This is a genomic window from Paraburkholderia aspalathi (genome assembly GCF_905220735.1).
Classification (GTDB): Bacteria; Pseudomonadota; Gammaproteobacteria; order Burkholderiales; family Burkholderiaceae; genus Paraburkholderia; species Paraburkholderia aspalathi.
In genome coordinates, this window is record NZ_CAJNBA010000001.1 from 2,012,638 (window position 1) to 2,127,980 (window position 115,343).

General features: G+C 61.5%; 93 protein-coding genes and 4 pseudogenes (2 of these 97 only partly in view). 66 read left to right on the forward strand and 31 right to left on the reverse strand.

The window, feature by feature from the left end:
- The 4 genes from KHO30_RS08955 to KHO30_RS08970 form a co-directional block, all read right to left on the reverse strand.
- Nucleotides 1-140 carry the 5' portion of a sensor domain-containing diguanylate cyclase gene (locus tag KHO30_RS08955; RefSeq protein WP_342345953.1) on the reverse strand. Its footprint begins 1,429 nt before the window's first position, so 140 of the gene's 1,569 nt are visible here — the first part of the coding sequence; it begins with the start codon at nucleotides 138-140; its stop codon lies beyond the left edge, outside the window.
- A gap of 147 nt (nucleotides 141-287) precedes the next feature.
- Nucleotides 288-2,504: a TonB-dependent siderophore receptor gene (locus tag KHO30_RS08960; RefSeq protein ID WP_211700603.1), complete on the reverse strand. Its 2,217-nt coding sequence runs from the start codon at nucleotides 2,502-2,504 to the stop codon at nucleotides 288-290.
- Nucleotides 2,505-2,701: 197 nt separating this feature from the next.
- The gene (locus KHO30_RS08965; protein ID WP_211700604.1) at nucleotides 2,702-5,017 is read right to left on the reverse strand and encodes a sensor histidine kinase; all 2,316 of its coding nucleotides are present in this window, start codon (nucleotides 5,015-5,017) and stop codon (nucleotides 2,702-2,704) included.
- Between the two features lie 7 nt (nucleotides 5,018-5,024).
- Complete coding sequence (locus KHO30_RS08970; protein WP_211700605.1) at nucleotides 5,025-5,834, reverse strand: response regulator transcription factor; 810 nt, start codon at nucleotides 5,832-5,834, stop codon at nucleotides 5,025-5,027.
- Nucleotides 5,835-6,277: 443 nt separating this feature from the next.
- Between KHO30_RS08970 and KHO30_RS08975 the strand changes: the two genes are divergently transcribed.
- The 3 genes from KHO30_RS08975 (at nucleotide 6,278) to KHO30_RS08985 (ending at nucleotide 16,714) form a co-directional block, all read left to right on the forward strand.
- Nucleotides 6,278-8,245, forward strand: coding sequence for a YadA family autotransporter adhesin (locus KHO30_RS08975; RefSeq protein ID WP_211700606.1), 1,968 nt, complete (start codon nucleotides 6,278-6,280; stop codon nucleotides 8,243-8,245).
- Between the two features lie 1,239 nt (nucleotides 8,246-9,484).
- The gene (locus KHO30_RS08980; protein WP_211700607.1) at nucleotides 9,485-15,910 is read left to right on the forward strand and encodes an ESPR-type extended signal peptide-containing protein; all 6,426 of its coding nucleotides are present in this window, start codon (nucleotides 9,485-9,487) and stop codon (nucleotides 15,908-15,910) included.
- An 81-nt stretch (nucleotides 15,911-15,991) separates the two neighbouring features.
- Entirely contained in the window at nucleotides 15,992-16,714 is a 723-nt protein-coding gene (locus KHO30_RS08985) for an OmpA family protein (protein WP_200651956.1), read from the forward strand.
- Between the two features lie 178 nt (nucleotides 16,715-16,892).
- Here KHO30_RS08985 and KHO30_RS08990 read toward each other — a convergent pair whose 3' ends face one another.
- The 6 genes and pseudogenes from KHO30_RS08990 to KHO30_RS09015 form a co-directional block, all read right to left on the reverse strand.
- Nucleotides 16,893-17,474, reverse strand: coding sequence for a hypothetical protein (locus KHO30_RS08990; protein WP_211700608.1), 582 nt, complete (start codon nucleotides 17,472-17,474; stop codon nucleotides 16,893-16,895).
- A gap of 406 nt (nucleotides 17,475-17,880) precedes the next feature.
- Nucleotides 17,881-18,150, reverse strand: coding sequence for a hypothetical protein (locus KHO30_RS08995; protein WP_093636185.1), 270 nt, complete (start codon nucleotides 18,148-18,150; stop codon nucleotides 17,881-17,883).
- A gap of 395 nt (nucleotides 18,151-18,545) precedes the next feature.
- Complete coding sequence (locus tag KHO30_RS09000) at nucleotides 18,546-18,833, reverse strand: hypothetical protein (RefSeq protein ID WP_211700609.1); 288 nt, start codon at nucleotides 18,831-18,833, stop codon at nucleotides 18,546-18,548.
- A 419-nt stretch (nucleotides 18,834-19,252) separates the two neighbouring features.
- On the reverse strand, nucleotides 19,253-20,962 hold the full coding sequence (locus KHO30_RS09005) for a hybrid sensor histidine kinase/response regulator (RefSeq protein WP_211700610.1): 1,710 nt from the start codon (nucleotides 20,960-20,962) through the stop codon (nucleotides 19,253-19,255).
- 419 nt (nucleotides 20,963-21,381) lie between these two features.
- Nucleotides 21,382-22,245, reverse strand: coding sequence for a metallophosphoesterase (locus KHO30_RS09010; protein ID WP_211700611.1), 864 nt, complete (start codon nucleotides 22,243-22,245; stop codon nucleotides 21,382-21,384).
- 531 nt (nucleotides 22,246-22,776) lie between these two features.
- Nucleotides 22,777-22,887: pseudogene (locus tag KHO30_RS09015) on the reverse strand (DUF3175 domain-containing protein); the annotation flags it as partial.
- Nucleotides 22,888-23,041: 154 nt separating this feature from the next.
- Here KHO30_RS09015 and KHO30_RS09020 point away from each other — a divergent pair.
- On the forward strand, nucleotides 23,042-23,428 hold the full coding sequence (locus tag KHO30_RS09020) for a response regulator (RefSeq protein ID WP_093636129.1): 387 nt from the start codon (nucleotides 23,042-23,044) through the stop codon (nucleotides 23,426-23,428).
- Between the two features lie 118 nt (nucleotides 23,429-23,546).
- Here the strand turns inward: KHO30_RS09020 and KHO30_RS09025 are convergent, their stop codons facing one another.
- Nucleotides 23,547-24,200, reverse strand: a complete 654-nt coding sequence (locus tag KHO30_RS09025; protein WP_093636119.1) for a BON domain-containing protein — start codon at nucleotides 24,198-24,200, stop codon at nucleotides 23,547-23,549.
- Nucleotides 24,201-24,642: 442 nt separating this feature from the next.
- Here KHO30_RS09025 and KHO30_RS09030 point away from each other — a divergent pair, with 442 nt between their 5' ends.
- Nucleotides 24,643-25,173 carry a DUF1269 domain-containing protein gene (locus KHO30_RS09030; protein WP_093636117.1) on the forward strand — a complete coding sequence of 177 codons (531 nt, stop codon included), beginning with the start codon at nucleotides 24,643-24,645 and terminating at the stop codon, nucleotides 25,171-25,173.
- 16 nt (nucleotides 25,174-25,189) lie between these two features.
- Here the strand turns inward: KHO30_RS09030 and KHO30_RS09035 are convergent, their stop codons facing one another.
- A complete protein-coding gene (locus KHO30_RS09035) occupies nucleotides 25,190-25,720 on the reverse strand; it encodes a phosphate-starvation-inducible PsiE family protein (RefSeq protein ID WP_093636115.1) in 531 nt (176 codons plus the stop codon).
- 246 nt (nucleotides 25,721-25,966) lie between these two features.
- Here KHO30_RS09035 and KHO30_RS09040 point away from each other — a divergent pair, with 246 nt between their 5' ends.
- The 3 genes from KHO30_RS09040 to KHO30_RS09050 all read left to right on the forward strand — a co-directional run bounded on the left by KHO30_RS09040 (nucleotide 25,967) and on the right by KHO30_RS09050 (nucleotide 27,956).
- Complete coding sequence (locus KHO30_RS09040; RefSeq protein WP_200651962.1) at nucleotides 25,967-26,209, forward strand: hypothetical protein; 243 nt, start codon at nucleotides 25,967-25,969, stop codon at nucleotides 26,207-26,209.
- 180 nt (nucleotides 26,210-26,389) lie between these two features.
- Nucleotides 26,390-27,625: an NAD(P)/FAD-dependent oxidoreductase gene (locus KHO30_RS09045; RefSeq protein ID WP_093636183.1), complete on the forward strand. Its 1,236-nt coding sequence runs from the start codon at nucleotides 26,390-26,392 to the stop codon at nucleotides 27,623-27,625.
- Nucleotides 27,626-27,683: 58 nt separating this feature from the next.
- A complete protein-coding gene (locus KHO30_RS09050) occupies nucleotides 27,684-27,956 on the forward strand; it encodes a UBP-type zinc finger domain-containing protein (RefSeq protein ID WP_211700612.1) in 273 nt (90 codons plus the stop codon).
- Nucleotides 27,957-28,009: 53 nt separating this feature from the next.
- On the opposite strand, the gene KHO30_RS09055 is transcribed toward KHO30_RS09050, so the two are convergent.
- Together KHO30_RS09055 and KHO30_RS09060 are read right to left on the reverse strand one after the other, a co-directional pair.
- Nucleotides 28,010-30,847: an ATP-dependent Clp protease ATP-binding subunit gene (locus KHO30_RS09055; protein ID WP_211700613.1), complete on the reverse strand. Its 2,838-nt coding sequence runs from the start codon at nucleotides 30,845-30,847 to the stop codon at nucleotides 28,010-28,012.
- A 440-nt stretch (nucleotides 30,848-31,287) separates the two neighbouring features.
- Entirely contained in the window at nucleotides 31,288-31,863 is a 576-nt protein-coding gene (locus tag KHO30_RS09060) for an HdeD family acid-resistance protein (protein WP_200651963.1), read from the reverse strand.
- 295 nt (nucleotides 31,864-32,158) lie between these two features.
- Here KHO30_RS09060 and KHO30_RS09065 point away from each other — a divergent pair, with 295 nt between their 5' ends.
- Nucleotides 32,159-32,593: a PRC-barrel domain-containing protein gene (locus KHO30_RS09065; protein ID WP_093636103.1), complete on the forward strand. Its 435-nt coding sequence runs from the start codon at nucleotides 32,159-32,161 to the stop codon at nucleotides 32,591-32,593.
- Between the two features lie 90 nt (nucleotides 32,594-32,683).
- Here KHO30_RS09065 and KHO30_RS09070 read toward each other — a convergent pair whose 3' ends face one another.
- Both KHO30_RS09070 and KHO30_RS09075 read right to left on the reverse strand, forming a co-directional pair.
- Complete coding sequence (locus KHO30_RS09070) at nucleotides 32,684-33,178, reverse strand: MgtC/SapB family protein (RefSeq protein ID WP_093636101.1); 495 nt, start codon at nucleotides 33,176-33,178, stop codon at nucleotides 32,684-32,686.
- A 224-nt stretch (nucleotides 33,179-33,402) separates the two neighbouring features.
- Nucleotides 33,403-33,600, reverse strand: coding sequence for a hypothetical protein (locus KHO30_RS09075; RefSeq protein WP_093636099.1), 198 nt, complete (start codon nucleotides 33,598-33,600; stop codon nucleotides 33,403-33,405).
- 76 nt (nucleotides 33,601-33,676) lie between these two features.
- Here KHO30_RS09075 and KHO30_RS09080 point away from each other — a divergent pair, with 76 nt between their 5' ends.
- Nucleotides 33,677-34,504 carry an AraC family transcriptional regulator gene (locus tag KHO30_RS09080; RefSeq protein WP_093636097.1) on the forward strand — a complete coding sequence of 276 codons (828 nt, stop codon included), beginning with the start codon at nucleotides 33,677-33,679 and terminating at the stop codon, nucleotides 34,502-34,504.
- A gap of 76 nt (nucleotides 34,505-34,580) precedes the next feature.
- Here the strand turns inward: KHO30_RS09080 and KHO30_RS09085 are convergent, their stop codons facing one another.
- The 4 genes and pseudogenes from KHO30_RS09085 to KHO30_RS09100 all read right to left on the reverse strand — a co-directional run bounded on the left by KHO30_RS09085 (nucleotide 34,581) and on the right by KHO30_RS09100 (nucleotide 39,998).
- Complete coding sequence (locus KHO30_RS09085; RefSeq protein ID WP_211700614.1) at nucleotides 34,581-37,265, reverse strand: excinuclease ABC subunit UvrA; 2,685 nt, start codon at nucleotides 37,263-37,265, stop codon at nucleotides 34,581-34,583.
- Nucleotides 37,266-37,431: 166 nt separating this feature from the next.
- A pseudogene (locus KHO30_RS39645) lies at nucleotides 37,432-37,566 on the reverse strand (EAL domain-containing protein); the annotation flags it as partial.
- Between the two features lie 42 nt (nucleotides 37,567-37,608).
- Entirely contained in the window at nucleotides 37,609-39,051 is a 1,443-nt protein-coding gene (locus tag KHO30_RS09095) for an aldehyde dehydrogenase family protein (protein ID WP_211700615.1), read from the reverse strand.
- A complete protein-coding gene (locus tag KHO30_RS09100; RefSeq protein WP_211700616.1) occupies nucleotides 39,051-39,998 on the reverse strand; it encodes a LysR family transcriptional regulator in 948 nt (315 codons plus the stop codon). The genes KHO30_RS09095 and KHO30_RS09100 overlap by 1 nt, the downstream gene beginning before the upstream one ends.
- A 342-nt stretch (nucleotides 39,999-40,340) precedes the next feature.
- Here KHO30_RS09100 and KHO30_RS09105 point away from each other — a divergent pair, with 342 nt between their 5' ends.
- From KHO30_RS09105 to KHO30_RS09150, 10 genes are all read left to right on the forward strand, one after another.
- On the forward strand, nucleotides 40,341-41,825 hold the full coding sequence (locus tag KHO30_RS09105; protein WP_093636089.1) for a UbiD family decarboxylase: 1,485 nt from the start codon (nucleotides 40,341-40,343) through the stop codon (nucleotides 41,823-41,825).
- The gene (locus KHO30_RS09110; RefSeq protein WP_093636087.1) at nucleotides 41,818-42,438 is read left to right on the forward strand and encodes a UbiX family flavin prenyltransferase; all 621 of its coding nucleotides are present in this window, start codon (nucleotides 41,818-41,820) and stop codon (nucleotides 42,436-42,438) included. Before KHO30_RS09105 ends, KHO30_RS09110 begins: the two co-directional genes overlap by 8 nt.
- Nucleotides 42,435-45,482: a xanthine dehydrogenase family protein molybdopterin-binding subunit gene (locus KHO30_RS09115; RefSeq protein ID WP_211700617.1), complete on the forward strand. Its 3,048-nt coding sequence runs from the start codon at nucleotides 42,435-42,437 to the stop codon at nucleotides 45,480-45,482. The genes KHO30_RS09110 and KHO30_RS09115 overlap by 4 nt, the downstream gene beginning before the upstream one ends.
- Entirely contained in the window at nucleotides 45,479-46,300 is an 822-nt protein-coding gene (locus tag KHO30_RS09120; RefSeq protein WP_211700618.1) for an FAD binding domain-containing protein, read from the forward strand. The genes KHO30_RS09115 and KHO30_RS09120 overlap by 4 nt, the downstream gene beginning before the upstream one ends.
- A 28-nt stretch (nucleotides 46,301-46,328) precedes the next feature.
- Nucleotides 46,329-46,850, forward strand: a complete 522-nt coding sequence (locus tag KHO30_RS09125; RefSeq protein WP_093636181.1) for a (2Fe-2S)-binding protein — start codon at nucleotides 46,329-46,331, stop codon at nucleotides 46,848-46,850.
- Nucleotides 46,843-48,462 carry an AMP-binding protein gene (locus tag KHO30_RS09130; RefSeq protein ID WP_211700619.1) on the forward strand — a complete coding sequence of 540 codons (1,620 nt, stop codon included), beginning with the start codon at nucleotides 46,843-46,845 and terminating at the stop codon, nucleotides 48,460-48,462. The genes KHO30_RS09125 and KHO30_RS09130 overlap by 8 nt, the downstream gene beginning before the upstream one ends.
- Before the next feature lie 4 nt (nucleotides 48,463-48,466).
- Nucleotides 48,467-49,273 (forward strand): enoyl-CoA hydratase/isomerase family protein, encoded by an 807-nt coding sequence (locus KHO30_RS09135; RefSeq protein ID WP_093636080.1) that lies wholly within the window; start codon nucleotides 48,467-48,469, stop codon nucleotides 49,271-49,273.
- Nucleotides 49,274-49,337: 64 nt separating this feature from the next.
- On the forward strand, nucleotides 49,338-51,071 hold the full coding sequence (locus tag KHO30_RS09140; RefSeq protein WP_211700620.1) for a GMC family oxidoreductase: 1,734 nt from the start codon (nucleotides 49,338-49,340) through the stop codon (nucleotides 51,069-51,071).
- 93 nt (nucleotides 51,072-51,164) lie between these two features.
- Nucleotides 51,165-52,541: an MFS transporter gene (locus KHO30_RS09145; RefSeq protein WP_211700621.1), complete on the forward strand. Its 1,377-nt coding sequence runs from the start codon at nucleotides 51,165-51,167 to the stop codon at nucleotides 52,539-52,541.
- A gap of 55 nt (nucleotides 52,542-52,596) precedes the next feature.
- The gene (locus tag KHO30_RS09150) at nucleotides 52,597-53,298 is read left to right on the forward strand and encodes a sterol desaturase family protein (RefSeq protein WP_200621501.1); all 702 of its coding nucleotides are present in this window, start codon (nucleotides 52,597-52,599) and stop codon (nucleotides 53,296-53,298) included.
- Nucleotides 53,299-53,480: 182 nt separating this feature from the next.
- Here KHO30_RS09150 and KHO30_RS39720 read toward each other — a convergent pair.
- Both KHO30_RS39720 and KHO30_RS09155 read right to left on the reverse strand, forming a co-directional pair.
- Nucleotides 53,481-53,591 (reverse strand): annotated as a pseudogene (locus KHO30_RS39720) (Arm DNA-binding domain-containing protein); the annotation flags it as partial.
- Between the two features lie 19 nt (nucleotides 53,592-53,610).
- Nucleotides 53,611-53,955, reverse strand: a pseudogene (locus KHO30_RS09155) (fatty acid desaturase); the annotation flags it as partial.
- A 277-nt stretch (nucleotides 53,956-54,232) separates the two neighbouring features.
- On the opposite strand from KHO30_RS09155, the gene KHO30_RS09160 reads away from it, so the two are divergent.
- The 5 genes from KHO30_RS09160 to KHO30_RS09180 all read left to right on the forward strand — a co-directional run bounded on the left by KHO30_RS09160 (nucleotide 54,233) and on the right by KHO30_RS09180 (nucleotide 58,855).
- Complete coding sequence (locus KHO30_RS09160) at nucleotides 54,233-55,132, forward strand: LysR family transcriptional regulator (protein WP_211700622.1); 900 nt, start codon at nucleotides 54,233-54,235, stop codon at nucleotides 55,130-55,132.
- A 180-nt stretch (nucleotides 55,133-55,312) separates the two neighbouring features.
- Nucleotides 55,313-56,101 carry an SDR family NAD(P)-dependent oxidoreductase gene (locus tag KHO30_RS09165; protein WP_244863971.1) on the forward strand — a complete coding sequence of 263 codons (789 nt, stop codon included), beginning with the start codon at nucleotides 55,313-55,315 and terminating at the stop codon, nucleotides 56,099-56,101.
- Nucleotides 56,102-56,687: 586 nt separating this feature from the next.
- Nucleotides 56,688-56,993 carry a hypothetical protein gene (locus KHO30_RS09170; protein ID WP_211700624.1) on the forward strand — a complete coding sequence of 102 codons (306 nt, stop codon included), beginning with the start codon at nucleotides 56,688-56,690 and terminating at the stop codon, nucleotides 56,991-56,993.
- A 422-nt stretch (nucleotides 56,994-57,415) separates the two neighbouring features.
- On the forward strand, nucleotides 57,416-58,417 hold the full coding sequence (locus KHO30_RS09175; RefSeq protein ID WP_211700625.1) for an NAD(P)H-dependent flavin oxidoreductase: 1,002 nt from the start codon (nucleotides 57,416-57,418) through the stop codon (nucleotides 58,415-58,417).
- A gap of 45 nt (nucleotides 58,418-58,462) precedes the next feature.
- Entirely contained in the window at nucleotides 58,463-58,855 is a 393-nt protein-coding gene (locus KHO30_RS09180; protein ID WP_244863972.1) for a carboxymuconolactone decarboxylase family protein, read from the forward strand.
- 82 nt (nucleotides 58,856-58,937) lie between these two features.
- Here KHO30_RS09180 and bktB read toward each other — a convergent pair whose 3' ends face one another.
- Complete coding sequence (gene bktB, locus KHO30_RS09185; RefSeq protein WP_211700626.1) at nucleotides 58,938-60,119, reverse strand: beta-ketothiolase BktB; 1,182 nt, start codon at nucleotides 60,117-60,119, stop codon at nucleotides 58,938-58,940.
- Nucleotides 60,120-60,476: 357 nt separating this feature from the next.
- On the opposite strand from bktB, the gene KHO30_RS09190 reads away from it, so the two are divergent.
- The 3 genes from KHO30_RS09190 (at nucleotide 60,477) to KHO30_RS09200 (ending at nucleotide 64,874) form a co-directional block, all read left to right on the forward strand.
- Nucleotides 60,477-62,405, forward strand: a complete 1,929-nt coding sequence (locus KHO30_RS09190) for an AMP-binding protein (RefSeq protein ID WP_211700627.1) — start codon at nucleotides 60,477-60,479, stop codon at nucleotides 62,403-62,405.
- A gap of 11 nt (nucleotides 62,406-62,416) precedes the next feature.
- Nucleotides 62,417-63,628: an acyl-CoA dehydrogenase family protein gene (locus KHO30_RS09195; protein WP_211700628.1), complete on the forward strand. Its 1,212-nt coding sequence runs from the start codon at nucleotides 62,417-62,419 to the stop codon at nucleotides 63,626-63,628.
- 85 nt (nucleotides 63,629-63,713) lie between these two features.
- Nucleotides 63,714-64,874: an acyl-CoA dehydrogenase family protein gene (locus tag KHO30_RS09200; protein ID WP_211700629.1), complete on the forward strand. Its 1,161-nt coding sequence runs from the start codon at nucleotides 63,714-63,716 to the stop codon at nucleotides 64,872-64,874.
- Nucleotides 64,875-64,891: 17 nt separating this feature from the next.
- On the opposite strand, the gene KHO30_RS09205 is transcribed toward KHO30_RS09200, so the two are convergent.
- Genes KHO30_RS09205 through KHO30_RS09225 form a run of 5 tightly spaced genes read right to left on the reverse strand, consistent with a single transcriptional unit; the run spans nucleotide 64,892 to nucleotide 69,473 of the window.
- On the reverse strand, nucleotides 64,892-65,668 hold the full coding sequence (locus KHO30_RS09205; protein WP_211700630.1) for an enoyl-CoA hydratase-related protein: 777 nt from the start codon (nucleotides 65,666-65,668) through the stop codon (nucleotides 64,892-64,894).
- 48 nt (nucleotides 65,669-65,716) lie between these two features.
- Nucleotides 65,717-66,481, reverse strand: a complete 765-nt coding sequence (locus tag KHO30_RS09210) for an SDR family oxidoreductase (RefSeq protein WP_211700631.1) — start codon at nucleotides 66,479-66,481, stop codon at nucleotides 65,717-65,719.
- A gap of 43 nt (nucleotides 66,482-66,524) precedes the next feature.
- Nucleotides 66,525-67,778 (reverse strand): CaiB/BaiF CoA transferase family protein, encoded by a 1,254-nt coding sequence (locus KHO30_RS09215; RefSeq protein WP_211700632.1) that lies wholly within the window; start codon nucleotides 67,776-67,778, stop codon nucleotides 66,525-66,527.
- 2 nt (nucleotides 67,779-67,780) lie between these two features.
- Nucleotides 67,781-68,257 (reverse strand): MaoC family dehydratase, encoded by a 477-nt coding sequence (locus tag KHO30_RS09220; RefSeq protein ID WP_211700633.1) that lies wholly within the window; start codon nucleotides 68,255-68,257, stop codon nucleotides 67,781-67,783.
- Between the two features lie 52 nt (nucleotides 68,258-68,309).
- The gene (locus KHO30_RS09225) at nucleotides 68,310-69,473 is read right to left on the reverse strand and encodes an acyl-CoA dehydrogenase family protein (RefSeq protein ID WP_211700634.1); all 1,164 of its coding nucleotides are present in this window, start codon (nucleotides 69,471-69,473) and stop codon (nucleotides 68,310-68,312) included.
- A gap of 393 nt (nucleotides 69,474-69,866) precedes the next feature.
- Between KHO30_RS09225 and KHO30_RS09230 the strand changes: the two genes are divergently transcribed.
- The 19 genes from KHO30_RS09230 to KHO30_RS09320 all read left to right on the forward strand — a co-directional run bounded on the left by KHO30_RS09230 (nucleotide 69,867) and on the right by KHO30_RS09320 (nucleotide 92,313).
- Nucleotides 69,867-70,232, forward strand: a complete 366-nt coding sequence (locus KHO30_RS09230) for a Zn-ribbon domain-containing OB-fold protein (RefSeq protein WP_211700635.1) — start codon at nucleotides 69,867-69,869, stop codon at nucleotides 70,230-70,232.
- A 59-nt stretch (nucleotides 70,233-70,291) separates the two neighbouring features.
- A complete protein-coding gene (locus tag KHO30_RS09235; protein ID WP_211700636.1) occupies nucleotides 70,292-71,443 on the forward strand; it encodes a thiolase in 1,152 nt (383 codons plus the stop codon).
- Nucleotides 71,444-71,489: 46 nt separating this feature from the next.
- Nucleotides 71,490-72,290 carry an enoyl-CoA hydratase/isomerase family protein gene (locus tag KHO30_RS09240; protein ID WP_211700637.1) on the forward strand — a complete coding sequence of 267 codons (801 nt, stop codon included), beginning with the start codon at nucleotides 71,490-71,492 and terminating at the stop codon, nucleotides 72,288-72,290.
- Nucleotides 72,291-72,302: 12 nt separating this feature from the next.
- Nucleotides 72,303-73,109: an enoyl-CoA hydratase/isomerase family protein gene (locus tag KHO30_RS09245; protein WP_211700638.1), complete on the forward strand. Its 807-nt coding sequence runs from the start codon at nucleotides 72,303-72,305 to the stop codon at nucleotides 73,107-73,109.
- A gap of 17 nt (nucleotides 73,110-73,126) precedes the next feature.
- Nucleotides 73,127-73,969: an enoyl-CoA hydratase/isomerase family protein gene (locus tag KHO30_RS09250; protein ID WP_244863973.1), complete on the forward strand. Its 843-nt coding sequence runs from the start codon at nucleotides 73,127-73,129 to the stop codon at nucleotides 73,967-73,969.
- A 76-nt stretch (nucleotides 73,970-74,045) separates the two neighbouring features.
- Nucleotides 74,046-74,900, forward strand: coding sequence for an SDR family oxidoreductase (locus tag KHO30_RS09255; RefSeq protein WP_211700640.1), 855 nt, complete (start codon nucleotides 74,046-74,048; stop codon nucleotides 74,898-74,900).
- Nucleotides 74,901-74,902: 2 nt separating this feature from the next.
- Nucleotides 74,903-76,045 (forward strand): CaiB/BaiF CoA transferase family protein, encoded by a 1,143-nt coding sequence (locus tag KHO30_RS09260; RefSeq protein ID WP_211700641.1) that lies wholly within the window; start codon nucleotides 74,903-74,905, stop codon nucleotides 76,043-76,045.
- 71 nt (nucleotides 76,046-76,116) lie between these two features.
- Nucleotides 76,117-77,316, forward strand: a complete 1,200-nt coding sequence (locus KHO30_RS09265; RefSeq protein WP_211700642.1) for an acyl-CoA dehydrogenase family protein — start codon at nucleotides 76,117-76,119, stop codon at nucleotides 77,314-77,316.
- Between the two features lie 30 nt (nucleotides 77,317-77,346).
- A complete protein-coding gene (locus KHO30_RS09270; protein ID WP_211700643.1) occupies nucleotides 77,347-78,501 on the forward strand; it encodes an acyl-CoA dehydrogenase family protein in 1,155 nt (384 codons plus the stop codon).
- 34 nt (nucleotides 78,502-78,535) lie between these two features.
- Complete coding sequence (locus KHO30_RS09275; protein WP_211700644.1) at nucleotides 78,536-79,702, forward strand: acyl-CoA dehydrogenase family protein; 1,167 nt, start codon at nucleotides 78,536-78,538, stop codon at nucleotides 79,700-79,702.
- Nucleotides 79,703-79,727: 25 nt separating this feature from the next.
- On the forward strand, nucleotides 79,728-80,534 hold the full coding sequence (locus tag KHO30_RS09280) for an enoyl-CoA hydratase (RefSeq protein WP_211700645.1): 807 nt from the start codon (nucleotides 79,728-79,730) through the stop codon (nucleotides 80,532-80,534).
- A 30-nt stretch (nucleotides 80,535-80,564) separates the two neighbouring features.
- The gene (locus tag KHO30_RS09285; protein WP_211700646.1) at nucleotides 80,565-81,434 is read left to right on the forward strand and encodes a MaoC/PaaZ C-terminal domain-containing protein; all 870 of its coding nucleotides are present in this window, start codon (nucleotides 80,565-80,567) and stop codon (nucleotides 81,432-81,434) included.
- Nucleotides 81,435-81,487: 53 nt separating this feature from the next.
- Complete coding sequence (locus KHO30_RS09290; protein WP_211700647.1) at nucleotides 81,488-82,705, forward strand: acyl-CoA dehydrogenase family protein; 1,218 nt, start codon at nucleotides 81,488-81,490, stop codon at nucleotides 82,703-82,705.
- 9 nt (nucleotides 82,706-82,714) lie between these two features.
- The gene (locus KHO30_RS09295; RefSeq protein ID WP_211700648.1) at nucleotides 82,715-83,848 is read left to right on the forward strand and encodes an acyl-CoA dehydrogenase family protein; all 1,134 of its coding nucleotides are present in this window, start codon (nucleotides 82,715-82,717) and stop codon (nucleotides 83,846-83,848) included.
- Nucleotides 83,849-83,997: 149 nt separating this feature from the next.
- Nucleotides 83,998-85,224, forward strand: a complete 1,227-nt coding sequence (locus KHO30_RS09300; protein ID WP_211700649.1) for a cytochrome P450 — start codon at nucleotides 83,998-84,000, stop codon at nucleotides 85,222-85,224.
- Nucleotides 85,225-85,603: 379 nt separating this feature from the next.
- On the forward strand, nucleotides 85,604-87,247 hold the full coding sequence (locus KHO30_RS09305; RefSeq protein ID WP_211700650.1) for a DUF1302 domain-containing protein: 1,644 nt from the start codon (nucleotides 85,604-85,606) through the stop codon (nucleotides 87,245-87,247).
- Between the two features lie 39 nt (nucleotides 87,248-87,286).
- Nucleotides 87,287-88,648, forward strand: a complete 1,362-nt coding sequence (locus KHO30_RS09310; protein WP_211700651.1) for a DUF1329 domain-containing protein — start codon at nucleotides 87,287-87,289, stop codon at nucleotides 88,646-88,648.
- A 95-nt stretch (nucleotides 88,649-88,743) separates the two neighbouring features.
- Nucleotides 88,744-89,823 (forward strand): WD40/YVTN/BNR-like repeat-containing protein, encoded by a 1,080-nt coding sequence (locus KHO30_RS09315; protein WP_211700652.1) that lies wholly within the window; start codon nucleotides 88,744-88,746, stop codon nucleotides 89,821-89,823.
- A 21-nt stretch (nucleotides 89,824-89,844) separates the two neighbouring features.
- Nucleotides 89,845-92,313 (forward strand): efflux RND transporter permease subunit, encoded by a 2,469-nt coding sequence (locus KHO30_RS09320; RefSeq protein ID WP_211701011.1) that lies wholly within the window; start codon nucleotides 89,845-89,847, stop codon nucleotides 92,311-92,313.
- Between the two features lie 40 nt (nucleotides 92,314-92,353).
- Here the strand turns inward: KHO30_RS09320 and KHO30_RS09325 are convergent, their stop codons facing one another.
- Nucleotides 92,354-93,139: a glucose 1-dehydrogenase gene (locus tag KHO30_RS09325; protein ID WP_211700653.1), complete on the reverse strand. Its 786-nt coding sequence runs from the start codon at nucleotides 93,137-93,139 to the stop codon at nucleotides 92,354-92,356.
- 232 nt (nucleotides 93,140-93,371) lie between these two features.
- Here KHO30_RS09325 and KHO30_RS09330 point away from each other — a divergent pair, with 232 nt between their 5' ends.
- From KHO30_RS09330 to KHO30_RS09400, 15 genes are all read left to right on the forward strand, one after another.
- On the forward strand, nucleotides 93,372-94,121 hold the full coding sequence (locus tag KHO30_RS09330) for an electron transfer flavoprotein subunit beta/FixA family protein (RefSeq protein ID WP_211700654.1): 750 nt from the start codon (nucleotides 93,372-93,374) through the stop codon (nucleotides 94,119-94,121).
- A 2-nt stretch (nucleotides 94,122-94,123) separates the two neighbouring features.
- Complete coding sequence (locus KHO30_RS09335) at nucleotides 94,124-95,053, forward strand: electron transfer flavoprotein subunit alpha/FixB family protein (protein ID WP_211700655.1); 930 nt, start codon at nucleotides 94,124-94,126, stop codon at nucleotides 95,051-95,053.
- A gap of 158 nt (nucleotides 95,054-95,211) precedes the next feature.
- Nucleotides 95,212-96,570 (forward strand): aromatic ring-hydroxylating oxygenase subunit alpha, encoded by a 1,359-nt coding sequence (locus tag KHO30_RS09340; protein WP_211700656.1) that lies wholly within the window; start codon nucleotides 95,212-95,214, stop codon nucleotides 96,568-96,570.
- A 2-nt stretch (nucleotides 96,571-96,572) separates the two neighbouring features.
- Nucleotides 96,573-98,279 carry an FAD-binding protein gene (locus KHO30_RS09345; protein ID WP_211700657.1) on the forward strand — a complete coding sequence of 569 codons (1,707 nt, stop codon included), beginning with the start codon at nucleotides 96,573-96,575 and terminating at the stop codon, nucleotides 98,277-98,279.
- A gap of 17 nt (nucleotides 98,280-98,296) precedes the next feature.
- Nucleotides 98,297-99,283, forward strand: coding sequence for a thiamine pyrophosphate-dependent dehydrogenase E1 component subunit alpha (locus KHO30_RS09350; protein ID WP_211700658.1), 987 nt, complete (start codon nucleotides 98,297-98,299; stop codon nucleotides 99,281-99,283).
- A complete protein-coding gene (locus tag KHO30_RS09355) occupies nucleotides 99,280-100,302 on the forward strand; it encodes an alpha-ketoacid dehydrogenase subunit beta (RefSeq protein ID WP_211700659.1) in 1,023 nt (340 codons plus the stop codon). Before KHO30_RS09350 ends, KHO30_RS09355 begins: the two co-directional genes overlap by 4 nt.
- A 20-nt stretch (nucleotides 100,303-100,322) precedes the next feature.
- Nucleotides 100,323-100,553 (forward strand): biotin/lipoyl-containing protein, encoded by a 231-nt coding sequence (locus KHO30_RS09360; RefSeq protein ID WP_154558364.1) that lies wholly within the window; start codon nucleotides 100,323-100,325, stop codon nucleotides 100,551-100,553.
- A 72-nt stretch (nucleotides 100,554-100,625) separates the two neighbouring features.
- Complete coding sequence (locus KHO30_RS09365) at nucleotides 100,626-101,441, forward strand: 2-oxo acid dehydrogenase subunit E2 (protein WP_211700660.1); 816 nt, start codon at nucleotides 100,626-100,628, stop codon at nucleotides 101,439-101,441.
- Nucleotides 101,442-101,476: 35 nt separating this feature from the next.
- Entirely contained in the window at nucleotides 101,477-103,009 is a 1,533-nt protein-coding gene (locus tag KHO30_RS09370; RefSeq protein ID WP_211700661.1) for a class I adenylate-forming enzyme family protein, read from the forward strand.
- Between the two features lie 42 nt (nucleotides 103,010-103,051).
- Entirely contained in the window at nucleotides 103,052-103,945 is an 894-nt protein-coding gene (locus KHO30_RS09375) for a crotonase/enoyl-CoA hydratase family protein (protein ID WP_211700662.1), read from the forward strand.
- Between the two features lie 64 nt (nucleotides 103,946-104,009).
- Complete coding sequence (locus tag KHO30_RS09380) at nucleotides 104,010-104,789, forward strand: enoyl-CoA hydratase/isomerase family protein (RefSeq protein WP_211700663.1); 780 nt, start codon at nucleotides 104,010-104,012, stop codon at nucleotides 104,787-104,789.
- Between the two features lie 94 nt (nucleotides 104,790-104,883).
- Complete coding sequence (locus tag KHO30_RS09385) at nucleotides 104,884-106,095, forward strand: acyl-CoA dehydrogenase family protein (protein WP_211700664.1); 1,212 nt, start codon at nucleotides 104,884-104,886, stop codon at nucleotides 106,093-106,095.
- A gap of 2 nt (nucleotides 106,096-106,097) precedes the next feature.
- Nucleotides 106,098-107,222, forward strand: a complete 1,125-nt coding sequence (locus KHO30_RS09390; RefSeq protein ID WP_211700665.1) for an acyl-CoA dehydrogenase family protein — start codon at nucleotides 106,098-106,100, stop codon at nucleotides 107,220-107,222.
- Between the two features lie 36 nt (nucleotides 107,223-107,258).
- Nucleotides 107,259-108,095, forward strand: coding sequence for an SDR family oxidoreductase (locus KHO30_RS09395; protein ID WP_171926213.1), 837 nt, complete (start codon nucleotides 107,259-107,261; stop codon nucleotides 108,093-108,095).
- Nucleotides 108,092-108,670, forward strand: a complete 579-nt coding sequence (locus KHO30_RS09400) for a nuclear transport factor 2 family protein (protein ID WP_211700666.1) — start codon at nucleotides 108,092-108,094, stop codon at nucleotides 108,668-108,670. The genes KHO30_RS09395 and KHO30_RS09400 overlap by 4 nt, the downstream gene beginning before the upstream one ends.
- An 85-nt stretch (nucleotides 108,671-108,755) precedes the next feature.
- Here the strand turns inward: KHO30_RS09400 and KHO30_RS09405 are convergent, their stop codons facing one another.
- The gene (locus KHO30_RS09405) at nucleotides 108,756-109,073 is read right to left on the reverse strand and encodes a 2Fe-2S iron-sulfur cluster-binding protein (protein ID WP_211700667.1); all 318 of its coding nucleotides are present in this window, start codon (nucleotides 109,071-109,073) and stop codon (nucleotides 108,756-108,758) included.
- Between the two features lie 22 nt (nucleotides 109,074-109,095).
- A complete protein-coding gene (locus KHO30_RS09410; protein ID WP_211700668.1) occupies nucleotides 109,096-110,361 on the reverse strand; it encodes an NAD(P)/FAD-dependent oxidoreductase in 1,266 nt (421 codons plus the stop codon).
- 279 nt (nucleotides 110,362-110,640) lie between these two features.
- Between KHO30_RS09410 and KHO30_RS09415 the strand changes: the two genes are divergently transcribed.
- The 4 genes from KHO30_RS09415 to KHO30_RS09430 form a co-directional block, all read left to right on the forward strand.
- Nucleotides 110,641-111,885, forward strand: a complete 1,245-nt coding sequence (locus KHO30_RS09415) for a cytochrome P450 (protein WP_211700669.1) — start codon at nucleotides 110,641-110,643, stop codon at nucleotides 111,883-111,885.
- A gap of 38 nt (nucleotides 111,886-111,923) precedes the next feature.
- Nucleotides 111,924-113,525, forward strand: a complete 1,602-nt coding sequence (locus tag KHO30_RS09420; RefSeq protein ID WP_211700670.1) for a GMC family oxidoreductase — start codon at nucleotides 111,924-111,926, stop codon at nucleotides 113,523-113,525.
- 70 nt (nucleotides 113,526-113,595) lie between these two features.
- A complete protein-coding gene (locus KHO30_RS09425) occupies nucleotides 113,596-114,759 on the forward strand; it encodes a serine hydrolase domain-containing protein (RefSeq protein WP_211700671.1) in 1,164 nt (387 codons plus the stop codon).
- A gap of 6 nt (nucleotides 114,760-114,765) precedes the next feature.
- On the forward strand, nucleotides 114,766-115,343 hold the 5' portion of the coding sequence (locus tag KHO30_RS09430) for an HTD2 family dehydratase (protein ID WP_211700672.1). 280 nt of this gene lie beyond the right edge of the window; the window shows 578 of its 858 coding nt (coding positions 1-578); its start codon is at nucleotides 114,766-114,768; its stop codon lies beyond the right edge, outside the window.

Consider the following 115,343-nt stretch of genomic DNA (forward strand, 5'->3'; position numbering starts at 1 on the left):
GACGTGGCGACATCCATTTCAGCGAGCTGGACTGACCGGGCGCTCCAACTCCGCCAGCCATCGAGCACGACAAGAGACAGGCAGACGATCGCGACGAAAGCGATCGCCCGCCAGATAATGGACGGTCGATTCAGAATCAAACTAGTCTCCGAGGGCAGCTTGCACGCAGCTTGCGGCGGGGCATTTTCTGTAGGAAATACCACGATCATTGCGGGAGCATGCAGAGTATATCGGCACGCAGGCGCATTCCTTTATCTGGAGCCGCCCCCAAAATCGGGAATGCTCTATCACCAGGTGTATTTCGCGTTGGCTAGCACGGTTCGCTCGTTGCCGAATGCGCAGACCGAGTACGATTGGCAGCCGCTGATGTAGTGACGGTCGAACAGGTTTGCCGCATTCAGTGTGAAACGCCAGTTGCGCATCTGATAGTGGAGTGCCGCGTCGTACAGCGTATAGCTTGCGACCGTCAGCGAGTTGTCCGGCGCACCCGCGGACGCGCTCTGGTAGCGGATCCCTCCACCGATCCCGAAGCCGGCGAGCGCTCCTGTATGCCATGACCAGTCGGTCCACAGCGACGCCATCTGGCGGGGGCGAGGAATGTCGACCGGCCAGTTGTTCAGCGACGCGTCGTTTGCCTTTACGTTCTTCACGTCCTGATAGATGTATGACGCGATAATGGAGAGTTCGCGCGTCACGTTTCCGACCGCGCTCAGCTCGATACCGCGCGAACGCACCTCTCCGGTCTGCACGGAAGACGTTCCTGTGGGATCGAGGTTCGTCGGTGCCGGTGTCACGACGTTCGTCTGGTTGATCTGATAGACGGCTGCGCTCAACATCAGGTTCTTGCGGGCCGGCTGCCAGCGCAGGCCTGCCTCGATCTGCCTGCCGCGCGTCGGCTCGGGCAATCCGCCGCCGAACATGTCCACACCGATGACCGGATTGAACGATGTCGAATAACTAATGTATGGCGACAGCCCGTAGTCGCCTTCGTACGTGAGGCCGACACGACCGGAGAACGCGCTGACATCCTGTTTCGTCTGCAAGCGGGCCTCGTGGTCATCCAGGCGCGTGTTGACCCAATCCTCGCGGCCGCCGAGCGTCAAGGTCCAGCGGTTCCATTTGACCTGGTCCTGCGCGTACACGCCGAACGTGTTCATCGTCGTGTACTGGTCCTGGCGGCCGAGCGACGTCGGGCCCGAGAAGATCGCGGTCGTGACCGGCGTGTAGACCGGGTTGTAAAGGTTTAGCTCTGGCGCCAGCGCGAGCCACACGCTGTCGGTCGTCGTCTGCCGGTTGTACTGAAAGCCGAGCAGCACAGTATGCTCGAGCTGGCCAGTACCAAAACGTGCCTGCGCGTTGTTGTCGATGTCGAAGCGGCTGTAGTTGGGCTGAAACAGCCCTGCGTAACGCGTGATATCGGTCGTGCTGCCCTCGGCAAGGCCGCCGCCAAACACCGACGCGTCGCTGAGCGACAGGTGCATCCAGCGCAGGTTCTGGCTTAACGTCCAGATGGAATTGAGGTTGTGCGAGAACTGGTAGCCGAGCGACCACTGCTTCTTGTGGTAGTCATTGAATGTCGGTTCTCCCGTGTAGACGTCATGCGACAACTGCCCATTCGGGTTTGGCAGTACGGTGCCCTGCGCGGGCAGGAAGTTATGCGAAATATCATTCCAGTCCTGCAGGTAGGTCGCCGTGAGCGTCAGCGAAGTGCCAGAGTCCGGTCGCCAGCGAAACGACGGTGCAAGCGCGACGCGCTGGTCCGCATTCGGTCCGGTCACCGCGTTGCCGTCGCGCGCGTCGCCAACGAAGCGATACGCGTACTTACCGTCGGCGTCGAGCGTGTCGCCGATGTCGAACATTATCTGCTTGCGCGCGTAGTTGCCGACCTGCACATCCACCTCGCGCACGCGCTCGCCGTCGGCCCGCTTGCTTTGCACGTCGACGATCGCGCCCGGATCTCCTGCCCCATACAGAACCGACGTCGGCCCGCGTAGGACAGTGATGCTGTCGATCATGTACGGGTCGACGCGCCAACTCGCGATGGGTGTTGTATTCGGCGCTTGCAATCCGTCGATGAACAAGGTGGGAGTAAAGCCGCGCAGCACCGCATACAGGTCTGTGCGGCTGTCGGATCCAAACGATGCGAAGCCTGGTACGTAGCGCAGCGCCTGGTTGAGGTCGGTCGCGCCGGTCATTTCGATCTGCTGCGCAGTGACGACGTTGATCGTTTGAGGAACCTCGGTGATCGGTGTGTCGGTCTTCGTGCCGGTCACGGTGCGTTTGCCGACGAGTCCGACTGACGCCGCATTTGCCACGTCTTTCACTTTGATCTCCGACAGCGTGACGCCGGGCTTCACATCGGCCTGTACTGCGACGCTTTTCGCCTGAGTATCGTTCGCTGGTTGTGTCACCTGCGCATGTGCATGACCGGCTGCCGCTGCGCAAAACATCCCCTTCACTGTGACAGAGATCGCACGCTGCCTCGCGCCCGTTGTCCACACCATCTTCTGCTGCTCCGTTTTCTTGGCAGCCTGCTCGGCCGGCCCGTTTGTCAAAGAGCGACAGCCGTCCCGCCGCCGCCTCGTTTGTCTCCGGTGAGCGTCGCACGCTTCAGTGGCGTGTCTCTCTTCGTTGCATTGCGCACGAGTGTTTCGAGGATATCGGCCGAAAGTTGCACTAGCTTGAGAACAGCCAGGCTAAGTTAGCAGGCGCGTGAGGCGTCGTATGTTTCGTGCGGTGCGAGAGCAAGAACCTCGATGCTTGGGAAATCCAACGCTTCGAGGCAATGCCGCATGTCAGTCAGAAATGCGATGCAGGTGGGGTGAGCGGCGATCATGTTTTCTATCCATCGCTCTATGTCAGTCAGGCGTCCGTCCTTTGCAAGAACGGCCAGTTCCCGGCGATCGCTCTCTGGAGGAACGGCAACGGCGAACCCGTGTTTGCGTTGTGAACGAATAGGAGCAGAGCCGCCGGAAGAATGCTCTACGATGTTCGACGGCAACGCATCCTTATCTGCCGCAGATGGAACGATGAGTTCGAAGGTAAACGAGGTGCCGCGATGCGGCGCACTTGACACGCGCAAGTCGCCGCCCATGGTGTTGACAATGCGCTGCGCAATAATAAGGCCAAGCCCGGTGCTACCGTTCACAGCCTGTATCTGGCGAAAAGCCGTAAAGAGTTTCGACTGCGCTTCGACGTCGATGCCGATGCCGGTATCAGTGACCTCAAAACCCATGTGCCATTGATCGTCCTGCAGGCGCGCGCTCACCGTCATCGTGACGAAGCCGTCGCGGGTGAACTTGGACGCGTTCGAGAGCAGATTGAGCAGTACCTGTTGCAAGCGGCGGCCGTCGATCGTCAGTCGACGGGGCAACGACGTCAGTGCCTGATAGTTAAACTGATTGTTCAACTGCGAGCAGAGTGCGAGCGCGTATTCGGCAATGTCATCGAGAAGTGCAGGCAGGTCGGTTGCGACCGGCGCGATATCCAACGGCTGCAACTCAGTTTTCGCGTACCCGACCAATTCGTCGATCAGGCCGAGTTGATAGTTCACGCTGCGTTCGATTGCCTGGATAGGTTTCACCTGCTTCGAATCCGCCAGATCCCGCAACCGTCTGGCATAGCCCGTAATTGTAGCAAGCGGCGCACGGAGGTCATGACTCACGTAACCCAAGGTTTCGATCAGTTGCTGGTTTTTCTCCTCGGCGTAAAGCAATGCTTCGTTCAACTCCAATGTGCGCTGCGCAACCTGTTCGCGGAGTCGGTCGTGTTCGGTTCTTTGCAAGTCTGCGAGTTCGGTTCTTGCCGCGATTCGCTGCTTTCCGACGTGGTTTATCCACGCTGCGAGCACAATAAGGTTGGTGGCTAACCCAATAATTGCAACGATGGGGTTCGGGTGAATGTCGGACTTCAGCCAGGCGAGAGCTGTCGGCAAGGACCCGAGCGTTTCGAGCATGCGCAACGCAAAGCTGAACAGCGAGAAGATCATGACGAGCAGCATGATCCGCGCGGTGGGGGTCGACTGACGCGCGAGGTGTGCAGCGATAATCACCGTGAAGACACCGAACAGCGCATTGACATACACGCCGACTTGCGCGAACACGAACAGATTGCCGAATGCGGCGCCTATTGCCGCAACGCACTCCAGCAACGCAAACCCGAACAGTACGTAGCGTGCTGGCAGGTTTGTTTTTTCGCTGTGAGAGATGCGCAGGATAAATACAATGAACAGCAGCACGGCAGTACATCCGAGCACCGTCACACTTCTCGCACTCCACTCGATTGCGAACGGCCACAGATATAGCTTCGTATAGCCGCGATCCGCAGCTTCGAACAGCGCTGTCACGGCACACAGTGCTGTTAGGACGAGAAACGAGACACTGCGGGAAAAATAGGCGATGAGCAGCGCGCACCACGCCAGTGCAAGTGTGCCGCCAATCAATCCACCGTCCCAGAGCGCCGCGCGTTTCTCCAGCGCGTCGTATGCCGCTGCGGAATACAGCCTCGGTTCAAGCGTGAGTGCCGTATCGCTGGCTGCCCGGATGAGGAAAATGCGCTTTTCACCGGGAGCGAGCGTGAAATGCACCAACGAATAGCGGGATGAAAATGACTCGGATGCGGGTCGGACAGGATCGATGCCCTCACGTGTCCAGTGGCCACTGGACACCGTGTAAAAGTCCACTTTCTGAAGGCGCGCGTCCTGGAACACGAGCACGAGCGGGGCGGCTGCTGAACTATGGTTGCCCACCGCCACGCGGAGCCACCATGCCGAGCGGGTGAAACCTGGCTTCAGTCGATTTCCCTGCACCGGAACGAAGCTTGGCGCGGCTCCCGCGGACAGTGTAAGTATGTCGTCCAACCTCATCTTGTCCGAGATGTCTTCGAATACGTCCACCTGGTCCAGGGTGGGAACCCGTTGTGCCTGTTTCCCGGTGGTGTCGAGACCGACGGCAAAAGAGTGAGTGGCCCACCAGCTCAGACATATGAACAGTAAGCAGAACCACCGAGCTGTAGTCATGATGTCGTCACTCTGCCTCGAGGGTGGGTTCCGTGGTATCAACCAGGTCCCGGCTGCGATATTCCTCTCGATACGTTGAGGGGGGCATGCCAAATCGCTCACGAAACGCCGTGGCGAAATTTGCAGCACTGGAAAAGCCAATTTCTTCGGCGATGCTGGCGATACTCAATGACGTGCTACTCAACAGCTTTTGTGCGATCCGCAGGCGCTCGTCCCGGAGATACTCGAATACTGTCCGGCCCAGGTTGTCCCTGAACGCACGCGACAGTCGTTTTTCATTGGTCCCCACAAGGCGCGCGAGTTGTTCAACCGTTGGCGCATCGTTCAGCCTTTGCGACAAATGTCGAATGGCTGCGCGAACGATGACGCTGTTGCCGGTGAAGTCCGAAGCGGATACCTCATCTTCCGTATCCCGATTGCCGCGTGTCCGGGCAAGGTGAACGCGAATCCGTGCAAGTACCTCGTCCGCCTCGAATGGCTTGAGCACGTAGTCCACGCCACCGATTTCCAGACCGTTGATCCGATCGTGAAGGTCACCAGCCACGGTGAGAAATATGACGGGAATCGCAGAGGTGCGAGGGTCCGCGGCAAGAAGCCGGCAGGCGGCGAATCCATCCATCCGCGGCATCCGTACGTCCATCAGGATCAGGTCGGGTGAAATCGCCAGTGCTCGTTGATACGCCTGTGACCCGTCGAATCCGACGCTGATCCGGCATCCAGCCTTGCGCAGCACATCAATTAGCAATCGAAGCTGGTCTGGCTGGTCGTCTACCACAAGAAGATGGGCATCCGTGAGAGCACTGTTTCGGGGCGACATCGTGTAGGCGAAAGAAGCTGACGGGTAACCGTCTGGTTAACGGCGGCTGATTGCGCAGCTTGAGGCTCGCGCGGATCGGTCGCCAGCATAAAGCTGCGAAGCGTACCAGATTGTTAATTCAATTTAAATCGAGCGGTTTCCGCACGGATATCAAAAGAATTTTCCCTCCGGCAAAGCATTTCGTCCCTCCGGCAAAACGATCGTGGCAGTAACGCTGCCCATAATTCCTCGCGTCCTTACGAAAAATTTCTAATTCAAAAATTTGTAGCCGTGGGTATCAGTGGCTTGACTGTGGCGGTCTACGCGTTGTAGCGACCGCCGCTATGGAACGGCGTGCCGAGAAAAACCAGATGGCATGGGCAAGCTAAAGACTCAGATAGAGCGTGACGGAGACCAGACATGAATCCTTTTATTGGCCATCAGACGAGTGAGAGCGGAACGTAATGAACAAGAGCAGATATAAATTGGTTTGGAATCGCCGATTTGGCGCGCTGGTCGCGGCAGCGGAGACGCAACGCGGCGTGCAGGGCGAAGCGGGACAAGCGGAAATAGGGCAGGTCGGTCGACCGCTGAAGTCGAAAGTAGCACTGGCTGCACTTACGGCGCTCACGCTCTCGGCTGGATATGCACATGCAGATAATCTGGCAGTTGGCGGCGAGGTCGGAGGGACGACTGCAACGATTGGGGGTGCTACGGCTCCGTCCGCGAGTACAGGCGGGACCTTTCCCGCTGTAGCCGGTGACGCGAGCAACACGAGTCAGAACACAGCGGTCGGGATTAACGTTACTGCTAATGGCGGGGCCGCAACTGCTCTGGGTGATACGGTAACTGCAAGCGGCCAGAATGCCACGGCAGTCGGCGCTAATTCGGTCGCAAGCGGAAATAACGCCGTGGCTTTCGGTGGTGCGTCGAGTGCGGCAAATCTTAACTCGACTGCGATTGGTGCTCAGGCACACACTACTGCGGAGTTTTCAACGGCGGTCGGCACTAACAGTTCGGCCGCCGGCGGTACGGCCCTGGGCTTTCAGGCGAGCGCGAACGCGGGTGACGCTACAGCAGTTGGTGTCGATTCCGTTGCATCTGGTATCGGTAGCGTTGCAGTTTCCCGCGCACAGGCAACTGCCCAGAACGCAATCGCTATTGGTGAGAATGCCTCGGCAGGTGATGTGAATTCCGTAGCGTTAGGGGCCGGTTCGAACGCAACCACCAACAGCGCCACGGCAATTGGTCCCTTAGCGACGGCAAGCGGCGGCAGCTCGACAGCGCTCGGCAACTCAAGCTTGGCGAGCGGGGGATCGGCTATTGCAATTGGTCAGTCTTCAACCGCATCAGCAATTACTTCTGTCGCGATTGGATTTAATGCGAACGCCGCATCGGCCAACGCGATTGCGCTGGGCACGCTCACACAAGCGACAGGCGCAAATTCAATCGCGATTGGTAACGCAGCCGCGGCTTCGACCGCAGAATCGACAGCGCTCGGTTCCGGCGCGGTCACACGTGCGGCAACGAACGTGAGTAGCGTCACGCTGAACGGCGTCACCTTCGGTGGCTTCGCAGGCGCGACGCCGACCGGCGTCGTGAGTATCGGCGCGGTCGGTCAGGAACATCAGTTGCAAAATGTCGCCGCGGGTCAGATCAGCGCCACCAGCACGGATGCGGTGAACGGCTCGCAGCTTTTCTCGATTGCTTCGCAGGTTTCGGCACTCTCGAGCAATCTGACGTCAATCACCACCACGGTCGACAGGATTTCGACATCCGGCTCGAATGGCACGGTTGCAGACCCGACAGGTACGGCAGTTGGTAACAATTCGGTCGTATCCGTTCCCAATGGAACGGCTGTTGGTAACGGCTCGAATGTCTCGGGTCAAGATGGTACGGCCATCGGCACGAACTCGACTGTCACGGCTGCGCGCGCAACCGCCATCGGCACGAATTCCAAAGTCACCGGCACGGATTCGACTGCAATCGGCACCAACAGCCAGGCCACCGCGAATAATTCGGTTGCCTTGGGTGCAAATTCAGTTGCAGACCGGGACAACACAGTTTCGGTTGGTGCGCCGGGTGCTGAGCGTCAGATTACCAACGTCGCAGACGGTACGGCTCCGACTGATGCGGTCAACGTGCGACAGCTGAATGGTGCAATCAACAGCGTTCGCGACGACATGCAGAAATATCGCCGTGACGCGAGCGCGGGTACAGCATCCGCAATCGCCATGGCGAACTTGCCGCAAGCTGTGTTGCCGGGTGAGAAGGTTGTAGCACTCGCGGCCGGCAACTACGGCGGGCAGTCCGCGATGGCTGTGGGTCTTTCGGTCGCGACGCAAAAGTGGATGGTCAAAGGCTCAGTCACAACGGGTGTCTCTGGTCACGGCTCCGTGGGTGCAGGCGCGGGCGTTGGCTATCGCTGGTAAGTAATTTGCCGGTATCCCGCTGCCGTCGCCCTTGTGTTGCGGCAGCGGGCGAAGCGCCTGAAGTTAGCAGAGGAAGACCATGTTCATAAAAGTGCGAAGCGGCACGAAAAGAAAATGCTTCGATAAACCGCTCCTACTTCTACAAAAAACGAATCAGTCGGAGCGGGCAGACACTGAAGGAATAGAAACGTCTGGGAACACAGCACCACGAATGAATTTCCATTTAATTTTCACTCCCTGGCTTTCATAAGGGCGTGAGAGCAATGGCGAGGCTGGAAGAGTCTTCGTTATCTGCCTTGCATGAATTTTATTAATAAGAATTGTTTCACAAAACTGACTTAAAAAAGTACCGGGAAGAGCGCCGGGAATTCATAATCTCTTAAGGAAATTCTGACCGATATTTAGCTTGTTCTGGTGACGAATGAATTTTGAAATCAAGTACGTTGCACGCATCAATGACCACCGCAGCACGGCTCGGCAGCTCTTGATAGCGCTTTATGGCCACGACGCGAACGCCATGCTGTGTCGAGTGCGACACAGTCAAAAGGCGAATTCGCATTAGGCCCATGGTCGCAAAGGCTTTTTGTAGACAAATTAAAAGAGCTATGAGAAAGTTCCCGCGGGCGCTTATCTTTCTTTCCATTACACGATTGAATAAAGAGAGATGTCGCATTCAGTGCGAATGGCTTGGCGGCCTTTGTCTCACATAGTGCTCAAGATGCTGCGAGAAAGAAAACGGTGCGTGTAGCCTGGCGCAAAACTATTTGTCATGCCACGAGCCGAGAGAACGTTGCAACAGGCTACTGAGGGGGCAGTAACGATGAATATCCCAGTCGGAATAGAGCCGGGCACTGGCTCAGCGAAGAAAGCGCATCAGTCTGGCCGCCGATTGGCGCTCCGCCACGCGACCGCCCTTCCTCTGCGTCCCCCCTTCGGACCTTCATAACCCAGACATTCGTCGATCGTCTCAGCGGCCAGCTCGCCGAAAACTGGCCATCTGACCGACCCTCATCGTCTACTTAGTCATGCGAATTCCTACGCCAGCGTGGGTATTCGCTCGCGCTCAGGATTCGTCATTCACCGAGGGCGGAAGCAACTTGCCTCAGTTCCAACACTGAAGCAACGCGCGCCGTAGTGAGACGTTTTAAACACTATAAATAGGCATCCTGAATAATCAGGACGCATGCACACGCTCGCACTTATGAACTTCTCATTTCAATTATCTGGTGAGGCAACGACATGAACAAAGCATATCGGACCATCTGGAACAAGGCGCTTGGCGCCTTCGTGGCCGCGTCGGAGTTGGACTCGTCGCGTGGCAAGGGAAAGTCGGGAGCGGCTGCTTCTATATGCGACGCACGCAGTGGCGAGCAGGGTGCCGCGGTGTCGCACGGTTCGAGTCCGCGGGTCCTGACCATTCTGTTGCTGATTGGCGTGGGGGGATGGGGCGCGCAGGCACAGGCGCAGCTGAGCTGCGCGTCGGCGCCCTATAACTTCTATAGTGGCAGCACGACGTGTGTGGGCCAACAGTCTACCGCCTCTGGCGGCGGAGCAACTGCGGTAGGTTATGGCGCCAGCAGCACGGGCATTAATGCCTTGTCCTTCGGCTTTCAGGCCATTGCCAATGGTATCAACGCCATTTACGTGGGCGCGCGTACAGCTGCGGGCACCGGCGCGACGGCGCAGTCGGCGATTGGCATCGGTACGGATGTCGCCGCTAGCGGCTCGGGGGCCATCGGGATTGGCGTTGACGCTGTCTCGAGCGGCAACCAGTCGACTGCCGTCGGCGCCTTGGCGAAGGCAACTGGAGATAACGGCGTTGCACTGGGTGCGAGCGCCAACGCTGCCGCGTCAGGCGCCGTCGCATTGGGCGGCGGCGCCACCGGTTCGCAAACCAACGGTATAGCCGTTGGTGCGGGAGCCAGTGCCACCGGTGCAAACTCCCTTTATCTGGGAGCGCGCACTGCGGCGGGCACCGGTTCGACGGGAACGGGGTCCATTGCGATTGGCACTGACGTTACCTCAACCGCCGATTATGCCGCTGCGATTGGCTTCCAGTCGGTGGTAAGCGGGCCGGCAGCCGTCGGGATCGGTTATATCGCCACAGCGTCCGGGACGCATGCTGTCGCTGTCGGCTTTCAGTCCATCGCCAGCGGACTCAACGCCGTTTATCTTGGGCCGCGTGCCGTCGCCGGCACGGGCGCAACGGCGGCGGGTGCGATTGGCGTCGGCACGGACGTGACTGCGTCCGGTCCCTCTTCACTCGCCGCCGGCACAGTGTCCAAAGCGACGGCACAGAATGCCGTGGCTTTGGGAGCGGGCGCCGCCGCCTCAGGGCTCAACTCGCTCGGCATGATGAACGGCTCACAAGCCACCGGTGCTAATTCAATAGCGTTGGGGTCATCCGATACCGTTGCGGAAGGCGGCGCGTCTACCCCGGCGACGGTGGCAGGCGCCGCGGCGTCCGGCATTCGCGCAATTGCGATCGGCTCCGGCGCGAGCTCGGCTGGCTCGTCGTCCATCGCGATAGGTGATTCGGCTCTGACGGGCGCCAACACAGATGCCCTCGCCATGGGTACCTCCGCAACGGCTAACGCGGCCAATGCCTCCGCCATCGGCAATGCTGCAAGAGCGCTCGCCGCCTCCACGGTTGCCATCGGCGACGGCAGCAACGTCGCCGCAGCAGCCGGCGCGGGTTCGTTCGCCGGCGGCCATAACTCCCAGGTACTCGGTGGGACGGGCGCAGTCGCGCTCGGTCAGGCGCAAACCGCGAGCGGCAACGGCGCGGTCGCGATTGGCGATCCCAATACCGCGACCGGTAATGGTGCTGTCGCCGTGGGCGCGAACAATACCGCCACGGGCGATGGCGCGGTAGCGCAGGGCAACGGCAATACCGCCAATGGTCAAGGCGCGGTCGCGCTGGGCAACGCGAGCAACGCGAACGGCGCGAGCGCGTTGGCGTTAGGCGATTCGGCGGTGGCCAACCAGGCCAAAGCGATCGCGCTGGGTGCCGGCGCGTCAGCCAGCAACGCGAACGACGTCGCGCTGGGGGCGGGCAGTACAACCGCAGCGCCACATACGGGCACCACTGCGCTTTACGGCGGCACGGCGGCGGGCATCGCGAGCGCGGCCAATGGCGTGGTGTCGGTTGGCTCCGCTGGTAAAGAGCGGCAACTGCAGAACGTGGCAGCGGGTGTGATTTCATCTGCGAGCACCGACGCAATCAACGGCTCGCAGCTGAATACGGTTGTCACCGGCGTCAACAATCTCGGCGCGTCGACAGCGGGCACTTTGGGCGGCGGCGCCAGCTATAGTGCGGCGACCGGCGATCTGACTGGCTTTAGCCAGCCGGTCAACACCGTCAGCACGACCGGGGCCGTAAGCGGACCCACGGCGCAGACGACGGTCGCCGGTGCATTGACCGCGCTGAATACGAATATCGACAACACGGCCAATGTCGCGGTCAAGTACGACGCGGCGGGTGGTACGAAGATCACGCTCGGTGCGACCGGCGGCGCGGGAGCCGGGTCTCCGGTGACCATCACCAACATGGCGCCGGCTGCATTGAACGCGACGAGCACGGATGCGGTGAACGGCTCCCAGCTGTTCGCCACCAACCAGCAGGTCACGGCCAATACGACAGCGATTTCCAACATCAACAATGGCAGCGGGATCAAATATTTCCACACCAATTCGGTGCTGGCGGACAGTGTTCCCACCGGCACTGACGCGATCGCAGTGGGACCGGCCGCCAATGCGTTCGGCAACGATTCGATCGCCCAGGGTCTGAATGCGGTGGCCGGCGTGAACGGCGCGCCGACGACGGCCAACGATATTGCCTTGGGCAATGGGGCTCAAGCCACGGGTGGCGATTCGATCGCCCAGGGTACCGGGGCAACCGCGAACACGGCCGGCGCCATAGCGATCGGTCAGACGGCAACCGCTACAGGCGGCAAGGCCGTGTCGATCGGCGTGGGCAATACGGCCAGCGGTAACGGCGCGGTTGCCATCGGCGATCCGAACTCGGCGATCGGGACCGGTGCGATAACCATGGGCGCGAACAATACGTCCAACGGCCAGGGCGCGGTGGCGCTCGGCAATGCCAATACAGCGACCGGCCAGGGCGCCGTCGCGCTGGGCAATGCATCGCAAGCGAACAATGCCGGTTCGGTTGCGTTCGGCGACGCTGCAACGGTGTCGGCCGCGGCGACGCAAGGCGTTGCGATTGGCTCCGGCGCCACCGTCACCAATGCCGGCGCGGTGGCCCTGGGTGCGGGAAGCACGACGGCCGCCGCTGTGGGGACGTCAGGCGCGACGATCAATGGGACCGCGTACACGTTTGCCGGCACCACGCCGGCGAGCACGGTGAGCGTCGGCAAAGTGGGTGCCGAACGCACGGTGACGAATGTTGCCGCGGGCCAGTTGAGCGCGACCAGTACCGATGCAGTGAACGGCTCGCAGTTGTATGCGACCGATCAGGCGGTCGACGCGCTGTCCACGACGGTAACCGCCAACAAGACGCACTACTACAGCGTCAACGACGGCGGCACTCAGGGGGCCAATTACGCCGACGACGGCGCGACTGGTGTTAACGCCCTCGCTGCGGGTGTTGGCGCCCTGGCTTCCGGGGTAAGCAGCACGGCACTGGGCAACGGTGCCCAGGCGTTGGCGAACAACGCAACCGCATTCGGCCTGCAGGCGACGGCTTCGGTCGTCGGCGGCGTGGCGATCGGATCGGGATCGGTTTCCGATCGCACGGTTCTGCCCGGAGTCGGATCTATTGCCAACGGCTCCCACGCGATTCCGTTCAATACCTCCGACGAGACCTTGCTGGGTGCGGTGTCCGTCGGCAGTAGCACGGCTTACCGCCAGTTGACCAATGTCGCCGACGGCACGCAGGCGCAAGACGCAGTCACCGTCAGGCAACTCGCGGGCGCATTGTCATCGTTCTCGGTGACGGGCACGAACTATTTTCACGCGAATTCGACGGCGGCCGATTCGCTGGCGGTGGGCGCGCAGTCGATCGCTGTCGGACCGACGACCGTCGTCAACGGAGACAACGGTGTCGGTGTCGGCAACGGGGCGGTGGTCGACACGACGGCGCCCGGTGGGCTCGCGATCGGCCAGCAAACGCATTCGGCCGCGGCCGACGCAATGGCGCTCGGCAGCGGCGCGGTGGCGAGCGGCGCGCAGTCGATCGCGCAAGGCGCCAACGCGAATGCCGCTAACCAGGGCGGCGTTGCTGTGGGCTCCGGCGCGCAGAGCAGCGCCACGGACGCCGTAGCGCTTGGCGCTGGGGCCAACTCGACGTTCGCCAATAGCGTGGCGCTGGGCAGCGCATCGACGACAGCCGCGGCGGTGGCGACGCCGGGTGTCACCATCAACGGCACGGCCTACACGTACGCCGGGACTTCCCCGACGAGCACGGTGAGCGTGGGCAGCGTGGGTAACGAGCGCACGGTGACCAACGTGGCGGCAGGCCGGGTGAGCGCGACCAGTACCGACGCGGTGAACGGCTCGCAGCTGTATGCGACCGATCAGGCAGTCAGCAGTCTGTCCACGACGATCACCGCCAACAAGACGCACTACTACAGCGTCAACGACGGCGGCACTCAGAGTGCCAACTACGCCGACGACGGCGCCACCGGCACCAACGCGCTTGCGGCAGGCGTGGCCGCCACCGCGGCCGGCGCCAACAGCACGGCACTGGGTCAGGGCGCGGTGGCCAATAACGCCAATGCCGTAGCGCTGGGCAGTGGTTCGACCACGGCTGCGGCAGTGGCAACGACCGGCGACACGATCAACGGCACGGCCTACACCTACGCGGGGACCGCGCCGACGAGCACGGTGAGCGTGGGCAGTGCAGGTAACGAGCGCACGGTGACGAACGTGGCGGCGGGCCGGGTGAACGCGACTAGTACCGATGCAGTGAACGGTTCGCAGCTCTATGCGACGGATCAGGCGGTCGGCAGCCTCGCCAGCGTAGTGACGGCCAGCAAGACGCACTACTACAGCGTCAACGATGGCGGCACGCAGGGTGGCAACTACAACAACGATGGCGCCACCGGCACCAATGCGTTGGCGGCGGGCGTGGGGGCGACGGCAAGCGGCGTGAGCAGCTTCGCCGGCGGCAACGGTGCCTCCGCACAGGCGGACAACGCGCTTGCGCTGGGCGCTCTGTCGAGCGCCTCGGTGGCCGGCGGGGTCGCGATCGGCTCGGGATCGGTGTCCAATCGCGCGGTCCTGTCCGGTATCGGTTCAATTGCGAACGGCACCCATGCGATTCCCTTCAACACGTCGGATCAAACGCTGCTCGGCGCCGTGTCTTTCGGCAGCGCGGCCGGCAACACGTATCGCCAGTTGACCAACGTCGCGGACGGCACGCAGGCACAGGATGCGGTCACCATCAGGCAGCTTGCGGGTGCGCTGTCCTCGTTCGCCGTGAGCGGACAGATGTACTTTCACGCGAATTCGACGGCGGCTGATTCGCTCGCGGTCGGCGCGCAGTCGATTGCGGTCGGACCGACGACGGTGGTCAACGGTGACAACGGCGTGGGCATCGGCAACGGCGCCATCGTCGACGCGACGGCGCCAGGCGGCGTCGCGATCGGAGAAAGCTCGAACGCGGCACAGGCCGACGCGATTGCGCTCGGCAGCGGTTCCATCGCAAGCGGCGCACAGTCGATCGCACAAGGGGCGAACGCGAAGGCCGCGAATGCAGGCGGCATTGCTATCGGCTCGGGGGCCCAAAGCAGCGCCATCGATGCGGTCGCGATGGGTTCAGGCGCGAGCGCGTCGATGGCAAACAGCGTTGCGCTGGGCGCGGGATCGGTGACGACGGTTGGCGCGTTGAGCAACTACATTGCGTACGGACTGGGCAGTCCGCAGTCGTCGGCGGGCGAGGTCAATATCGGCAATCGGCAGATCACCGGTGTGGCAGCCGGCAAGGCTGGAACCGATGCGGTCAACGTAAGCCAGCTCGCCGCAGTCACCACGCAGTTGACCACGCTGATCAACAATCAAAGCGGCGGCGGCGGCGGCGGTGCCCCCTTCTCGTCCACTCCGGGTTCTTCGCCCGCGTCCACGGGGGCGAATTCTTCGGCGGGCGGGCAGGGTTCGGTAGCTTCCGGCTCGAATAGCACGGCGGTCGGCAACAGTTCGCAAGCCAGCGCGAATGGCGCCACTGCGGTTGGCGTCGGCGCGGCCGCGAGCGGGAATAACTCGGTGGCGCTGGGTTCCAACAGCACGGACGGAGGCCGAAGCAACGTGGTATCCGTCGGCTCGCTTAACGATACGCGGCAGGTGGCAAATGTGGCTGCGGGAACGCAGGGGACGGACGCAGTCAACGTGGACCAGCTCAATGCCGGGCTCGCACAGGCCAACGCCTATACCGATCAACGGGTGGACCAACTGCAGTCGGGAATCAACTCCGTCGCGCGCAATGCCTATTCCGGCATCGCCGCAGCGACGGCATTGACGATGATTCCAGAAGTCGACAAGGACAAGACGTTGTCATTTGGCGTCGGCACGGCGGGCTTCCGAGGCTATCAGGCCGTCGCGCTCGGCGGAACCGCTCGTATCACCGAGAACATCAAGATGAAAGCAGGCGTCGGTATGAGCCCCGGCGGCACAACCTTCGGGATGGGTGCGGCCATGCAATGGTAGAGCGCAGACGCCTTCGCTCAAGTGCGGACAACGTGATCGTGCGTCGAACCGGACGTACGAAAAAATAGTATGGAGAACACAATGAAGCAGCTTTCTGGATGGAGTTTGTCGCTGAGCCTGGTTTTTCTTGCGGGATGTTCGAGTGCTTCCGGGCCGACGTTTAACGCATATACGGTTACGGCCGCGGACGGTTCGCGGCTTCATCAGGTCGAATGTCACGGGATCTTCGAAGGACCTGCTACCTGTATGAAGGTGGCCCAACGGATATGTCAGGGAGAGCCGGTTCGCCCGGTGCAGAAAGTCGGACGCCTACTGCCGGATAATGACGAATCCGATGTCACGCGGCGGCTGACCTTCGCGTGTGGTGGCGCGCCGGATACCCCAGCAGCGGCGGCCACGCAGCCGGCCGCACCTGTGGCGCAAACGGTTGATCAGTTCGTGTTGCAAACCGATACCCTGTTTGCTTTCGGCCAGTCCAGTCTGGCTTCGATTTCGCCGGGCGGCGCGGCCAACCTCGAGCAGGTCATCGCGCGTATCAAGCAGCGAAGGGGTGTTCAGTCCATTTCGGTCGTAGGCCATACCGACCGCCTCGGGCCGGATGCGGTCAACCAGTCGTTGTCACTGGCCCGTGCGGAGACGATAAGGGAATACATGATCAATCATGGGCTTGACGGTGAGGTGATTCATGCGACGGGAGTGGGGTCCCGTGATTCAACAACCCAATGTCCGGACGGCGGGAGCAGGGCAGTCATCGCTTGCCTGCAACCGGACCGGCGGGTCTCCATCGAAGTTCGGGCCCAGTAAGATGGCTCGGCGCCGAACTGGTTCGCGATGAACGCGCGAACGTTCGGCGCTACGGGTGCTCATCTACGACGTGGGGCGGTGGGGCAAGGAGTCGACAGTTGTACGGAGGAGGTTTGCCGAAAAGAGTGAGGTGTTCAACAGGTACCGGCAAAACGCGGTACGTGAACTCTCCCGATGACTACTTGCTCGTTCCGGGTGTGACGGATATCGCAACCGCTTCAGTGTGCACAATCTTAACCTGATCACCCTTGCGAATGTTCTTCAACTGCTCCGGGTCCACCAACACATCCACCGTGCCCTGCGGCCCCTTTATTGTGACGTGGTCCCCCTTTGCATCGACGGCAACGACATCGCCCACTACCGTCACCTCACGACTGATTGTGCCGCCCGGTTTGGTCCCGGACGCGGCCGGCTGTGAGATCTGCCGCTCGCTGGCAGACCGTGGGCCGTTCGTTTTCGTGAGACTCAGAGACCTCGCCTCCCGGTACTCGGTGGTGACCACATCGCCAACCTTGAGCTGATCAAAGTTGTGCACTTCCGCGCCGGCCTCAAGTTCTTCGACGCGGCCGTTCCTGTCTTTGAGCGTGACGGTCCGGGTAGCAGGATCAATGGCGACGACCGTGGCAATTACCGTTGCAGTTCCTGTTACGGTGCTCCTGTCTGCGCCTTCTCTGATCTCCACAGACGTTTGTGGCTGCGCAAATACCGGGCAGGTCATCATGGCGACGGCGGCCGCCACAAGGAAATACTGGATCTTCATTGCCGTGCTCCCTGGATCGGCTCTGGAAAGATTCAATTGGACTAAATCGCGGACGACGCCGGGCACGACGATGAGTGCCGGACAATGTCGTGAGACTGGAGTGTGGTTCATTGCTGGCAGTAACAATTACAAGGATTCGTAGAATCAGAACTTCACCGGACCAGCGCACGCTTCGCATTTGTCCGCGCCCGTGGTGTCTGGCCTTCAACGATCGTGCGCTTGCCGTTCACTCGGTTTGTTCCTTTGTGCAACAACTATGCCTGTCATACGTCGAGTGAAACGGGTATTGGATCGAGACCGAAACGTGGGCCGTGGCGACGACGGCCGCGTTGCTGACGATTGTCATGCTGCCCGCGGTGGCGCTTCAAGGCGCGTGCCCGAACAGTTCACGTAACTTGCGCCTGCCTCACGGGCTGATAAATTTGAAGGCGAGAACTGCCGCGGCGGCGTTAGGTCTGCCTCGACGCAGCAGATCCTCAGCAAGCAGTTTCTGAAAGAGTGTTCCTTCCTGTTCGCCGTACAGTTCGCGAAATTCACCGAGAACCTCAGCGATAGCGCTGTCCCGCGTTTCCGGACTCAAAGTGCTGCTGATGTATGAACAGCCTCGTGCCAGTTCAAGCACGTAAGCTGCGCGAGCATCCACCAGAGTGGCACCACCTGTATTTCCTTGTGGCATGAGGTCCCCCAATCTTTTTATGTACGCGTACATGCACTGCCGGGCGTACAGCTGGACTGAGTCGCAGTGAGCGGCGAACGTTAGTGTGGAATTAATTTACGCCGGGGGGCTGAAGGGAAGCTTAAGAAGTGCTACCCCGTGACCTGAGACAGTGGCCGATGCGTGGGCAATGCTAAAAAAATGCCGCAGGCAATGCTGCGGCGAACAAACACACACGCCGAACGTTGGGAACGCTGACGTGCTTTCTTAGGGTATCGAGGCTCGCATCGGATGCAAATCGGGTGTCTTGTGTGATGATTTCTGTCTCCCCGCCAAGGCTTGCTGGACGTGCCTGGTGCCATCTCTGGGTGGCGAAGCGGTCGCAAAAAAACGACAGGGGCCGCGCATCCAGCATCTCATGCTGATCGAGATTCGGCTGGAATGCGGCTCCGGAACGTGGGCGTCCCAGCCTGCGTACTTTCGACGTTGCCTTCGCGCTCGCAGATCCATGCAAACGCCCATTGTTGGGCAACCTCGACCGCCTCGTCCTCGGTGTCGAAGTAGGAAAGATCACGCTCGATGTGCATCTCGCCATCAACGTCGTCGTCACTCGAAACACGGACCAGTCGCGCGTGTGCGAAGAATTTCCCAAGGGAGAAATCCGGAGCCGCGTCGATGATCCATCCACGGTACCCGCATTTCATGATTACCTCCGATACTCAGGCTATTCAGGATTCGAAAAGACAAAGCATGGATTCGTCCGGTCGTACTCGCTAAACCTCCTTGCCCGGTCAAAAGTTCGCGGGCTTTCGTGCCCTCGGTAGCTGAATAGACGATCATCTTGAACTACCGATACTGTTATAGGCCATCGGCAGCCCAATGGTGGTTCCTGCTGTGGACGGATGCAAAAAAAATGCCAATTCCAACCGGCCGTGGAATTGAACAAAGCCCTTGCTGTGTATGTCGAGGATGGGAACGGAAACTGCCGGAAGAAATTGTCGAACGGATGGTGTCGCTACAGCAGCGTAAGCTGCGCGGCCGTGCTTAAAGGCATGCTGGGGTTCATCCCGCGCGATCTTCGCGAATGACTGTACTACCAGTGGCGAGGAAGGGCGCACCAAACTTAGACAATGCCCCGCAGCCTACCGTCGGCGCGATTTGCCAGGATGTACTGCAGCTTATCAAGCGAAAGTGGCTTGGTCAGATGGAAATCGAAACCGGCCGCCAGCGCCCTCGACTTGTCGGATTCGGATGCATAGCCAGTGAGCGCCACGAGCACGATATCGTCGAATGCTCGTTCAAGTCGAACTGCCCGTGCGACTTCGAAGCCGTCCATGTCCGGCATGCCCACATCGATGAGTGCGACCTCAGGGTGCGTTTCCGACATCAGCTGTATGGCGTCGCGTCCGTTGTCCGACGTTGTTACTTCGTGACCTTCAAGCTGGAGCAAAATGCTCAGCGCCTTGAGCGCATCCTGATTGTCGTCAACGAGCAGGAGACGCGCTGACTCGGGAGCCGCAGCGGTCGGGCCGGGTGCGACTGCGTCCGTATCCGCTACGGTCCGGGCTACCGGCAAACGGAGAGTCACAACCGTGCCTTTGCCCGAGCCTTCACTCCTGATTGAGATGGTTCCATGGTGTAGTTCGACCATCCGCTTCGCCACCGCGAGCCCAATTCCCAAGCCGCCTTCGGAACGTGCCTGGCCGCGGGCAGATTGCGCGAATAACTCAAAGACGTGTGGCTGGATCGCGCTATCGATGCCCATGCCGTTGTCTGCGACATCAATAATAATCAGCCCGGGTGCTTCTTCGCGCGAATTGTCCGGCTCGACTCGAACGCTGAGTTCGATGGCGCCGCCGACAGGTGTGTATTTCGCTGCGTTCGAAAGGAGGTTACCCAGCACCTGGCTCAGGCGGACGTGGTCAGCACACACGAGGATGGGCTCGTCGAGCCCAGTTACTGTGAGTGTGTGCCTGCGGGATGCGATATGGTGTCTGACGGCTGTCACGGCATCGAACACAATGTCGCTGAGTGACGTATCGCTGTGCTTGATAGCGAGTTTGCCATGTTTCAGACGGGCGGCGTCGAGCAGGTCATCGACCAGCGTGCGCAGATGCCTCATCTGGCGTTGCGCGATAGTCAGGACTTCGACGGCTCTTTCGTCTTCGGCGCAAAGTCGTTTTGCTGCACTTATCGCGCCATCGATTGGCGTCATTGGATTTCGCAACTCGTGGCTGAGCATCGCGATGAATTCATTGTGCCGCCGGTCGCTCTCTTCACCACTGTCGCGCGCATTGACGATGGTCAACGCCGAGCCCGCGAAAACGGCGAGGTTGGAGAGCAGTCTGACGTCTTCGAGGTCAAATCTGCAATCCTCGGTGTGTGACATCACCCATATCGCCCCTAGCTCCGCATTCTCAGTCTTGATTGGGACGACTATTCCTTCCGGCAGGTCGACTCCTGGAAACGCGAGGCAAGGGAACTGAGCCTGCGGGTCGACGAATAGTTGCGGTGTCCCCGCCTCCAGGGTCACGGCGCACGGGCACTCGTCCCATGCGGTCGTATGGCCGCGCAGGCCAGCACAGAGCCCGGCAACTGCAAGCCACCGGAAGACCCGATTGCCGTCTGGTCCTTCGACGAGACTGATGCCAGCGCTACCAGCATGGCAAAGTGTCAGAGCCGTGTCCGCGATGGCTTGAAGAAATTCGGAGCGCGGACCGGCCTGAGTTCGAGCGAGTGCCACGAGCGCCCGGTTCTCGGCCGCATAATCTGCGGCGCGAACCGGCCTGCGGGCGAGCTCATCCGTTTGACTTGGCGCGCGATTGCTTTCCATGGCTAACAAAGCGACTGGAGAGATGGAGAAGGCTCGAAGTCGTGGTGCCGGTATGCAGCCAGCTCGACAGACGGGCGCCAGGGCGACGTTCTTCACAGTGGCGAATTTCACATTACGGGAGCGACGGCGCAAAGTCAACGAGGGTTCTTACCTGCTTTCCTGCTGGCAAAGGCGGCCTCGTGTCACCACGGGCAGCACCTCAAAATTGCTTGTGGCCCATCGTTTGCGAGTTGCAAGCGGCGCACAGTTCTGGGAGGCATGTAACGCACAAAACCATTTGCTAACCTGTGGGTGTAAAGAGCGTGAGGAATCAGATCGGGCGAATGACGCACACCGATGGATTGAGCGTCGCGGTGTGACAGGCGCTCGTCAGTTGTGCTGAGACATGAACCAAACTGCCTTGTAGTTTATTGAAGTTGCTAATATCTACGGGCCGGCACGTATTGTGTTATCCGGTTAAAAGCAGGGGCCATGCGGGTGTGTTGGCTCAGCAGCGCGGGGATTTCATCGAGGCGCAACAGCGTAAGTTTGCCGCCATACACAACACCCGTGTCGACGTTGATGACATTGTGGTTCACGATTGGCTCAGCGGAGGGCGTATGCCCTACGATGACGGCCGCCACCCCTTCGACCCAGTTGCACGTGTCACGCTGTCCAGACTTAAGCCGGTTGAACAGTTGCGCTGCGGCGCCGCGAATCGACCCAAAGCCTTTCGATCCTCGCAGCTTCCATCGAGATCGATCCCAAATGACCTTGTGCCGTATTTTCCCGTTAATACCTTCTTTCTCTAGCACTTCAACCGTTCTGGGCCAGGATTGCAGAGGGACGTTAGCATGGACGATCCCGACCAGACCGAAGTCCGTCTCGATTTCGATCGCATACGGAAGCGCTGCCATGTAAGCAACGATCGCGTCTATGGACTTTTCTTCCCCTCTCATATCGAGCAGCCACCGACCACCATTGGCCCGAATGAAGCTGTCATTGGCGCCACACAGACGCCAGCGTACGATCGAATCTTCATGATTGCCGCGTACCGACTGGATGTCATACCGACGCACTATGTCGAGGACAGCAGGCGATTCGAACCCTCTGTCTACCAGGTCGCCGACGGCAAAGACCCTGTCTCGTGACGGGTCGAACCGGCTAGCTTCGAGTTGTTTTCGAAGCTGGGTGAAACATCCGTGCAGGTCGCCAACAACAAAGTCACGACCTGACGTATTTTTCTTAAAACGCCGAACCGGCCGGAAGGTCTGCTCCATTTTTACCGCCGAAAGGATGTCCACGTTGTACGCTAGTGGAGATGACGAAGCGGGTCGCAATGTTCTACGCGAGTTTTCAGCGCGGCAGCCCGCGCCTTTACGCCGCTGTTCTTCCTTCATTCTGGTGACTGGCTACGCATGCAAGGCGCGCTGCGTGCACACCTCGCAGGAGCCTTACCTCGCAGACCCGGCAGAACGTAGCGTCAATCGGACTCTGACGTTACTTTTGCCCGCGCGGCGCGTCAGGTCTGCCGTAGAAGTAGTGTCGAGCGCCAACCGCCTGCCAGTAGTATCCGTTTGTAACAAGATGTCTGAATAAGAAAATGGCGCTATTTGCCTGGCGGATCGGTCGACGTTGCCTCCGCTGGTGCGGGCGGTTCGCACGCAGTCTGATCACCCGCTGCTTTGTACTGCCCGGTTTCCGCATTTACGGTCAGTTACAAGCGCCGTCCAATTCAACGATCAGGGCAACGCTTTGTCCCGCTCAACAGGTTTGCTGACGGACGGCGTACAGGTCTTTACCGATTCGCGCGGGGTGCTGCCCGCGGTGGCACTTCAAGGCGCGCGCCCGAACAGTTCACGTAACTTGCGCTTGGCCTGTTGCGAAGTATCGCGGCGCTCCTTCGGCAGATTTCTGCCCGCACGATTGATGTAGAAGTTGAGCATCTCTTACTGCGGTACAACCCCCTCCGCTTTCTCCAAGGATACGCATCTTCTGAAATAGGCGAACTCAACGAAATGCGGTTTGGATGAAAGACCGCGTGAAACTTTAGCTGCCATCCAGTTGCCAAAGAACATACGGTGACTCTGGCATTTGGGTATGGCAAGCGTGCTGCTGGTGGATGACGACGCGGAAACCCTTGCAGCGTGGGAGGCGAACTGCATCGCAGGCGGATTTGAAGTTAAAAGTGCGAGCGACGGTCAATCGGCGTTGGTCATGTTCGTCGAAACCCCAGTCGATATAGTGGTCGCCGACTGGCGCATGCCGGTAATGTCAGGGAGTGAACTGTGCCATCGATTGCGTACGCTTCCCGGCTTGGCCGACGTTGCTTTCATATTGATTTCCGGAGAGCCTAGCCCGCCTGCCTTCGTTAGTTACGACGGGTTTCTGCGCAAGCCTGTAGATGGAGAGATGTTACTGGCCACAATGCGACGGCTGCTGGCGGACAACGTCCAGCATCGACAAATACTCCGTGGACCAACGTAGCCAAAAGGCTGCCTTTTGGCCTGGAAAAGACGCTTCGCCCAGCATTTCTTTGCTGTGTCCTTTCCCGCCCCTCGGCCACGTCGGTACGCAAGCGAGCCGCCCCTTCTCCAGCAGCCCCTCAGCGCCCGATGTTGATCCGGTTGTCGACGTGCATCACACCGGGGGCAAGCCATGCGACCCGCTCGGCCTCCTCGCGCTCGGCCCATGAGCGGACCTTGCCGCTCAGGACGACCTTATTGCCTTCGGCCTCGACCGTGATGTGCTGTGCGTCGACTTCCGCGTTGCGCTTGAACGCGTCCTCGATCTTGCGCTTGAGGTCCTCGGGCTTGACCTTCGGCTTGATCTCGATCTCGTTCGTCAGGCCGGTTACGCCGCTCACCCGCACCGCCGTCTCGGCCGCGCGGCGGCGCTGGTAGTCCCATTCGACTTCGCCCTTCAGCGTCACGTCTCCGTCCCTGACGACCGCCTTGATGGTGTCCGCCGCGTAAGGCAGCTCAGCCTTCAGTTGGGCAATGATCTCGCGCACGATCTCCGGATCGGGCCGCTTGTTGATCAGAGGCAACCGTACCTCTATATCGTTTGCGACCCCCTTCACGCCGCGCACACGCGTCGCGTCCTCCTCGGCCTTTCGCCTTTGCCGGAAGCTGCGTGCGAAACCGGATAGTGTGACCGCGCCGTCATTGACCGCAACCCCGATATCTGATGGATCGATGTCCGGATCCCACTTCAGTTCGTACTCCACATCTCGTTTGATGTCTTCGTCGGTTCTCATCGCTGCTCCTAGTCGGCTTGTTAATGGAAAAACGCGCGCGCGGGCTACGCCCTGCACCGCACGCATCCGTCCACGGCAGGGCCACGGTAGGGCGCGCGGGGCAGATTTTCTTCCCTACGCCTGCGCAGTTTTTGCGGAATGCTGTCGTACGTTCACATCTGAAAGCCAGCGCAGCTGGGGCGCAGAGATCCGACACGTCTTTGCAGGAATGGGGAAGAAGTGCAACCGGCAAGAGCCTAGTCTTGATGTCATCGTCATCGGGTCAATGGCCACGTCGACGTCCGAAGGCACGCGCCGGGCGGGACATGCAAGGCTGGCCGGCACCACCGCTGCTTCGCGGCGCGGGCGTGGTCGACTGGCTTGCGCGCTGCGCTGAGCATGAATTCAACCGTCTTGCCGCGAAAGGGTTCCGGTTTATTTCCCAGAGAAATGGAGCAATTCGATGAGCGATCTAGTCGTTGTAAGCTTCAAAGGCGAAGAGACGGCCGACCAGGTATTGACCAAACTCCAGCAGATGCAAAAGGAGCACCTGATCGACCTTGAGGATGCCTGCGTCGTGGTCCGTAGCGCGAAGGGCAAGGTGCACCTCAAGCAAGCCGTCGATCTCGTCAAGATCGGCGCGCTCAGCGGCGCGGCTTGGGGCGGTATGTTTGGCGCGCTGGTTGGGCTGATGTTGCTCAATCCGCTCGTCGGGCTGGCAACGGGCATGGCCATCGGTGCTAGCACCGGCGCGTTGTCGGGCGCGCTCTCGGACTATGGAATCGATGACGATTTCATGCGTTCGACGGGTCAGAACATTGAGCCGGGTTCGTCGGCGCTCTTCATCCTCGTGCGTCGCGTGAATTTCGACAAGGTCCTGCCAGAGCTGAAGCCTTTCGGCGGAAAGCTATTAAAGACGTCTCTCACGAACGACCAGGAGGAACGCCTGAAGAAGGCGCTAGAGAGCCTGAACAGCAGCGGCACAACAGCATGAGCACCCCTGCGCTGCATTAGGGTTGTGATCTTGAATGCGCCACGCGATCGCGCTCTGCTTGCGCGGCGGCCGTGGCGTCGGCCGGGTCATCACGCTGCCGCATCAGCCAGTAGACGCTCCCCAGCGCCATCAGCGCAAACGCAAGCGCCGCGATCTGGGCGGGCGCACTGGCCGGATCGAGAATGATGAATTTGCGGGCGATAGCCAGCAGCGCAACCAGAAGCACCGTTTTGACCTGCACGATGTGATCGCGCCGCGCCATCACGCGCGTAATCGAATGCTTGAACTCCATAGCGATCAGCAGCGTCATGACCATGCCGAAGATGGTCTGATATACCGCGTGATCCAGCGGGTTCAGCGCGTCCGAAACCAGCAATGAAATCACCGCGCGAATCAACTGCCAGAGCGACACGAGGATGATGATAGAAATCACGACGCTCAGCACATGCGCGACAAGCTGCTCGAATCGTTCATAAAAGGTGAGCATGTCCCACTGCAGGCGCAACGCATCGAGATCCTTGCGCAGCCAGCTTTTCTTTGTTTCCATGATTTGGCTCCCGGGCGGCCGTCGCTGCGCCGCCAACGCACCGCACGTGCATGGACCTGCTGCTTCAAGTCTAGTACCTCTTCGAGTACATGGCAGGCCCTTGATGCAGTCCGCACAAGTGAGCGATTATCCGAACATTCCCGGATTAGCGACTAGACTTAAAGCGTGGTCGGCGCATGCTCACGCAAGAGGAACGCATGCGCCATTCAGTCACGATCCGGACGTGCGACCGAGGGAGGCAGACCGATGCCGAAGACCGTTCGAAGCGCTGAGCAAATTCGCGACGAACTGCAGAACCGCATGGCGAAAATCGCCGCTGACGTGCCGGGAGCTTTGCGCGTGCGCATACCGCTACCAGAGCGGCACCCGCCCGACGCATCCGGCCGCAACTGGAACATAGTGCCGCTCAATGACCCCGGCGCAGATTGCGTACATCACGTCCAGAAGGTGATCGAAGACATGCGCACCGAGTTCGTGCTTCCAGATTGACGCCTTGATGCGAAACCGGAGCGGATCATGCAAACGCACGTGTTTGAACATCGAGGCTACGAGATCGTGGTACGGCCGGGGCATACGGCCAACCGCCGTTATAGAGGCGTGGCCGCCTGCTTGTGAAGCGCGAGAAATGAAAGAAAGTTATGAAGGTCCTCAATGGCGGATAGCATATTCATGGTCAGGATCTATGGACGCATGCGCAGCGCAAGTGGCTACGCGATACGCGACTTCCTGCATCGCTGCGACATACCGTTCGAATGGATCGAGCTGGGCAGCGATAAAGAAGCGGAGGAACTGGCGCACGTGCAGCACCTTTCCGATTCGCGCTTGCCGGTGTGCGTCTTCCACGACGGAACGCGGCTCGAATGTCCCACCGTCCGGCAAATCACAGAGAAGCTCGGCTGGTTTGCGAGTCCATCCCGTGAGGCCTACGATCTGGCGATCTACGGCGCAGGACCGGCGGGATTGAGCGCGGCGGTGTACGGTGCATCGGAGGGGCTGCACACCGTACTGGTGGAGCGTTTGGCACTGGGCGGCCAGGCAGGCAGCAGTTCGAAAATCGAGAACTATCTGGGCTTTCCACAGGGCGTGAGCGGCGCGGAGCTCGCTGAACGGGCTCGCGCCCAAGCCATCAAGTTCGGCGCCGAAATCCTGCTGGCTCGCGCCGGTGTGCGCGCGGAATTTCTGCCCGGCCAGGGCATCGTGTATCTGGAAGACGGCACACGTATCACGGCGCGCACGTCTATCTGCGCGACCGGCGTGGCATATCGTAAGCTAGGCCTGGCGGATGAAGAGCGCTTTCTCGGCACGGGCCTTTATTACGGCGCCGGCGCAAGCGAGGCCGCGCTGATCCATGGCGAAGACGTATATGTGGTGGGCGGCGGGAATTCGGCGGGACAGGCCGCCATGCATTTTTCGCAGTCCGCCAACCGCGTCTATATGCTCGTGCGTGACGCATCGCTTAAGAACACGTTGTCCCAATACCTGGTGGATCGCATCACGTCGGCGCCGAACATTGAAGTGGGCACGTGCACGGAAGTCACCGCGCTCGCAGGCAGTGACGTGTTGCAGGAGATCACGCTGACCGATGTGCACACCGGCCAGCACCGCACGGTAAGAACGAATTGGCTATTCGTCTGCATTGGCGGCGTGCCGCAGACCGAATGGGCGCAGGAGGTTGGCATTGTCCGCGATGAAGGCGGCTATCTCGTGACCGGTCCCGACCTGCAGGAATATCGGGCGAACCTGAAATGGCCGCTCGAACGCGCGCCGCTACATCTGGAAACCTGTCTGCCTGGCGTATTCGCAGCGGGCGACGTGCGTCACGCATCGATCAAGCGCGTGGCGTCGGCAGTCGGCGAGGGGGCAATGGCTGTGGCATTGGTGCATCGCTATCTGAATAGCGCTTGAGCGCAAGCGCAACCCTGATTCGCGCACGTCTGCGCGCACCTATCCGAGGAGTACGATCATGACCCCTGGTTGCACGCACCTGGGCGAGGCCCGCATTTTCCACACGCCCATAGACTATTGCGAGGACTGCGTGAAGCTTGGCCAGCCGTGGGTACATTTGAGGCTTTGTCTTTCGTGCGGACACGTCGGCTGTTGCGATTCGTCTCCCAACCGGCATGCAAGCAAGCATTTTCACGCGACCGGCCATGCGCTGGTGCGTTCAATCGAGCCCGGCGAAACGTGGATCTGGTGCTATCGCGACGAGATCATCGTAGGTGAACTTGAATCGTGAGGGCGACGCCGCCCGCACGTGCGGGTGCCGTCGCGTTCTTCAGCATGCCAGTGTCACGCATGCGCCGGTGCCGGCTTCGACGCCTCGCTGGGCGCTTCTGTTGTGGGCGCTACTCCTTTCTGCACGCGCACAGAGCGCGTACCGGAGTCGTAGGTCATTGTGACCTTGTCGCCGTCTCGCACGTCGCCTCGCAACAGCGCATCGGCGAGTTGCGATTCCACTTCAAGGCGGATCTTGCGTTTGAGCATCCGCGCGCCGAACTCGGGGTCATAGCCGATCTGCGCCAAGTGAGCGCGCAACCCGTCGTCGAACGACAGATCGATGCCTTGGGCCAGCGCCGTACGCCGTACGCGCGCAAGTTGTAGATCGACGATGGTGCGAATCTGCTCCTTGCCGAGCGCACGAAACACGACCACCTCGTCGACGCGATTGAGAAACTCCGGCCTGAAATGATGCCGCAGGATTTCCATCAACCGGTCGCGCAGCTCAGGATAGTCGAGCTGCTTCGAGTCGGCCTTCATGTTGTCCTGGATCAACTGTGAGCCGATGTTGCTGGTCGCGATGATGATCGTGTTGGTGAAATCGACCAGACGTCCCTTGCCGTCGGTGAGTCGCCCTTCGTCGAACAGCTGCAGCAGGAGGTTGTGCACTTCCGAATTCGCCTTTTCGATCTCGTCGAGCAGCACCACGCAATATGGCCTGCGCCGCACGCGCTCGGTGAGTTGCCCGCCTTCCTCGTAGCCGACATATCCAGGCGGCGCGCCAACCAGCCGTGCCACCGTATGACGCTCGGAATACTCGCTCATGTCAATGCGTATCAGCGCGTTCTCGTCGCCGAACACCGAAGCGGCAAGCGCCTTCGCGAGTTCGGTTTTCCCCACACCCGTAGGTCCAAGAAAGAGGAAACTCGCGGTCGGCTTGCCGGCCTCCGTCAAACCGGCGCGCGAAAGCCGCACCGCTTTGGCGACCGCGGAGACGGCCTCATCCTGGCCGACCACGCGCTCCTTCAGGCGGTCTTCCAGCCTCAACAGTTTTTCGCGGTCCTCCGCAGTCAGTTCAGATACCGGTACGCCCGTGAGCGACGAAACGATCTGCGCAATGTCTTCCGCCGTCACTTCCTGCGAGCTGGTGCCGCGCTCCTTCTTCCACGTTTCAGTGGTTTCATGCAGGCTTTTTTGTTCCGCGACGAGCCGTTCTTCCAGTTTCTTGGCTTTGTCGAATTGCTTTGCAGCGCTGGCCGCATCCTGTTCCTGCTTGATGCGGCGGATGCTCGCCTCGATATCGTGCAAGGGCTGCGGACGCGAATTCGATGAAATGCGCACACGGGCGGCGGCCTGATCGAGCAAATCAATTGCCTTGTCGGGCAAAAAGCGCGCGGCGATGTAGCGGTCCGAGAGCTTTGCCGCAGCAGCGATCGCCTCTTCGGTGATTTTCACCTTGTGATGCGCTTCGAGCCGGTCACGCAGGCCACGCAGAATCTCGATCGTTTCCTCGACGCCAGGCTCAGGCACCATTACGGGCTGAAAGCGCCGCTCCAATGCCGAGTCCTTTTCAATGTACTTCTGGTATTCGTTCAACGTGGTCGCACCCACGAGGTGCAGCTCGCCGCGAGCGAGCGCGGGCTTGAAGACATTGCCGATATCGAGGCCGCCTTCGCCGCCGCCCTGGCCGGCGCCGACAATCGTATGCAGTTCGTCGATAAACACAACCAGACGGTCCTGGTTCTCGGTGATCTCATCCAGCACCTGCTTGACGCGTTCCTCGAATTCGCCACGATACTTCGCACCAGCCACGACGCTATTGATATTCAGTTCGACCACGCGCTTGCCGCGCAGCACTTCCGGCACCTGGTCCTGAACAATACGTTGCGCGAGGCCTTCGACGATAGCGGTCTTACCCACACCGGGTTCGCCAATTAGCACCGGATTGTTCTTGCGCCGCCGTGCGAGCACTTCAATGGTGGTTTCGATTTCCTTGTCACGGCCGATCACCGGATCGAGCTTGCCTTGACGCGCAAGCGCGCTGAGATCGCGCGCGTACTTGTCGAGCGTCGGCGTGGTGGAGCGGTCTTCCATCTTGCCGTCTTCGGCACCCTTGCCGACCACCTTGACTGCTTTTTGCCGCAGCGATTGCGGCGACAGCCCGAGCTTGCGCAGCAATTCACCTGCAAAGCCGTCTTCTTCCTCGACGAGCCCAATCAGAATGTGTTCCGGTCCGACATAGCTGTGACCCAGTTCCAGCGACGACTTCAACGCATTTTCCAGCGTACTCTTGGCGCGTGGCGATACGCCGATCTGCTCGTTGTCGCCCGGCTCCTTGCGGGTGCCGCGTGGCGCGGTCTGGTCGATGGTTCTCCTGATCTCTTCGGGATCAAGCTTGAATTCGCGCAGGATTTCCTGCACCACATTGTTATCGGCGAGCGCCAGCAACAGGTGTTCTGTATCGACTTCGTTCTTGCCATATTCGACCGCTGCTTGCGCCGCAGCTTGCAGGCGGTCCAGACCGCTCTGGCTCAGGTACGTCTGCAGGTCCACCGCTTCACGCGCCCGACGATGTCGGCGTGTGCGGCCACCTGGGTGTCCGCCCGCTGAATCGCCCATTTGCCCGCTACCGGCGCCTGTACCCTGATCCGCGCCGGCGGACTGTCCAGGCGCGCGTCCGATGCGTGACCGGCTACCGCGGCCGCTTTCCATCTGTGGCCATACGTCGTCGAACAGACTGTCGAACAGTCCGCCGTGAAAGAGGGACTCGAGCGGCGACAGGCGGCGCTGATTGCGCGCCATGAACTCCATGTAGTGCTCATCGCACAGCATCAGCTGACGGCGTTGGCCGTTTTCGGTGATCGTGATCTGCGAGGTTGCGGGCTTTCCACAAACACTGCACTCGGCCATGATGAACTCCTTTTCGTCCGCTAGGGCATCGCTCCCCGGGCGGGTAATGGGTGGGTGGAAATATCTGTTCCGCTGCTCATTCCGATGTCGCCTGGTTTGCGCGCTGGGCTCACGCTGCACAGGATGTCCCTCTCGACACCCGCCCGCAAACTGACCAGTTCCGTTGAAGACGAGTACAGGTGCCGCTTCGGATGGTGCGCGGCCAGTTCACCAATCTGTTGCGCGACGCTGGCGTGGGCCGAATCACTGAGACTCCGGAAGCGGACGAGTTGTCTCACGATAGGCCCGACCGTTCTTCGCTGGTCGATTCGAAGCGCTTGTCGCCGCTGATGATCAGCATGTCTTCAATCACTTCGAGTTCGACGTCGTCAGAACCAGTCAGGTGTGGGGTCGGCCGCGGGCTTGACCTTCTGACCGGCCAGTGCTCCTGAACGGTGCGTCTATGGATGCAATGGCGCGTGCGGCTCGCCGGTCAGGCCGTCACGGAGCCAGGCGCGAGCAGTGATGCCGAGTACGAACAGCAGCGCACCCGTGAACAACGCATACACGCCGATCAGCCAGACGAGCGCTAGTGCGCCGGCGCCCGGAAAGAGCAGCACGAAGATGCCAAACAGCACGGACAGCACTCCGGTTAGCACCAGCATCCACGCATTGCGCAGGCGCCTTAGCAGCCGCGTCGCTGCGATCAGATCGAATACGCCGGTGATAATCGCGTTTGCGCCGATGACGGCGACCAGTACGAGCGTGGTAATGCCCGGCACTAACGCGGCGATCACACCGGCGCCGATGCTGCAGATGCCGAACAGCAATGGCACCCACCAGCCGCCGTGCGTCGCGCGGTAGCGGATGGCCGCGAGAATCGCAACGATGCCGCCGGCGATTGCGTAGGCGCTAAAGAGGGTGATAAGCAGTAGCAGAGTGAGACCGGGCAAGAATAGCGCCAGAATGCCGAACAGCAGCGCTACCGTGCCACGCAGAATGAGCATCCACCAAGCGCGTCCAAGCAGTTCATCCATATGGGACTCCAGGCTGTACCGTCAGGTGACGAAGTTCAGTCTAGGCTCCGCGCATCTGCGATTCTTTCGCGTTTCTGCCATGCGTTTCGCAATTCTGCGTTCATTCATGACGCGTGCTGAATGACATCCAGATTGGCATCCCAGACGCACCAAAATAACCTGATCTATCACCGCATTTTTACAGCAGCTCGCCGTGAGGCGTCCTAACATGAACTTACGCCGCGCACGGTCCGGCAATAGCGTGAGCATTGCTGGCCCCGTGTCGCACCATCGACACCACAATGAAAGGAATCTCATGAAAACGAATCTGCTTGCATGGCTGCTTGTGTCGTCGCTCGGACTCCCACTGGCCGCGCAAGCCCAGGTGGCCGGCGCCCAGCCGCTTGGTATCAGCGTGGAAGAGTCGGCCGCGATCGTCGCAGGCTGGAGCGTGAGAAAGTCGGTCATGGACAAGCCGGTCTTCAACGAAAAGGGTGAGCGTGTCGGCGTCATTCATGACATTATCGTGGCACCCGACCGGTCGGTATCGTTTGCAATCGTCGCCGCAAACCAGTTTCTGGGGGTGTCGCATCACGATGTGGCCATTCCGATCGAGCAGCTCGATTTCGTCGGTGGCAAACTGGTGCTCGCTGGTGCGACGAAAGATGCGATCAAGGCGCTGCCCGAGTTTCAATACGCAAAGGTACGCGCGACACCTAAACCGAGGTCCGACTACAGCGAGCATCACTGACATATGTCTCGCACCGATCCCGATCGATGCATTTGAAGCGCGGCACACTCGATCCATGGGCAGCGCGCCGGTCAGTGCGCCGCCGCGTGACTATTCGTCGTGCCGGATGATCGCCGCCTGCTCTTCAGGGGACTTTCTTAACCAGCGCCGATGCAAACCACGTTCAATGCTGCCGCCCACCGAGAGCAGCAGCAGGAGCAGGACGGTGGCAATGCCCGCAATCTGCCATGCGCCGATGCCGCACACAATGCCGAGCGCGGCCGTGACCCAGATCGAGGCCGCCGTCGTCAAGCCGCTGATCCTTCCGGTGGCGCGGTCTTGAAGGATCACCCCGGCGCCGAGAAAGCCGATGCCCGTAATGACGCCTTGAATCGCACGGCCGGCGTCGCTGCCATCGGTGGAACGGTTTAGTTCGAAGGACATGCCGGCCATCGTGACGAGACAGGAGCCGAGTGCAACGAGGCCTAACGTCTTGACGCCGGTTGGCTTGCCATGCAGGTTTCGATCCAGCCCGACAATACAACCCACCAGCACTGCCGCGACCATGCGCAAGATCGCCTCAAGCAATTGCACGTATGAAATCATCGGCACCCCCGCTAAGGTTTCCTGGTAACGTCGCGCTCGGCGAGCACCTGGCTGCTCACTACAGTCTAGCGTCGAGGCGAGCAAACTGCTTGAGCGTCATACGCGGCTCAGGCGACCCGTCCGCCTGAAAACCGCAGTTATCCTCTCGCGATCGCAGCGATCGGTCGCCGTTGCAGCGGCGCAGATACGGTGATGCGCGCGCAGATGTAGCGCAGCAACTTGCGTCAGCGCCGGAGCTTCGGGAACCTGACCGCGTTCGAACGCCATGCAATACCCGGCGTAAGCGACAGCTTGCAGAATGCCTTCAGGAGTGGTGGATTACTTTGAATCCCAGCTAACAGCGTGTCGAGCGTCGTTCCGAGGTGCTCAGCAATATAGGTCGGCAGCATCTCCATCGACGAAGTCGGGTTGCTTCGGCCCATATTACGAATCTGCCTTAAGCAGCCTTGAATTCGATGTAACCTTAGATGTGCAACGAGTCGAGGACTTCTGCTTATCATGAAGCAAGAAATAGGGTCGACCCAGAATCACGCGTTGCGCTGCCAACCGATGAATGTCGCTTTCATCGATGGCGGGCTGAATTCGGTGCAGGGACTTCGCCTGGTTATACCGACAGGCAGCACCGTTGCGCAGACTGCGGGCGGCGACGGTCCCGGAATGGGTCATTCCATCCTGATCAGTGCACCATTTGTCGCAGTTATTCCGGTGGGGGCGCAGTTGGCCAGGGTCGCTGACAACGGTCCCGGTGGATGGGTTATCGCGCTCAAACCGGGCGTACTTGGGCAAGTCTCGCAAGTAGCGTTTGACGCGGTCCCGAAATGGTTCAGGTTTTGGGATCCGTTCCTGCGCGAGGCCGCGGACACATTGGCAGCTTTGCATCATGCGGATCTCATCGACGCTGCCTGCGCCGACGCTTTTGCAGATGTCATGTCGGTGCACATCGCTCTCCGCTACGGGCACTGTGCTGGTGCAGCCGAGCCGGACATGCCTCTTACGCGTCAAATGCTGACTCGCATTGAAGCCTTCGTTCATGAGCACATAGCCGAAACCATTCTGGTCGAGCAACTCGCAGTGCTGGCGCACATGAGTGCATCAAGCTTTGCTCGCGGTTTCAAAACGGCGACAGGTAACCCGCCCCATCTGTACGTGACACTCGAGCGGGTGAAATTTGCCAGGACGATGTTGTGCGAGGAGACCTTTCCTCTGGTTGACGTTGGCGCGCGCGCGGGGTTTCAGACTCAGCAGCATTTCACCGAAGTGTTTCATCGATACACCGGTGTGACGCCGCGCGCATTCCGACTTACCCACCGGAACGCCGGTAGCTGATTCATTTAAACTGCGCGCGCTGATCGACTTCCTGAAAGAGAAGCGCGGCGCTCGCTAGCGTACATGCTTCCTTCTTTCATACTACGAGGTGCTGCCGCAGATACTCGGCGGTGCGGCTTTCCTTCGCGCGCATGACCTGGGCCGGTGTGCCGCTCGCGACGATCTTGCCGCCGGCGTCGCCGGCGCCCGGGCCGACATCGACAACCCAGTCGCTTTGTGCGGCCACCCGCATGTCGTGCTCCACCACGACGACGGTGTTGCCGGCATCCACGAGTCCCTGGAGTTGCACCATCAACCGGTCGACGTCGGCGGGATGCAGGCCGGTGGTCGGTTCGTCGAGGATATACAGCGTGTCGCCGCGTTGCGCGCGTTGCAGTTCCGTGGCGAGCTTGATGCGCTGAGCTTCGCCACCGGACAATTCGGTGGCGGGCTGACCAAGCCGCAGATAACCGAGGCCGATGTCACGCAGCACTTTCAGTGCGCGCATCACGCTGGCTTCGTCAGCGAAGAAATCGCAGGCGGCGTCGACGGTCAAACCGAGCACCTCGGCGATGTTCTTATCGCGCCACGTGACTTCAAGCGTCTGCGTGTTGTAGCGCGTGCCGTGACAGGTCGAGCAGGGCGCATAGACGCTTGGCAGGAACAGTAGTTCGACGCTGACGAAGCCTTCGCCTTCACACGTCGGGCAACGGCCTTGCGCTACGTTGAACGAGAAGCGGCCCGCGCCGTAGCGACGCTTGCGAGCCAGTGGCGTGTCGGCGAACAGCTTGCGCACGTGGTCGAAGAGGCCGGTGTAGGTGGCGAGATTGGAACGCGGCGTGCGGCCGATCGGTTTCTGATCGACGCGCACGAGGCGGCGCAGCGCGTCCATGCCTTCGGCAATGCGGCCGCCGGTCGGCGCGCTCGCGCCCGCGAGCAACGGGTCCTGCTCGTCGTCGTCCGGGTTTTCAAAGACACGTCCAAGGTGGCTGGCGACCAGTTCCGGCAACGCCTGGCTCACGAGGCTCGATTTGCCCGAGCCCGACACGCCCGTGACGGCAGTCAGGCAGCCGAGCGGAAACGCGGCGTCCAGTCCATGCAGATTGTTGCGCGTGATGCCGGCGAGCCGCAGCCAGCCGGCCGGTTCGCGCGTCGCGCGTGCGATGGGCGCGGGCGGCGCAAACAGATACCGGCGCGTATGCGACGCTTCGACATTCGCGAGGCCGGCGGGCGGCCCACTATAGACCACATGGCCGCCGGCTTCGCCAGCCGCGGGACCGACATCGACGAGCCAGTCGGCACGCTGCATCATCTGCAGATCGTGTTCGACGACAAACAGCGAATTGCCCGCGGCCTTCAGGCTCTGCAGCGCGCTGAAGAGCGCTTCGCCATCCGCGGGATGCAGGCCGGCTGATGGCTCGTCGAGTACATACACGACGCCGAACAACTGCGACGACAACTGCGTGGCGAGTCGCAAGCGCTGCAGTTCGCCGGATGACAGCGTCGGCGTACTTCGCTCCAGCGCGAGATAGCCCAGACCTAGATCGACCAGAGTCGTCAGGCGTTCGAGCAACTCGGCTGCAATGCGTTGCGCGGCGACGCGTTTTTCCTCGGACAGGTTGGGTGTGCGCCGCACGTCGGGCGAGGCTTTATGCGCGGAACCGCCTGCGGCGATCCGCTTATCGACGGCATCGCGCATGGCGCTCCTGCTGAGCACGCTGCCTTTGCCGGCGTCTTTCCCCGAATGCGCGGCATCCGGCTCGGGCCATTCGCCGCGCGCGATCGGTTCGAGCAGCTCGGCAAGTCTGGCTAACGGCAACTGAGCGAACGCGCCGATATCGAGCCCGGCGAATTTCACCGACAGCGCTTCCTTCTTGAGCCGCTTGCCATGACAGGTCGGACAGACGCTGCCAATCATGAATTGCGACACGCGCTTTTTCATCAGCGCGCTTTGCGTGTTCGCGAACGTGTGCAGCACATAGCGGCGTGCACCGGTGAATGTCCCTTGATAGCTTGGTTCGTCCTTCCGCTTGAGCGCGGCACGCGTTTCTTTCGGCGTGAGTCCGGCGTAGACGGGCGCGGTCGGCTGTTCGTCGGTGAAGAGAATCCAGTCACGGTCTTTCTTCGGTAAATCGCGCCACGGTTTATCGACGTCGTAGCCAAGGGTCACCAGAATGTCGCGCAGGTTTTGTCCGTGCCACGCGGGCGGCCATGCAGCGATTGCGCGCTCGCGAATAGTCAGCGAGTCGTCGGGCACCATCGATTTTTCCGTGACCTCGTACACGCGGCCAAGTCCATGGCAAGTCGGACAGGCGCCTTGCACCGTGTTCGGCGAGAAATCCTCGGCGAACAGCATGGGCTGCTTCGGCGGGTAGTCGCCCGTGCGCGAATAGAGCATGCGCACGAGACTCGACAGCGTGGTCACGCTGCCAACCGACGAGCGCGCGCTCGGCGTGCCGCGCTGCTGTTGCAACGCGACCGCGGGCGGCAGGCCTTCGATGGCGTCCACTTCGGGCACGCCGACCTGCTCGATCAGGCGCCGGGCATACGGCGCGACCGATTCGAAATAGCGCCGCTGCGCTTCGGCGTACAACGTGCCGAATGCAAGCGACGATTTTCCCGATCCGGACACGCCGGTGAAGACGACCAGCGCATCACGCGGAATCTGCACATCGATGTTTTTCAGATTGTGCTCGCGAGCGCCGCGCACCCGCACGAAGCCGGTGAACGCGGGTTCCTCGGACGGCGGCGTCGAGCGGGCTTTGTTGTGGATGGCGTCCATATCGATGAGTGGCGAATAAGCATGGCCCTGCGGGCCAACGCTAGCGAAGCTGCACGGAGCATGCCCGACGGTTATTTGGCGATGATGCCAGTGAAGGCAGGGCGCACCCACCCCCGTCAATCCAGAAATGACAGCCTATCACTGAAGCGCCGATCCGAGCGCAGAGTGCGGTGGCTAACTCGACCAGCGCTCGAACAAACGATTTATCGATCTTAAGTGTGTCGATGGGCAGTCGGACAAGATAGCTGGGACTGGAGTATCCAGAGCCGAAGTCATCCAGCGATGTGAATATGCCGGCTTGCACCGACGCACCTTTCCGGCGCCACGGTTCGCGCGGCATTGCCTACTGCCCCACGGTTTCCAATTGCTCCGGCACGCCCGCATTCAAGCAGATGTGTTTCAGTTCGGTGAGGTCCGCCAGTGCATCGTACCCGTGCAAACGGCCGAGGCCACTCTGCCGATACCCGCCTGTTTCCGCCTCGGCGAATAACCGGTTGTGGTCGTTGATCCACACCGTGCCGTTGCGCAGTGCCCGGGCGATCCGATAGGCACGCGCGACGTCGTGAGTCCACACGCTCGCGGAGAGACCGAACACCGTATCGTTGGCCTTGCTGAGCGCCTCGGCCTCGTCCTCGAAGGTCTCCAGCGTGACGAACGGCCCGAAGATCTCCTCCTGACAGAAAAACGCTTTCGGATCGCCATGCTCGACCAACGTTGGCGCCAGGAACGCGTTGCCGCGGCTCGCACCGCGTAGCAGCACACGGTCCGCGCTGTCGCACGCCCGCTCGATCGTCGCATTGACCGCATCGCGTGTGCGATGGTCGATCAGTGCGCCGATATCGGTCGCCGCGTCGCTTCCCGGACCGACCTTCAGCGCGGCGAGCGCGGCGGCCAATTGCTCGCGCATCTGCTGCGCTTTCGAGGCATGCACGAGCACGCGGCGCGCGGCCGTGCATTGCTGACCGGAGATGATCGTCGCCGCGCGCGCGAGACGCGGCGCGATCGCGGCGACATCGGCATCATTGAACACCACGCAGCATGATTTGCCGCCCAGTTCGAGCGAGAGCTTTTTCATGCTGTCGGCGGCCGCGGCCATGATCCGCTTGCCGGTGGCCGTCGACCCCGTGAAGCTCACTACGTCGACATCATGCGATTCGACGAGCCGCTCGGCAGCCGCATGCCCGGTCTCGTTCACTACATTGACCGCCCCCTTCGGCAGCGCGGTGTCGTCGAGGCAACGCATCATCGCCGCGTTCAGCAGGCTCGTCTGCGCCGCCGGCTTGACGAGGCTCGTGCAGCCGGCCGCCAGGGCCGGCGCGAGCGAGCGCACCAGCAGCACCGCGGGCGCGTTCCACGGCACGATGATCGCGGCGACGCCGGCAGCTTCGCGCAGCAGCGTGGAGATCGTGCCCGGTTCCGGCTCCAGCACGTGGCCGGGCAAATGGCGCGCAAGCCCGGCGTAATAGCGAACCTCCGAGATCGCCGCGGCGATTTCGCCGCGCGCCTGCGCGATCGCTTTGCCGTTCTCGCGCGCCATCAGCGTCGCCAGTTCGTCCCGCTTTGCATCCAGCGCCGTGGCCCAGTCAAGCAGCACGTTCTGCCGCAGCCGCGCGTCCTGTGCCCACGTGGTGCGATCGAACACAGCGCGCGCGGCGGCAATCGCCGCATCCGCCTCTGCCGCGCCTCCGTCGGCATACAGTCCGATCGGCTCGCCGGTGGCCGGGTCGATCGCCGGCCGCGTCGGCGTGCCGGTCCACATGCCGGCGATCCAGTGTTGTGCATTCATCAAATTTTCCTGGTCGGGGTAGGGGTGTCCTTCGTCGCATCCAACGGCGCGGTGTTCAGCACCTGGCGCAGTTCGTCGGCGATGATCGAGATCAGCGCGTCCGCCGCAGCGCTCAGCGGCCGGCGCGGATGCGTGATGCAGACGATGTGTCGCACGATGCGTGGCGCCAGAATCGGATACGCGCGCAACGTGCCCGCTCGGACTGCGCGCTCGACCACGATACGCGGCAGGATGGTCGCGAAGCGAGTATTGCCGACCAATTGCACGATGCTGCTGAGCACATCGATTTCGAAGCGCGGCGTCAGGAGCACGTCCTCGTGCTGCGCGGCGGTATCGAGCACGCCGCGCAGGCCGTGCCGCTTGGTCGGCAGCACCAGTTCGAGTTCGGGCAGCTTGGCCAGCTCGATCGCGTGCGGCAGGTCGGGGCCGTGTGCCGCACTGGTGGCGAGCACCATTTCTTCGTCGAGGATCGCGTGCGCATCGAGCGAGAGCTTGCCGCGCGGTTTGTTGATGAGCGCCGCATCGAGCTGGCCGCCGGCGACCCAGTCGATGAAGGTCGCGCTGTAGCCGTCGGAGACGGTGACTTCGACGTGCGGATATTTCTCGTGATAGCGCGACAGTGAATCGGCCAGCACGCTTTCGCTAATCGACGCAATCAACCCGATCGACACGCGCCCGGTGATGATCTCGTCGCGCTGGATGAGCTGCTGCCGCGCGTGCGCAAGGTCGCGCATGATCGGCAGGAAGAGCCGGTACATGAGCCGCCCGGCGGCGGTCGGCGTCATCCCGTGCGAGCCGCGCTCGAACAGTTGCTGATGCAGCTCTTCCTCGAGCTTCGCGATCTGCATGCTGAGCGCCGGTTGCACGATATTCAGACGCTTGGCAGCGCGGGTAACCGACCCGTCTTCGAACAGCGCGATGAAATATTGAATCTGCTTCAGGTCCATGGGTGTGTTTGCTCAGGCTTCCACGTTTTCAATATTTTTGATGTTGACGGTCGCTGTTATCAACTCCCGTGGAGTGGCGGTACTGCTACTTCGCATGGGGCAGGTTTGTCGATCTGTCACTAAAAGCCCGTCGTAGTAAGCGTATTGGCGGTCGTTGCTATTAGTACTCAGGAGGCTGCCCGACGTCATCAGGGGTAACACTGATATCAGAGTAAGTGATGCAATAAATCAAAAAACACTATTAGAACTTATACGTCATTCTCGCTACGCTCCATCCAAATCCACTGTGCGCTTGTTACACAAAACAACGGGCGCACATTGACACGACACATGGAGACCCAGATGAGCTCTCGCGGTACCGCTTTCCTCGAAACGACGGTTTCTCCGAGTGAGGGAGAGCGTCCCACCCGCTCGCTGCGAAGCTGGCTCGAGCACCTGTCGGCGAGCGGGCGGCTGGCCACCATCGAAAACCCCGTCGCGCTCGAGCACGAACTCGCTGCGATTGCGAAAAAGCTCGACGGCTCGCGCGCCGCAGTGTTCGTGCAGCCTGGCGGCCACGCGATTCCGGTGGTCAGCGGTTTCATGTCGAGGCGCGCATGGATCGCCGAAGCGATGGGCGTGAGTGAGGACCAGCTGCTGCATCGCTTTCGCGAAGCCGCCGAGCATCCGCTCGCGTGGCAGGAGGTCCCGGCGAATACCGCGCTGTGCCAGCAGGTCATCCATACGAAAGGGATCGATCTACACAAGCTGCTGCCCATTCCGACACATAGCGAACACGATAGTGGCCCGTACATCACCGCCGGTCTCGTGATCGCGCGCAATCCGCGCACCGGCATCCAGAATGTATCGATCAACCGGATCCAGGTGCATGGACCGGACCGCATGGCGATCCTCCTGCTGCCGCGCCATCTGTACGCCTTTCAGCGAACCGCGGAAGCCGCCGGAGAGCCACTCGAGCTCGCCGTGGTGATTGGCGTGGATCCACTGACGATGCTCGCCTCGCAGGCGATCACGCCTATCGATCACGACGAATTGGAGATCGCAGGCGCACTGCACGGGGCGCCGCTGCCGGTCGTGAAGTGCGTGAGCAACGGCGTGAAGGTACCGGCCTTCGCGGAGATCGTGATCGAAGGGCGCATCCTGCCGAACGTGCGCGAGCAGGAAGGCCCGTTCGGCGAGTTTCCAAAGTATTACAGCTCGCGAGAGGCGCGTGAGGTGATCGAGGTCACGGCGCTCACGCATCGCGTAAAGCCGATTTATCACACGATTGTGCCGGCCGAAATGGAACATCTGCTGCTTGGCGCGATTCCACGTGAGGCGACGCTGCTTGCGCATCTGCAGCGCAGCCATCCGAACGTGAAAGACGTGCACCTGTCAGTTGGCGGCGTGTGTCGTTATCACCTGTGGATCCAGTTCGATAAGAAGCGCGAAGGCGAAGCGAAAAATGTGATCCTGTGTGCGTTCGGCGCCCACTACGACATCAAACAGGTGGTGGTGGTGGATACCGACGTGGATGTGCACGACCCCGCTGAAATCGAATGGGCCATCGCCACGCGCTTCCAGGCCGATCGTGATCTGATCGTGATCGAAGGTGCGCAGGGCTCGCCGCTCGATCCGTCGACCACCGTGGGCCAGCCGGATGACGCCCCGGCGCATCTGCAGGGCATCAGCGCGAAGATGGGGCTCGACGCCACGCGGCCGGTGGTTTATGCGGCGCACGTGTTCACGCGCGTGCGCATTCCCGGGCAGGACTCGGTGGACCTGGACGCGCTCGTCGCCGGCGACAACGCCGCGTTCGATACCTATCTCGGTGACGTTCATGCCTGACAACAAGCGTGAGCGGATTGTCGTGGGCATTTCGGGCGCGAGCGGCGCGGTGATCGGCGTGCGCCTGCTTGCCGCGCTACGCCGCCTCGGCACGCATGAGACGCATCTGATCGTGTCGGCCTCGGGCGCAGTGACGGCGGCTCAGGAACTGGGCATGGCGCGTGGCGATCTGGAGAGCCTCGCCGACGTGGTCTACAACGTGCGCGATATCGGCGCGGCAGTCGCGAGCGGTTCGTTCATCACCGCGGGCATGGTTATCGCGCCGTGCTCGATGAAAACGCTTGCGGGCGTGGCCAATGGCTTCGCCGACAACCTGCTCACGCGGGCCGCCGATGTCATGCTCAAGGAGCGTCGCCGACTGGTGCTGGTCGCACGGGAAACACCGCTCAATCTCGCGCACTTGCGCAACATGACGCTCGCCACCGAGATGGGCGCGATCGTGATGCCGCCGGTGCCCGCGTTCTACGCTCATCCGAAGACCATCGAGGACGTGGTCGATCACACGGTCGGCCGGATTCTGGATCTGTTCGGCATCGAGCACCGCGAAATCGCCCAGCGCTGGAGCGGACTCGCCGATGAGTTCGCGGGCCGCCGTGAGGGAGCCGACGAATGAACCAGCGCGACATGATCAATTCAGGCAATGCTGCGACGGTGGAGGTTGAACCAACCCACGACGAAGGCGTAAAGCGTCCACAGACCTATCTTGGCCGCCCGATGGAGCGTCTCGAAGACCCGGCGATCCTGACTGGCCGTGGCCGCTATGGCGACGATCTCGGGACCAAACCCGGCACCCTGCATGCGGCGATTCTGCGCTCACCGCATGCACATGCAGAACTCGTTGCTATCAATACCGACGCCGCGTCGAAACTGCCCGGTGTGCGCGCGATCCTGACGCGCGAGGACCTGCGTGCCTGGTCGCGGCCCTTCGTGGTCGGGGTGAAATCGCCGATGGAGCAGTGGGCGCTCGCCATGGACCGCGTGCGCTATGTCGGCGAACCTGTCGCGGTGGTGCTGGCGGAATCGCGGGCCATCGCCGAAGACGGGCTCGATCTTCTCAAGGTCGAATATTCCACGCTCGATCCGGTCACGACGATCGAACAGGCGGCGAGCGAGGAATCAACGGTTTTGCATGAAAAGGTCGGTACCAATGTGATCAGCGACCGCCGTTTCCGCTATGGCGATCCCGAAGCTGCGTTCGAGAAAGCGCCACATCGCGTGAAACTGGTCGCGCATTATCCGCGCAATACCTGTGCGCCGATCGAATGCGGCGTGGTGATCGCCGAATATCTGGCGGGCGACGAAGGCTATGACGTTACGTCGAATTTTATGGGCCCGTTCTCGCTGCACGCGGTGATGGCGATGGCGCTGAACGTGCCGGCCAATCGTCTGCGTCACAAGGCGCCGCGCGATTCGGGCGGTAGTTTCGGCGTGAAGCAGGCGGTGTTTCCCTATGTCGTGCTGATGTGCCTCGCCTCTCGCAAGGCTGGCGCGCCGGTGAAGTGGGTCGAGGACCGGCTCGAACATCTGAGCGCGGCGACCTCCGCAACGGCACGCCTGTCGACGCTCGAGGCGGCTGTCGAAAGCGACGGCCGTATTACGGCGCTCTCATACGATCAACTTGAAGATTGCGGGGGCTATCTGCGCGCACCGGAACCGGCGACGTTCTACCGGATGCATGGCTGCCTGACCGGCGCGTATGCCATCGACAATCTGCTGGTGCGCAATCGCGTCGTGCTGACCAACAAGACGCCCACGGGTCTCGTGCGCGGCTTCGGCGGCCCGCAGGTTTACTTCGCGCTCGAACGGCTGATACAACACATCGCGCTTGAGTTAAAGCTGGATGTGCTCGACGTGTATCGCCGCAATTTCGTCGCCGCCGATGCCTTCCCGTATCGCGCCGCAGCGGGCGCCTTGCTCGACTCGGGCAACTATCAGGAGGCGCTGCGCCGCGCGCTGGCCGAAGGCGGCTATGACGAACTGCGTGCGCGCCGCGAGGCGGCGCGCAAGGAAGGGCGGCTGTACGGCATCGGCTTCGCGGCGATCGTCGAGCCGTCGGTGTCGAACATGGGCTATATCACGACGGTGATGCCCGCCGACGCGCGCAGAAAGGCCGGGCCGAAGAGCGGCGCGATCGCGAGCGCCACGGTCAGCGTCGATCTGCTAGGCGGCGTGGTGGTGACGATCGCGTCGACGCCCGCGGGCCAAGGGCATATGACGGTGTGCGCGCAGGTGGTCGCGGATGTACTCGGCGTCTCGCCTCAAGACATCGTCGTCAATGTCGAGTTCGATACGCATAAGGACGCGTGGTCGGTGGCGGCGGGCAATTACTCGAGCCGCTTTGCCGGCGCGGTGGCGGGCACGGTACATCTGGCGGCTGTGCGCGTACGCGACAAGGTCGCGCGCATCGTGTCGAAGCAGTTGGGTTGCGCGCCGGAAGATGTGCGTTTTGAAGGCGGCCGCATTTACGCGGCGGGTGCAGAGGATCGCGCGCAGCCGTTCGGCCGCGTCGCCGCCAATGCGCCGCATTGGGCGCCCGCGCTCTTGCCTGAAGGCGAGGAGCCCGGTCTGCGTGAGACCGTGTTCTGGAATCCGCCGAACATGGCGGCACCGGATGAGAACGATCGCATTAATACGTCGGCGGCTTACGGGTTTGCCTTTGACATGTGCGGAGTGGAAGTGGACCGCGCGACGGGCCGCGTGCGGATCGATCGATATGTCACCGCGCACGATGCCGGCACACTGCTGAACCCCGCGCTCGCCGATGGCCAGATTCGCGGCGCGTTCGCGCAAGGTCTCGGCGCGGCGTTGATGGAGGAATTCCGTTACGGCGCGGATGGCAGCTTCCAGTCGGGCACGCTCGCCGATTATCTGATGCCGACCACCTGCGAAGTACCCGATCCGGTGATCGTGCATCTGGAAACGCCGAGTCCGTTCACGCCGTTGGGCGCGAAAGGACTTGGCGAGGGCAATAACATGAGCACGCCACCGTGCATTGCAAATGCGGTGGCGGACGCGCTCGGCGTCGACGATATCCGTTTGCCGTTGACGCCTTCGAAAGTCATGGCGCTCATCGGTATCGACGACCCCGCGCCGTCGCGTCCCGAATTGCGCGACATGCCACCGGCGAAACCGGCGATGCCCGGCGGCGGCAAGGCGCTGACCGCGCAAGGCAGCGTCGATTTGCCGGCCTCGCCAGAAGCCATTTTCGCCGTGCTGCTCGATCCGGCCGCGCTCGCCAGAGTGATACCGGGTTGCCACGCGCTCGAAGCCGAAGGCACGAACCAGTATCGCGCCGACGTGACGGTCGGCGTGGGCATGATCAAGGCGCGCTTCGAAGCGAAGATCGGGTTGTCGGAAATCGACGCGCCACATCGGCTGCGTTTGGCAGGCGCGGGCATGTCGTCGCTCGGCAGCGCGCGCGGCAGCGGCCTCGTCGAGTTGACGCCGATCGAAAGCGGCACGCGTCTTTCCTATGACTACGAAGCCCAGGTGTCGGGCAAGGTCGCGGCCGTCGGCGGACGGATGCTCGAAGGGGCGGCCAAGGTCGTGTTGCGGCAACTGTTCGAATCGCTTGGACGCCAGGCCGCAGGCAAACCGGTGAAAACAGTAGGCGGGTGGCTATCGCGGTTGCTCGCAAGTTTCAGGAGGCAGGCATGAAACCCGCGCCGTTCGATTATCTGCGCGCGATGACCACGCAGGACGCGCTCGACGCACTCGCGCAAAACGGCGAAGACGCCCGCGTGCTGGCCGGGGGCCAGTCGCTGATGGCGGTGCTGAACATGCGGCTCGCGCAGCCGCGCATGCTGGTCGATATCTCGCGCACGGACGAACTGAACGCGGTGCGCACCGATAACGAAGCAGGTCAGCTGATTGTGGGCGCGGCCGCCACGCAGGGCAGCGTCGAATGGCGCGCGTCACTGCGGGATGAAGTGCCCCTGCTGGCGATGGCATTCCCGCACATTTCGCACTTTCAGATTCGCAATCGCGGCACCGTGTGTGGATCGATTGCACACGCCGATCCGAGCGCGGAATTGCCACTTGTGCTGGCGGCGCTCGGTGGCGACGTGACGCTGCGCTCGAAAAAGAAGAAGCGTGTCCTGAAGGCCGAGGAATTTTTCCAGGGGATGTTGATGACGGCGCGCGAACCGGACGAATTGGTCGAAGCGGTGCGCTTCCCGCTGAAGAAGCCCGGCGAACGCTACGGCTTCACCGAATTCTCTGCGCGTCATGGCGATTTCGCGATGGCCGCGTGCGCGGCGGTGGTGACGAGCGACTCGATCTGCCTCGCGGTGGGCGGCGTCGCGGATCGGCCGGTGGTCGAGAAATGGCCGCGTTTGCACGGCGAAGACCTACGCAGTGCATTGAACGATTTGAGCTGGAAGCTGGGCGCGCAGGACGACGCGCATATTAGCGCGACCTATCGCCGGCATCTGGTGCGGCAACTCGGATGGCGCGTGATCGAGGAGGCAAAGTAAAGTGAGCAACACGTCTGAAGACAACATCATGCGGCAGGGCGACCGGCCGTGCATCACGCTGACGCTCAATGGCAGCGAGCGCAGCGGCTATTGCGAGCCACGCGACCTGCTGTCGGATTTCATCCGTCACGAACTGGGCGCGACCGGCACGCATGTCGGCTGCGAACATGGTGTCTGCGGCGCGTGCACGGTACACATCGACGGCGTGGCAGGGCGTTCTTGCCTGATGCTGGCGGTGCAGGCGCAAGGACGTCGCATCGATACAGTCGAGGGCCTCGCGCCCGATATGGTGCTTGGCGATCTGCAGCAGGCGTTTCAACGCCACCACGCCTTGCAGTGCGGCTTCTGTACGGCCGGCATTCTGATGTCGTGCGCGGACTATCTGAAGCGCGTGCCCGATCCCACCGAAGCGCAAGTGCGCGACATGCTCTCGGGCCATCTGTGCCGCTGTACGGGCTATACGCCGATCGTCGCAGCGGTGCTGGACGTGGCGGCGAGACGTAACGCAGGCAAGCAGGCCGGTGAGACCGTGGAGACCGCTCATGCTTGATCTCGGCCGAACCTATCTGCAAAGCGTGGAGCGCAGCCCGAACGCGCTCGCTCTGGTCGACGGCGCCCTGACGCTGACCTATGCGCAGTGGCATCGCATCATTGTGAACGTCGCCGAAGGCCTGCGTGAACTGGGTCTCGCGCACGGGGACCGGCTGCTCGTCGTACTGCAAAACCGCTGGGAAATGGCAACCTTGCACTGGGCCTGCCAGTTCGCGGGTATTGTGATCGTGCCGTTGAACTGGCGCGCCAAGCCTGACGAACTCGATTACTGCGTGACCGATGCCGGCGTGAAGGTGATTGTCTATGAACCGGTCAGTGCCGAAGCGGTCACGCAGAGCGCGGCTGCGCAAAATCTGCCGCGCATCGGGCTCGACGACGCGCAAGGCCGCACCGCCAGATTCGCAACACTCCTTGCCGAGCGCTCGCATGATGCCAGTATCCAGACCACTCGCGCGAATGCGGACGACTACTCGCTGATTCTTTACACGTCGGGCACCACGGGTAAAGCCAAAGGCGTGCCGCGCCGTCACCGTCATGAGCGGGCTGCCGCGCTCGCCCATGTCGCACAGAACCTGTACCGGTACGGCGAGCGCACGCTCGGGGTGATGCCGTTGTATCACACCATGGGCGTGCGCTCGCTGCTCTCGATGGCCATGGTTGACGGCGTGTTCGTTTGCGCACGCCGCTGGAACGCCCGTTTCGCGCTCGATTCCATCGCGCAGTATCAGATCAGCTGTCTTTATCTGGTGCCGACGCTTTATCACGATCTTCTGGGCGATCCCGCTTTCGACGCTATCGACACGACATCCGTCAAAAAGCTCGGTTTTGCCGGCGCACCAATGAACGACGGTTTGCTCAAGCGGCTATCGGCTGCTTTCAAACCCGAACTGTTCGTCAATCACTACGGCTCGTCGGAGGTCTACACCTTCAGCATCGATCAGGACGCAACGCAGAAACCGGGCAGCGCGGGGCGTGCCGGTATCAATACGCGGCTACGTGTCGTGAAGCTCGATGCGCAAACGCCAGAGGATCTGGCGCAGGCTGGCGAAGAAGGTCAGATCATCGCCGATCTGCTCGGCGACGAAGCTTTCGAAGGCTACTGGAACCGCCCTGACGCCAACGCCAAATCATTGCGCGACGGCTGGTATTTCACCGGCGACACCGGTTTCTTCGACGTCGAAGGCGACCTGTACGTGTCCGGACGCGTCGACGACATGATCATTAGCGGCGGCGAGAACATTTCGCCGGTCGATATCGAATCGGTGCTGTCTCTGCATCCCGCCGTCGACGAAGTGGCGGTGGCAGGCGTGAAAGACGAGCGCTGGGGCCAGCGGGTCGTCGCCTTCGTCAAACGCCGCGAATACGTCGATGCCGAAACGCTCGATGCGTATTGCCGAACGTCCAATCTCGTCAACTTCAAGCGGCCGCGCGAGTACGTCTTCGTGGACGACATTCCGAAATCGCCGGTTGGCAAGATCTTGCGCCGCAAGTTGTCCGCGGGCGAGTACGAACGCGACGAACGTGGTCAGCCTAATGACGGTAACGACGGCAACCACAGCCGCGCCAGCGGCGCATTCATTGCCACACACACGGAAACTACCAAGGAGTAACCCCATGACCGACTTGACTCACCGCGGCCAGAGCCTGCTGCAAGAACTCGACGGCTTTTCGATCGAGATCGACGCCGAACGCGAGCGGGCCGACATTATTCTGCATCGGCCGCCGTTCAACGTGATTTCGATGCATGCACGCGACCAGTTGCGCGCGGCCTTCGAAGCACTTGACGAAGACGAGCGCGTGCGCGTGATCGTCGTGCGCGCCACGGGTGAACACTTCTCGAGCGGCGGCGACATCAAGGGTTTTCTCGAGGCGTCGCCGGAACACGTGTCCAAACTCGCCTGGAATATCGCGGCACCCGCGCGCTGCTCGAAGCCGGTGATCGCCGCCAATCGCGGTTTCTGCTTCGGCGTGGGTTTCGAACTGTCGCTCGCGTGCGATTTCCGCATCGCCACCGACACCACCTTCTACGCGCTGCCGGAACAGAAGCTCGGCCAGATCCCGGGCTCGGGCGGCTCGGCGCGTTTGCAGCAGATGGTCGGCGTCGGTCGAACCAAGGACATCGTCATGCGCTCGCGCCGCATTCCGGGCAAGCAGGCCTACGACTGGGGCATCGCGGTGGAGTGCGTGGCCGATGCGCAACTCGAAGCCACGACCGACGCGTTGGTGGATGAACTGCGGGCCTTCTCGCCGCTTGCGCAACGCACGGCCAAGAAGCTGCTGAACGATAGCGAAGATGCGCCGCTTTCGATCGCGATCGAACTCGAAGGGCACTGCTATAGCCGTCTGCGCACGTCCGACGATTTCCGTGAGGGGGTGGAGGCGTTTCATGGCAAACGCAAGCCGGTGTTTCGCGGCAGTTGAACCGAACGCAGCACAACATAGCGGCAACACCCCGTAGCGAAAAAAACTGCAGGAGACAAAGCATATGGAGCGTTTCGATTACGTGATTGTGGGCGGTGGATCCGCCGGATGCGTGCTTGCGCACCGGTTGTCGGCGGTACCGTCGTTGCGCGTCGCGTTGATCGAGGCGGGCCAGGATACGCCGCCGGGCGCTGTGCCCGCGGCGATTCTCGACAGCTATCCCATGCCGGTTTTCTGCGGCGACACGTACATCTGGCCGGAGCTCAAAGCGAGCGCGACCCGAACGGCCGCGCCGCGTGTCTATGAGCAAGGGCGCGTGATGGGTGGCGGATCGAGTATCAACGTGCAATCGGCCAATCGCGGCCTGCCGCGCGACTACGACGACTGGGCCGCCAATGGCGCAACTGGCTGGGCGTGGCAGGACGTGCTGCCGTATTTCCGCAAGCTCGAGCGCGACGTGAATTTTCCGGAAGGCGAGTTGCACGGCGGCGCTGGGCCGGTGCCTATTCGCCGTGTTCTTCAGGCCGACTGGCCGCCGTTCTGCCATGCGTTTGCCGACGGGATGCGTAAAAACGGTTTCGCCAGCCTGCTGGACCAGAACGGCGAGTTCGGTGACGGCTACTTTCCTGGCGCGTTCTCGAATCTCGACGACAGGCGAATCTCGACCGCCGTCGCTTATCTGGATGCACAGACGCGCAGGCGCCGCAATCTGCACATCTATCCGGAGCTGCGCGTCGAGCGCATTGTGATGGAGGGCATGGTCGCGCGCGGCGTGGTGGCTGTCGCGCGCAACGGTGCCCACGTGCGCTTCGAGGCGAATGAAGTTGTGCTGTGTGCAGGCGCGCTGCAATCGCCGGCGCTGCTGATGCGAGCAGGCGTCGGCGCGAGGGAGGATCTGGGCGCGCTCGGCATCGATTGCATGATTGATCTGCCGGGCGTGGGACGTAATCTTCAGGATCATCCGTCGCTGACTTTCTGCCATTTTCTCGAGCGACGTTATCGCATGCCTTTGTCGCGGCGCCGCGCGAGTATGACAGCCGCGCGTTTCACCTCGGGCGTTGCAGGGTGCGATGCGTCCGATCTGTATCTGTCGAGTGCGACTCGCGCCGCATGGCATGCGCTCGGCAACCGGCTCGGGCTGTTCTTTCTCTGGTGCAATCGCCCGTATTCACGCGGCCGTGTGCAACTCGTTTCACCCGACGCCGCGGTGCCGCCGCGCGTCGATCTGAATCTGCTCGACGATCCACGCGATGTCGCGCGCCTCGCTTTCGGCGTACGAATGCTGGCGAAAATCGTCGAGGCCTCGGGGCTCGGTCACGATCCACGCGACTTTTTCCCCGCGGCGTTTTCACCACGGGTCAAGGCGCTTAGCCGCGTCGGAACCCGTAACGCCGCGCTGACCTCGATGCTTGGGATGCTGCTCGACACACCTGCGCCGATCCGGCGGGCATTAATCGAACGGTTTTTCACGGGAGGCCAGCAAATGTCCGCCCTGCTTGCCGATGAGAACGCACTTGAGTCGTTCATTCGCGCCAATGTGTTCGGCGTATGGCACGCGAGCGGCACCTGCAAGATGGGCGATGTGAACGACGTCATGGCTGTGACGGACAACGCGGGTCGCGTGCGTGGCGCGCAGGGCTTGCGGGTCGTCGATGCGTCACTGATGCCGAGACTGCCTTCGGCGAATACGAATATCCCGACCATCATGATGGCCGAAAAGATCGCCGACACGATGCTCGCGCGAAGGTACACGAGCGCGGCGTCGAACACGACGTCGTCCACGGTGGTCGGTCGATAAAAGTTTATTAACACAACCAAGAGCACGCAATCCAGAACGTGCCTTAAAACGGGGCGATCGAAAGACGGCCCGCTTATAATCAAGGAGATGACGATGTCCGTAGCAGCGCAGAATGGCGCCGCCTTGCCCGCGGTAGACCAGCGGCAAGTGATGGGTGCAGTAATGGCCTCGTGCCTCGGTTGGGCACTGGATTTGTTCGATCTGTTCGTCTTGCTGTTCGTCGCACCGGTAGTGGGACGGCTGTTCTTTCCGTCCGAACACGCCATGCTCTCGCTTGCCGCGGTCTATGCATCGTTTGCCGTGACCCTGCTGATGCGCCCCCTCGGCTCGGCATGGTTCGGCTCCTACGCGGACCGCAACGGTCGCAAGGGCGCGATGATCACTGCGGTGGTCGGCGTGGGCCTCTCGACGGCAACCTTCGGCTTGCTGCCAACGGTTGCGCAAGTCGGCCTCGTCGCGCCGATCCTGTTCCTGATGCTGCGTTTGATACAAGGCGTATTCGTCGGCGGCGTGGTGGCGTCGACCCACACCATCGGCACAGAATCTGTCGCGCCTAAATATCGCGGCGCCGTGTCGGGGCTGATCGGAGGTGGCGGGGCGGGCCTCGGCGCATTGCTCGCATCGCTAACCTATCTGGCGATGTCGGCGATCTTCCCGGGCGCCCTGTTCGACGTGTGGGGTTGGCGCTGCATGTTCTTCACCGGCATTGTGAGTTCGATTCTCGGCTTGTTCGTCTTCAGTAGCCTGGAAGAGTCGCCGCTGTGGAAGAAGCTGGCCGCCGAGAAGGCCGCCAAGGCCGCAATGCAGAACACGGCCGCACCCGTCGAGGTCGTACGCTCGCCGATCCGCACGCTGTTTTCACGCGACTATCGCTCGATTCTGTTCGTCAATCTGCTGCTGACGATCGGCGGCGGTAGCGGCTATTACCTCACGTCCGGCTACCTGCCGACCTTCCTCAAGGTGGTGAGCCACGCACCGAACGGCGCCGCGGCCGCGATTCTGATGATCTGCAGCGTCGCGGTGGTGATCGCGTCGATCGCGGCGGGACATCTGAGCACTTTCATTGGACGCAAAAGCACGTTCGTCTGGATCGGCCTGATTCGCCTGATCGCGCTGCCTGCGCTATTCCTGCTGCTGCCCACAGCGCAAAGCATCACGATGGTCGCCGTCTACGCGGTGATTCTGAGCGCGCTCGGCAGCGCCGGTTACGCGCCGATTCTGATCTTCCTGAACGAACGCTTTCCAACCGCGATTCGCGCCACTGGCACGGGGCTGTCATGGAACATCGGTTTCGCGATCGGCGGGATGATGCCGACCGCCGTCTCGCTGGTGGCAAAAGACGCCAGCCAGTTGCCGATGACGCTTGCAATCTTCGCCGGGGCGATCAGCGTAATTTTCCTGGTGGGGGCGTTCATCGTGCCGGAGACCCGCGGCAAGCTCGATAACGGCACCGCCCGCGAGGCCGCCTAGTGCATTCCAGCGGGCGCAAAAGCGCGCCCGCGTCGCTCACATACAGGAGACATCAATGAAATACGACGAGGACGTTCGCGCGCGCTCATACCAGTTTCGCGACGATTATGTTGCGGCCACGCCACCCTGGTATCGCGGTGAACTGCACCTTGGCTTCACGCTGCTCTTCACGGGTGGAGTGATCGGGTACTGCTTCACGCAGCTTCATGCGCCCACGCTTGCCGAATGGATGGCGGTCATTCCGCTCTTTCTGTTCGGCAACTGGGCAGAGTGGGCCGCGCATCGCTACGTGCTGCATCGCCCGACGAAGCACTTCAGCATGATCTACAAGCGGCACTGCGCGGTCCATCACAGATTCTTCACGCACGTCACGCTCGAATACAAGGGTCAGCGGCACTGGCGCGCGTTGTTGTTTCCGCCGTTTGCGCCGGTCGCGTTTGTGCTGGCGGCAGTGCCGTTCGCGCTCTTCATTGGTTATGTGTTTTCGCGCAATGCGGGATATATCGCGCTGCTCACGATGGCGGCGTACTACCTGATGTACGAGGGGCTGCACACACTGTCGCACGTCACCGACAGCCCGTTGCTCGACCGCGTTCCGTTCGTCAATACCGTGCGGCGCTTGCACGTCACGCACCATGATCCCGAACTGATGGCGACACAAAACTTCAACCTGACGTTTCCCATCTGCGACACGCTGTTCGGTACGCGCAGGGATGCGCCGCGCACTGCACGCGAACCGCTGGCGCGTCGTCCATAAAGAGCTTCTGCGACTTTTTCGCAATAAGGGACCCGACAATCCCCCAAGCCGCCGGTCGATAGAGGACGGCGAGCGTCCGCATGTGATCGGCTGTAGCTGCAGCTGCAGCTACAGCTCCTAGGCTTTGGGTGGATGCCGGACGCCACGAGCTTGGCCGCATCGTTGCGACGTTGGCGGGCGTCGTTTATCGACAGGACAGGGAATCGCCCGAGGGTATGGCTGCAATCCTTGCCATCCAGCCGGTAATCAAATTTCCACACCTTCGAACGCGAGGTTGACACCTGCAGATACATGGAGTCGCGGTCACGAATCTTATAGGGCTTGTCTGGTGGTTCGGCGTTCAGCAGTAGCGGGTAGGTTAGCTTCACGGAGTTCTCCTCGATGGACAACTACCATGATTTTTCCCGGCAATTTACCCGCAAACCTGTCGGAAGCGCGCGGATTCCTCTGGATCATGCCGGATAGATCCCCATAAACCGGAGGCGCAACCGAGGCGAATGCATAAAGCTTCAGCCATTCGCTGTAACCGTGTACGAGAAACCCTCCCGAGCGTTCTACGTACTGCTGCCGGGACGTTTCATAAACCTTCCGAAGTGCAAACCAGGGCACATGAGGCAAGTCGTGATGAACCAGATGGTAGTTGTTGTTCAGGAGCAACTTAGGATCGCACAACGCCTTTCTGGTTGGGACTTGATGGGTCATTGCTGGGTGAAAATATTAATTCTTACCCGCAATTTACCCGCAGGTCGCTACGGATGCCTGTCGCGACGCTTTGAAGCGTCAGACCCGCTCAGATCAAGTATTTTCGAGCGTTCCGAGTCAGTTGTAGGGCCGTTGGGGGGAGGCGTACCCATTGATGGCGAATATGCAACTCGCCGGGGAAGCGCAAAAACGATATTCTTCCGCCATCCTCATATCGACTCGATATCACGCCATGGAATTGCGTCACCTCCGGCATTTCGTCGCGGTTGCGGAGACCCGGCATTTTGGCCGCGCGGCAGCACGGCTTGGCATGGCTCAGCCGCCGCTGAGTCAGTCCATCATGCGTCTGGAGGAATCGCTGGGCATTAAATTGCTCGAGCGCACACCGCGTGGCGTGTCACTCACCGCTGCCGGCGAGGCGCTCATGGCGGAGGCGAAGCCGCTGCTCGCCCAGGCGGATCTGGCGGAGCGCCGTGTGCGTCAGGCGGCGGACGAACTGGCCAGCCTCAGTATTGCGTTCGTGCCGATGTGCGCGATGCACATCATGCCCCTTGCCCTGCATGCCCTCCGCAAACAATGGCCCGGTGTCGACGTGCGCCTGATTGAGCGTGGCAGTGCGCTTACGGTGGCCAGTGTGAAGAACGGCAGCATTGATCTGGGCGTAGTTGTCACGAGTGTTGCCGATGTGCATGAACTGGAGAGCATCGTCATCGAACGTATGAGCATGGTGGCCGCGGTTCCGGCAAATTGGCCGCTCGCTCAGCGAACCCGCATCAGCATGGCAGATCTCACGACGTATCCGCTCATCATGTTTCCGCAGCAGATTTCGCAACCCGTGTTCGCGGCGTTCGAGGCTGCCCGGCGCGATGCCGGCGTGTCTTCGAAGGTCACCCAGCAAGCCCGTCACCCTTATACGATGCTCAATCTCGTCGCGAACGAACTCGGCGTCGGATTGATGCTTGATTCGGCAAGACATCTCCCGGTTGAAGGCGTGGTGTTTATCGATATCGAAGATTTATCACCATCGCTCGATACGGAAGTCTCCCTGATCTGGACCGATCGTCCGCATAAACCGTATCACCGCGCGATGCTCGATATCATTCGCGATCTGTCGCTCACCGTGCAAAAGTGAGCGGGTCCGTCAGGTCGGTGTGAACTCTCGCTGAGATTCTGCTCTGACAACAGAGCTTGGCATCGTGTACTGCGCACGCCCCCGGGACTTCCTCTGTCTTGACAACACCCCCAGCACTGTTTACTTTCGTGAATGACGTTCACAAAACAAGTGCTCGCATGGCGGGTGATCGGAGGAGCAGTGAGTTCATTGAAAGTGGAGAGCCTATTTAACCTCGGCGGCCGGGTTGCTCTCGTGACCGGTGCAGGTTCCGGTATCGGGCGGGAAACGGCGCTATTGCTGGCATCGGCCGGGGCGATCGTTGTTGCGGCAGATCTGAACGAGGAGGGGGCTCAGCAAACGGTCGCACAGATTGAGACGGCGGCGGGCAAATCGATCGCGGTGAAAGTCGATATTGGCGACGAAGCCTCGATCATTGCGATGTTCGAGGCCGTGCACGCCAGACTTGGCCGGCTTGATGTGCTGGTGAATAACGCGGGAATCTATCCGAAGACGAGCTTCGTCGATACGTCGGCGGAGAAATGGGACCGCGTGTTGCGCGTCAATCTGCGTGGAACGTTCCTGTGTATGCGTGAGGCAGTCAAGCGGATGCAGGCCGCCGGAACGGGTGGGTCGATCATCAATATCTCGTCCGTGGCATCCCTGCAACCGGTGATTTTCGACAATGGCGATTACGGCGCGTCAAAGGCCGGCGTGAACAATCTGACGAAAGTCGCCGCCCTCGAATTCGCCACGGACCGTATTCGCGTCAACGCCGTGCTTCCAGGTGGCGTCGCTACCGAAGGCGCCGCTGCATCGACGAAAGTTCATCAGGCACATGGGCCGATCACGCAGCCGGGGCGCATGCCTTTGGGGCGCATGGGCGTTGCCGCTGATATCGCAAGTGCTGTGCTGTTCTTCGCGTCGCCCGCCGCCGATTATGTGACTGGGCAGTTGCTTGCCGTTGACGGAGGCTTCCAGATTTCCTGAGGATGCCGATGTAGCGGGTGACTCGCGCTCGCCCCAGATCGGGTGGCGTTAAGCGTGTTGTAAGCAGCGAGTGAAGCCTGTACATGATGTCTGTTTGTCCCCGGTGCCGACAGTACGGCATCGGGGATTTTTTATGTGCGGTCGCGGAATAAACGACGCTCTGTCGATCTGACCGTGATGCAGCCAATGAGCCGTCGTCCGCACGGCGACGTCATGAAAACTAGTGAAAACACCGATCCAAATAATTGAACGGATAGTTGCATAACGGAACGCGCTCGCCTACGATGAACGTCAAGAGATGCCTCACGAGCATCCACCTGGCATCGCCTGATTGGAGACAAACAATGTATCTCCTGTATTCCGATTTGTGCGGCGTTCTCGCCGACTACTCGCTCAGTTCTGGAGCCCCGCCCGTCGACGCCGGGTTGTCGTGCGAAGACGGTGGCGAACCGGATTCCACCGCTCCGCCCAGCGCGCCGTCGCGCTTGACCTCGTTGCTTCGCAAAGTCAACTTGCTTCGCTCAGAAAGCACGCCGCGCAATGGCGCCGCGATGACCCCAACTGATATGTTTGAGGGAAACCGCTCATGACCCGTCTGACTCAAAAACTCTCCCGCGACGAGCGGCGCGTGATGTTTCCGCTTCTGCTGCTGTCGATCGTTGTCGCAGCCGTCTATCTGGTGCTGCGTGACTGGCGGATGGAGGAACTCGGTCGTTCCGCGATCTTCGACATCGTCATGATTTTTGTTGTGCTCGGCGGTGCATCGTTCTTCGGCGTGGTGAGTTGCCTTGCGCGCCGTGGGCAGCGTGCCGAAGACGGGCAAAGCGAGGGCTATTGCTTTCTGGGTGCACTGCTCGGCGCAATCGTATTTTTCGTCGCGCTTCTCAATTAAGCAGTGTTGAACGATGCCGGCCGGTTGGGTCGGCATCTGCATTCGGGTGTTGAGTATTGGCGTGCTCGCGCCAGCTTCGAGATCCCCACCACCTCTTGCCTCTGCCTGCGATGACCGAACGACGGCCGCCTTGTCGCCGATGTTGTCTCGCGGATTCACTACGTCTCCCTGGATTCGTGTTTCACCATGCGTTGCCGGACTCGAATCGCGCTCCAAAGAGCAAATGCCCAGTGGCGGCGACATGCCGCCGCCGCTCCCATCTCATGAGGTGTTGGTGGGATTTCGAAAAGTGTATATAATTGTACATCGTTCTAAAATAAGAACTGTGAGAGGGGCGTTGATGGTGCGCATCTTCAAGGCGGTTGCGTCTGCACGATGGCAGTTGCAGCGCCAGAACTCCATTGCTTCACGGAAACCAGGGCATGAAAACACGCATTACGGAGCTATTGGGCATTCGCTATCCGATTGTGCAGGGCGGCATGATGTGGGTGGGACGCGCCGAGCTGGCATCGGCGGTATCAAACGCAGGTGCCCTCGGCACCATCACCGCATTGACGCAGTCGACACCCGAAGCGCTAAGCGTCGAGATCGATCGTGTGAGGTCGATGACCGCAATGCCGTTCGCCGTGAACCTGACTATTCTGCCAACGATCAAGCCCGTTCCGTATGACGAGTACGTGCAGGTCATTGTGGAGAGCGGAGTCAAGATCGTCGAGACGGCCGGACGTAATCCCGAACCATATCTACCTGCCTTCAAAGTCGCCGGTATCAAGGTGATTCACAAGTGCACGTCGGTGCGCCACGCATTGAAAGCGGAGGCGATCGGCTGCGACGCGGTCAGCGTCGATGGTTTCGAATGTGCGGGTCATCCTGGCGAAGACGACGTGCCGAACCTCGTCTTATTGCCGGCAGCAGCAGCGCGGCTACGCATTCCCATGCTCGCATCGGGCGGCATAGCGGATGCGCGCGGAATGGTAGCGGCACTCGCCCTTGGTGCGGATGGCATCAATATGGGCACGCGCTTCATGGCAACGCGCGAGGCGCCGATTCACGATAACGTCAAACGTCAACTACTGCAGCATGATGAGCGGATGACCGCGTTGATTTTCCGGTCTCTCAACAACACCTCGCGTATTTTCCGTAATGCAGTGGCGGAGCAGGTGCTCGAGCTGGAGCGGCAGGACGGCACCACATTTGCCGACCTCAAGCCGCTCGTAAGCGGCGAGCGCGGAAAACGCATTTACGAAACAGGCGACACCGACGACGGAACGTTTCCGGCAGGACTCGCCATTGGCCTGATTCACGATATCCCGACTTGCGAAGAACTGGTGACTCGCATGATTGTGGAGGCACGCGAACTGATTCACCGACGTCTTGCCACCATGATGGGCAAGACTGATAGCGAAGCGGCGTGCGCAGCCTGAAGGCAGATTGAGCTACAACAGTCGATGACGAACAAGGAGCGGACCGTGTCAGAAAGTCGTGAAAAAGGACGTCAGGTAGTGCGGGAAATGTTGGGTGAGGAGTTTCTGAGCGCGATGGATGCCGCCGCGGCATCCGGCGGGTTCTGTGCCGATGCGGCGTCGCTTGCCCTCGAAAATGCGTTCGGTGATGCGTGGTCGCGTCCGGGCCTCGATCGCCGCTCCAGAAGCCTTGTCACGCTGGGTATGCTGATCGCGCTACGTACGCCCTGGGAGTTCAGCAATCATGTCCGTATCGGGCTTGCGAACGGGTTGACAGAGAAGGAATTGGAGGAAGTCGTCCTGCATGCGATTCCGTATGTAGGCTTTCCCGCGGTGAGTGTCGCGCTCAAGGCTTGCAAGGAAGTACTAGGCGACCGGGTCGCAACCATTCAGGAGTAGTGGGCCAGTGTAGGCGCCGCCTGTTCGGCGGCGTATCACATCACGTCCTTCGATGGTTTCTCTGCCGGCGCCCCTATTGCATTTAAATGCGTTCGAAGATGGCCGCGATACCCTGGCCACCGCCGATACACATTGTCACGAGCGCATAGCGGCCGCCAATTCGCTTCAGTTCATGGAGGGCTTTTACTGTGATCATCGCACCTGTCGCGCCGATTGGGTGTCCCAACGAAATGCCGGAGCCGTTTGGGTTGACCTTTGCCGGGTCGAGTTGCAGTTCTTTTGCCACGGCACAGGCTTGTGCCGCGAACGCTTCGTTGGCTTCGATAACGTCCAGGTCCGCTACGGTCAGTCCGGCGCGTTGAAGGACTTTTTGAGTCGCGGGCACAGGACCAATGCCCATGTATCGAGGATCGACACCTGCATGAGCGTAGGCCACCAATCTGGCGAGTGGGCGGATTCCGCGTGCCTCAGCCGTGCTTCTCTCCATCAGCAGCACGGCCGCAGCGCCGTCGTTCAGACCAGACGCGTTGCCCGCCGTCACGGTGCCGTCTTTCTGAAATGCCGGGCGCAGTTTCGCCAGCTCATCCACCGTAGTGGTGGGGCGAACATGCTCGTCGAGTTCGAACATCGTCGCGCCTTTTTTTGTGTGTACCGCGACGGGAACAATCTGCTCCGCGAAATACCCGGCTTCGACGGCACGTCCGGCTCGACGGTGCGATTCCACGGCCAGTGCGTCCTGATCGTCACGACTGATGCCGTATTTCGCCGCAATGTTCTCCGCGGTTATGCCCATATGACACGCGCCAAACGGGTCGGTAAGTGCGCCGACCATCATGTCGATGAGACGGATGTCGCCCATGCGCGCACCCCATCGCGCGCCGGTCGCGAGATAGGCCGCGCGCGTCATGCTTTCCGCTCCGCCGCCGATTGCGATATCGGTGTCGCCGAGCCAGATCGCTTGCGCGGCCGAAACGATGGCCTGCAGGCCCGAGCCGCACAGGCGGTTTACCGTCAACGCCGGCGTTTCGACGCCGATTCCACCTTCGAGTGCCGCTACGCGCGCGAGGTACATATCTTTCGGCTCGGTATGAATCACATTGCCGAACACGACGTGCCCGACCGCGTCGCCTTCGACGCACGCGCGAGCGAGCACTTCGCGGACGACTGTAGCGCCCAGTTGAGTTGGCGCCACGGAGGCGAGCGCGCCTCCGAAATCGCCGATCGCAGTACGAACACTGCTTGCAATTACGACTTCCCTTTCCATTTTGCTCTCCAGCACATCAGGATGAAGACATCCCCGAATCGTTTATAAATGTGAACGACGTTCATAAAATAGCTCAAATTTGACGAGATGTCCAGGGACGGTTTGTGTCTGAGCTTAAGAAGCTTGCGAGACTGGGCTGAGCAGACTCATCAATCGGGCGGGTACGCTAAGCCGTGTTCCGGCAGCGCCCTATATCGGGCGAGTCTGGATGGACGCACACGCAATTTAGCGATATTCTTGTTCTTCAATTTGACCAATGTTCATATATAGGTTCGCTCAGCAGGCTGTGACGGAATTGGAGAAGGCCTCAAAGGAGTGGTCACGCGAGCATGGCGAACTAACGACAGGACGATGGAGATGAATGCAGGTCCGCTTTCACATGACCCTTTAATGGATGTGCCGTATCGCCCCATTCGCCTGGGCGGTACGAAGGCGACTGTCGAATACCGTTCTGACGGGAGCGTGGTTTATGAACTGGAGGAGGCGCTGGAGCCCTATCCGGCGCGCTTGACTGAGCGGCTGGTGCATTGGGCCAGTGTCGCGCCCGAGCGGCCACTGCTTGCACGGCGCTCAGCCGATGGCGCCGGCTGGGAGCATCTGACCTACCGCAAAGCGCTCGACGGCGCGCGTTCGCTCGGCGAGGCCCTGCTCGCACGTGGCCTGTCGCCAAGCAAGCCGCTGATGATCCTTTCGGACCGCAGTTTCGAACATGCGCTGCTTGCACTCGCGGCGCTCCATGTCGGTGTGCCCTATGTGCCGGTTACGTCAGCGTATTCGCTGCTGTCCGAGGACTTCTCCAAGCTCAAGCATCTCGCCGCGGTGTGCACACCAGGCCTGGTGTTTGCAGACGACGGGGCGCTCTACGGCCGGCCCCTGCGCGATGTGTTCGGCGAGGTCGAATGCCTCGTGAACCGCACGCTTCCAGAAGGACGCGCGGCTTCGTTCTTTTCTGACTGGCTTGCGACACCCGTTACCGCTGCCGTCGATCAGGCGTTTGAAAGCGTCGGTCCCGATACGGTAGGCAAGATCATGTTCACGTCCGGTACGACCGGCGCGCCGAAGGGCGTGATTTATTCGCAACGAATGTTGTGCAGCAACCGGCAGCAGGTCGCCCAGACCTTCGCCTTTCTTCAGAGCGCACCTCCTGTGCTGGTGGATTGGCTCCCCTGGCATCACACTTTCGGCGGCACGCATAACTTCGGCATGGTGCTCTACGGCGGCGGGACGTACTACATGGATCCCGGTAAGCCTACGCCGGAGCAGATCGGTCCGACCGTCGAGGCATTGCGGGAAATCGCGCCGGTCATCTACCTCAATACGCCGCAAGGCCTGGCAGCGCTGATCCCGCATCTGCGTGCCGATGATGCACTGCGGCGCAACTTCTTCAGCAAGCTGGCGTTGATCTACTATGGCGGCGCCAGCTTGCCCGAATACATCTGGGCCGCATTCGACGAGCTCGCGGTCAGGACGATCGGTCAGCGCGTGCTGATCATGTCCGGCCTTGGCGGCACCGAAGCCGGCCCCACGCCGATGTCGGCGGCGTGGGATCCGCGCCGTGAAGCGATTGCCGGGCTTCCCGTGCCCGGTGTCAAGGTCAAGGTGGTTCCGGTTGGGGCGAAGCTGGAGATACGCTATGCGGGCGATTGCGTAACGCCTGGTTACTGGAAGGATCCCGAACGGACCGCCGCGTCATTTGATGAAGAGGGTTATTTCTGTTCGGGAGACGCCGGCACGTTCATCGATCCGCAGCATCCGGAGAAGGGTTTGCGCTTCGATGGCCGGCTCGCGGAGAACTTCAAACTTTCCACCGGCACCTGGGTGAACGTGGCCGAACTGCGTCTGCTTGCGTTGAACCTTTTTTCCCCTTATGCACGGGACGTTGTGATTGCCGGCCATGATCGCGACTTTCTCACTGCGCTCGTGTTTCCGGACCTGGAGGCGTGCAGGGCGTTGTGCGACGACCTGCACGAGCCTGCGCCGGACGCGCACCGGATCGTCCGCAGCACGGGGGTGCGTGCGCACTTTCAGCGCGGGCTCGACGCGTTGGCGACACAGCCCGGCGGTAGTTCGAGCCGAATTTTGCGGGTCGCGCTCGAGAGCGAGCCGCCCACGCTCGATAACGGCGAATTGAGCGCAAAAGGCGCGATCAGTCAGGCCAACGTCCTCGCGCGACGCGGTGACGTGGTGGCCGAACTGTATGAGCCGGTGCCGACGCCCCGCACGCTGGTGGGTCGAAACGCCGGCTCCGCGAGCGCGGCAGGCGAGATCCGTCGAACCGAACCCTAGGAACCCACACGATGGATTTTCATGTCGAGCCCGCGGACAAAACCTTCCGCACCGAGGTGCAGGATTTTCTGCAGACGCATTTACCTCGCGATCTCGCCTGGCGCGGCCAACAGGGATTTCTCGCGGGCGACGACGATGCGTTGCGCTGGACTCGCATCCTGCACGAAACGCGAGGCTGGTCGGTGCCGCATTGGCCGGTGGAGGTGGGCGGCACGGGGTGGAGCGCGGCGCAGCGCTATATCTTCGAGGAAGAGTGTTATCTGGCCGGCGCGCCCGCGCAGAATCAGGCCGGCGTGTCGTTGGTCGGGCCGGTGATCTGCGAATTCGGGAATGCAGAGCAGAAGCGCCGTTTCCTGCCGCCGATCCAGCGTGGCGAGGTCTTCTGGACCCAGGGCTTTTCCGAGCCCGGATCGGGTTCGGACCTTGCATCGTTGCGCACGACGGCCGTTCGTGATGGCGATCACTACGTCGTCAACGGCCAGAAAATCTGGACCAGTTTCGGCAGCTATGGTCAGTGGAACTTCGTTCTGGTCCGCACCGATTCGCAAGCCAAACCGCAGAAGGGCATTTCCTTTCTGCTGCTCGACATGAGTTCACCTGGCGTGACGGTTCGGCCCATTGCAACGTTGGACGGTTGCAATCACCTCGCCGAAGTGTTTTACGACAACGTGCGCGTCCCGGTGGAAAATCTGATCGGCGAAGAAAACAAGGGCTGGGGTTATACGAAATTCCTGCTGTTCAACGAGCGCGCTTTCCTCGGCGCCGAAGCGCCGGCGCTGAAGCGCTATCTGCGCAAGATTCGTCACTATGCGATGCGTGAGCGTACGGGCGGCATTCCCTTGATCGAAGATCCGACGTTCGCAGTCAGGCTCGCGCAATACGAACTCGAAGTGCTTGCCATCGACATGGCGGTGCAGAAGATCCTGCATCAAGGGCTCGACGAGCGCAGCGGTGGCATGGCCATCGGTTCGATGCTCAAGGTGCGTGGTTCCGAGTTGCATCAGAAGCTGACTGAGATGCTGCTCGAGGTGATCGGCGATTACGGCGCGGTGTTCTATGCCGATCCGAACGAAGAGCACGCGCTGCGGGAGCAAAACTTCGTAGGACCTGACTACGCGCCGGGTCTTGCTGCCGAGGTGTTTTACCGGCGCGCCTGCACGATCTACGGCGGTACGGCCGAAATCCAGCGGAACATTATTGCCAAGGCGTTGTTTGGCCTGTGACGGTTGAGTGGACGCCATAACGCAAGGCACTTCACTTCATACGACATCACTGCTCCGGCCTCTGGCGAGCAGGAAAGGACGCAGCATGAACTTTGATCTGAGCGACGAACAGCAGATGTTGCAGGACAGCGCCCAGCGCTTCGTGCAGAAAGACTACACCTTCGAACACCGCCGCAAGCTGGCGGCTCATGGCGGCGGCTTTTCGCGCGACATGTGGCGCGCGTTCGGCGAGATGGGCTGGCTCGGTGTCGCCGTACCCGAAGCATTCGGCGGCCTGGGCTTTACGCCGGTGGAGAGCGCGCTCATCGCGGAGCAGTTTGGGCGAGGGCTGGTACTGGAACCTTACGTGATGTGTGGTGTGTTCCCAGCGGCGCTCGTTACCCGTTGCGCGAGCGGCAAACAGCGCGACGAGCTGCTGGCGGAGATCATCTCGGGCGAAACGCTGATTGCCGTTGCACACAGTGAGCGGGAAGCGCGAGGCGTCGTGTCGCACGTGTCGATGACAGCAAAGCAGGCTCAGGACGGCACATGGAGACTGGAGGGCCACAAGACGCTGGTGGTCGGCGCAACGATGGCTGATCGTCTGATCGTCGTTGCGCGGGTGGCCGGTGGACTGCGCGATGCGGCCGGGCTAGGGCTGTTCGTCGTCGATCCTCATGCGGCCGGTGTGACACTTGAGCCGTACCGCCTGCTTGACGGCACACCTGCCGCTGACCTGGTCCTCGCCAGCGTGACCGTCGAGGCGAAAGCGGTGATCGGCACACCCGGCGAGGCGCTGCAGGGCTTACAGGCCGCGGTGGACGAGGCGATTGTCGCGAGTTGCGCGGAGCTGGTCGGCGACATCGACGACACGGTCGAACTTACATCCGAATATCTGAAGACACGTAAGCAGTTTGGCGTGCCGATCGGCAGCTTTCAGGCGCTGCAGCACCGGATTGCCGACATGGCGATCGATGCCATGCAGGCGAGGGCAACGCTGCATCGGGCACTCAAAGCGCTGAGCGACGATAGCGGCACGCGCAGCGTGGAAGTGTCGGGTTGCAAGGCGCAAACCATCAGGAGCGGGAAATTCGTCACGCAGCAAGGTATTCAACTGCACGGCGGATACGGCATTACCGACGAGTACAAGGTCGGCCATCACTACCGGCGCACGCTGATCGTCGACGCATTGTTTGGCAACATGGAGTATCACCTGAATCGCTACGCGCGCCAGATTCAGGCAGATGCCCGCGCTCTGGCTGCGTAACGTACGTCGCGCAATCGTCACTTCACATACTTGCGAAACTCCGGTTTGCGTTTCTCACGGAACGCGTTGCCGCCTTCCTTCGATTCGTCGGTGTCGTAGTAGAGCGCCAGCGCCTGCATCGCGAACGCGCCGATGCCGCGGATATTTTCGCTATCGATGTTGAACGAACGCTTGGCAAGTGCGATGGCGGTCGGGCTCATCTGCAGAATCTCGTCACACCATTTTTTCGTTTCGGCATCTAGCTGGTCCGGCGGCACCGCGGCGTTGATCAAACCCCATTCGAGCGCTTCTTTCGCGCTGTACTTGCGGCACAGATACCAGATCTCGCGGGCCCGCTTTTCGCCGATGATCCGCGCCAGGTATGCTGTACCGAAACCGGGATCGACGGATCCCACCTTGGGGCCGACCTGACCGAAAATCGCGGTTTCCGATGCGATGGCGAGGTCGCAGATCGTGACGAGCACGTTGCCGCCACCGATCGCATAGCCGTTCACGCGTGCGATGACCGGCTTGGGAATGTCGCGAATGATGCTTTGCAGTTCTTCGATGGGCAGCCCAACCGTGCCGCGCCCACCATAACCGTCGCCGGACTGGTCGCCGCCGGTGCAGAATGCCTTTTCGCCGGCGCCGGTCAGGACCACGACGCCAATCTCCTTGTTCCATCCAGCCTTGCCGAATGCCTTGATCAGTTCTTCGCAGGTATTGGCGTTAAACGCGTTGTAGACCTTCGGGCGATTGATGGTGATCGTCGCGACGCCCTCGGCTTCGTGATAGAGAATGTCCTGAAATTCCATGTTCGTGTTCCTGGTCCGGTTGCGGGTTGAATAAGCGGAGCGTGGCGTTCAGCCAGCCATCGTCAGTCCACCGGAGATGCTGATCACCTGGCCGGTGATGAACGCGGCATCGTCGCTGGCGAGGAAGGCGACTGTCCCGGCGATATCGCCGGGCTCGCCCATGCGGCCGAATGGCACCGCCTTGACCAGCGCCGCCTTGATGCGGTCGCCTTTCTCGCCCTGCGCGAGGTTGTCGAGCAGCGCGGTGGCGGTGGGGCCGGGACACACGACGTTGATGGGAATCTGCTGCCGCGCCATTTCGCGCGCCATGGTCTTCGAAAAGGCGATGATGCCGCCCTTGCAGAACGAATAGACCGCTTCCATCGATGACCCGACGCGTCCGGCATCGGATGAAATATTCACGACCTTGCCGCGGCCGCGCTCGGCCATCAGCTTGAGCACGGCGTGGTGCATATTCAGCGGGCCGTACAGGTTGATGGCGACCACCTTGTCCCAGAACGGCTTCTCGGTCTGGAGGAAAAAGGCGCCCATGTCCCAGCCCGCGTTATTCACGAGCATTTCGATCGGACCGAGTTCTTCCTCGACTTGGGCGACCGCCGCATTCACGCCAGCGTGATCGGTGATGTCGACGCGGTACGCGCGAGCCTTGCCGCCGGCGGCTTCGATTTCAGCCACGACACGATCCGCGTTTTCGATATTCAGGTCGAACAGCGCGACGATGGCGCTTTCTTCACCGAAGCGTTTGCAGATGGCAGTGCCGATACCGCCCGCGCCACCCGTGACGACCACGACCTTGTTCTTGAGACCTTTCATTTTCGGATTCCTCGCATGATGTAGCGGAGCGCTTCGGCGCCCGTCAAGCCTTGGTGATAGTTTCAGGCGCGTCCGTCGTATCGACCCGCGTGCGGCCGCTCAGGCTGGCCGCCTCGCTTGCGGTGTAGCCGGCCTCGAGGAGGACTTCAATGCTGTGCTCGCCCAGGTTCGGCGGCAGGTAGCGGACATTGCCCGGCGACTCGGAGAAGTGCACGGGGATCGAGGTCATGACCATGTCGCCTTCGGTTGGGTGCTCGAAGTGCTGGAAGAACCCCGTCTCCTTGATGTAGTCGTCCTGCATCAGGTCGTTCAGCTCGCGTACCGGGCCGTGCGGCACATCGGCGGCTGCGAAGATGGCGTTCCACTCGGCTGTGGTGCGAGTCAGGATCGCGTCGCTGACTGCGCGGTACAGCTCGTTGATGTTGCGCATGCGATCCGCCATATCGCAAAAGCGCGGGTCATTGAGCAGGTGCGCTGCGTCAATCGCGCACAGTACGCGCCGCCATTGCTCGTTGTTGACCGCCAGCAGGCAGATGTGACCGTCCTTCGTCGCATAGGGGCGGCGGTGGGGCGAGAACATCCGCGTATAGCCGAGGCCCTTGCCGTCGGCCGAGCCGAGCGCGCCCTCCCACAAATGTTCGAACAGATTGAACTGCAGCATCGTTTCGAACATCGGCACCTGCACGCACTGGCCGAGGCCGGTGCGTTCGCGGTGATACAGCGCCATGCTCACCGACGAGGCCAGCACGTAGCCGCAGAACTTGTCGACGATCACGGTGGGAAAATAGCGCGGCGAGCCGTACGCATCGCGATTCATCGCGGCAATGCCGGTTTCGCCCTGGATGACGTCATCGAATGCGGGGCGGTCCTTGTAGGGGCCATCGGGGCGGTAGCCTGGGCCCGATGCGTAAATGATGCGCGGATTGCGTGCCTTGATGCTTTCGTAATCGATGCCCAGACGCTTCGCCGCGCTGGGCCGCATGCTGTGAACGAAGACATCCGCGGTCTCGGCGAGGCGCAGCACCGCTTCGCGACATTCGGCCAGCTTCAGGTTAAGCGATACGCTCCGCTTGTTGCGGTTCATGATCGTGTAGAACACCGCCATGTCCGGGTTGCGGCCAGGACCGTTCTTGCGGTTCTGGTCGCCTTCCGGCGGTTCGATCTTGATGACGTCCGCGCCCATGTCGCCGAGGAGCTGGGTGGCGACGGGCCCAAGCACATTGATGGTCAGGTCGATCACGCGCACACCGGTCAACGGGCCGGTCGGAAGATCCAGGGGTTGCTGTGGGGTGTGCATGGTCAGGCCTTGTAGGTTTTACCCTTTACCAGCCGCAGCGGCGTATAGACCATGACTTCCGAGCCGTCCTGCTTGAATACCCGGTTGCGGGTGCGTACGAGTCCGAGCCCAGGTCGCCCATTGCTGGCTCGGCATTCGATCACTTCGCACTCGGCATGAATCGTGTCCCCAACGAAGGTCGGGCCCTTGATGTCGAGTTCCATGTTCAGGAATGCAAAGCCGACACCTTGCATCGTCGCCTGGGTCAGCAGTCCTTCGATGAACGTAAACACCAGTGCACCCGGTGCGACCCGGCCCTTGATCGCGGACGTCTCTTTCAGAAATTCGGTGTTGGTGAACAGCACTTCAAGCATGCCTGTTACCGAAACAAAGTTGACGACATCCGCTTCGGTCACCGTACGGCCGACGGTTTGGAATCTGCGGCCAACAGGCAGATCTTCCCAATGAATCCCCAGCCCAACTGTTTCGATTTCTGCCATTTGTCTGTCCTTCCTCTCGTTGTCGCGCGCCGTTAGGGGCAGGGCGTGTTGCTCAGTTTTTCGTGACCCGTCCGAGGACGCTGTCCGCGACGATGTTTCGCTGGATCTGGTTGGTCCCCTCAATGATCTGAACCACCTTGGCATCGCGGAAATAGCGGTTGATCGGGTATTCGTTCGAGATGCCGGCGGCGCCGAACAGTTGCACGGCGTCGGTGGCGACCTTCATGGCGACGTCGGAGGCGAACATCTTCGCCATCGCCGCCAGCGGCGCCAGCTCGCGCCCGGTCACGCCCGCATCCACCATTGATGCGGTGCGGTAGACGAGGTGGCGCGCGGCTTCGGTCTGCGTGACCATGTCGGCCACCATCCAGCGCACGCCCTGGAAGTTACTGATGGTTTGCCCGAAAGCGACGCGATCCTGAATAAAGCGAATGGTGTGATCGATCGCACCCTGTGCAATGCCCACGGCGCGTGCCGCCACGATCGGCCGGCTGGTGTTGAGCGCTTCCATCGCCACCTTGAAACCTTGCCCGCCTTCAGGGCCGAGCCGGTTGTCGGCGCTGATAAACGCGTCGTCGAAGAACAGCGGGCAGGAGGGCACACCGCGCGCGCCCATCTTGTCTTCCTCGCGCCCGATCGTGACACCAGGTGTCTTGCGATCGACGATGAACAGGTTGATGCCGAGCGGCTTGCCTTCTTCATCCAGCGTTTTCGCCGCCACCAGCATGAAGTCGGCGATGTGCGAATTGGTGCACCAGATCTTCGAGCCGTTCAGCACATAGCCGTCTTTCTGGCGGCGTGCGGTGGTGCGGATGCCGGAGACGTCAGAACCGCTCTGCGATTCCGTGATGGAAAGCGCGCCCCGCAGTTCGCCCGACGCAAGCCCAGGCAGCAGGCGTGCCTTCTGCTCTTCGGTGCCGCCCTCCAGAATCGCGCCGAACGGGGCCCATTGCACGACGAGCAGATACCCCGTGTTGTAGCAAACCCGCCCGAATTCCTCGACGGCGATGCAGGCCGACATCAGGCTGCCCGCCCCGCCGTAGGCCTCGGGAAAGGGCAGCGTGAAAAGACCTAGTTCCTTGAGCAACGCGTACATGTCGTCCGGATACTCCGCGGTGCGGTCGATTTCGTCCGCCCGCGGCGCCACCCGTTCCGTTGCGACGCGCCGTATCAGGTCACGAATCTGGATCTGGTCGTCTGTTAGTTGATAGGTCACGTTGTAAGTCTCTTGCGAATGGTGCGAGCCCCGATACGTAAACGGCGTTCTGAAACACGTATGAATGGAACGCACGATCGAGGTAAATCCGGTATCTCGTGTTCTTCGAAATACTGAACAATGTTCGATAACGTAAACGATGGCATGATGCTCGTCAAGCGTGATGTCGAGCGGACAGGGGTTTGCCCGTAGTGCGGAACGGGCGTTGTTCCGATGTAGTGAGAGCCTTGTCGGGCGGCGCGCCGAGGCCGTTCGGCGAGATTGACATGGCAGTCGCTGCGTGTTTAGAATATGGAACGTTGTTCAGTTATTTGATTGATTCCGATCGAAAACAGAAGTTACGGCTCGGTTTGGCATCAAGGCCCGTGGCGGAATGCATTGGAGGAGCGGGAAATGGAGTCTGTTTGTCCTGAAGTCGACTACCAGAAGTTTCTGGCCGAAGGCCGCTTGATGATCCAGCGCAGCCGCAGCAGTGGCCGGCACGTGTTTTATCCACGAGTAGCCGAGCCGGTCACCGGCGCACGCGATCTCGAATGGGTCGAAGCCTGTGGGCGGGGCACGGTTTACTCCACGACGGTAGTGAGGCAGAAGGCACCTACGCCGAGTTACAACGTCGCATTGATCGATCTCGACGAAGGGGTCCGGATGCTCAGCTGTGTCGAAGGGGTCGAACCGGACGCGGTGCGTATCGGCATGTCCGTTCAGGCGCGGATCGTATTCAGGAACGACGCGGCACTGCTCGTGTTCGAGCCTGCCTGAGGCAAGCCAACCGGCAGCGCGAGGAAATGCGCGTGCTGCACCGACGAGAGACAGATCGCATGGAATTCAACTTACGTGGCCGCACCGCACTGGTGGCCGGCGCGACATACGGAATCGGCGAAGCGCCTGGAATGTCCTCGCTGGATCTCGCAGCGCGGGCATCGGTCGATGCGCTGGCGCAGATCGGCTTGTCGCCGGGCGATGTCGACGGCCTGTTCGTTTGCATGCCTGACGACATGTTGTCGGGCCTGACATTCGCCGAATACCTCGGCATCCACCCGAAGTTCACCGATAACAACCGCAGCGGCGGCTCGGCATTCGAGATCTATGCGCATACGGCGGCCATGGCGCTGGTGACGGGCCAGATCGATGTCGCACTGATCGCTTATGGCAGCAATCAGCGCAGCGGGGCGGGCAAGCTGGTGCAGTCGTCGCGTCCGTCGCCGTGGGAGAGTCCCTATAAGCCGATGAACCCGGTGTCGTCGTATGCGCTGGCTGCGGCCCGCCATATGCACCAGTTCGGCACGACCCGCAGGGATCTCGCCGAAGTGGCGGTGGCGGCGCGTCGTTGGGCCCAGCTCAACCCTGAAGCCTTCGTGCGTACACCTTTGTCGATCGACGACGTGCTGGGCGCGCGCCTCGTATCCGATCCGCTTTCCGTGCGCGATTGTTGTCTCGTGACCGACGGCGCCGCCGCGATCGTGATGGTGCGTGCCGAACGGGCGCGCGACCTGACCGCCAAGCCGGTCTATCTGCTTGGCGCGGCGTCGGCCACGTCGCATCGCGAAATCGCGAGCATGCCCGACCTGACCGTGACGGCGGCGAGGGAATCCGGGCGACGCGCGTATGAGATGGCCGGCGTCGGCGCCGGCGATATCGACGTCGCGATGCTGTACGACGCGTTCACCATCAACACCATTCTGTTTCTCGAAGATCTTGGCTTTTGTCCGAAGGGCGAGGGCGGCCGATTCGTTGCCGACGGTGCGATCGCGCCTGGTGGGCGGCTGGCGGTCAATACGAATGGCGGCGGCTTGTCGTGCGTGCATCCCGGCATGTACGGTTTGTTTCTCATGGAAGAAGCGATGCGCCAGTTGACGGGGCGTGCCGGCGAGCGCCAGGTGCCGGGCGCGCGGCTTGCCGTCGCGCACGGCAATGGCGGCGTATTGTCGAGTCAGGCTACCGTGATTCTCGGTACTGAAGAGACGCTTTGACAGGCGCCATCCGGGCGGCGATGCCGGGTCGAAAGGAGACAGACAGATGAGCGAACAGACCACCGAAGACGCGACACAGATCGTGCAGGTCCGGCATGACGGGGCGATAGCAATCGTCACCCTGAACTACCCAGAACGGCGCAACGCGTTTTCGCTGAAGATGCGCGAGACGCTGTATGAGCGCCTGCATCACCTGATGCACCACGAGGACGGTTGCCGGGCGATCGTGCTGACGGGCGCCGGCAACACGTTCTGCGCGGGCGGTGACATCTCGGAGATGAAGCCGCGCAAAGTGCTCGAATACCGCGAGCGCAACCAGTTGCCGCTCGCAATCTTCGAGCTGATGGTGTCGGGGCCGAAGGCCATCGTCGCTGCCGTCGAGGGTTTTGCGCTTGGCGCAGGCCTTTCGCTCGCCGCTGCGTGCGACATGGTGGTCAGCTCATCGGCGGCGCGTTATGCGAGCGCGTTCGTCAAGGTCGGCTTGATGCCGGATACGGGGCTTTACTGGTCCCTCGCGCAACGTGTCGGCGGTGGACGGGCGCGTGAGCTGATGCTGAGCGCCCGCGAATTCGACGGTACGGAAGCCCTGCAGATCGGTTTTGCCAATCGGCTCGTCGAGCCGGGACAGGCGCTTGCCGCCGCGCTGGAAATCGCCAATCAGTACGCGGCGCTTCCGGCGGTGGCCACGGCGCATCTCAAAGCGGCGCTGGCAACCGGTATCCGCACACTCGACCAGGCGATCGAAACCGAAGTCGATCTGCAGCCCATCCTGCGCCGCAGCCGTGAGCACCGGGAGGCGGTCAGCGCCTTCATGGAAAAGCGCAAACCGGTATTCGTGGCCGACTAGGGGGAGCACACCATGAGCGAAAAGCATACGGACAAGAGCAACGCGCCCGCATCGATCGAGGTGACCCGGGACGGCCTCGTGGCCATCGTCACGTTGAACAATCCCGGCCGCCGCAATGCGATGGGGCGGCAGATGCGTCAGTTATTGCGCGACACGATGCATCGCCTGCTGACGGCCGATCCCGAATCGCGCGCCATTGTGCTCACCGGTGCGGGCGAGCACTTCTGCGCCGGCGCCGATATCTCCGAAATGACGCAGCGGACCATTCTGCAAAGCCGCGAAATTCTGGCTGAATCGTGTGTCGTCGTGCGCGACATGCTGGCGGGCGCGAAGCCGGTTGTGGCCGCTGTCGAAGGTGTGGCGTTCGGCGCGGGGTTGTCGCTGGCGGTGGCAACCGATTACGTGGTGGCGGCGTCGAATGCACGCTTCTGCGCGGCGTTTCTGCGGGTCGGGCTGATCCCCGACACCGGCATTCTGTGGACGCTTCCGGAAAAAATCGGCATGGCGCACGCGCGAGAAATGCTGTCGCTCGCGACGGAGATCGATGGCGTGAGGGCAGGTGAGATCGGTCTCGCGAACGAGGTCGTCGAACCGGGCGCCGCACGCGCCGCGGCGATCGAAGTGGCCCGCGGGCTCGCCGCTCATCCGCCGCTTGGCGTGGCGCTGCTCAAGGCAGCCCTGACCGACGGCGCCACCACCATGGACGCGGCGTTGCGTGCCGAGATCGACTATCAGCCGCTACTGCGGCAGTCCAAAGATCATCAGGCTGCATGTCAGGCGTTTTTCGACAAGAGCACGCCGGTGTTTACCGGCCAATGAACATTGGAGCGTCTCCGATGAATGTCGAGCGAAATGAAGCGCCGATCGGCGTGGATGGCGTAACGGCCACGGACGAACTGAACGATCTCGTGCAGGTGCGCCACGAGGGCGACGTGGCGGTTGTCACGATGAACTATCCGCAACGCCGCAATGCTTTTTCGATGGCGATGCGTGTCGCGCTGATCGATGTGTTCCAGCGCCTCTTTCACGAGGATGCGGCCACGCGCGCGATCGTGCTGACCGGCTCAGAGGGTCATTTCTGCGCGGGCGGCGACCTGTCCGAAATGCAGGCTGCCACGCCGACGCTGCTTGAACTACGCGAGCGCATTGCCGTCGGCGTGCGTCTGTTCCGCTTGATCTACACCGGTACCAAACCGGTTGTCGCGGCGGTCGAGGGCACGTGCTTCGGCGCCGGTCTATCACTGGCTGCCGCGTGCGATCTCGCGGTAAGCAGCAGTGCGGCGAAATACTGCTGTGCGTTCACCAAGGTGGGCTTGCTGCCCGACACCGGCCTCTTGTGGACGCTGCCGCAGAAGGTCGGCGGCGGCAAGGCGCGCGAATTGATGCTGAAAGCGGACGTGTTCGACGCGGCCACGGCGCAGCGCATCGGCCTTGTCAATCAGACCACGGAACCGGGCGGCGCGCTCGATGCAGCGATCCGGCAGGCTGCGCGCTTTGCGAGCTATCCGCCCGTTACGCTGGCGCTGCTCAAGGCGAGCCTGGTCAACGCAGGCAATTCGATTGAAGACGCGTGGCGGCTGGAAGTCGATCTGAATCCATTGACACGGCAAACCAGCGACCACACTGAAGCCGTGGCGGCATTCATGGAGAAACGCAAACCCGTGTTTACCGGCACCTGAGCGTCACGGCGCTTGTGCCGCTTCGTCTTGTCGCGCGTTGTTTTCTGACCCTGGATTTTACGGACGTACACCGACCATGTTCACACCCGATCTACTCAGGAACAAAAAGATTCTGATCACCGGCGGCGGCACGGGCCTCGGCAAAAGCATTGGCCGGCGCTATCTGGAACTCGGCGCCGAGCTGGTGATTTGCGGGCGCCGCAAGGAAGTGCTCGACGCCACGGCCGACGAATTTCGCGCCGCGATTAGCGGTGCGCGCGTCACCTCGATCACCGCCGACGTGCGGAGCGCCGAGTCGGTCGAGGCGATGATGGACACGATCTGGAGCGCCGGCCCGCTCGACCTGCTGCTCAACAACGCCGCGGCCAATTTCATCGCGCGGACCGAAACGCTGTCGGCGCGCGCGGTCGATGCGGTGCTCGGCATCGTGCTGCACGGCAGCTTCTACTGCACGATCGCCGCGGGGAAACGCTGGATCGCGGCTGGACGCAAAGGCAACGTGATCAGCACGGTCTCGACACCCACCATGACCGGTTCGGCTTTCACCGTGCCGTCGGCGGCGGCCAAGGCCGGCGTGCTCGCCATGACGCGCAGTCTCGCGGTCGAATGGGGGCCAAAGGGGATTCGTCTGAACGCCGTGGCGCCGGGTCTCTTTCCAACCGAAGGCGCGTGGGAACAACTCTATCCGCCTGGCTCACAGGTCGAATCGCAGGATCGCAGCGTGCCATTGCGGCGCTTCGGCGAGCATGCCGAGCTTGCCGATCTGTACGCGTACCTGGCCTCCGATGGTTCCGGCTATATCACGGGCGACATGATCGTGATCGACGGCGGCCGCTGGATGCAGGGCGTAGGCGGTCCCAGTTTCCGCGCGATGCAGGACTGGAGCGACGAACAGTGGGACGCCATGCGTGCCCACGCGAGGAAAAGCTGAGCATGGGGCCGCTCGCTGGCGTCAAGATCGTCGAGCTGGCCGGCATCGGGCCGGGCCCGATGTGCGCAATGCTGCTTGCGGACCTCGGTGCGACGGTGTTGCGCATCGACCGGCGGCAACCGGTCAAGCTCGGCATCGAGCGTCCTGTGCGCTACAACCTGCTGCTGCGCAACCGCAAGACGATTGCGCTCGACCTGAAGGACTCCGCCGCGATCGAACTCGTGCTGACGCTGGTGGAAGGCGCCGACGCCTTGATCGAAGGCTTCCGCCCTGGCGTGACCGAGCGCCTGGGACTCGGTCCGCAAGCGTGTCTGGCGCGCAATCCGAAGCTGGTCTATGGACGCATGACGGGTTGGGGGCAGGAGGGGCCGCTTGCGCAGTATGCAGGCCACGATTTGAACTACATCGCGATCACGGGCGTGCTGAACGCAATCGGCCGATCCGGCCAGGCGCCCTCGATACCCTTGAACCTGATCGGCGACTACGCGGGCGGCTCGCTGTATCTGGCGATGGGCCTGCTTGCCGCCATCCTGCACGCTCGCAATGGTGGTGCGGGCCAGGTGGTGGATGCGGCGATCGTCGACGGCACGGCGAATCTGGCCACGACCTTTTTCGGCATGCAGGCCGCGGGCATCTGGCGTGACCAGCGCGGCGCCAATATCACCGATTCGGGTTCGCATTTCTACGATGTCTACGAATGCGCCGACGGCAAGTGGATCACGGTGGGCCCGATCGAGGACAAGTTCTATCTGGAACTGCTGCGCTTGCTCGATATTTCTCCGGATACGCTTGGCGCCCAGCTCGACCAGAGTAACTGGCCGGCCGCGCGCGCCCTGTTCGCGCTCAAGTTCAGGACCCGCGACCGCGCGCAGTGGACCACCTTGCTGGAACATTCCGATGCGTGTTTCGCACCAGTGCTGTCGTGGATCGAAGCGCCTGACCATCCGCATCTGAAAGCGCGCGGAACCTTTATCGAAGTTGACGGGATCGTGCAGCCCGCGCCCGCGCCGCGTTTTTCGGCCACCGTGCCCGCGATGCCGACGCCGCCCGAAGCACCTGATCCGGCAACGCTGGACGCCGCGCTGTCTGTCTGGCTCGACGCCCACAAAATCAATGACCTGAAAAAAGCAGGAACGTTGGCCTGAGAAGCCAACGAGCGGGACAAAAAGCATGGACGGCCGCGCGCGTTGCGGCAGCGAATCGAGACGAGACACTCATGGATCTGCGATACACCGATGAAGAGCTGGCATTCCGCGATGAGGTGAGAGCCTTTTTCAAGGAAGCATTGCCGCAAGACATCCGCCGCAAGGCAGCGCTGGGTCAGCGTTATGCCGCAGCTGACCTGCGCTGCTGGCAGCGCATTTTGTACGAGCGCGGCTGGGCGACCCCCGCGTGGGACAAGGCGTGGGGTGGAACGGGCTGGAGCGCGGTGCAGCAGTACATCTTCAAGGAAGAGCTGCATATGGCGCCGGCTCCCGAGCCGCTGTCGTTCAACGTGAACATGATCGGCCCTGTGCTGATCGCTTTCGGCAGCGACGAGCAGAAGCGCGATTTCCTGCCGCGCATCGCGAGCCTCGAATACTGGTTCTGCCAGGGTTTTTCGGAACCGGGAGCGGGGTCGGACCTGGCGGCATTGCGCACGCAGGCGGTTCGCGAGGGCGACCACTATGTGATCAACGGCCAGAAACTGTGGACCTCGACCGCTCATCACGCGGACTGGATGTTCTGCCTCGTGCGTACCGACGCGAGCGGCAAAAAACAGCAGGGCATTACCTACCTGCTGATCGATATGAAGACGCCCGGCTTGACGGTGCGCCCGATCATCACCATCGACGGCTTTCACGAAACCAATGAGGTGTTCTTCGACAACGTGCGCGTACCCGTGGCAAACCGGATCGGTGAAGAAAACCGGGGCTGGGATTATGCCAAGTATCTGCTCGGTAACGAGCGCAGCGGGATTGCGCGGGTAGGCGTGTCGAAGATGCGGATCCGGCACGCCAAAGATCTTGCTAAACGTGTGCCGAGTGGCGACGGTGTGCTGTGGGACAACCTGCAGTTTCGCGAACGCGTCGCGGCGGTCGAAGTTGAACTGAAGGCGCTGGAAATCACCCAGATGCGGGTGATCGCCGAAAGTGCCGCGCGTGACAGTCACGTGCCGGATCCCAAGACGTCGATCCTGAAAATCAAGGGCTCCGAACTGCAGCAGCTCTCGGCTGAACTGCTCCTGGAAGTGGCCGGCCCCGACGCGCTGCCGCTCGACCTCGACTTTCTGCGCGGTTTGAGCGATCCGCTTCGCCAGCCCGACTGGGCGCTGACCATCGCGCCGAATCACTATTTTGCGCGTCACGTTTCGATTGTGGGCGGATCGAACGAGATTCAGAAGAACATCCTCGCCAAGTCCGTTCTCGGACTGTGAGCGCCAATCGAACGAGGAGACGCACCGACCATGGACTTTGATCTGACTGACGAGCAACGCATGCTCAAGGACAGCGTCGACCGGCTCGTGAAGGACGAGTACGGCTTTGAACAGCGCGCGCGTTATCTCGCGGAACCGGACGGCTTCAGCCGCGCGCAATGGAGTCGTTACGCGGACATGGGCTTGCTGGGCCTCACCTTCGATGAGGGCTTCGGCGGCAGCGGCTGTGGCCCGGTCGAAACGATGATCGTGATGGAGGCATTTGGCCGCGGGCTGGTTGTCGAGCCCTATCTGGCGACGGTGGTGCTCGGTGGCGGCTGTATTCGTCTGGGTGGCAGCGTTGCGCAACGCGCGGCCATCCTGCCGCAAGTCGCCGACGGTTCGCTGCTATTGGCCATGGCGCATGCCGAGCCGCAGTCGCGCTACGACGTGGCGGACGTCGCCACCACCGCGCGACGCGACAACGCAGGTTGGGTACTCGATGGCGCCAAGCGCATCGTCGTTCACGGCGGCTGCGCGGACCGGCTAGTCGTGTCGGCACGGGTGTCGGGCGCGCGCCGCGACCGCGACGGCATTGGGCTGTTTCTGGTCGACGCGCAAGCGCCGGGTCTGACGCGCCGCGAATATCTGACGCAGGACAGGCTGCGCGCGGCGGATATCGATCTGTCGGGCGTGCGTGTCACTGACGACGATGTGATCGGCGTGGCCGGCGAAGCGCTGCCACTGATCGAGACCGTTGTCGCGCAGGCGATCGCCGCGCTGTGTGCCGAAGCGGTCGGTTCGATGGCGGCCGCGCACGAGGAAACGGTTGAGTACCTGAAGGTGCGCAAGCAGTTCGGCGTCGCGATCGGCTCGTTCCAGGCTTTGCAGCATCGCGCGGTGGACATGCTGGTCATGGTCGAACAGGCACGCAGCATGGCGCTGTTCGCCACCATGATGAGCGGGGAGCCGGATGTCGCAGAGCGCACGCGCAGCATGGCCGCGGCCAAAGTGCAGATTGGCCGGGCCGGCCGCTTTGTCGGTCAGCAGGGCGTGCAACTTCACGGCGGCATCGGCATGACCGAGGAATGCAAGGTCGGCCACTACCTGCGCCGCCTGAGCGTGATCGACATCCTGTTCGGCGCCGCCGAACATCATTTGACCCAGCTCGCTAGCGCGGGCGGACTGATCGACGCGGCGCAGTAAGCCCGCGCATCATCGTGTGACAGGAATCCTTTCAATGAGCAGACCCACCACCTCCGATCCGTACCGGGACCTGCGCGATGCATTGCGCGACCTGTCGAAACAATTTCCTGACGAATACTGGCGCCGTGTCGACCACGAGCGGGTCTATCCGGAGGCGTTCGTCGATGCGTTGACGCGCGCGGGCTGGATGGCTGCGCTGATTCCGCAGGAATACGGCGGCTCGGGGCTTGGCCTTGCCGAAGCGTCCGTGATCATGGAAGAGATCAACCGTAACGGTGGCAATTCCGGGTTTTGCCACGGCCAGATGTACAACATGAACACCTTGCTGCGTAATGGCTCCGAGGCGCAAAAGCGCGCGTACCTGCCGAAGATCGCCAGCGGAGAACTGCGTTTGCAGTCGATGGCCGTGACCGAACCGACCACCGGCACGGACACCACCAAAATGAAAACCATGGCGGTGAAGAAAGACGGACGCTATGTGGTCAACGGGCAGAAGGTGTGGATCTCCCGCGTGCAGCATTCGGACTTGATGATCCTCCTGGCGCGCACCACGCCGCTCGCCGATGTGAAAAAGAAATCCGAAGGCCTGTCGTGCTTTCTGGTCGATCTGCATCAGGCGATCGGCAACGGTCTGACCGTACGGCCGATTCCGAACATGGTCAATCACGAAACCAACGAATTGTTTTTCGACAATCTCGAGATTCCCGAAGAGAACCTGATTGGCGAGGAAGGCAAGGGTTTCAGGTACATCCTTGACGGTCTGAACGCGGAGCGCGCCTTGATTGCTGCCGAGTGCATCGGCGACGGCTACTGGTTCGTCGATCGCGCATCGAAGTACGCGTCGGAGCGCCAGGTGTTCGACCGGCCCATCGGCATGAATCAGGGTGTCCAGTTCCCCATCGCCGAAGCGTATATCGACGTGCGGGCCGCGGATCTGATGCGCTACAAGGCGTGCGAGATGTTCGACAACCACGAGGCGTGCGGCGCCGAAGCGAACATGGCCAAGCACCTCGCCGCTACCGCTTCATGGAAGGCCGCCAACGCGTGCCTCCAGACGCATGGAGGATTCGGCTTCGCCTGCGAATACGACGTGGAGCGCAAATTCCGCGAAACTCGTCTTTATCAGGTGGCGCCCATCTCGACCAATCTGATTCTGTCTTACGTCGCGGAACACGTGCTGGACATGCCACGTTCGTTCTGAGCGCCGCCAATCGAGGGAGATAGCCATGGGCTACGAGACCATTCTGTACGACGTGAAGAACCGGATCGCCACGATCACCCTGAACCGTCCCGAACAGATGAACACCTGGAACGACACGGTGGCTACCGAGGTGTACGACGCCATGCAGGCCGCGGGCGCCGATCGCGGCGTACGCGTCATTGTCTTCACCGGTGCGGGCAAGGCATTCTGCGCCGGTGGCGACATTCATAGCTTTGGCGGCGATCCCTATGCGCTGATGACCAAGCTGCCGCGTCCGTTCGATATGCGCAAGCGCGCCGACTGGCAAACGCGCTGTTCGTATTACCCGGCGATCCCGAAGCCCGTGATCGCAATGCTCAATGGGGCGACGGTCGGTATTGGCCTGATTCACGCGCTCTTCTGCGACATCCGTTTCGCGGCTGAAGATGCCACGATCACCACCGCTTTCGCACGTCGCGGGTTGACCGCCGAATATGGCATGGCGTGGATACTTTCGCACCACGTCGGGCACGCAAGGGCGCTCGACCTGCTGCTGTCGGCGCGCAAGATCAAGGGAGTCGAGGCTGAGCGGATGGGGCTCGTGAACCGTGCGTTCCCGTCTGGCACGCTAGCGGAAGAGACCTATGCCTATGCGGCAGATCTCGCGGAGAACTGCTCGCCGCGCTCGATGCGCGTCATGAAGGCGCAACTCTGGGAGGTGCCGTTTCAGACGCCCCATGAAGCGATCATGGCTGCCGGACTGGACATGCCGATTGCCAATCAGTGCGACGACTATAAGGAAGGCATCGCGAGCTTCCTTGAGAAGCGCAAGCCGAATTTCAACGACGATTGATATGCGATCGATACGCCATGGGGCAAAGTCATGCTGAAGTATGAAGTCATCAAGAACTGGCCAATCGAAGACGTCACCCACACTTACACCGAACGCGATGTCATGTTGTACGCGCTGGGTCTTGGCATCGGTGGCGATCCTCTCGACGCGGCGCAACTTCGCTACGTCTACGAGAAAGACCTGCAGCCGATGCCGACCTGTGCCGCGGCGTTTGCGTGGCCCAAATCGTGGATGCGCGACCCGCGCGCCGGTGTCGACTATCTGAAGGTGGTGCACGGCGAACAGGACGTCCGCTTCCTCCGTCCAATGCCGACCGCCGCCACCATCGTCAGCAAGACGCGTGTGAGCCTTGTTTCCGATAAGGGCGCGGGCAAGGGCGCAATCGTCGAACTCAGGCGCGATCTGTTCGAAGCGGCGAGCGGCGAGCGGCTCGCGGAAGTTCGGCAGGTCTCGTTCCTGCGAGGCGACGGCGGCTTCAGCGCGGAATCGGGCGAGAGCGATGCGCCGCCCGAAGCCTTGCCGGCCGTTCCTGAGCGCACACCCGATCACGAATTCGAGTTTGGGACCCCGGCGCAGGCGGCGCTGATCTACCGTCTTTCCGGCGACTCGAATCCGCTGCATGCCGATCCTGAAGTCGCTACGAAGGCCGGTTTCAGGCAACCGATCCTGCACGGCCTCGCGACGTACGGCATGGCAGGCTACGCCGCGATTCGCACCCTGGCCGGAAACGACGCGGCGCGGCTCAGACGGCTTGCGCTACGGATGACTTCGCCGGTTTATCCCGGCGAGGTCATCCGATTTCAGTTCTGGCGCGAGAGCGACACACGCGTGCATGTGCGGGCACGCGTCGACGCACGCGATGTGGTCGTGTTGAACAACGGCGTTGTCGAAATCGGCTGAGAGCGGGGCCGGTTGGCGGTCCAGGGCGCGCCCATCGTCAAAGGAGAGGGTTGATGGATTTGCGAGAAAGTGACGACGATAAGGTCTTTCGCGCATCGGTGCGGGAGTTTGTGACGGCCCGGCTACCCACGGAGATTCGCGACCGCGTGCTGAATTTCCGCCACGTGCCGCGCGACGACTACGTGCGCTGGCAGCGCATCCTCGCGGCCAATGGCTGGGGCGCGCCGGCGTGGCCGGTCGAATACGGCGGCGCGGGCTGGAACGCTACGCAGCGCAATATCTTCGATGAAGAGTGCTTTACCGCAGGTGCGCCGCGTCAGATGCCGTTCGGTCTGTCGATGGTCGGGCCCGTGCTGCAAAAATTCGGCACGCCCGCGCAGCGTGACTATTTTCTGCCACGCATCGTGTCGATGGAGGACTGGTGGTGTCAGGGCTATTCGGAGCCGGGCGCAGGCTCCGATCTCGCTTCGTTGAAGATGCGCGCCGAGTGCGTTCCGCGCGACGGCAAGCCGTTCTATATCGTCAATGGACAGAAGATCTGGACTTCGTTTGCACAGTGGGCGAACTGGATTTTCTGTCTCGTACGCACCCACAGCGATGGCCGCCCGCAGGAAGGCATTTCGTTTCTACTGATCGACATGAAGACGCCCGGCATTACCGTGCGGCCGATCAGAACGCTCGATGGCGGCCATGACGTCAACGAGGTGTTCTTCGAAAACGTCGAAGTGCCGGATGGCAATCTTGTCGGCGAAGAGCATCGTGGCTGGGCGATCGCCAAATATCTGCTCGGCCACGAGCGCACCAATATTGCGGGGCTCGGCAACTGCAAACGCTTCATGCTCCGGCTGAAGGAAATCGCGCGGACTGAACGGAAGCACGGCAAGCCGCTGATCGACGATATCCGCTTTCGCGACCGGATCGCAAAGGTCGAGATCGATCTGATCGCGCATGAATGGTCGTTGTTGCGGGCGATTTCCGCCGAGTCGACCGGCCGTCCGCTGGGACCCGAGGCCTCGGTGCTGAAAATCCGCGGTTCGGAAATCCAGCAGGAACTCACCGAGCTGATCATGGCGTGCGCGGGGCCCTACGCGGTGCCGTTTGTACCGCAGGCGCTCGAGCCGGATTGGAGCGAAGGCGCGGATGCCACGGCGCATGGCGAACTGCTCAACGCGCTGGCGCCGCACTATCTGGACTGGCGCAAGATCTCGATCTACGGCGGTTCGACTGAGATTCAGAAAAATATCATCGCCAAACTGGCGCTTGGCATCTGAGGACACGTCATGGATTTCACGCTCGTTGAAGAGCAGCAGATGCTGGCCGACCTGGTGGGCCGCTTCGTGGAGAAGGAATATTCATTCGAGGCGCGGCGCAAGCTATCGGCGACGCCGCGCGGCTGGTCCGAACAGCATTGGAACACGTTGGCCGATATGGGTCTCCTCGCGCTCAACGTTCCGGACGAATACGGCGGGATGAACGCGGGCGTGGCAGAGACCATGATTGTGATGGAGGCGTTGGGTCGGGCTCTGGTGCTCGAGCCTTATCTCTCGACCGCGGTGCTTGGCGCAAGGCTGATCAGCCATGTGGGCACCGATACGCAAAAGAAGCGCTGGCTGCCCGAACTTGCGGCTGGCCGGCTGAAAACGGCGTTGGCCACGCTTGAGCCTGGCGCACGATTCGATCTGTCGAACGTAACAACGGCCGCCAGGCCTTCGAGTGAGGGTTTTGTCATCGATGGTCGCAAAGGCGTGGTCCTGCACGGCGATAGCGCCGATCTGCTGCTGGTGTCGGCGCGGACTTCCGGCGCGCAGGACGACACCACCGGCATCACGCTGTTCGCAATCGACCCTAAGACACCGGGCGTCACGCTCAGAGGTTTTCCGGCGCTGGACAGGCAGCGGGTCGCCGAAGTGTATTTCTCGGGCGTATCGGTCGAGTCCGAAGCGGTGCTGGGCGTGATCGGCAACGGCTATGGCCTGCTGGAATGGACCGTCGACCACGGGCTGTTCGCGCTATGCGCCGAAGCGGTTGGAACCATGGCGAAGCTCGCCGAGATGACCTACGACTACCTGCGCACGCGCACCCAGTTCGGCAGACCCATCGGCGAGTTCCAGGCGCTTCAGCATCGCGCGGCCGACATCCTGACTGCGGTCGAGCAGGCCCGCTCGGTGGTGTACTTCGCCGCATCGCGGCTGGCCGGAGCGGATGCCGACGAGCGGCGCCGGGCGCTGTCCGCCGCCAAGAACCTGATCGGCCGGTGCGGGCGGTTCGTCGGCCAGCAGGCGGTGCAGTTGCACGGCGGAATGGGCATGACCGAAGAACTTCCGGTCGGCTGGTACTTCAAGCGGCTGACCTGCATTGATATGACATGGGGTGATGCCGAGCACCATCTCGAGCGCTACGGGACGCACCTGTAACGCGGCGGCGTGCGCTTTTGCCCCGCTTTTTTTATGTTGTTCCAGTAGCAGAAAATGTATGATACATATGTGAACATCATTCAGAAAATTGTCGGCACGGCGATTGTGTGAGCCAGCCAGATGGTCCGGAATCACGAAGGAGACATCGAATGTCAGAGAGCAATCAACGCGCGACGCCTGAAGTGGCGCCTATTCCCGCGCACGTGCCGACGCAACTGGTGGTCGACTTCGACATATACAATCCGCCCGGCGCCGCCGACGACTATCATCTCGCGCTCAAGAAACTGCACGACCCCGCCGTGCCCGACATCTTCTGGACCCCGCGTAACGGCGGCCACTGGATCGCGACGCGCGGTGACGACATCTACCGCATCTTCAAGGAATACGAGCAATTTTCGTCGCGCCAATTGACGGTGCCGTTGGTCGATCACGCGCCGTTGCCGCCGATCTTTTTCGACCCGCCCGAACACACCGCCTACCGTGCGCTGATTGCGCCGGCTTTCATGCCGCAAGCGATCAGCAAGCTCGAAGAAAAGGCGCGCGAAATGACAATCGAGCTGATCGAAGGCTTTTATTCGCGGGGCGAGTGCGAGTTCGTCTCCGAGTTCGCGCAACATCTGCCCATCGGCATTTTCATGGACATGGTGGCGCTGCCCGCGGAAGATCGCGACTATTTGCTGGGCCTGGCGGACAAGATGGTGCGGCCGGCTTCCTCCGGGCAGAAGCTTGAAGCGCTCGGCGCGATCTTCGAATACCTCGGCGTAAAAATCGCCGAGCGCCGGGCGAACCCGGGCGACGATCTGATCAGCCGGATCGTTCAATCGAAGATTGACGGTCGTGATCTTAGCGATCAGGAGCTTAAGGGGCTGTGTGGGCTCGTCCTGATCGGCGGCCTCGATACGGTCGCCTCCGCGATGGGCTTCATCGCCAATTTCCTGGCGGGCAGTCCCGCGCATCGCAAACATCTGATCGACCACCCGGAGTTGACGCAGAAAGCGGTAGACGAGTTGTTGCGCCGCTTTCCGGTGGTCAACCAGGGGCGTCAGGTCGCGCATGACTTCGAATACCAGGGCGTGCAGATGAAAGCCGGCGACATGATCGTCATACCGACCACCCTGCATGGTCTGGACGAGCGCAAGTTCCAGAATCCGCTCGAAGTCGACTTCAACCGTCCGACACCGATTCATTCCACCTTTGGCAATGGGGCGCATCGTTGTCCGGGCTCATTCCTCGCCCGCGTCGAGATCAAGGTGTTCCTCCAGGAGTGGCTCAAACGCATCCCCGATTTTTCGCTCAAGCCCGGCGCCAAAGCCGGTGTGCACGGCGGCGTCAACGGCACGCTCTATCACTTGCCGCTGGTCTGGGACGTGAAGTGAACCCCATGTGATGACGATCGACGGCCTCTCTGGTCGCATTTCGTCAGACATCCCGAGGTGGGCAACCACAGCAGGTCTGTTTGTCCTGTTGTGACGGGCCCGCCGCAGCCGTTATCCCCATTCGCCAGCCGCGCGAATAGATCCCGCATGGGTGACTTTAGACGGATTCCTAACGTCTCAGGTGGCTGCTCAATACCTCAGTCCACCGGTGTGCAAGGGTCCCGATTTCTACTGGAAAACACTATTGACACCCCACTACGCGGTGTTTATCATTTTGAACAGCATTCAAGTATTAGATGAACTTGAAATGTGGGAAGCAGGTCGGCGCGAAAAATACAACGAATAGAAGTCGTGTGAATGTCCTCGCGGAGGAGACAAAATGAATCGGATTTCCAAAGGCGGGGCCGTTTACCGGCGTCGTTTTGAAGTGATGTTGCTGGTTGGGGTTTGCGGCAGTTTTGCGAACGGAGCGCAGGCGTTCACGTTTACGACGCCTAATCCGGACATCGAGATGGATCTGGATACGACGGTTCGTGCGAACTATGGGTTGCGGCTTCAGGGCATTAACCCGGCGATCGGTAACAACCCGAGCTATGACGAAGGCGACAACACCTTCAGGCGCTACCAGACCATACTCGCGCGGCTCGACGTGACGAGCGAATTCGACTTCAAGTACAAGGGGACGACCGGCTTCCGATTCAGTGTTGCGGGCTGGTACGACGCAGCCTATTCGAGCAAGGACAAGAGCGGGCCGGGTCTCGAAAGTGTTGCGAACTACCCGGGGAATAACTACACCAGCTACATCAAGAAGTACTACATCGGACCGTCGGCGGAGGTGCGCGATGCGTTCGGATTCACCACCGTCAACGCGGGCCCCGTTCCGATTGACATCAAGGTAGGGCGCCTCGCGCAGATCTGGGGACAGTCGCTGATCGGCAGCGTGGGCGGCGTCAACTCGGTTGCGGTATCGCAGGCTCCGCAAAACCTGATTGCCGCGACGCAAAGCCCCGGGGCATCGCTGAAGGAACTGTCGCTGCCGACCGGGCAGGTCGCCATGTCGGCCCAGTTGACCGAACGGATGCAATTGAGCGGCTACTACTCGTTCGAATGGGCGCCCGACCGTTACCCGGAAGGCGGCACGTATTTCGGTGGTTCGGACTCCATCAACTATGGCCCGCCGATCTCCGCGTATGCGGGGCCGAACTTTCCTATCTACAACGTCAAGGGGCCGCAAGGGCAGACGGGGGACATCGGGGTTGAAACCAAGTATCGCCTTGAAAAATTCTCGAGTACGGTCGAGCTGACCTATCGCCGCTTCAGCTACAAGACACCCTGGTTCGATCAGTTCAATCCGAACAATTTCACGACCGAGGATATCTACGCAAACAAGGTCCAATTGCTGGGTCTTGGCGTGAACAGCCAGATTGGCGGCACGGCGGTCGGCGCCGAAGTGTCGTATCGCCGCAATACGCCGTTGGCTTCGGCCGGCAGCGGCACACCGGGCACGCTCGAAGGCGCGCGCGGCGATACGCTGCACGCACTGCTCAACACGACCACGTATTTCGGCAAGACACCGCTCTGGAACGAGGCGCCGCTCGCCATGGAAATCGCGGCGGCCCATCTGCTCAAGGTGACTTCGGGTGCGCAGAACTTCAACGCGCCGGGCTACTCTGCCGCTTGCACGAACGCAGCCGATGCGGTCGCGCTGGGTTGCGCGACAAAAAACTACTACACCTTTGGCGTGTCGTTCACACCGCACTGGAACCAGGTGTTTCCCGGCGTCGATCTCGACCTGCCGATGTTCGTACAATGGAATATCCACGGCAATACGCTGACTGTCGATGGTGGCAACCAGGGTAGCAACATCTACCAGGTAGGCTTGCAATTCACGATCTACAACAAGCACATCGTGAATCTCACCTACACCGGTTATACCAACTGGAAGAAAACAGCGACCAATGTCAACGGCGCGCCATATTCCGACAAGGGCTGGATCGGGATCACCTATCAGACCACGCTTTAACCAAAGCCGGCTATCTGGTACTTCAGAGGACATTCGCAAATGAACATCCCAAGGTTAGTGACGGCTGTACTGATCGCCGCCACCTATGGTTCCACAGTGCACGCCTCCGTATCGGCCGAAGAAGCCGCCAAGCTGGGCACGACGCTCACAGTGTTCGGCGCAGACGCCGCGGCCAGCACGGACGGACAGATTCCGGCATACACCGGAGGAGTCACCAAGGCGCCTGCGGAATCCAAGCTTAATAGCGGCAAGTGGTTTGATCCGTTTGCCGGCGAAAAGCCGATTCTGACGATCACCGCGCAGAACTGGCAGGAATACTCGGACAAGCTGAGCGAGTCGTCCAAGGAACTGTTCAAGCGCTTTCCCGATTACAAGATGATGGTCTATCCGACCCATCGCAGCGCATCGTTTCCGGACTGGTACGGTGAAAATTGCAAGATCAATGCGGTGCAGGCCAAGTTGACCAACGGCGGACAGGATATCGAAGGCGCCTTTGGCTGTATTCCTTTCCCGATTGCGAAGACCGGCGAGGAAGCGCTCTGGAATTACATCATGCGTTTCGTCGGAACCAAACAAAAGAACTTCGTCAATACCTGGCTGATGGACAGTTCGGGCAACCCGGTGCTGACGGGCTCGTTCAAAAGCAGCATCTATTTTCCGTACTACGATCCCACTCTCGGCCGGGACGGATTCAAGAAGTCTGACGGCGTGTGGTACCAGGTGATGAACGATTACGCCGCGCCCGCGCGCCTGAAGGGTGAGACATCGCTGTTCTGGGACTACACCGCGAGTTCGCGTGACTGGCCGGGCTGGTCGTATTCGCCGGGCCAGCGCCGCACGCGCGTCGCTCCTGATCTCGCCTACGATACGCCTAACCCAGGTTACTCGGGCGTGATCACGATGGACGATATCCAACTGATGTACGGCAAGCTCGATCGTTGGAAGGTCAAGATGCTCGGCACCAAGGAAATGTACATTCCGTACAACGGATACAAGTGGCAGTACGCGACCTCGGACAAGGACATGCTGACACCGCATTTCCCCAATGCCAACCTGATTCGCTGGGAGCTGCACCGCGTGCGTGTGCTTGAACTGACGCTCAAACCCGGTGCGCGGCACCTGTACAGCAAAAAGATTCTCTATACGGATGAGGATCTGGGCGGTGGCATGATGGACGCCTATGATCAGGCAGGCAAACTATATCGAGGCGGCTTTGCCGATACGGTACCGGCCTACGATGTCAAGGTCCCGTATTCACTCGGCAACTGGTTCTTCGACTTCAACAGTGGCGTGTATCTGCTGGGCAGTCATCCTGCGGACACCTCCGGCATTTTCTTCAACGTGGACTTTCCCAACGGGTTTTTCACGCCTGAACGAATGCAGTCGACTGGCATCCGCTGATACCTCGCGCGGGCCGGCAGCATAGCCTCGAAAGACAGGGCCGCAGCGGGTTTCTTCCGGTGCGGCCATCGAGTATCAGGCGAGCACAAGGAGACATGATGCTGAGTACCTCTATGAACGCGGCTGTGTCGGCGCTTGCGCTGACCCTCGCGCTGACCGTTTCGCAGCCGGCGCTTGCCGCGTTCGCCGATCCGATCGACACGCCGGCCACGACCAACCCGCATGCGCAGACCGCGCCGCTGCTTGCCGTGGCCCATGCCGGAGACCGGCTCGTCGCGGTCGGTTTGCGCGGACTGATCGTCCTGTCCGACGACAATGGCGGGACCTGGCGCCAGGTTTTCGCGCCGGTGAGCTCGGATCTGGTCTCGGTGTATTTCGTTTCGCCGCGCGCGGGCTGGGCGACCGGTCAGGACGGCATCGTTTTGCACACCGCGGACGGCGGCGCGACCTGGACGAAGCAACTCGACGGCCGGTCGGCGGCCGCCTTGATGCTGGCCTATTACCAGAAGCGGGACCAGTCGGACGCGAAGGTTGCGGCTGGACTCGAGGAAGCGCGGCGCTTCGTCAACGACGGTCCGGGGCGGCCGTTCCTGTCGGTCTGGTTCGATAGCGAACGCACGGGCTTCATCATCGGTTCATTCAATATCATCTTCAGAACCGACGATGGCGGGGCCAGTTGGACACCGTGGTTCGACCACACCGAAAACGAACAGGACGCACTGAACCTGCATGCGATACGCAGAATCGGTAATGCGCTGTATGTGGTCGGCGAACAGGGACTGGTCATGCGCCTCGACGAGACCTCACAACAGTTCGTCAAGGTCTCGGTGCCGTACAAGGGCAGCTTTTTTGGCATCTTCGGCACGCCTGACAATCTGATTCTCTATGGCCTGCGTGGCAATGCGCTGCGCAGCGTGGACGGCGGGCAGACCTGGGCCAAGGTCGGCATTCCCGGCGAGGCCAGTCTGCTGGGCGGTGCGCGTCTTGCCGACGGGCGGCTTGCGTTGTTCAGCCAGGATGGGCGTGTGCTGATCAGCACGGACGGCGGCGCCAGCTTCAGTGCGGCGAATGCGGCGGGTCAGGCGTGGTCGCTCTGGGACGGTACGAGCCTCGCTCGCGGCGGCATCGTGGTAGTGGGCGCCGGGGGCGTAAAGAACGTCGGGGTACTCAAGTGATCGCGGCAAAGGGAGCACATGATGGCCGGTAAGAACAATGAGCAGATCAGTTCCATGCCCGTGGTCAAGGAGCGCCGTGCGTTCGACGCGAAGTCCGGCAATGCGCTGGAGCGGCTGGTTTTCAATCATCGACTTGTCCTGATTCTGTTGTGCGCCGTGCTGTCGGTCTTTTTCGGCATCAAGGTGGCGACCGGGCTGCAGATCAATGCCAGCTTCGAAAAGATGATTCCGCAGTCGAACCCGTATATCCGCAACTACCTGGCGAACAAGGGCGACCTGAAGGGGCTCGGCAACAGTTTGCGGATTGTGATCGAGAATACTCAGGGCGACATTTACGACCCCGCGTATCTGGAGTCGCTGAGAAAGATCAACGACGCGGTATTTCTGATGCCCGGCGTCGACCGGCCGTGGGTCAAATCGATCTGGATGCCGGCGGTGCGCTGGAATATCGTCACCGAAAAGGGCTATGCGGGTGGCCCGGTCATGCCGTCGACGTACAACGGCTCGCCGGCGTCAATCGACGCGCTGCGAACCAATATCGCGCGCGCGGGCATCACCGGTTCGCTCGTCGCCAACGATCTGAAGTCGACCATGATCGTGGTGCCGCTGCTCGAGCGCGACGCGGCGGGCAAGCCGATCAACTATGCCCACTTCTCGCATCTGCTCGACGACATGGTGCGCACGCAGCAGCACGGCAACATTCGCATCCACGTGGTTGGTTTCGCCAAGCTGATCGGTGACCTGATCGACGGCCTGAAGCAGGTGATGACGTATTTCGGCATTGCGGCGGCCATCGCGCTCGGCGTGATTTTCTTTTATACGCGGTGCCCGCGCAGCACGTTTCTGGTGGTCGCGTGTTCGCTTGTCGCGGTCCTCTGGCAACTCGGTATCGTCACGACGCTGGGTCTCGTCGTCGATCCTTATTCGGTGTTGGTGCCGTTCCTGGTATTCGCTATTGGCGTGTCGCATGGTGCGCAGAAAATGAACGGCATCCTGCAGGACGTCGGGCGCGGCACGCATAAGTATGTGGCGGCGCGCTACACCTTCCGGCGGCTCTTTCTCGCGGGTCTCACCGCGCTCATGGCCGACATGGTGGGCTTCGCCGTCCTGACGATCATCGATATCCCGGTCATCAAGGATCTGGCGCTGACAGCCAGCATCGGCGTGGGCGTGCTGGTCTTCACCAATCTTCTTCTGTTGCCGGTGTTGCTGTCGTATGTGGGCGTGAGTCCCGCGGCCGCGCGGCGCACGCTAATCGAAGAGGCCGCGGAAACCGGCAGCCGCTCGCGTGTCGCGAGCCTGTGGAACTGGCTGGACCGCTTCACGGAACGGCGCTGGGCATCGGGCGCGATCGCCGTGACCGTGCTGCTGGCCGCGGGAGGCTTTGCGGTCAGCCAGCGTCTGCAGATCGGCGATCTCGACGCGGGCGCCCCTGAATTGCGGGCGGACTCGGTCTACAACCGGGACAATGCCTTCATCAACGCCCACTATGGTCTGTCGAGCGACATGTTCGTGGTGATCGGCAAATCGTCACTGCCCAATTGCGATGCGGATCACTATCAGATGCTGGCGGATGTCGATCGCTTCGAGATCGCCTTGCAAAATGTGAGCGGCGTGCAGACCACGAGTTCGGCCGCGTCTCTCACCCGGCTCGTGACGTCCGGTGCCTATGAAGGTTATCCGAAGTGGTTCACGATCAATCGCACACCGGCGATTCTGAATCGCTCGCTCTTCCAGGTTTTGCTTGATCGTCCCGATCTGATCAGCGCAGCGTGCAATACGATGCCGATCATCGCCTACCTGACCGATCATAAGGCGGCCACGCTGACCCGCGTGCTCGACGCGGCGCAACGTTTTGCGGATGCGCACAAGGACGCAAGCCATCAATTTTTGCTGGCTGCCGGATCCGCGGGTATCGATGCCGCGACCAACATCGTCGTCAAGGAAGCGAATGAACGCATGCTGCTGCTGGTCTACGGGGCTGTCGTCCTGCTCTGCCTGATCACGTTCCGCAGCTGGCGCGCCGCCATCGTCGCACTGGTGCCGCTCGTCGTCACATCGGTCCTATGCGAGGCGTTGATGGTGATGCTGGGCATCGGCGTCAAGGTGGCGACCTTGCCTGTGATCGCCCTTGGCGTAGGCATCGGTGTCGATTACGCGCTCTATCTGCTGTCGGTGCAGCTCAACTATCAGCGTGCCGGCTTGCCGCTGCGGGATGCCTACCGCCGGGCGGTCCAGTTCACCGGCAAGGTGGTGGCGCTGGTGGGTGTCACGCTGGCCGCCGGGGTTGTCACGTGGGCATGGTCGCCGATCAAGTTCCAGGCCGACATGGGCATTCTGCTGACCTTCATGTTCGTCACCAACATGATCGGCGCACTGGTTCTGATCCCGTCGCTGTCCCACTTTCTGTTGCGCGGGGTATCGTCGCGGCCTGGGCACGCGGAGTTACGTAGCGCGATAGCACTCGCTGAGAACTCGAAAGGCGCGTGAAGGTCCGGCGGCGCGGAAGCGCCGGCCACTTTGCGCGTGGCTAGACCACCGACATCGGGAAGCTCAGAATCTCCGAAACGCCGCCGTCGACCATCAGCATCTGGCCGTTCATATAAGAGCTCGCCTCGGAGGCGAGGAACACCGCGGCGCCCCCGAGTTCCTCCGGGCGCCCCCAGCGTCCGACGGAAATGTGCGAGCGGACGATCTCTTTCATTTGCGCATTCGACGTGACAGGTTCGGCCATCTCGGTCATGAAGTAACCAGGGCAAATGCCGTTACAGCGGATTCCGTGCCGCCCCAGTTCGGCGCCGAGCGACTTGGTGAGTCCGGCCACGGCATGCTTGCTCGCTACATAGGCTTGCAGCTTTTCGCGCCCGAGTACCGAAACATACGAGCCGACATTGATGATGCGGCCGTGCCCACGTTCGATCATCGACGGCGACACTTGCCGCGCGAGCAGGTATGCCGCGGTCACGTTGATATCCATGGTGCGGTGCCACATCTGCGGTGTCAATTGTAGAAAGTCGCTCCACTCGCAGATGCCGGCGTTGTTCAGCAGGACGTCGATCCTTCCATGACGCGCAAAAACGTTCTGCACGGCGGCTTCGATGGCGGATTGATCGACGAGATCGAATGGCTCGACATCGATCAGAGCGTTGCTGCCGGCACGAATGGACGCCGCGGCTGTGTCGAGACCGGCGCGCGACCGGGCTGCGAGCACCACCGTTGCACCGGCGCACGCAAGCGCATTGGCCATCGCCAGTCCTAGGCCGCGCGAAGCGCCAGTGACAAGCGCAACCTGACCATCGAGAGAAAACATTTTCATGGGCGAGTTTCTACCAGGAGCTACCGCCGGCGATCCTGCGGCAGAGCACGCAGTCAGTCGATCTGCACGGGATTTTAAAATACGAACGATGTTCTAAATTATGGATATATTCCGGCGACCTTGAAACGGGGTTTACACGGGGCAGGGTCTGCAAAGGCCATTGTCGTTGACAACAGCAAAAGAGTTGGTTCAGAATATAGAACATCGTTCAGAAAATAGCCTGGAGCGTCAATTGAAAATACTGGTCGCGGTAAAGCGTGTTATCGATTACAACGTGAAGCCCCGGGTCAAATCCGACGGCTCCGGCGTCGATCTGGTCAACGTGAAGATGGCCATGAACCCGTTCGATGAAATCGCGGTGGAGGAGGCGGTACGGCTAAAAGAGGCAGGGGTTGCCGCCGAGATCGTCGTGATTTCAGCCGGCACCGCGCAGTCGCAGGAAGTCTTGCGCACCGCGCTTGCCATGGGCGCCGACCGGGCGATCCTGATCGAGACGCCAGCAGAGTTGCAGCCGTTGGCGGTTGCGAAGCTCATGGCAGCGATCGTCGAACGGGAAGCGCCGCAACTGGTACTGCTCGGCAAGCAGGCCATCGATAACGATGCCGGTCAGACGGGGCAGAAGCTCGCCGGACTGCTCGGTTGGCCGCAAGCCACCTTCGCCTTCAAGACGGAAATCGCGGACGGCGTGCTGACCGTGACGCGCGAAATCGACGGCGGGCTCGAACGCGTCGCGCTCGATCTGCCCGCCGTTGTCACCACGGATCTGCGTCTGAATAGTCCGCGCTATGTGACGCTGCCCAACATCATGAAAGCGAAAAAGAAGCCGCTCGACACGCTGACGCCTGAAGCACTCGGTGTGGATGTCGCGCCACGTCTTGCGGTACTCGAAGTCACCGAACCGGCGGCGCGCAAGAGCGGGATGATGGTGCCCGACATCGCGACGTTGATCGACAAACTTCGCAACGAAGCCAAGGTGATCTGACTATGTCCATCCTCGTTATTGCTGAGCACGACAATGCGACGCTCCATCGCGCGACGCTCAACGCTGTTACTGCCGCAACGCAGATCGGCGGTGAGGTTCATCTGCTGGTAGCCGGCCATGAAGCAGCGGGAGCCGCGGCCGATGCAGCGAAAGTCAGCGGAGTCAGCAAGGTATTGCACGTAGACGCTGCCGCGTACGCGCATCCACTTCCTGAAAATCTCGCGCTGCTGGTGCTGTCGCTTGCTCAGTCGTATAGCCATGTGATTGCCGCAGCCACGGCCGTCGGCAAAAACTTCATGCCGCGCGTCGCAGCGTTGCTCGATTGTGCGCAGATTTCCGAAGTCGTCGCCATCAAGGCGGCCGATACGTTTGTGCGGCCGATCTATGCCGGCAATGCGCTCGCCACCGTCAGGTCGGCCGATCCGCTGAAGGTGTTGACGGTGCGCACGACCGCCTTCGATGCCGCACCATTGCAGGGCAACGCGCCGGTCGAGTCGGCGCCGGCCGCACCAGCTTATGAGCGGGCACGTTTCGTCGACCAGCAGTTGACCCGATCGAGCCGGCCCGAACTGGCGGCCGCCAGCGTCGTGGTTTCAGGCGGCCGCGGAATGCAGAATGGCGATAACTTCAGATTGCTCGACGCGCTCGCCGACAAACTCGGTGCGGCAGTGGGCGCATCGCGCGCCGCGGTGGACGCTGGATTCGCGCCGAACGACTATCAGGTCGGGCAAACGGGCAAGATCGTCGCGCCGCAGCTTTATATCGCAGTCGGCATTTCCGGTGCGATCCAGCATCTGGCCGGGATGAAAGATTCGAAGGTCATCGTCGCGATCAACAAGGACAGTGAGGCGCCGATTTTCCAGGTTGCCGACTACGGCCTCGCCGCCGATCTTTTTGAGGCCGTACCGGCGCTGACAGCGGCACTGGGCTGACGTTGGACCGGATTGACAAGGTTCGCGCCGTCAGCCTAGTATTTTGAACGGTGTTCATATATACCGACTGATGCGTCACCTGGCCCCGATGGGCGGTGAGCCGGCGAGAAGAAACCAGAATCGGTGCGCGAGCCGACGAAACCATGAAGGAGATATCAATGCGTGACACGAATTCCGGTTCGGGTGAGCATCCGGTCCGCCTCGATTTTGTCCCCAAGGATAGCTACCTGTCGAAGCAGTTCCTCGACCAGGAAACGCGCAACCTGTGGCCGCGCGTGTGGCAGGTGGCATGCCGGCTCGAGGAGATTCCCGCGGTAGGCGACTATGTCACGTTCGATGTAATCGGTGAGTCGATCATCGTGGTGCGCACGGCGGCCGATCGGATCAAAGCCTACTACAACGTTTGCCAGCATCGTGGCCGGCGTCTGACCAATGGTTGCGGCAAGGCGGCCAAGTTTCATTGCAACTTCCACGGCTGGCAGTGGAATCTTGACGGCAGCATCGCACGCGTGCTCGATCGCGGCGATTGGGAAGGCTGCCCGGACATGGCCGACAGCGATCTGCGGCTCCAGGACGTGCGGGTGGATACGTGGGGTGGATTCGTGTTCATCAACATGGATCCCGACGCGGAGCCGCTCGCCAGATTTCTCGAACCGGTACCCGAAATCACGGACTGCTTCGAGTTCGAAAAGATGCGCTACCGCTGGTACAAGTCGATCCGGCTGCCGTGCAACTGGAAGGTCGCGCTGGAGGCGTTCAACGAGGGCTATCACGTCTCGGCCACGCACCCGCAACTGCTCGATGTCGCAGGTGACGATGTAACTCGCAGCTTTCCGTATGGGCGCCACGGCATGTTCGGTTACGCGACGGCCACGCGCTTTATCGGTGCCCCCTCGCCGCGTACCGGCAAGCCGATGCCCGAAGACGTGCGGCAAGGCCTGGTCAATTTCTTCAAGGTGATGGAAGACACGCTGAAGGCGATTAACTCGGCGCGCGACTACGAAGCCTCAAAACGTTTGCTGACCGAGATGGCGCCGAGCGGCAACCAGTTCGAGGTGCTGGCGAAGGCCATGGAGTTCCAGCGCGAAGCGGCCGTGGCCGAAGGGGCGGGCTGGCCTGACATTTCGTTCGAGCAGATGGGTCGTGCGGGCGCCGACTGGCACGTGTTCCCGAATCTGATTTTCCTGCCTTACCCCGACGGTGCGCTGTTCTACCGCGCGCGGCCCGATGGCGACAATCCGGATTCCTGCATTTATGACATCTGGTCGCTGGTTCGCTATGCACCGGGTGCGGAGCCACCGCTCAAGCGCGAGTTCTACCATGGCGTTGACGACTGGAAGCAGAACCCGATCGAGAATTTCGGTCTGATCTTGTGGCAGGACTTCCAGAACATGACGAATGTGCAGCAGGGCATGAAATCGCGCGGCTTCAAAGGCTCGCGCACGAACCCGCTGCAGGAGACGTCTGTGTCCAATTTCCACCGCGCATTGCGGGAATTCATTGCGCAAGGGGATTGAGCATGGCTGTCTGGGATGCAAGCTATGACTTCGTCGTGGTTGGCAGCGGCGGCGGTTCGATGTGCGCGGCGCTTGCGTGCAAGACCGCGGGCAAAGAGGCACTCATCATCGAGAAGCAGGGCAAGGTAGGTGGCTCAACGGGGTATTCCGGCGGCGTCTGGTGGTTGCCGAACAATCACGTGATGAAGCGCCACGGCGTGAACGACTCCTACGAACGCGCGCGGCAATATTTCGATGCCGCGGTCACCTATCAGGGCCCCGGAACATCGGCGGCGCGTCGTGAGGCGTATTTGCGCACGGGGCCGAAGATGGCCGAGTTCCTCGAACAGCAGGGCATGCAGTTTGTTTATGCGGACGGCTGGTCGGACTACTACGACACGTTGCCGGGCGGCGAGCCGCGTGGCCGCTCGCTGCTGGCCAAACTGTTCGACATCAGGGAACTGGGCGAGTGGGCGCCGAAGCTTTCGCGTTACAAGGGTCCGTCGATTCCGGCCAATTCCAATGAGTTTACCGAGTTGTTCCTGCTCAAACGCACGTGGGGTGGCAAACGCAAGGCAATGCAGCTCGCGGGCCGCATGCTGTATCAGAAGATCACCGGTAAAGAACTGGTTTCGAACGGTGCCGCGCTTCAGGGGCGCATGCTGAAAATGGCATTGCGGGCCGACATTCCGATCTGGACCGATACGCCGGTGCGTGAGTTGATCGTTGAGGAGGGCCGTGTCACGGGAGTGGTCGCAATCCGCAACGGGCGCGAAATGCGCGTGCGCGCGCGTGAGGGTGTGCTGTTGAATGCCGGCGGCTTTTCACATAACGCCGACATGCGCCGCAAATATCAGCCGCAACCGTCGTCAAGCAACTGGACGAACGCCAATCCGGGCGACACCGGCGAAGTGCTGGAAGCTGCTGTGGGGCTCGGCGCAGCCGTCGATTGTATGGAAGAGGCCTGGTGGGTCGTAACCTCGCTCGGTCCCAACGAGACCTTGCCCGAGGGCGCGCGCGCCCCGGACGGCTCGCCGCTGCCCTTTATGCATCACCTCGATCTGTCGTTGCCGTTTTCGATCATGGTCGACCAGGACGGCCAGCGCTTTTGCGACGAAGCTGGCGCCTACATGGAAATCGGGCAACGCATGTACCGGCGTCAGAAGGAGACGGGTAAAGCCGTTCCGGCGTGGGTGGTCATGGATAGCCGTCAGCGCAAGTATTACCCCTGGGGTTCGGCGATGCAGGGGCAGATTCCGCAGCAATGGCTCGATAGCGGCTACATGATCAAGGCCGGATCGATCGAAGAGCTGGCGGCGAAATGCGGTATCGACGCTGCAGGCTTACAGGAGACCGTGACGCGTTTCAACGGGTTCTGCACGACAGGAGTGGATAGCGATTTCGGACGCGGCTCGCGGGCCTTCGATCGCTGTCATGGCGACCCGACGATCAAGCCGAATCCGAATCTCGGCCCGATCGAACAGGCGCCGTTTTACGCGGTCCGTATGTACCCCGGCGACGTCGGCACGGCCGGTGGGCTCGTGACGGACGAGTATGCCCGCGTGCTGAAAGAAGACGGGTCGCTGATTCCAGGGCTCTACGCGACGGGCAACTGCACGGCGTCAGTGGTGGGCCGCTGCTATCCCGGCGCGGGCAGCAGCATCGGCGCGTCGTTCGTATTCGGTTACATCGCCGCGCTGCATGCCAGCGGCGCCCAAACGATCTGGTGATCGAAGGAGAGCTTCGCATGAAAGTCCAGCAACCGCCCAGCAGTGAAGTGCTGATCGATATCTATCGGCGGATGACACTCATCAAGCAGAACGACGAGCGTTTTCGTGCAGTGATCAAGTCCGGCAAGCTGGTCATGCCTTATTACTCGCCGCGCGGCCAGGAGGCGATTCCTTCCGCGGTGTCCGTCTGCCTGAGCAATGACGACTACATCTGCACGATCTATCGCGGCGTGCATGACATGATCGCCAAGGGTGTGCCGCTCAAGGATCTCTGGGCCGAACTCGGGGGGCGTGTCACCGGCACCTGCAAAGGTAAGGGCGGCCCGATGCATGTGACCCATCCTGCGTCCGGCGTGATGGTAACCACCGGCATTGTGGGCAGTTCGATGCCCATCGCGAACGGCCTGGCTCTTGCCGCGCAGATCCGGGGTGAACCGCGCGTGGCTGTCGCCTATTTCGGCGACGGCGCGGCCAACATCGGCGCTTTTCACGAGTCGCTGAATATGGCGTCGGTCTGGAAACTGCCGGTTGTTTTCGTCTGCCAGAACAACGGCTATGCCGAACACACGAAATACGCATACGGGACGTCAGTGCCGAACATCGCCCAACGCGCGGTGGCGTATCAGATGCCCGGCATCACGGTCGACGGCAACGATCCCGTCGCGATGTATCGAGTGGCGCGCGAGGCTATCGAACGGGCCCGCGACGGCGGTGGCCCCACGCTGATCGAAGCGAATACGTTTCGCTTCCACGGCCATGTGTTCGGCGACCCGGATGCCTACATGGACGAGCACGAGAAAGCGGCGTGGGTGGCGAAAGATCCGGTGCCGCTGTTCCGCGCATGGTTGATCGCCGCGAAACATGCAACTGAAGCGCAACTGGCGGAGATGGAAGCAGCGCACAACGCCGAAATCGATGCGGCGGTCGAGTTCGCGCTGACGAGCGCCTATCCTGAGGTCGCCGAACTGCGGCGCGACATCTTCAAAGACGAGGTGCCGGCATGAACCAGACACAGACTGACATCAATACGATTCAGGCGGTCAACCTCGCGCTTGACGATGCGATGGCTGCCGACGCCAACGTCATTGTGCTCGGCGAGGACGTGGCCGACGGCCAGGAGGGCGGCATTGTCGGCGTGACCAAAGGGCTGTCGTCGAAATATGGCACGTCGCGTGTCAGATCCACGCCCATTTCGGAGCAGGCCATCATCGGGGCGGCGATCGGCGCGGCAATCGTCGGCATGCGGCCGGTAGCCGAGATCATGCTGATGAACTTTACGACCGTCGCGATGGACATGATCGTCAATCATGCGGCGAAGTTGCGCTTCATGTCGGGCGGCCAGACGCATGTGCCGCTTGTGATCCGCACGATGACCGGCGCCGGCTTCGGTACCGGTGGCCAGCACGCCGACTATCTGGAGGCGTGGTTCGCGCACGTCGCGGGCATCAAGGTAGTCGCGCCGTCCACGCCCGCGGATGCCTATGGGCTGATGCTTTCTTGTATCGAAGATGACGACCCGTGCCTCTTCATCGAGAACCTGCCGAGCTACTGGAACCCGGGCAAGGCGCCGGAGCGTGGTGTGCGCATTCCGCTTGGCAAGGCCAACGTGGTGCGCGACGGCACGGACGTGACGGTCATCACCTATAGCCGCCGCGTGCACGACGTGATGGCCGTGGCGGCCCAGCTCGGTACGGCCGGAATCTCGTGCGAAGTGATCGACCTGCGCACGATCTCCCCGCTTGATATGGATACGATCCTGACCTCGGTGGCCAAAACGGGCCGCGCCGTTGTCGTGCACGAAGCGGTCAAGCCGTTCGGTGTCGGCGCGGAAATAGCCTCGCGCATCTATGAATCGCTGTTTCGGTCGCTCAAGGCGCCCGTGCAGCGGGTCGGCTCGCAGTTTTGCCCGGTGCCGTTTTCGAAGCCGCTCGAAGACGCCTTTGTACCGGGCGCGGCGCAGATCGAGGCCGCGATTCGCGCAACGCTCGACGACACGGGTTCGCGAGCCGTATCCGGACTTTAATCATCCTGAAGAGTGCACTTATGACCACACAGGTTTTGCTTCCGAAGCTGGGCTTTTCGATGAACGAAGGCACGCTGACCGAATGGCTCCTGGAGGACGGCGCGACAGTCGCCGAAGGCCAGGCCCTCTATGCGCTGGAGAGCGACAAATCGGTGCAGGAAGTCGAGTCGCCGGCATCGGGAACGCTGCGGATCGTCGCCCAGATAGGCGAGGTGTATCCGGTCGGCACGGTGCTGGCGGAAATCGTCTGAGCCGGCACCCGGCACCCGGCACCCGTCATTCGTCATTCATCCTGGTCGAAACAGTCTAGCGAGGCATCTGCAATGAGCGTCGAATCCGTTTCCTCCCCAGCACCCGCTGCAGCGCCTGCCGCGGTGACCGGTCCGGCGCAAGCCGGGATCGGTGCGCATCTGCCGCCATGGCCGCAGGTCGATTTCGCCGAGTTCGGCGAGATCGAGATCAAGCCGGTTTCTCGCATCCAGAAGCTGACCGGTGCATTTTTGTCGCGTAACTGGCTGACGATTCCGCACGTGACCCATCAGGATGACGCGGATATCACGAACCTCGAGGCTTTCCGCAAGGCGTATAACGACGGTGGCGCGACGGTGAAACTGACGCCGCTGGTGTTCCTGATCAAGGCGGCCGTGCGCGCGCTGCAGGCGTTTCCGCAGTTCAATGCTTCGCTGGATGGCGACGGTAAGAACCTCGTGCTGAAGAAGTACTTTCACATCGGTGTGGCGGTGGATACGCGTTTCGGCCTGCTGGTGCCGGTGCTGCGCGATTGCAACAAAAAGAGCATTCTGGAGCTGGCGGCGGAACTGACGGCGGTGTCGTCGAAGGCGCGTGAGAAAGGTCTTTCGATGGCGGAGATGTCGGGCGGCTGCTTTTCGATCAGTTCGCTCGGAGGGATTGGCGGTACGGGTTTCACGCCGATCATCAACGCCCCTGAAGTGGCAATTCTCGGGGTGACGAAGACCCGGCTGATGCCGCAAGCCTCGGACGATGGCGGCGTGGACTGGCGTAAGACGCTGCCGCTTTCGCTGAGCTACGACCACCGGGTCATCAACGGTGCGGATGCGGCGCGCTTTACGGCCTTGATCGCCACGCTGCTCGCCGACCCTCAGGCACTTGCAGCCTGAACCGCAGACACCCAACCGACAACGACAGGATCGAGATGAAAACGCTTGGGGAGATGATAGAGCGCAATGCGCGTTTCCATGTGGACAGGGAAGCGTTGGTGTTTGGCGACCGGCGTGTGACTCATGGCGAGATGGCGGAGCGCGCTCGCCGTTTCTCTGATGCGTTGTATCGGCAAGGGTTGCGTCGGCAGGACCGGGTCGCGGTGCTGGCGATGAATTGCGCCGAGTACTACGAGACCTACCGTGCCTGCGAATGGGCCGGCTTTCTGCTCGCCACCGTCAACTTCCGCCTGGCGCCTGCGGAAATCCTGCACATCGTGAAGGACGCGGCACCGAAAGCGCTCGTCTTCGAAGCGCAATATGCTGCGCTGGTGGACGCCCTGCGTCCGCAGTTGCCCGATGTTGAATGTTATATCTGCATCGGCGACGCGCCGTCATGGGCGACATCATTCGAATCCGCGATGGAAGCCGGCTCGCCTGACGGGCCGCCGATTCGCTCGCAGCCCGACGACTTCGCCTATCTGATCTACACGAGCGGTACAACCGGACACCCGAAGGGGGTAGTCCGCACGCATCGCGCGATGTGCGCCACGGCGGAAAGCTGTGCGCTGGTCACCGAATTTTCCGGACACTCGAAGGTGCTGCAGACTACACCGGCGTTTCACGTAGGCGGCATTGGCTTTGTGAACGCGGTTGCGTGGCTGGGCGGAACGACCGTACTGCATCGCAGTTTCGAGCCGAAGGCAATGCTGGAGACGATCCAGGCCGAGCGCATCACGTTCACGTTCCTTGTCTCCGCCATGCTGCAGGCCTTGCTCGATATACCCGAATTGTCCTCGTACGATCTGTCGAGTATCGAGAACATCACAACGGCAGCCGCGCCGGTGCCGGTGCCGCTCCTCAAGCGCGGCATCGAAGTGCTGGGCCCGGTGTTCTCGGTCCAGTATGGCATGACCGAGAGCAACGCCTGCTGGCTGCCGTCTCATGAAGTGCGGCCAGATGGCACAGCGGAAGAAGTCCGGCGTCTGGCGTCGGTCGGCCATCCCTGTCCCGGGATCGAACTGCGCATTGTGGACGATAGCGGCCTTGACCTGCCGCAGGGCCAGACCGGCGAAGTGTGGCTGCGCTCGGCGACTCAACTGAGCGGATACTGGAACAACAGCGTGGCGACGATCGACGCCTTGCGCGACGGCTGGTATCGCAGCGGCGACATGGGCTTTCAGGACAGCAGCGGTTATGTCTTCCTGGTGGACCGCAAGAAGGACATGATTATCTCGGGCGGCGAAAACATCTACAGCCGCGAAGTGGAGAACGCCTTGCTGCAGCATCCGTCCGTGATCGACGCGGCAGTGATCGGCTCACCCCACGAAAAATGGGGTGAATGCGTGAAGGCCATCGTCGTGCTCCGGCCGGGCAAGACAATACAGGAGGCAGAGCTGATCGCGTTTTGCCGCGAGCTGATCGCCGGCTACAAATGCCCGAAATCGGTTGAATTCGTCGACGAGCTCCCGCGGCTGCCTACCGGAAAGATCAGCAAGGTTGTATTGCGCCAGCGGTTCGGCCGCTGAACGCGTGGCAGCCATGCCGCCTACTTCGAATGAGAGTGAATCATGAGCAAATGGCTCCAAAGCACGGAATGCGTTCAATTCGAGGTCGCCGAGCGCGTGGCGCGAATCACGCTGAATCGTCCGGACAAACGCAATGCGATTAACGGTGTCCTGTTGCGGGAGCTGAAAGAGGCGCTGCTCGAGGCGGACGATCTGAAGTCGGTGAACGTGATCGTCCTGCGCGGCGCCGGCAAGGACTTCTGCGCCGGTTATGACCTCGTCACCACCTATTCGGATCGCGCGGCGGAGCAGGTCGATCCGGGTGAATACCGGGGCACGGTACGAAGCTTCGATGACGACTGCTGGTCGATGGAGCGGCAGGCGGAAACCGTGAACACCATGGCGGATGTGCACAAGCCGATCATCGCGCAGGTTCACGGCAACTGCCTTGCGGGCGGCACCGACCTCGCGCTGGCCTGCGACATGGTGCTGGCCGCGGACAACGCGCGGATCGGCTTTCCCGCGACGCGCGCCAACGGCTCGCCGCCGGCGCACATGTGGTTCTATCACGTGGGGCCACAGTGGGCGAAACGCCTGTTGCTGTCCGGGGATTCGCTGACCGGCCGCGATGCGGCAAAGATCGGTCTCGTGATGGACGCCGTACCCGCGGAAGAGCTTGAAGCCGAGGTTGCGGAACTCGCGCGCCGGCTGTCGTTCGTCGACGCCGATCTGCTCTCCGCGAACAAACGGATTGTGAATCTCGGGCTTGAACTGGCGGGCGCACGCACGCTGCAACGCCTTGCTGTCGAGAACGACGCGCGTGCCCATCAGAGCCAGGGCCCACGGCGTGCGCAATTCAAGGCGGATATGGAGGCCAATGGCCTGAAGGAAGCGCTCAAGCGCCGCGACGAGCCTTTCGGGGACGGCGTGATCAAGCTGCGTGCACGCGGCGAATGAAACGTCCCCGCACCATGCGGGGGACCCGGAGCCATCCGGCTGACTCACTTAAGACATGAAAACCATGGATGTCGAACTTTCAGTGAAGGACGCGGTTGCCACGCTCTGTCTGAATCGTCCGGAGAAGCTCAACGCGTTGACGCCGGACATGCTGAGCATGCTGATCGAGCATCTTGATCGCATCGAACGTGATCCGGAAATCCGTGCGGTCATTCTGACGGGCGCAGGGCGGGCCTTTTGCGCCGGTGCCGATATAAAGGGCAGTGGCGCGGCGCCGCCGCCGATGAGCGTGTCGCACGCGCGCCAATCGATGGCGGTTTATCAGCAGGTTGCCTTGAAGCTCTACAACCTCAATAAGCCGGTGGTTGCGGCGGTGCGAGGTGTCGCGGTCGGCATTGCCTGGAGTTTTGCGCTGTGCGCCGACCAGCTTCTGGTGTCGGACACGGCGCAGTTCATTCCGGCCTTTCTGATGCGCGCAACCTTGCCCGAAGGCGGCATGGTGCATCTGCTTGCCCGCCACTGCGGAGAATTTCGCGCGAAGGAGATCATGTATCTCAATCGCAAGCTGACTGGTCAGGAAGCGTTCCAGGCGGGACTGGCAAGCCGTGTCATCGAGGACGCGAGTCTCATGAATGCCGCCGAAGCGCTCGCCGCCGAACTGGCGGCCATGCCGACGTTCTCGATCGGACTGACCAAAGAACTCTTCCGCCTGAACGCCGGCAGCATGGAAGAGTTTCTCGTGCACGAGCTGAATTCCGTTGCGCTCGCGGTGAATTCCGACGATGCCGCCGAGGGACGGCTCGCCGCACGGGAAAAACGCCCCCCCTCTTTCAAGGGGCACTAGGCCGATCAAATAACCGGCGCAAGCGGGCGGCGGCCGCGAAGCAGTGCGACCTTCGGTGGACGCGCGGATGGGGACATAGCAGGAGGAATCAGGCATGCACTTCGAGTACACCCCGGAGGACGAAGCGTTTCGTCAGGAAGTCCGGCAGTTTTTCAGGGAGCAGTTACCCGCCGCGATTTCGCATCGCTGGACGATCGGGGCGCATCCTCCATTGAAGGAGGACATTCGGACGTGGCAGCGCATTCTGCATCAGCGCGGATGGGGCGCGCCGCATTGGCCGGTGGAACACGGCGGAACCGGCTGGGCAGCCTTTCGCAAGCATATCTTCATGGAAGAGCTGTATAACGCGGACGCGATGGACTACGGCTGGCAGGCCACTCACATGGTGGCGCCCGTCATCATCGCGTTCGGCTCGGACTGGCAGAAGCAGCGCTTTCTCCCCGCTATTCTTTCCGGGGAGGAGTTCTGGTGTCAGGGTTTTTCGGAGCCGAATGCGGGCTCGGACCTGGCGGGTCTCAAGACCACCGCGGTCCTCGACGGCGATGAATATGTGATCAACGGTCAGAAGATCTGGACCAGCGACGCCTCGATTGCCGAATGGGGCTTCTTCCTCGTCAAGACGGACACGACGGTCAAGCCGCAGCGCGGCATCTCGTTTTTGCTCGTCAAAATGGATACGCTTGGGATCACCGTGCGCCCGATCGTTTCGATCGAAGGCGGAACGGGCCTGAACGAGGTCTTTCTCGAGAACGTTCGCGTGCCACGCACACACCTGGTTGGCGAGGCGGGCATGGGTTGGACTTACGCGAAATATCTGCTCGAAAAGGAGCGCACCACCAGCGCGTTTCTCTATTTCAACAAGCGGGAATTGCAGCGCGCCAAAAGCATCGCCGAACGGGAAATGGTGGACGGCGTGCGTCTGATCGACACAGCCGAATTTGCCCGCAAGCTGGCGTCGGTCGAAGTGGATCTGCTGGCGCTCGAGTGGTCGGTGTTACGAATCCTGGCCGAGGAAAGGAGCACGCGCAATCTCGACGCGGTGGTGTCGGCGCTCAAGATCAGTGGCTCGGAGATGCAGCAGCGCGTCACGGAGCTGCAGATTGATGCGCTCGGTCCGCGCAGCATGCGGTTCCAGCAACACGGTGACTGGCGCTTCGACGATCCGTTAGCCGACGACGATGACGCATGGCCCGGCTACGTGGCAGGCCGCACGACCGGCTACCTGATCGGCCGCGCGTCGACCATTTACGGCGGTGCGCGGGAGGTGCAGAAAAACATTATTGCCCGTCTCGCCTTTGGACTTTGACCATGGACTTCAACCTCTCCGAAGAACAATTGATGCTGAAGGACGGCGTGGACCGGTTCATTCAGCAGGAGTATGGATTCGAAACGCGCCGCGAGATTGCCACAAGCGAAGAGGGTTTTAGCCGCGCGCGCTGGCAGGACTATGCTGAGCTCGGCTGGCTCGGCCTGATGCTGCCTGAGGATGTCGGCGGTCTTGCCTGCTCGTTTGTCGAAACGGCCATTGTGATGGAAGCATTCGGGCGCGGCATGGTGCTCGAACCTTTCGTGCAAACCGCGCTTCTGTGTTCAGCCATCATTGACCGTAGTGGCTCGGATGCTAAACGGCAGGCGCTCCTGCCGGCTGTGATCGAAGGCCGGCTGCTGCTCGCGCTGGCCGACAGTGAAGCGGGCTCACGGTTCAAGCTGGGCTGCGGTGATCGTACAGTTGCACGCAAGACGGCTGGTGGCTATTTGCTGAGCGGCGCCAAGACGCTGGTGATGGCGGGCGGTTCGGCGGACCAGTTGCTGGTGACCGCGCGTCTGAACGAGCAAGCGGAAGACCTCGCGATTTTCGTGCTGGACCGCCGTGCGGCGGGCGTGACCTGCCGGACATATCGTCTGCTCGATGGATCTTGTGCCGCGGACATTGAATTTCGCGACGTCGAACTGGATGCGTCCTCGTTGCTGGTTGCCTCCGATCGCGCCCGAGAAGTGCTCGAGGTGGCGACCGGACTCGCTACGCTAGCGAGCGTAGCCGAGATGCTCGGCGTGATGGAAGCCGTGATGGACATCACCGCCGAATACATCAAGGCTCGCGTGCAGTTCGGTCAGCCGATCGGCAAATTTCAGGCGCTGCAGCATCGTATGGCCGAAATGTTTGTCGCCGTGCAGGAGACCCGCTCGATACTCTACTGCGGCATTGCGCATCTGGATCGGCCGGCAACGGAACGCAGCCGCGTCATCTCGGCGGCCAAGGCGGTCGCCGGCCGGGCGAGCCGTTTCGTTTGTGCGCAGGGCATTCAACTGCATGGCGGTATGGGGATCACCGAGGAATATCAGGTCGGCCATTACTTCCGCAAGATGACGATGATGGAAAAGCTGTACGGCGACATCGACTTTCACCTCGCGCGCTTCGCCGCGCCGCATTGAATCGGGCCACGTGTCCAATCAGAAGGAATAGCGCTTATGTTACGAGTCAAAGACAGGATCGCCATCGTCACGGGCGCGGCGTCCGGTATCGGTGCGGCGTGTGCCGCGATGCTGGCTGCTGAAGGCGGGCAGGTGGTCGTTGCGGACCGGGATTTCGACGGCGCCGTGGCGCAGGCCCAGCGTATCGAGCAGCAGGGCGGCCGGGCGATTGCCGCGCGGGTTGATATCGGCGACGAGGCTTCAATAGCGGCGTTGTTTGCGCTTACCGTCGAAACCTGGGGCGGCCTTGACGTGCTGCACAACAATGCGGCGGCCACCTCGCTGTCGAGTACCGTCGATGCCGCCGTAGAAGCCGTCGATGTCTCTGTCTGGGACGACACGATGCGCATCAACCTGCGCGGCACCATGCTGGCGTCACGTTATGCCATCCCGCTGATGCGGGCGCGCGGAGGCGGCTCGATCATCAATACGTCGTCGGGCGCGGCTCAGGCTGGTGCGCTCGGCTATAGCGCTTACGGTGTGTGCAAGGCGGGCATCGAAGCGTTGACGCGTTACGTGGCCGCCCAGCACGGCAAGGAGGGCATTCGCTGCAACGCGATTGCGCCTGGCCTGATCGTGACACCGGCAACAATAGGCCATTACGCGGGACCCGTGGGTGAGATGATGCTGAGCCATCATCTCACCCCGCGCCTCGGGAAGCCGGAAGACGTAGCACATGCGGTGGTGTACCTGGCGTCCGATGAGGCGGCTTTTGTCACCGGGCAAATCATCAACGTGGACGGTGGGCTGCTGTCGCATCAACCGTACTACGCCGATGAAATTCGCGCCCGCACCGCGGGCGGCGTGACGGTCGGCGCGAAGAGGACGACATGACCATCGATGCCGATCTGCTTGCTCGAATCGACCGTATCGAGGCGCAACTGGCGATCCAGCAATTGCCCATGCGCTACGCGCTTGCCGTCGATTCGCGAGATCTGGACAGCCTTGTCGCGCTCTTTACCGACGACGTGAATTGCGGGCGGTGGGGTGCAGGGCGCGCCGCGCTGAAAACGTTCTATGGGTCGGAGCATATCCTGCGCAGCTTCTACCGCAGCATTCACCAGATCTGCGGACATGCGATCGACCTGGTCGATGCAGATCATGCGACAGGTCAGGTGTATTGCCGCGCCGAGCATGAGGACAATGGCAATTGGGTCGTCATGGCGATCTGCTATTTCGACCACTACGTACGGCGCGAGGGGACGTGGTATTTCGAACGCCGCGACGAACGCCACTGGTATTCGACCGACTGGCTGGAGCGCCCGGGGACGCCGCGTTTTCAGAACTGGCCCGGCAAGTACGAGAGCGACAAATACCAGCCGCGCCTGCCGCAGTCGTTTCCGACCTGGGCGTCTTTCTGGGAGGCGGTTGAACCGGCCGCGATCGGTGTGCTGACGCGTTCGCCTTGACTCGCCCCACGGCGCAAAGCGGGCGAGGGGTGGATGGGTGGATGGGTGGATGGTCGACAGCGCAAGCGCGCTCACCGCACCGCTTTCAGGCCGCGCCGGGAAGGCGAACCACCAGACCGTCGAGTTCCGGCGTGACATTGATCTGACACGTCAGGCGGCTGTTTTCCCGCACGTCCATCGCGCACGTCAGCATGTCGATCTCATACGGCTCGGCGGGCGGCATGTGGTTGACCCACGCTTCGTCGACGTACGCATGACAGGTCGCGCAGCTGCAACTGCCGCCGCAATCCCCCAGAATCCCCGGCACCTGGTGACTGACGGCGGTTTGCATGACCGATTCGCCGATGTTGGCCGTCGCAGTGGTTTCATGGCCGTCCGGTTGAATGAATCGAATGATGGGCATGATGTAGCTGGAGTGAATATGATCAATCAGGCTGCGGGAGCAGGCTTTTGAGCGGGATCGAATCGTCTGCGAGGTCGGTGGCGCGCACTGGAATCTTCTCGCCGACGAAACGCTTGGCCAGCATGAATTCCTGCGGACGGCTAACGGTATCGGCCGCAAGCATCACGCCATCTTTCAGATAAAACGCGGAGAACGAACGGTTTTCAGGCGCACCGCGCATGACAAGTTCGTCATAACCCTGCGACAGGCCGACCATCTTCAGTTTCAGGTCATATTGATCGGACCAGAACCACGGCACACTGTTGTAGACGCGCTCCTTGCCACACAGCGTGGCCGCTGCCGTGCGCGCCTGCTCCATGGCATTGGGCACGGACTCCAGCCGCAAGCGCCGCCCCAGAAGTCCGTTGGGGTGGTTGGTGCAGTCGCCGATGGCGAAGATGTCGGGGTCGGACGTGCGGGTGTGCTCATCCACCACGATGCCGTTATCCACGACGAGACCCGCTGCGCTGGCCAGTTCCGTGGCGGGTTGCAAGCCGACACCGACGATGACGAGATCGGCGGGAATGCAGGAACCGTCGGCACAGACCACGGTTGCGACCGCATCGCCGGATGCATCCAGTTCGAAGCTGCTGACCGCCGTGCTGGTGCGCACATCGACGCCGGCTTCGCGATGCACCCGTTCATAGAACGCAGAAAGTTCCGGCGCCGTGACTCTGGCGAGCACGCGAGGCAATGCTTCGAGAACGGTCACGTGCAGCCCTCGCTTCACTGCAACAGCCGCGACTTCGAGGCCGATGTACCCGCCGCCAATGATGACGAGGCGTGCCCCCGTATGGAACTGCATGCGGATGCGTGCGACGTGGTCGAGCGTGCGCAGGTAGTGAAAGTTCGGTTGCTTTTCGATCGCTTCGATGCCCGGCAATGCTAGCCTGCGAGCATGGCCACCCGTCGCGATTACGAGCTTCGAATAACCGATCTCGCGACCGTCCGACAGGGTCACCACATGCGTCGCGCGGTCGATGCGCTCGGCCCGGGTATTAGGAATGAATTCGATCCGGGCCTTGTCGTAAGTGGCCTGCGGTTTTAAATAAAGCTGTTCCGCGCTGAGTTCGCCCGATAGAAAAGCCTTCGACAAAGGCGGGCGCTGATAAGGCAGATGCGGCTCCTCTCCGATCAGCATGATGCGGCCCGTCCAGCCCTGATCCCGGATGCTGGTTGCACACTCGCCCGCTGCGTGGCCAGCACCGACAATCAGTGCGATGTCCTCTGGGGTTGCTGCAGTGCTCATAAACGCTCACTCCCGTCCCGTGTGGCTATCGTGCGGACTGCGATGCACCGGCGATGATTGCTATTTGTGAATAACATTCTCAATTGTGAACGCCATCTGAACGGGCTGTCAACTCTCGGGTTCCCTATCGGCCTTGCCGTTCCCGTTCGTGTTTCTGGATCGAAAATCCCTATTGCACAATCTCGATTATTCGAACATAGTTCGAATATTAGAACTCGATGTGGTATCTGCGTGAACGCCTCGGCTAACTCATAAAACGCAACGTCAGGAGACGGCATCATGGATGAGCGGCTGCGTCTTCAGGATTTCGACGATCCTGTCTTCAACCCCTTTTTCGAGGATGCGCTGGCCTATGGTGCGGATAGCGACCCCTACCCGCGCATCGCCGCGTTGCGCGAGCGGGGCTCGGTGCAGAAAGGCGACTATCGCGTGTTGATGGACACGCCCGCCGATCTGACGATGCTGGACGTCGAGCATTACTGTGTGTTTGGCTATGACGAAGTGGCGCAGGTGTTGGGCGATCCGGCGACGTTTTCGAATCTGGCCTATGAGCGCAATATCGGCATCAGCTTCGGCCGCAGCATCTCGACCATGGACGTGCCCGAACATCCGCGTTACCGGCGTATTTTCCAGAAGGCGTTTATGCCGAATACGGTGGCGGCGTGGGGCGATACGCTGGTTGATCCGGTGGTGAACGACTTGATGGACAGGTTTTGCCGCCGCGGTCATGCCGACCTCGTACAGGAATTCACGCTTCATTACCCATTCAATATCATCTATCGGCAGCTTGCGCTGCCGCCCGAAGACGTCGCGATATTCCACAAACTCGCAATCGCCCAGACGCTTGTTTCGGTGGATATCGAGCACGGGGTCGAGGCCTCGACGAAGCTGGGCGCGTATTTCGCGCAACTCGTCGCGCAGCGCCGCGAGCATCCCGGCGACGATCTGGTGAGCATGCTGGCGACGGCTGAAGTCGAAGGCGAACGCTTGCCCGAAGAGGTGGTGATCTCGTTTCTGAGGCAATTGGTGAACGCGGGCGGCGACACTACGTATCGCGCGACGAGCGTTTTGCTGCTCGGTCTGCTGCGCAATCCGGATCAACTCGATGCAGTACGGCACGAGCGCGCGCTCGTGCCGCACGCCATCGAAGAAGCCTTGCGTTGGGATGGGCCTGTCGTGATGCAGTCGCGCATGGCGGCGCGGGATGTGACCTTGGGTGGCGTCGAGATTCCGGCGGGCGCCTTTATCGATGTGGTAGCGGGCAGCGCCAATCGCGACCCTGGCCGTTTCACGGATCCCGACCGGTTCGACATTTTCCGCACCAGAGCGCATCGGCATTTTGCTTTCGCCTATGGACCGCACGTGTGCATCGGCCAGCATCTGGCGCGCGTCGAGATGACGCGCGCGCTCAACGCGATCCTTGACCGGCTGCCGAACCTGCGGCTTGACCCTGCGGCGCCGGCACCATTGATCAACGGCATCATGATGCGCGTGCCGCACACGATTCCGGTCGTATTCGGCTGAGATTCGACCGATCCAGCCAGCCGCCGGAGACTGAACTGATGACCGACTTCGACTATGTCGTCGTGGGGGCAGGGGCCGCAGGGTGTGTGCTGGCCAACCGCCTCTCGGAGAGCGGGCGCCATGAAGTGCTGCTGATCGAAGCAGGTCCGGAAGATACCAGTCCTTTGATCCGGATGCCGAAAGGATTCGGCAAACTACTGGGTGACCCCGTTCATGCGTGGTTCATCCCGGTTCGGCCGGATAGCGGCAACGGCCATCGCACTGAAGTCTGGTTGCGCGGCAAGATGCTCGGCGGATCGAGCAGCATCAACGGCATGGTCTATATGCGCGGCCATCCCCAAGACTACGACGGGTGGGCCACGCTCGGTGTGGAAGGCTGGAACTGGCAGGACGTGGCGCCGTGCTTCAGGCGCATCGAAGACCACGCGCTGGGTGCCGACGAACTGCACGGCAAGGACGGCCCGCTGAAAGTGTCGCTGTACGCCGAGCGCAATCGCCTCGGCGAAGCCGTGCTGGAAGCCTGCCGGTCGCTTGGCGTGCGAAGGGTCGAAGACATCAACCGGCTCGATCACGAAGGCGTCGCCTACCTGACTTACACGATTCGCAACGGCCGCCGGCAGAGTTCAGCCGAAGCGTTCCTCAAACCGGCGAGGAAGCGCAGGAATCTGACTGTCGTCACGGGGATGGAAGTGACCCGGGTCATCTTCGAAGGGACGCGCGCAGTGGGTGTCGAATGCAAACGTGCCGGCTTCGAGACCACTCACCGGGCACGCCGCGAAGTGGTGCTATCAGCGGGTGCGCTCGAGTCGCCGCGCTTGTTGCAACTGTCGGGTGTGGGCGATCCGCAACATCTGCAGCCGCTGGGCATCCGCGTCGTCGCGCCGAGCCCCGGCGTCGGTCTGAATATGCGTGAACATTTGCTTTACATGATTCAGGCGCGTCTGCGGCAATGGCGCGATTCGCAGAACCGGCAGTTCGCCGGGGCGCGTCTGTGGCGCAATGCGCTGCGGTATTTTCTGTTCCATAGCGGTGTCATGGCGTTGGGTCCGTATCAGGTTGGAGGCTTCTTCCAGACCGCACCTGATGCCACCCGGCCGGATGTGCAACTGATGATGGCGCCGTACTCGCTGGATTTCGATGCCGGGGGCTACGGTTTCGAAGCCTTCCCCGGCATGCAGTTTTTCAGCTATCCGCTCAGACCCGAGAGCCAGGGGCACGTGAAGATCGTTTCCGCCGACCGCAATGTTCCCCCGGAGGTGGTCGCCAACTATCTCGCCGATCCCTACGATCAGCGCATGGCGATCAACGCATTCCGGCTGATGCGCAACGTCTTCGCCGCGCCGCCGTTGGCAAGGCTGCTGGATGGCGAAACGCGTCCCGGCTGCGCGCTTCAGTCCGACGACGAAATCCTCGAACTCTATCGGCGCGAAGGTCAGTCGGGCTACCACGCCTGCGGCACCTGCAAGATGGGGACCGACACACTTGCGGTACTCGATTCACGCTTGCGCGTGCGCGGCGTTGACTCACTGCGCGTTATGGACCTGTCCGTCACGCCGACGATGATTTCCGGCAACACGAACGGCCCGATGATGGCCATGGCGTGGCGCGCAGCCGATCTGATTATGGCGGACGCACGATGACATGGCGTGATGCGTATTGCGAACGTGACGCGAACCTTCATACGCGATATTTTGATCAGGGAGTGATGGCATGAACCTGACGGCGCAAGCCTCGAACATCACTGCGATCGTCCAGCAGGCGCTCGACCATGCGACTCGCGAGGGCGGCGAAATCGGCGTCCAGGTGGCGGCCTACCTGAATGGCAAACTGGTCGTGGATGCATGGAGCGGTGTGGCCGATCCGGCGACGGGACGTCTTGTGGATGGCGAAACACTGTTCAACGTCTACTCAGTCACGAAGGCCGTGGCGGCGACCGCGCTGCACATTCTGGCCGATCGGAGCCACATCGACTACGACGCACCCGTTACACGCTACTGGCCCGAATACGGTGCGCACGGCAAGGCGCGCACGACGGTTCGAGACGTGCTGACGCATCGCGCGTGCGTGCCGCAGATGCCCGACGGCGTCACGCCCGAACGGATGTGCGACTGGCAGTGGATGACCACGGCGATTGCCGACCTGAAACCGTTGGCGGAGCCGGGAACGAAAACACTCTATCTGTCGATGACCTTCGGCTGGATCATCGGCGAGTTGGTACGTCGGGCGGATCCGGAAGGGCGCTCGCTGGGACGCTTCGTGCGCGAGGAAATCGCCGCGCCTCTCGGCGTCGCTGACCTCTGGATCGGTATCCCCGATGAGGTCGAGCCACGTATCGCGAAGCTCACTGACGCAATGGTGCCGGTGCCGGCGGAATATTTGCCGCCGCTGTTCCTCGCCTCGATGCCTGAGCAGGTCGCGCTGAATCCAACGGTGTTCGAGCGGGCCGATGTGCGCCGCGCGGAAGTGGCGGGGGTTGGCGGCATATTCAATGCACGCAGCGAAGCGCGCTTCTGGGCGATGCTTGCGGGCGGCGGTGAGCTTGACGGTGTGCGGTTGCTGTCGAAAGAGCTCGTCGCGACGCTGAATACGCCGCGGGCGAACAGCGAAGAACCTGACCCGGTGATGTTCGGGTTTCCGATTCCGATCACCATCGGCGGGTTCTGGTTCGGCGGCGCTCATCCGCCGGTGACCGCCGCGCAATCGCCGCGCGCCTTATGCCATCCGGGGCAGGGCAACTCGATTGGCTGGGCCGATCCGGATACCGGTCTGGCCGTTGCGATTTGCCACAACAAGCTGTTCAATCCGACTTCGCCCGAGGAAGACCCTCTGCTGCCCGTCGCCCGGGCGATCCGCGAAGCATTGAATCTGGACTAGTGACCTATGGCGATCGATACAGCGCATTTACAGCAGTGGATCGGCAGAAGCGAGCGCGTTTCCGACACGCTTGGCCCGACGCCGATCGCCGCACTTGCCGCCACGCTTGACAAAGACGACACCTCGGTCGCGCCCGGCAATGCATTGCCTCCGTTGTGGCATTGGCTCTACTTTTTGCCGTTGCACCGGCAATCGCAGGTGGGTCCGGATGGACATCCGAAGCGAGGCGGTTTCCTGCCGCCGGTGGCCTTGCCGCGGCGAATGTGGGCGGGCAGTCAGTTGACGTTTTTACGGGAGCTGAAGGCCGGCGACGCGATCATCCGCTTGTCGACGATCGTGGACGTGGCGCACAAGCAAGGTCGAAGTGGCGACCTGGTGTTCGTCAAGGTGCTGCATCAGATCAGCGATATGGCAGGCGTGGCGATCACGGAGCATCAGGACATTGTCTATCGCGATCATCCTGTCCCGGGCGAAAAGCTGCCCGCACTCCAGCCGGCGCCCGAAGGCGCGCAATGGATGCGGGAGATCCATCCGGATCCCGTGCAGTTGTTCCGCTATTCCGCATTGACGCTCAACGGTCATCG

Excerpts from the sequence above, each read along its gene's own strand:
- KHO30_RS08960 (WP_211700603.1), bottom strand. The coding sequence starts at position 2,504 with ATGGTGTGGACAACGGGCGCGAGGCAGCGTGCGATCTCTGTCACAGTG.
- KHO30_RS08965 (WP_211700604.1), bottom strand. The coding sequence starts at position 5,017 with ATGACTACAGCTCGGTGGTTCTGCTTACTGTTCATATGTCTGAGCTGG.
- KHO30_RS08970 (WP_211700605.1), bottom strand. The coding sequence starts at position 5,834 with ATGTCGCCCCGAAACAGTGCTCTCACGGATGCCCATCTTCTTGTGGTA.
- KHO30_RS08975 (WP_211700606.1), top strand. The coding sequence starts at position 6,278 with ATGAACAAGAGCAGATATAAATTGGTTTGGAATCGCCGATTTGGCGCG.
- KHO30_RS08980 (WP_211700607.1), top strand. The coding sequence starts at position 9,485 with ATGAACAAAGCATATCGGACCATCTGGAACAAGGCGCTTGGCGCCTTC.
- KHO30_RS08985 (WP_200651956.1), top strand. The coding sequence starts at position 15,992 with ATGAAGCAGCTTTCTGGATGGAGTTTGTCGCTGAGCCTGGTTTTTCTT.
- KHO30_RS08990 (WP_211700608.1), bottom strand. The coding sequence starts at position 17,474 with ATGAAGATCCAGTATTTCCTTGTGGCGGCCGCCGTCGCCATGATGACC.
- KHO30_RS08995 (WP_093636185.1), bottom strand. The coding sequence starts at position 18,150 with ATGCCACAAGGAAATACAGGTGGTGCCACTCTGGTGGATGCTCGCGCA.
- KHO30_RS09000 (WP_211700609.1), bottom strand. The coding sequence starts at position 18,833 with ATGAAATGCGGGTACCGTGGATGGATCATCGACGCGGCTCCGGATTTC.
- KHO30_RS09005 (WP_211700610.1), bottom strand. The coding sequence starts at position 20,962 with ATGGAAAGCAATCGCGCGCCAAGTCAAACGGATGAGCTCGCCCGCAGG.
- KHO30_RS09020 (WP_093636129.1), top strand. The coding sequence starts at position 23,042 with ATGGCAAGCGTGCTGCTGGTGGATGACGACGCGGAAACCCTTGCAGCG.
- KHO30_RS09025 (WP_093636119.1), bottom strand. The coding sequence starts at position 24,200 with ATGAGAACCGACGAAGACATCAAACGAGATGTGGAGTACGAACTGAAG.
- KHO30_RS09030 (WP_093636117.1), top strand. The coding sequence starts at position 24,643 with ATGAGCGATCTAGTCGTTGTAAGCTTCAAAGGCGAAGAGACGGCCGAC.
- KHO30_RS09035 (WP_093636115.1), bottom strand. The coding sequence starts at position 25,720 with ATGGAAACAAAGAAAAGCTGGCTGCGCAAGGATCTCGATGCGTTGCGC.
- KHO30_RS09040 (WP_200651962.1), top strand. The coding sequence starts at position 25,967 with ATGCCGAAGACCGTTCGAAGCGCTGAGCAAATTCGCGACGAACTGCAG.
- KHO30_RS09045 (WP_093636183.1), top strand. The coding sequence starts at position 26,390 with ATGGTCAGGATCTATGGACGCATGCGCAGCGCAAGTGGCTACGCGATA.
- KHO30_RS09050 (WP_211700612.1), top strand. The coding sequence starts at position 27,684 with ATGACCCCTGGTTGCACGCACCTGGGCGAGGCCCGCATTTTCCACACG.
- KHO30_RS09055 (WP_211700613.1), bottom strand. The coding sequence starts at position 30,847 with ATGGCCGAGTGCAGTGTTTGTGGAAAGCCCGCAACCTCGCAGATCACG.
- KHO30_RS09060 (WP_200651963.1), bottom strand. The coding sequence starts at position 31,863 with ATGGATGAACTGCTTGGACGCGCTTGGTGGATGCTCATTCTGCGTGGC.
- KHO30_RS09065 (WP_093636103.1), top strand. The coding sequence starts at position 32,159 with ATGAAAACGAATCTGCTTGCATGGCTGCTTGTGTCGTCGCTCGGACTC.
- KHO30_RS09070 (WP_093636101.1), bottom strand. The coding sequence starts at position 33,178 with ATGATTTCATACGTGCAATTGCTTGAGGCGATCTTGCGCATGGTCGCG.
- KHO30_RS09075 (WP_093636099.1), bottom strand. The coding sequence starts at position 33,600 with ATGGGCCGAAGCAACCCGACTTCGTCGATGGAGATGCTGCCGACCTAT.
- KHO30_RS09080 (WP_093636097.1), top strand. The coding sequence starts at position 33,677 with ATGAAGCAAGAAATAGGGTCGACCCAGAATCACGCGTTGCGCTGCCAA.
- KHO30_RS09085 (WP_211700614.1), bottom strand. The coding sequence starts at position 37,265 with ATGGACGCCATCCACAACAAAGCCCGCTCGACGCCGCCGTCCGAGGAA.
- KHO30_RS09095 (WP_211700615.1), bottom strand. The coding sequence starts at position 39,051 with ATGAATGCACAACACTGGATCGCCGGCATGTGGACCGGCACGCCGACG.
- KHO30_RS09100 (WP_211700616.1), bottom strand. The coding sequence starts at position 39,998 with ATGGACCTGAAGCAGATTCAATATTTCATCGCGCTGTTCGAAGACGGG.
- KHO30_RS09105 (WP_093636089.1), top strand. The coding sequence starts at position 40,341 with ATGAGCTCTCGCGGTACCGCTTTCCTCGAAACGACGGTTTCTCCGAGT.
- KHO30_RS09110 (WP_093636087.1), top strand. The coding sequence starts at position 41,818 with ATGCCTGACAACAAGCGTGAGCGGATTGTCGTGGGCATTTCGGGCGCG.
- KHO30_RS09115 (WP_211700617.1), top strand. The coding sequence starts at position 42,435 with ATGAACCAGCGCGACATGATCAATTCAGGCAATGCTGCGACGGTGGAG.
- KHO30_RS09120 (WP_211700618.1), top strand. The coding sequence starts at position 45,479 with ATGAAACCCGCGCCGTTCGATTATCTGCGCGCGATGACCACGCAGGAC.
- KHO30_RS09125 (WP_093636181.1), top strand. The coding sequence starts at position 46,329 with ATGCGGCAGGGCGACCGGCCGTGCATCACGCTGACGCTCAATGGCAGC.
- KHO30_RS09130 (WP_211700619.1), top strand. The coding sequence starts at position 46,843 with ATGCTTGATCTCGGCCGAACCTATCTGCAAAGCGTGGAGCGCAGCCCG.
- KHO30_RS09135 (WP_093636080.1), top strand. The coding sequence starts at position 48,467 with ATGACCGACTTGACTCACCGCGGCCAGAGCCTGCTGCAAGAACTCGAC.
- KHO30_RS09140 (WP_211700620.1), top strand. The coding sequence starts at position 49,338 with ATGGAGCGTTTCGATTACGTGATTGTGGGCGGTGGATCCGCCGGATGC.
- KHO30_RS09145 (WP_211700621.1), top strand. The coding sequence starts at position 51,165 with ATGTCCGTAGCAGCGCAGAATGGCGCCGCCTTGCCCGCGGTAGACCAG.
- KHO30_RS09150 (WP_200621501.1), top strand. The coding sequence starts at position 52,597 with ATGAAATACGACGAGGACGTTCGCGCGCGCTCATACCAGTTTCGCGAC.
- KHO30_RS09160 (WP_211700622.1), top strand. The coding sequence starts at position 54,233 with ATGGAATTGCGTCACCTCCGGCATTTCGTCGCGGTTGCGGAGACCCGG.
- KHO30_RS09170 (WP_211700624.1), top strand. The coding sequence starts at position 56,688 with ATGACCCGTCTGACTCAAAAACTCTCCCGCGACGAGCGGCGCGTGATG.
- KHO30_RS09175 (WP_211700625.1), top strand. The coding sequence starts at position 57,416 with ATGAAAACACGCATTACGGAGCTATTGGGCATTCGCTATCCGATTGTG.
- bktB (WP_211700626.1), bottom strand. The coding sequence starts at position 60,119 with ATGGAAAGGGAAGTCGTAATTGCAAGCAGTGTTCGTACTGCGATCGGC.
- KHO30_RS09190 (WP_211700627.1), top strand. The coding sequence starts at position 60,477 with ATGAATGCAGGTCCGCTTTCACATGACCCTTTAATGGATGTGCCGTAT.
- KHO30_RS09195 (WP_211700628.1), top strand. The coding sequence starts at position 62,417 with ATGGATTTTCATGTCGAGCCCGCGGACAAAACCTTCCGCACCGAGGTG.
- KHO30_RS09200 (WP_211700629.1), top strand. The coding sequence starts at position 63,714 with ATGAACTTTGATCTGAGCGACGAACAGCAGATGTTGCAGGACAGCGCC.
- KHO30_RS09205 (WP_211700630.1), bottom strand. The coding sequence starts at position 65,668 with ATGGAATTTCAGGACATTCTCTATCACGAAGCCGAGGGCGTCGCGACG.
- KHO30_RS09210 (WP_211700631.1), bottom strand. The coding sequence starts at position 66,481 with ATGAAAGGTCTCAAGAACAAGGTCGTGGTCGTCACGGGTGGCGCGGGC.
- KHO30_RS09215 (WP_211700632.1), bottom strand. The coding sequence starts at position 67,778 with ATGCACACCCCACAGCAACCCCTGGATCTTCCGACCGGCCCGTTGACC.
- KHO30_RS09220 (WP_211700633.1), bottom strand. The coding sequence starts at position 68,257 with ATGGCAGAAATCGAAACAGTTGGGCTGGGGATTCATTGGGAAGATCTG.
- KHO30_RS09230 (WP_211700635.1), top strand. The coding sequence starts at position 69,867 with ATGGAGTCTGTTTGTCCTGAAGTCGACTACCAGAAGTTTCTGGCCGAA.
- KHO30_RS09235 (WP_211700636.1), top strand. The coding sequence starts at position 70,292 with ATGGAATTCAACTTACGTGGCCGCACCGCACTGGTGGCCGGCGCGACA.
- KHO30_RS09240 (WP_211700637.1), top strand. The coding sequence starts at position 71,490 with ATGAGCGAACAGACCACCGAAGACGCGACACAGATCGTGCAGGTCCGG.
- KHO30_RS09245 (WP_211700638.1), top strand. The coding sequence starts at position 72,303 with ATGAGCGAAAAGCATACGGACAAGAGCAACGCGCCCGCATCGATCGAG.
- KHO30_RS09250 (WP_244863973.1), top strand. The coding sequence starts at position 73,127 with ATGAATGTCGAGCGAAATGAAGCGCCGATCGGCGTGGATGGCGTAACG.
- KHO30_RS09255 (WP_211700640.1), top strand. The coding sequence starts at position 74,046 with ATGTTCACACCCGATCTACTCAGGAACAAAAAGATTCTGATCACCGGC.
- KHO30_RS09260 (WP_211700641.1), top strand. The coding sequence starts at position 74,903 with ATGGGGCCGCTCGCTGGCGTCAAGATCGTCGAGCTGGCCGGCATCGGG.
- KHO30_RS09265 (WP_211700642.1), top strand. The coding sequence starts at position 76,117 with ATGGATCTGCGATACACCGATGAAGAGCTGGCATTCCGCGATGAGGTG.
- KHO30_RS09270 (WP_211700643.1), top strand. The coding sequence starts at position 77,347 with ATGGACTTTGATCTGACTGACGAGCAACGCATGCTCAAGGACAGCGTC.
- KHO30_RS09275 (WP_211700644.1), top strand. The coding sequence starts at position 78,536 with ATGAGCAGACCCACCACCTCCGATCCGTACCGGGACCTGCGCGATGCA.
- KHO30_RS09280 (WP_211700645.1), top strand. The coding sequence starts at position 79,728 with ATGGGCTACGAGACCATTCTGTACGACGTGAAGAACCGGATCGCCACG.
- KHO30_RS09285 (WP_211700646.1), top strand. The coding sequence starts at position 80,565 with ATGCTGAAGTATGAAGTCATCAAGAACTGGCCAATCGAAGACGTCACC.
- KHO30_RS09290 (WP_211700647.1), top strand. The coding sequence starts at position 81,488 with ATGGATTTGCGAGAAAGTGACGACGATAAGGTCTTTCGCGCATCGGTG.
- KHO30_RS09295 (WP_211700648.1), top strand. The coding sequence starts at position 82,715 with ATGGATTTCACGCTCGTTGAAGAGCAGCAGATGCTGGCCGACCTGGTG.
- KHO30_RS09300 (WP_211700649.1), top strand. The coding sequence starts at position 83,998 with ATGTCAGAGAGCAATCAACGCGCGACGCCTGAAGTGGCGCCTATTCCC.
- KHO30_RS09305 (WP_211700650.1), top strand. The coding sequence starts at position 85,604 with ATGAATCGGATTTCCAAAGGCGGGGCCGTTTACCGGCGTCGTTTTGAA.
- KHO30_RS09310 (WP_211700651.1), top strand. The coding sequence starts at position 87,287 with ATGAACATCCCAAGGTTAGTGACGGCTGTACTGATCGCCGCCACCTAT.
- KHO30_RS09315 (WP_211700652.1), top strand. The coding sequence starts at position 88,744 with ATGATGCTGAGTACCTCTATGAACGCGGCTGTGTCGGCGCTTGCGCTG.
- KHO30_RS09320 (WP_211701011.1), top strand. The coding sequence starts at position 89,845 with ATGGCCGGTAAGAACAATGAGCAGATCAGTTCCATGCCCGTGGTCAAG.
- KHO30_RS09325 (WP_211700653.1), bottom strand. The coding sequence starts at position 93,139 with ATGAAAATGTTTTCTCTCGATGGTCAGGTTGCGCTTGTCACTGGCGCT.
- KHO30_RS09335 (WP_211700655.1), top strand. The coding sequence starts at position 94,124 with ATGTCCATCCTCGTTATTGCTGAGCACGACAATGCGACGCTCCATCGC.
- KHO30_RS09340 (WP_211700656.1), top strand. The coding sequence starts at position 95,212 with ATGCGTGACACGAATTCCGGTTCGGGTGAGCATCCGGTCCGCCTCGAT.
- KHO30_RS09345 (WP_211700657.1), top strand. The coding sequence starts at position 96,573 with ATGGCTGTCTGGGATGCAAGCTATGACTTCGTCGTGGTTGGCAGCGGC.
- KHO30_RS09350 (WP_211700658.1), top strand. The coding sequence starts at position 98,297 with ATGAAAGTCCAGCAACCGCCCAGCAGTGAAGTGCTGATCGATATCTAT.
- KHO30_RS09355 (WP_211700659.1), top strand. The coding sequence starts at position 99,280 with ATGAACCAGACACAGACTGACATCAATACGATTCAGGCGGTCAACCTC.
- KHO30_RS09360 (WP_154558364.1), top strand. The coding sequence starts at position 100,323 with ATGACCACACAGGTTTTGCTTCCGAAGCTGGGCTTTTCGATGAACGAA.
- KHO30_RS09365 (WP_211700660.1), top strand. The coding sequence starts at position 100,626 with ATGAGCGTCGAATCCGTTTCCTCCCCAGCACCCGCTGCAGCGCCTGCC.
- KHO30_RS09370 (WP_211700661.1), top strand. The coding sequence starts at position 101,477 with ATGAAAACGCTTGGGGAGATGATAGAGCGCAATGCGCGTTTCCATGTG.
- KHO30_RS09375 (WP_211700662.1), top strand. The coding sequence starts at position 103,052 with ATGAGCAAATGGCTCCAAAGCACGGAATGCGTTCAATTCGAGGTCGCC.
- KHO30_RS09380 (WP_211700663.1), top strand. The coding sequence starts at position 104,010 with ATGGATGTCGAACTTTCAGTGAAGGACGCGGTTGCCACGCTCTGTCTG.
- KHO30_RS09385 (WP_211700664.1), top strand. The coding sequence starts at position 104,884 with ATGCACTTCGAGTACACCCCGGAGGACGAAGCGTTTCGTCAGGAAGTC.
- KHO30_RS09390 (WP_211700665.1), top strand. The coding sequence starts at position 106,098 with ATGGACTTCAACCTCTCCGAAGAACAATTGATGCTGAAGGACGGCGTG.
- KHO30_RS09395 (WP_171926213.1), top strand. The coding sequence starts at position 107,259 with ATGTTACGAGTCAAAGACAGGATCGCCATCGTCACGGGCGCGGCGTCC.
- KHO30_RS09400 (WP_211700666.1), top strand. The coding sequence starts at position 108,092 with ATGACCATCGATGCCGATCTGCTTGCTCGAATCGACCGTATCGAGGCG.
- KHO30_RS09405 (WP_211700667.1), bottom strand. The coding sequence starts at position 109,073 with ATGCCCATCATTCGATTCATTCAACCGGACGGCCATGAAACCACTGCG.
- KHO30_RS09410 (WP_211700668.1), bottom strand. The coding sequence starts at position 110,361 with ATGAGCACTGCAGCAACCCCAGAGGACATCGCACTGATTGTCGGTGCT.
- KHO30_RS09415 (WP_211700669.1), top strand. The coding sequence starts at position 110,641 with ATGGATGAGCGGCTGCGTCTTCAGGATTTCGACGATCCTGTCTTCAAC.
- KHO30_RS09420 (WP_211700670.1), top strand. The coding sequence starts at position 111,924 with ATGACCGACTTCGACTATGTCGTCGTGGGGGCAGGGGCCGCAGGGTGT.
- KHO30_RS09425 (WP_211700671.1), top strand. The coding sequence starts at position 113,596 with ATGAACCTGACGGCGCAAGCCTCGAACATCACTGCGATCGTCCAGCAG.